Source organism: Leucobacter chromiireducens, from assembly GCF_003917135.1.
Taxonomy (GTDB): Bacteria; Actinomycetota; Actinomycetes; order Actinomycetales; family Microbacteriaceae; genus Leucobacter; species Leucobacter chromiireducens_A.
This window is the reverse complement of record NZ_RPDI01000005.1, coordinates 56924-150992: the sequence shown is the minus strand read 5'-3', so window position 1 is coordinate 150992 and position 94069 is coordinate 56924. Positions and strand designations below refer to the sequence as shown.

The window sequence follows — 94069 nt, the reverse complement described above, 5'->3', positions numbered from 1 at the left end:
GGCGGGGCCTCCTGGCGCGGGACCGGGGCGGAGGAGGGACGCTGGCGTGCTGGTGGGTCTGGAGTCATGCCACGATCCTGCGCGATGCCGGCGCGGCCCGCAGCGGTTGTCCACAGCATGCCGCCCGGCCCCCGCGAGAACGCGGAAACCGGGCGGCTGTGAGCGAGAGTGCCGGCCTCTTCGCCGAGCTGGCTGGCACCCTCGATGAGCCTGCCGGCCTACTCGACGAGCTTGCCGGCCACCGAGTCGTCGGCGTCGGCGTACGCGAGCTCGCGGAAGGAATCGGGCGCCTCGGGCAGCGGCTCGAACTCCACACCGCCCTGCGGGGTCCACACGAAGTTGCCGCGCAGCTCGGGGCTCGTCTCCGGGAAGTCCGAGCGGTTGTGGCAGCCGCGCGTCTCGCGCCGCTCCAGCGCGCACTCGAGCGTGGCACGCGCCGCGAGGATCGAGCCGAACAGGTCGAACGCGTGCGCGAGATCGTCGAAGCCGGCGATGTCCGGGTGCGCGGTGACGTTCGCCACGCGCTCCTCGATCGCGGTAAGTTTCTCGAGGCCGGCCACGAGGCCGGCCTCGCTGCGCACCACCCCGGCGTGCTCCGTCATCAGGTCGCGCAGCGCGCGCTGGAGGCGGCGCGGGCTCTCCGTACCGGTTCCCTCGAGCAGCCCGGTCATCTCGGCGCGCGCCTCGGCGACGGCCGCCGGATCCCGGTGCACCTCCGTGATCCCGCTCACGTACTCAGCCGCGTCGGTGCCCGTGATACGGCCGTAGACGAGCAGCTCGATGAGCGAGTTGCCGCCGAGCCGGTTCGCGCCGTGCAGGCCGCTCGACGCCTCGCCGATCGCGTAGAGCCCGTCGACGCCCGTGCCGTGATCCTCCGGCCGCACCCACACGCCGCCCATCGAGTAGTGCGCGGTCGGCGCGATCTCGATCGGCTGCTCGGTGATATCGAGCATCTGCAGGTCGATCAGGTTGCGGTACACGCGCGGCAGCTTCGACAGGATCTGCTCGCGCGGCAGGTGCGAGACGTCGAGGAAGACCCCGCCGTTCGTCGTGCCGCGCCCCTCGACGATCTCGGTGTAGCTCGCGAGCGCGACGCGGTCGCGGGTGGAGAGCTCCATCCGCTCAGGATCGTACTTCGCCATGTACCGCTCACCGAGCGCGTTGCGGAGGATCCCGCCCTCGCCGCGCGCGGCCTCCGACACGAGGAGACCGGCAGCCTCCGCGGGCTCCAGGATCCCCGACGGGTGGAACTGCACGAGCTCGGCGTCGCGGATCTTGCCCCCGGCGAGCGCCGCGAGGCGGAACGAGTCGCCCGTGTTCTCGTCGCGCCGCGACGAGGTGTTGCGCCAGATGCGCGTGTGGCCGCCGGCGGCGAGGATCACCGCGTCGGCGTTGATCTGCACGGGCGTGCCGTCGACGATGTCGAAGCCGTACGCGCCGAAGATCCGGCCGTTGCTCGTGAGCAGGCGCGTGATGTAGATCGTGTCGACGATGGGCACCCGGAGCTCCGCGGCGCGGCGCATGAGCGTGCGCTGGATCTCGAGGCCCGTGTAGTCGCCGGCGTAGGCGGTGCGGCGGTACTTGTGCGCGCCGAAGAAGCGCTGGCTGATCCGGCCGTCCTCCTCCCTCGCGAAGGGCATGCCCCAGCGCTCGAGATCGGCGATGCCCTCGGCCGCGCCGCGGGTCACCACCTCGACGATCGCCGGATCGGCGAGGAAGTAGGACTCGCGCAGCGTGTCGGCCGCGTGCTGCTCCCAGCTGTCCTCGGGGTCCATCGTGCCGAGCGCGGCGTTGATGCCGCCCGCGGCGAGGGTGGTGTGTGCGTCGTGCGCGCGGCGCTTGCCGACGGCGAGCACCTGCACGCCGCGCTCGGCGAGCTCGATGGCGGCGCGGAGGCCGGCGCCGCCCGTGCCGATCACGAGGACGGAGGTGGCGAGCAGGCGCTCGGTGCGTGTGGAACCGGTGGTGGATGTCATGCGCACCACGCTAGGGAGCCGGCCATGATTACTCCAATGAATAGAGCTGATCGCCACGATGCGTCTAGGCTATGAACATGAACCTTGAGCAGCTCCGCGGCTTCGCGGAAATCGCCGCGACCGGCCATTTCACGCGGGCAGCCGAGCAGCTGCACCTCGCGCAGCCGTCGCTGAGCCGGCAGATCTCCAGCCTCGAGCGCGAGCTCGGCGTCGAGCTCTTTCACAGGGTGCGCGGCAACATCGCGCTCACGGGGGCCGGCGAGCGGCTGCTCCCGCTCGCGCGCCGCATGCTCACCGACGCCGACACCGCGCGCAGCGAGATGGCCGAGCTCGCCGGGCTCAAGCGGGGCAGGATCCGGCTAGGCGCGACGCCGACCCTCTGCACCAGCCTCGTGGTCGACGTGATCGCCGAGTTCCACGCGCGCTACCCCGGCATCGACATCGAGATCCTCGAGCGCGGATCGCGGACCCTCATCGGGGCGCTCGTCGAGGGCGGGCTCGACCTCGCCCTCATCGTGACGAGCGTCGCCGCGGGCGAGGCGCGCGCCGTGCTCGAACGCGAGCCGATCCTCAGCGAGCGCCTCGTCGTCGTGTCGGCCGGGCATCTGCCCGACCCGTTTGCGCGTGCGCGCGGCCACGAGGACCGCGCGGTGCCGCTCGCGGAGCTCGCCGCGGTGCCGCAGATCGCCTTCCCCGTGAACTACGACCTGCGTGTCGCGATGGACGTCGCCTATCGCGCCGCCGGCCTCACCCCGGTCGTCGCGGTCGAGGGCGTTGAAATGGACGCGGCCCTCCGGTTCGCGGAGCGCGGGATCGGCGTCGCCGTCGTGCCCGCGATGGTGGCCGTCGACCGCCCGAAGCTGCGTGCCACCCCGCTCGCGGGCCCCGAGCTGACGCGCACGGTGAGCCTCGCCAGGCGCTCGGACATGGCACCCACCCCGTCCGGGGCCGCGCTCCAGGCGCTGATCAGGGAGATTGCGGACCGCCTCGCCGCCGGCGACGCGACGGGCGAGCTCGTCAGCCGCGTCGCGACTCGCTGAACACGGCCGGCGGGGTGGCGCGGGACGCGTGGGCGAGCCGCAGCGTGACCGCGGCGCCTACGCCTGGCGGGACACCATCTCCGTGATCCAGATCGGGGCAAAGGGGGAGACGCAGCCGGGCGGCGTCGGGTAGTCGGCGAGCACCTGCAGGCGCTCGCCGATGTCGATCGCGCGTGCGCGGAGCGCCACGTCAGTGATCCCGATCTGCGCGAGGCACTCGTTCATCGCCCACTGCAGCGACTCGGGGGCCGCGCCCATCTCCGCCTCGATCTGGTCGAGCAGCGCCACCCGGTCGATCCCGGCTGGCCGCTTCACCACCCGATCCGTGGTGAGCGCCCAGCCGGAGCCGGCGAGCAGCGGATCCGGGTCGTCGAACCAGCGCTCGCGAAGCGCGTCGGCGTGCGCGCTCTTCTTCACGATGTAGTTCACGAGCCAATCGCGCACCTTCGGGATCCGCGAGTCGCGCAGCATCGCGTCGAGCTCGTCGGCGGTGTAGTCCTTCGGCCCGCTGATGAGCAGCGCGACGAGCCGCTCCGGGGAGCCGCCCGTCGCCCACAGCTCGCGCGCGAGCGCCGGATTGCGCTTCAGCTGCTTCGCGATCGCGCGGAGCTTCGTGAGGTTGACGCCGTGGTCGTCGCCGTGACGCTCGTTGATCGCGCGCGCCTTCGGGTCCTCGAGCGCCGCGAGCGCGCGGGACACCTCGGCCGCCGTGCTCGCCGGCGTGATCTCGATTGCGGTCATCCCAGCACCCCGTTCCGTTCGGTCAGCGCGCTACGCGGCGCGCTGCGCTTCCACCTGCTTCAGGTCGGCCTCGAGCGCGACCCAGCCGAGCATCGCGCACTTCACGCGCATCACGAACTTGGCGACGCCCTGCAGCGCGACGGCGTCGCCGAGCAGCTCCTCGTCGGGCTCCTCGGTGCCGCGCGCCTGGATCATCTGGCGGAACGCGTCGATGCGGGTGTGCGCCTCCTCGAGCGAAAGCCGCTCATCGCGCACCAGCTGCGACAGGATCGAGGCCGAGGCCATCGAGATCGAGCAGCCCTGCCCCTGCCACGCCAGCTCGGAAATCGTGCCGGTCTCCGGGTCAACCGAGATCGAGAGGTCGATCTCGTCGCCGCAGCTCGGGTTGAACTCGTGGTGCGAGGCGGTCAGCGCACCGTCGGCCGGGGACAGCTCGCCCTTCCCGATGGGACGCTTCGAGTGATCGAGAATCAGCTCCTGGTACAGTCCGTCGAGCGCGCTCACGCCGACACCTCCGCTCCGAAATACCGCTGGGCGCCGCGGAGCGCGTCGAGGAACCGGTCGATCTCGTCCTCGGTGGTGGTCAGGTGCACGCTCGCGCGCGTGCTCGATGTGATGCCGAGCGCGCGGTGCAGCGGTTGCGCGCAGTGGTGGCCGACGCGCACCAGCACGCCCTGCTCGTCGAGGAACTGGCCAACGTCGTGCGCGTGCACGCCCTCAACGGACACCGCCGCGAGCGCGACGCGCTGCGCCGGGTCCGCCGAGCCGAGGAGCCGCAGCCCCGGCGTCTCGGCGATGCCCGCGACGAGCCGCTCCACGAGCTCGTGCTCGCGCGCGGCGACCCGCGCCATGTCGGCCTGCTGCAGGAACGCGACGGCGGCCCCGAGGCCGACGACCTGCGACACCGGCTGCGTTCCGGCCTCAAAACGCAGTGGCGGCGGCATGAACTCGGCGCGCTCCATCGTCACGCGCGTGATCGCCGATCCGCCGGTGCGCGCCGGCGGCAGCGCGTCGAGCATCTCCTGGCGTCCGTAGAGCACGCCGATCCCGTTCGGGCCGAGCATCTTGTGCCCGGAGAACGCCGCGAAATCGACGCCGAGCGCGCCGAAGTCGACGGGGAGGTGCGGCACCGACTGGCAGGCGTCGAGCACGGTGATCGCGCCGACGGCGCGCGCGAGCTCGACGAGCTCGGCGACGGGCGCCACCCACCCCGTGACGTTCGACACGTGCGAGAACGCGAAGACGCGGGTGCGCGCGGTGAGCGCCGCTCGCGCGTCGTCGAGCGTCCACGTGCCGTCCTCGCGCACGGGAATGTAGCGCAGCGTCGACCCGGTCTTCGCGGCGAGCCGCTGCCAGGGGATGAGGTTCGCGTGGTGCTCCGCCTCGGTGATGAGGATCTCGTCGCCCGCGCCGAGCGCGTACCGCTCGCTGCCGGCGACGCCGAGCCCCGCGTTCGCCTCCCCGATGCCGAGCGCCACGATGTTCAGCGCGTCGGTGGCGTTCTCCGCCCACACGATCTGCTCGGGCGCGCTCGCGCCGACGAACGCCGCGACCGCGGCCCGCGCGCCCTCAAACGCCATCGTTGCCTCGCCGACGGCACCGCTCGTGCCCCGGTGCACCGCGGCGTTCGCGGTCTCGAGGAAGCGGCGCTCCGCGTCGAGGACGACGCTCGGGCGCTGCGACGTCGCACCGGAGTCGAGGTACGCTGGACCGCCCTGCCGATCCTGCGCGGCGAAGTACGGGAACGCGGCGCGCAAATCCGCGACCTCCGCTGGGGTGAACGTACGAGCAGACATGGTCTCCATTCTTCCATCGCTTGCGGGCGATGGGGCTCCGAGTTCTCCAACAGCGTTGGCTTCGCGGCTATTCCGCCGCCGGGATCCTGCGCGCGTGCGATGCGCGTGCGTGCGCCGCCCGCGCGTGGTCCTACCGGGCGCTCGGGCCCGTCAGCCCCCAGTTGATGCCGCCTGCGACGAGCGCGATGAGCGCCGCGATGAGCGGCATCACCAATGCGGCCGGGGTGCCGACGTTGTCGGCGATGCTGCCCGTGATGGCCGCGGCGGCCGACTGGCCCACCATGAGGCCGGAGCCGAGCATCGTCATCACCGTCGCCGAGCGGCCGGCCGGGCTGCGCTGCGCGCCGAAGCTGTAGAGCGTGACGAGCAGCGGGCCGACGCCGATCCCCATGAGCGCGAGGCTGAGCAGCATGCTGGGCAGGTCGTGCGCGCCCTGCAGGAGCAGCCCGCCGGCGACGATGAAGAACGCGAACACCGGCCAGCGGTAACGCAGCGTGAACCGCGGGGACAGGAACGCGACGGCGATCGCGAAGATCGCCGAGCCGATGCCCATGACGCCGTAGATGAGGCCGGCCTGCTCGGCCGCGCCGCGATCCTGCATGAACGCGGTGAGGGAGGTGAGCATCGAACCGAAGAAGAGGCCCACGGCCACGATCCCGATCACCGTGATGAGGAGCTGCGGCCGCAGGAGCTCCGACGCCGGCGCGAGCGTCGCGGCGCGGTCGGCCGCGCTCTGCGGCGGCGCGCTCGTGTGGTGCAGCGCGAACGCGGTGACGAAGATGAGCGTGAGGATCGACGCGCCGACGATCGGGGCCCACGCGCCGAGCGTCGTGGCAAGGAGGCCGACCGCCACCGGGCCGAACACGAAGATCACCTCGTCGGCGGCCGACTCGTACGCGAGCACCGTCGACAGGGTGCGCGGGCGCCGCGCGGCGGGCAGATCTCGCTGGATGATCGTGACGAGGCGGGAGCGCGACATGGGGGAGGGCTGCGGCGCCGATGCCCCAGCGAGGAAGGAACCGAGGAACACCGTCCAGACCGGGAGATCGCTGAACGCGACCCAGGCGAGCAGCCCGAGGAACACCGCGTTGATCGCGCCAGAGATGAGCAGCGTCGGGCGCTGCCCGAAGCGGTCGGCCGCCGCGCCGATGAGCGGGCCGAAGCAGGCCACGCCGAGGCCAACCATCGCGGAATTCAGGCCGCCGAGCTGGACCGAGCCGCGCGCGGACACGACGAGCGTGAGCACGCCGATGACCATCATCGCGTAGGGGAGGCGCGCCACGAGCGCGATCGGGAAGTACAGCGTCCCCACGCGGTCGCGCAGCGTGATGGCGGGAGAGTTCGTCGATTCCTGCATAGCCGACCGAGTCTACTCCATGCGGCGGGCGCCGCCGCCAGTGCAGCCTAGTCGACCGCGATGCCCTGCTGCGCGAGGAACGCGCGGAACGCGGCCGGATCGGCAGGGTCGCCCGGGTAGGGCACGCCGTCGACGACCACGAGCGGGGTGCCAGTGACCCGCAGCTCGGGATCAGCGGCGTGCGGCACGGGGTTCGCGAATACCCAGTCGGAGAGGGCCTGCGCGAACGGCACGAACCGCTCCTCCGTGATGCACGCGCGCGCCTCGGCGTTCAACGCGCCAGCGCCGTCCTCGATGGCGGCGATGATGCCGTCGTTGTCGAGACCTGGGCCACCCTCCGCCGGCTGCACGTCGGGCAGCATCAGCGCGGCGTTCGCCTCCCACGCGGCGTCCGGCTGCGTGTCCGCGAGGCACGCGAGCGCACCGGCAGCGCGTGAGGAGTAGTAGCTGCCCTCCGACACGCGGTCGAGGAAGGTGAGCGGCGTGAGCTCCACCGCGGCGGTGCCGTCAGCGAGCACCTGCGCGAGCGTGTCGGCGTTCGCGGTCTCGAAGAGCGCGCAGTACGGGCATCGGTAGTCGACGTAGACCCGGATCAGCGCCGGAGTGCCGAGCTCCGCCGCGGTGCGCGGCACGGGCAGCGCGTTCGCCTCGGGCGCCGCCGACGTTGCGAGCCCGCCGTCTGCGCCGCCGAACACGAGGCCACCGCTCGCCATGTTGCGCGGCCACTCGACCGCGGTTGCAACCTCCCCGCCCGAGCCGTCCGGTGTCTGCCCGCCCTGCTGGCCCTGCCGCGCCGCGCCGACGAGCGCGCCGCCGAGCGCGAGCGCGCCGACGATGACGGCCGCAATGACCGCGAGCGCGCCAGCGGCCACGCCGGTGATCGCGGGGCCACGGCGCAGCCCGCGCACGAGCGCGATCACGCCGAGCACCAGGGCGACGACGCCGAGCGCCGCGCCCACCCACGCGAACGCGGCGAACGTGACCGGGGCGACGAACACCGTCACCGCGCCGACGAGCCCGAGCGCCATCGCCGCGATGGGCAGCGCCTGCCCGCGGCGTTCCGGGACCTGTGCGGATGCGGCGTAGGGGTGCGGGGGCGGTCCGGGCAGCTGCGAGTCGCTCATGCGTGTCATTCTGGCAGGCGCTCCTCCGGAATAGCATGGGAGGCATGATCCTCCTCGCTGCCACCCCCATCGGCAACCTCGGTGACGCCTCGCTCCGGCTCCGGGAGACCTTCGAGGCGGCGGCGGTGATCGCGGCGGAGGACACCCGCCACACCGCGCAGCTGCTGCGGCTGCTCGAGATCGACAACCGGCCGGAGCTCATCGCGCTCCACGATCACAACGAGCACGAGCGGGCGGCCGCGCTCGTCGCGCGCGCCGCGAGCGAGGACATCGTGCTCGTGAGCGACGCGGGGATGCCGACGGTCTCGGACCCCGGCTTCCGGGTCGTGCAGCTCGCGGCGGAGGCCGGGGTGCAGGTCAGCGCGATTCCCGGGCCGAGCGCCGTGATCACCGCGCTCGCCGTCGCCGGCCTCCCCACCGACCGCTTCGCGTTCGAGGGCTTCCTGCCGCGAAAGGCCGGGGAGCGGGGTCGGGTGCTCGCCGGGCTCGCATCCGAGCGCCGCACCCTCGTGTTCTTCGAGGCGCCCACCCGCCTCGCGGTGACGCTCTCAGACCTCGCCGACGCGTTCGGGCCGGAGCGCCCGGCCGCGGTCTGCCGCGAGCTCACCAAACTGCACGAGGAGGTGCGCCGCGGCGAGCTCGCCGAGCTCGCCGAGTGGGCGGCCGACGGCGTCCGCGGCGAGATCGTGGTCGTCGTCGGCGGTGCCCCCGAGGTGGAGGTCTCGCCGGAGACGGCGCTCGCCGAGGTGCAGCAGCGCGTCGCCGAGGGGGAGCGGCTGAAGGACGCCAGCCGCGCCGTCGCCGAGGCGAGCGGGCTCTCCGCCAGGGAGCTCTACGCCGCCGCGCTCGCCGCACGCGGGACGGAGGGAACGCGATGAGCCGCCGCCCAGCCGCTGCGAGCGCGCAGGCCGGCCCCGACGCGCGCCGCCGCGTCGGTATCGAGCTCTGGCGCCTCGCGCTGCCGGTCCTCTGGTTCGGCCTCATCGCGGCGATCTCGTTCATCGAGGCCCCGCTGAAGTTCCAGGCGCCAGGGATCACCATCCCGCTGGGGCTCGGGATCGGCCGGCTCGTGTTCGCCGCGCTCAACGTCGCAGAGGGGCTCGTGCTCCTCACCCTCACCCTGCTCTCGTTCTGGCCGCTCGCCACACGCATCTCCGGCGCGAGGTTCGGGATCTGGGCGGGGCTCGCCGCGGTCTACGTCGCGAAGATCACGCTCGTGCGCCCACCGTTGAACGCGCGCACCGACCTCGTCCTCGACGGGGCCGATCCCGGGCAGTCGATCTGGCACTACGTCTACATCGGCTGCGATCTCGCCACGATGATCCTGCTCGCGCTCGCCGCAGCCGGCGCCGCCGGTGCGCTGCTGCCGCCGCGCACCGCGCCGGGCGGGGCCCCGGCTCGCCGCAGCCGGCGCTAGGAACGGGCGCGCGCTCGCGAGGGTTTCCCAGCGGGCGGGCAGCGGAATGCGAAATACTGGGGCAATGCCCACGGCCGTACGGCCTCGACGCTTGTGAAGAAGGACGTTCAGCCTCGTGAAACTCTCCCGCGCTCTCCTGCCCACCGCCCTCGCGGGCGCTCTGCTGCTCTCCGGCTGCGCCGGCGGCAGCCCGACCGCAGACGCCGCGGGCGCCGACTGCCTGGCGCCCGGCGCCGCGAGCAAGGAGGTCACGGTGAGCGGGACGACCGGCACCGATCTGAAGCTCGACTCGAAGACGCCGGTGAGCGCGAAGGAGATGCAGCGCTCGGTGCTCACCGAGGGCGAGGGCAGCGTGGTCAAGGACGGCGAGACGATCTCCGTCAGCATGACCATGTTCAACGGGGCAAACGGCGACGTCATGCAGCAGCTGCCGGCGGCGCCGGTGCCGTTCAGCAAGGACCAGCTGACCGGCTGGGCTTACGAGGGCATCCGCTGCGGGGTGCCCGGGCAGCAGATCGCGCTTGTCGCTCCCTACGCCGAGATGTTCGGCGACACGAAGGCGGAGGACACCCAGGTCCCCGATCTCACCGAGAAGGACTCGATCGTGCTCATCATGGAGTTCGGTGAGATCGGCGAGGACACCGGCGCAACCGGCGAGCCGGGCACGCTCGAGCCGGGCGACCTCCTGAAGAAGGCCGAGGGCAAGGCGCAGTCGGCTCCCGAGGGCTTCCCGACGGTGAAGCTCGACAAGGACGGCAAGCCCACCATCACCATGCCGAAGGACGCCAAGGCGCCCGAGAAACTGTCGATCGCCACGCTCATCGAGGGCGACGGCGAGACCGTCGAGCCGGGCGACCGCGTGTACGTCCACTACCGAGGCGTGATTTGGCGCACGGGCGAGGAGTTCGACTCCAGCTGGAAGACTGGCGAGCCCGCGAACTTCACCACCACCGGCGTGATCGGCGGCTTCCAGCAGGCGCTCGAGGGCCAGAAGGTCGGCTCGCAGATCATCTCCGTGGTGCCGGCCGAGGACGGCGGCTACGGTGCGGCCCAGCTTGAACAGATGGGGCACCAGGGCGACGACGTGATGGTCTTCGTGCTCGACATCCTCGGCACCGTGCACGCCGAGTAGCCTCACGCGGCTCGAACGCACCCCGCCCCCGTCTTTCGGGGAGCGGGGTGCGCTCGTCTCCGGCAGAATGGTGTGCATGAAGCGCATCGTCATTCTCGGTTCCACCGGCTCGATCGGCGAGCAGGCGCTCGACGTCGTGCGCAAGAATCCCTCGAAGTTCCAGGTGGTGGGCCTCATCGCCGGCTCGAACGCCGAGCGCATGGCCGAACAGGCCGAGGAGTTCAACGTCGAGCACACCGGGCTCGGCGCGGACGCCGCGGAGCAGCTCATCCGCGAGGTGCCCGCGCAGGTGGTGCTCAACGGCATCACCGGATCGGTGGGGCTCGGGCCGACGCTCGCCGCGCTGAAGGCCGGCCGCACGCTCGCACTCGCGAACAAGGAGTCGCTCATCGTCGGCGGCGATCTCGTCACCGAGCTCGCGGCGCCCGGCCAGATCGTGCCCGTGGACTCCGAGCACTCCGCGATCGCGCAGGCGCTCCGCTCCGGGCGGGCCGAGGAGGTGCGCCGTCTCGTGCTCACCGCCTCGGGCGGCCCTTTCCGCGGCCGCAGCCGCGAGGAGTTGCGCAGCGTGACGCCTGCGGAGGCGCTCACCCACCCCACCTGGAACATGGGGCGCATGGTCACCACGAACTCGGCGACGCTCATGAACAAGGGCCTCGAAGTGATCGAGGCGCACCTGCTCTTCCGCGTGCCGTACAGCAGCATCGAGGTCGTGGTGCACCCGCAGTCGATCGTCCACTCGATGGTCGAGTTCGTCGACGGCTCCACGATCGCGCAGGCGTCGCCGCCCGACATGCGGCTGCCGATCGCGCTCGGGCTCACCTGGCCAGACCGGCTCGCCAACGTCGGGGTGCCCCTCGACTGGCGAAGCGCGACCAGCTGGGACTTCGAACCGCTCGACGCCGAGGCGTTCCCCGCGGTCGAGCTCGCGAAGGAGGTGGGCCGCGCGCGCCGCACCTACCCGGCCGTCTACAACGCGGCGAACGAGGAGGCGGTGACCGCGTTCCACGCCGGCCGCATCGGCTTCCTCGACATCGTGGACACCGTACGCGAGGTGCTCGAGGCGCACCGGGCCCCCGAGGAGCTCACGCTCGACACCCTCGTTGAGGGGGAGCGCTGGGCGCGCGAGCACGCCGAGCGCGTCATCGCCCGCCGCGCGGCGTAGCGGGGCGCCGGCACACGCTCGGCCGATCCCGAGCTGATCCCCGGCAGTTCCCCGGCGGTTCCCCGGGAAGCGCCCAGGGCTTTCCTCGGGCCACGGAGTAGCCTGAGTGCGTGACTGACGTGCTGCTCTACGTGCTCGGGTTCCTGATTGTGCTGATCGGGCTCGCCGTGTCCATCGGCCTGCACGAAATCGGGCACCTCGTGCCCGCGAAGCTGTTCGGCGTCAAGGTGACGCAGTACATGGTGGGCTTCGGGAAAACCCTCTGGTCGCGCAAGAAGGGCGAGACCGAGTACGGCATCAAGGCGATCCCGCTCGGCGGCTACATCGCGATGACGGGGATGTACCCGCCGCAGAAGCCGGGCGCCGCGCCCCGCGCGTCGACCACCGGCTTCCTGAACTCCGTGGTGGAGGAGGGCCCGCTGCCCGTCACGAGGCCGCAGCCCGACACCGCCGTCGCGGATCCCGAGCTGCGGCGCGGGCTCGCCGGCCTCGTCGATGACGCGCGCCTCGCGAGCGCCGAAACCATCGACGCCGGCGAGGATCACCGCACGTTCTACCGGCTGCCAGCGTGGAAGCGCATCATCGTGATGCTGGGCGGCCCCGTCATGAACCTCGTCCTCGCGTTCGTGTTCTTCACCATCGTGCTCGTCGGGTTCGGGATTCCGCAGGCGAGCACCACCCTCGGGGCGGTGAGCGAGTGCCTGCAGCCGGCAGGGAGCACCGCGAAGAGCTGCGCAGCCGGGGATCCCGCCGCACCCGCCGCGGCGGCCGGGCTCGTGCCAGGAGACACGATTGTGGCGGTCGACGGCGCGGAGATCACCGACTGGGAGGCGTTCCGCGACGCGGTGGCCGCGTCGCCCGGCCGGACCATGCAGCTCGAGATCCTCCGCGACGGCAGCCCGCAGACCGTGGCCCTCACCCCGGCGGCCAACGAGCGCGCGCTCGTCGACGAGGACGGGAAGGTGCTGCAGAACGATGACGGCTCGGTGCGCACCGAGACCGTCGGCATGGTGGGGGCCACCCCGGCCTCCGAGTACGTGCCGCAGCCGATCACCGAGGTGCCTGCGTACGTCGGGGAGAACGTGGCGCGCGTCGCCGGGGTGATTGTGCAGCTGCCGCAGCGCATGGTGGACACCTGGAACGCCGCGTTCGGCGCCGGCGAGCGCGACCCGAACGGGCCCATGAGCGTGGTCGGCGTCGGCCGCCTCGCCGGGGAGATCGTGAGCCTCGACGAGGCCCCCGTCGCCGCCCGCGTGCAGAGCGTGCTCGGCCTCCTCGGCTCGCTGAACATCGCGCTCTTCGTCTTCAATCTCCTGCCGCTCATGCCGCTCGACGGCGGGCACGTCGTCGGCGCGATCTACGAGTCGATCAAGCGCGGCTTCGCGAAACTGCGGGGCAAGCCCGATCCCGGTCCGATTGATGCGGCAAAAATGGTGCCGGTCACGTTCGCCGTCGTGGTGGTGATGGGCGCCATGATGGTGCTGCTCGTGTACGCCGACCTGGTGAAGCCGGTCACGTTCTTCGGGTAGCAGCCGCGCCCATCGGCGCCGCGCCGAGCGCGCATGCAGGATGCAGGGCTAGACTCTTCTCCGTGGCAGCAGTCAATTTGGGAATGCCGAAGGTCCCCGTGGTGCTCGCACCCCGACGCAAGTCGCGCGAGATCTCGGTCGGTTCAGTCAAGGTGGGCGGAAACGCTCAGGTTTCGGTGCAGTCGATGACCACGACGCCGACGACCGATATCAACGCAACGCTGCAGCAGATCGCCGAACTCACGGCGGCCGGCTGCGACATCGTGCGCGTCGCGTGTCCCAGCCGCGACGACGCCGAAGCGCTGCCGATCATCGCGAAGAAGAGCCAGATCCCCGTGATCGCGGACATCCACTTCCAGCCGAACTACGTGTACGCCGCGATCGACGCCGGCTGCGCCGCGGTGCGCGTGAACCCGGGCAACATCCGCAAGTTCGACGATCAGGTCGGCGAGATCGCGAAGCGCGCGAAGGCGGCGGGCGTCTCGCTGCGCATCGGCGTCAACGCCGGCTCCCTCGATCCGCGCCTGCTGCAGAAGTACGGCAAGGCCACCCCCGAGGCGCTCGTCGAGAGCGCCGTCTGGGAGGCGTCGCTCTTCGAGGAGCACGACTTCCACGACTTCAAGATCTCCGTGAAGCACAATGACCCGATCGTCATGGTGCAGGCGTACCGCCAGCTCGCCGAGCGCGGCGACTGGCCCCTCCACCTCGGCGTCACCGAGGCCGGGCCGGCGTTCCAGGGCACGATCAAGAGCGCAACGGCGTTCGGCATCCTGCTCGGCGAGGGCATCGGCGACACGATCCGCGTCTCGCTGTCCGCGCCCCCGGTTGAGGAAGTGAAGGTCGGCCTGCAGATCCTGCAGTCGCTGAACCTCCGTGAGCGCAAGCTCGAGATCGTGTCGTGCCCCTCGTGCGGCCGCGCGCAGGTCGACGTGTACACGCTCGCCGAACAGGTCACGAAGGGCCTCGAGGGCATGAGCGTGCCGCTGCGCGTCGCCGTGATGGGCTGCGTCGTGAACGGGCCGGGCGAGGCGCGCGAGGCAGACCTCGGCGTCGCCTCGGGCAACGGCAAGGGCCAGATCTTCGTGAAGGGCGAGGTCATCAAGACGGTGCCCGAGAGCGAGATCGTTGCGACGCTCATCCAGGAGGCCAACCGGCTCGCCGCCGAGATGCCGGCCTCCGAGTCGGGCACGCCGGAGATCATCACAGCGTAGGGTGCGGTGGCGCGCTTGCGCTTGCCGCTGGGCTTGCGCTTGCCGCCGCGCTTGCGCGCAACCCAGCGATTCGGCGTAACCAAGCCGCACGCCCCATGGTTCGTCTTGGATACGCCGAATCGCTGAGGTTGGGAGCGGGCTGGCGCGAGTGAAGGTCGCCTCTGGCTCGCTCACAGGAGGGCCGGCGACGTGTTGCGTGCCGATTTCTCCCCAGGTCACCGGTCCCCGCGCCCCCTCGCGCGACGCGGAGGCAGACTTGACGCCATGGTGGTCTCATTCGTGCACAGCAGTGGTGGCTTCGCACGCACCGCGGAACTGCGTGACGCCGGATTCAGTGCGCACACCATCACGAAAGCGGTGCGCAGCGGTGCGCTGATCCGTCCGCGCAAAGGGTGGGTGGGGCTCCCGCGCGGCGATCCGTTGCTCCTGCGCGCCGCGTCGAACGGCCTGCTGGTCTCGTGTGTGACGCAGGCCAAGCGGCTGGGCCTGTGGGACCCGGGCGGCCCGCGCGCCTCGCGCGAGCACTTTGCGGTGCGACAGGCCGGGGCGGAGCGTCGCCCAGCGCAGGTGGTGCTGCACTGGGGGAGACCGCTCGTCCCTCGTGCGCGCGGAGCGCTCGAGGATGCGCCGGAGAACGTGCTGCACTTTGTCTCCCAGTGCGTGCCCTACGTTGATGCCCTCGCCGTGTGGGAATCCGCGTTCCGCCGCCGCGTCGTGGACCGGGCGGTGATGGCCAGGCTGCCGGTGAGCGGGAACGCTCGGCGGCTCCTTGCGGAGGCGACCCCGTTCGCGGACTCGGGTCTCGAGACCATCGTGCGCGCCCGATTGCGATGGTTGCGCATCCCCATGACGGCGCAGGCGTGGGTGCACGGCCGGCGGGTGGATCTGCTGATCGGTGCCCACCTCGTCGTGCAAATCGATGGCGCGACGCACACCGGGGCGCAGCACAGCACCGACATTGCGCACGATGCGCAACTGCGACTCCGCGGCTACACCGTCGTGCGCGTGGGGTATCAGCAGGTGATGTACGAGTGGCACACGGTTCAGGGGCTGATCATGCGCGCTATCGCGCAGGGGCTGCACCGCGCGGCCCCGCGTCCATAGTCTCGTGGGTTTCGGCCATCCTGGTGGCACCCCCGCGGTACATGTGCGCTGTGGTGTCGCTGCTCACCGGCTGCCGTACCCAATCGATTCGGCGTATCTAAGCCTCACGCGCAGATTCAGGCTTGGATACGCCGAATCGCTGTGCGTGCGTGAAGGGTATGCGTGCGTGGGCGCGTGTGGGTGGGGTGCGCGTGGGTGGGGGTGTACAGCCCGGGGCGCTCGCACGAGGGTGCTGCCGCACGGCGGCAGTTGCGCGACTATACACTCGGCGTATACGCTCGGTGTATGGCACCCATGGACTCCTCGCACGCCGTGCTCGGGCTACTCGGCACCGGCTCCGGCTACGGTTACGACCTGAAGCACGACTACGACCGGCACTTCGGTGCGGAGAAGCCGCTCGCCTTCGGGCAGGTCTACGCGACGCTCGCCCGCCTCGTGAAGCACGGCTTCATCGCGCTGCTGGGCGACGAGGCCGGCGGCGGCCCCGACCGCAAACGCTACGAGATCACCGAGGCCGGCCGCGCCGAGCTCGACGACTGGCTGTTCTCAGCCGACACGCCATCGCCGACGCTCCAGAGCAACCTGTTCGCGAAGACGATCATCGCACTCCTGCTCGGCGACGACGCCGCCAGACTGCTCGACCTGCAGCGCGCCGCGCACCTGGAACGGATGCGCGAACTCACCCGCAGGAAGGTCGGCGCGGATCTTGCCACCGTGCTCATCTGCGATCACGCCCTCTTCCACATCGAGGCGGACCTCCGCTGGATCGAGCTCACCTCGGCCCGCCTGACCGAGCTCGGCGCGACGGTGGCCCGATGAGCGCGGCACATCTCGCTGCGGGCTCCGCGCCGGACCCCGCAGCACACCTCGCACCGAATCCCGCGCCGAACCCCGCGCCGAACGACGCGATCCTCAGCGTCCGCGGGATCGAGCGATCCTTCGGGATGGACGTCGCGCTCCGAGGCATCGACCTCGACGTCGCGCGCGGCGAGATCCTCGCGATCATGGGCCCATCCGGTTCGGGGAAGTCGACGCTGCTGCACATCCTCGCCGGGGTGCTCACCCCCGATGCCGGCACCGCGCACTACCGCGCAGCGGCCACCGAGAGCGCCGCCGAGCTGAGCGCGCTCGGCGAGGCCGAGCGCGCGAAGCTCAGACTCTCCGAGTTCGGCTTCATCTTCCAGTTCGGGCAGCTGCTGCCGGATCTCAGCGCCGTCGACAACGTGTCGCTGCCGCTCCTCCTCGCGGGAACGCCCCGCCGGGTTGCGCTCCGGCAGGCGCGCGGCTGGCTCGAGCGGCTCGGCCTCGCGGAGCACACCGAGAAGCTCCCGTCCGAGCTCTCCGGCGGGCAGGCCCAGCGCGTCGCCATCGCGCGAGCGCTCGCGACCGCGCCGCGGGTGATCTTCGCGGACGAGCCGACGGGTGCGCTCGATTCGCTTTCCGCGGAGCAGGTGATGCTCACGCTCACCGAACTCTCGCGCGCCTCGGGCACCACGGTGGTGCTCGTCACCCACGACGCGCGGACGGCGGCGTACGCCGATCGCGAGATCGTGGTCCGTGACGGCAAACTCTCGGGGCTGTCACGGTGAGGGCGCTCACACTCGGCTGGGTGCTCGCATCCCGAGAGCGCGGCGGCTCGAAACGGCTGATCGGGATCGCGGCCGGGGTCGCGGTCGGCGTCGCACTGCTGCTCCTCGTTGTCGCTGCCTACCAGGCGCTCGGCGACCGCAGCGCGCGGTCGACCTGGCCGCTCGACAACGCGTTCAAGACCGGCTCGACGGCCGAGCCGGAGTACGGTGATGACGCGGTGTGGGTCGCGCCGAGCGGCATGCTGGGTATCCCCGGGGATTTCTTCGACGGCCAGGCGATCACCCGGGTGACGATCGCCGCGACGCCGGACTCGACCGTGGCGGTCCCCGGTATCGAGCGCGCGCCGCAGCCGGGGGAGTACGCCGCCTCACCGGCGCTCGCGCAGCTCATTGACGCCGCTCCGGCTGACGAGCTCGGCGACCGCTTCGGCACGCGGATCGGGATCGTCGGGGACGAGGCGCTTCTCGGTCCCGAGACCCTGCTCGTGATCGTTGGGGCTGCGCCCGATACGGTCGAGCCGATGCTGGGCGCGAGCGTGCAGTCCGAGCTCGTCGGTGTCCGATTCCCGAGCCCCGCGTACGCCATGATCGCGATCATCGGCGGGATCGCCGTGCTCTTTCCCGTGATCGTGCTGATCTCGATCGTCACGAAGCTCGGGCAGGCGGCGCGCGCGGAGCGGTTCTCGACGATCCGGCTCATCGGTGCCTCGCCGCGCCTGGTCGCCGTGCTCGCCGGCCTCGAAGCGGTCGTGCCAGCGCTCGTCGGCGCGCTCCTCGGCGTCGGCCTGTTCTTCGCGGTTGGGCCGCTCGCCGCGCTCGTCGAAATCGAGGGCTCCAGCTTCTTCCTGAGCGACCTCGCGGCGCCGCTCTGGGCGGTGCTGCTCGTGCCGCTCGGCACCGTGCTGATCGCCGGGCTCGTCGCGTTCGTCACCGCGCTCCGCGCCGGCCTCGGCCCGCTCGGCGGGAGCCGCGAGCAGCGGGAGCGGCGGCCCAGGTGGTGGTCGCTGGCCCCGCTCGGGGCTGGCGCTGCGGTCATCACCGTCCCGGCGCTCGTCGCGGCGCTGCGAGTGGACATTCGCGTTCCCGCGCTCGCGATTCTGTTCGGGTTCATCCTCATCACGGTGGGGCTGGTGCTCGCCGGGCCGTGGCTCGCCGCGGTGGTCAGCCGGCTCGGCGCCGCACGCGTCGGCGGCGCGGCCGGCGTACTCGCGCTGCGCAGGATCGCGCGCCACCCCCGCGCCACGTTCCGTGCCGTGAGCGGCCTCGTGCTCGCGCTGTTCGTGGTGACCGTGTTCGCGGTCGGCACCACGGCCGAGACCGCCGAGGAGTTCGCGGACGTGCCGCCGACGGAGCTCGTGCCGCCAGCCGCGCTGGTCACGAACCTCGCCTTCGACGCCGTTGCGTCGGATCAGACCGCCGCGATCGGGCGCGTCGCGGCCACCCCGGGCGTCGCGCGCGTCATCGAGGTGGGCTGGTACGAAGCCGAAGCCGAAGCCGGCGCGCCCGCCGGCACCGACGGGCAGGCGCTCGACGGCGGCTTCGTCGTGGCGGCGGACGACGCGCGCGCGCTCGGCCTCGACCCCGGCGCGGCCGACTGGCTGTGGATCGAGCAGCCGTACTTCAGCCCGTTCGCGCTCGGCCGGGACGTCGACACGGCCCCGATCACGCAGGTGGCGGCGTCGACCGCGGTCCCGAACCTCCTGGTCACGCTCACCGATGGGGCGCCGGGTTCCCGCGAGCGGGCGCGCACCGCGCTCACGACGAGCGGACTCTCGCTCGTGACCCTGCCAGCGACGCGAGCCGAGAGTACCGACGCCGGATCGACGCGCTTCGCGCGCCAGTACGTCGGCCTGGCGTGGGTCGGGATCCTGATCGCCACGGTGATCTCGGTGATCTCGCTGTCGGTGTCGACGATCGCGGGGATGCTCGATCGCCGGCGACAGCTTGGCCTGCTCCGGCTGAGCGGGATGCCGGCCGCGACGCTTCGGCGGATGATCGTGATCGAGACCGCGCTGCCGCTCGCGACGGTGTTCCTCGTCACGATCGGGCTGGGCTTCCTGACCGCGTGGGCCGTCGTTGTCGCGCTGAGCGGCGGCGACCGGCGGGTGACGCTGCCCGACGCGAGCTACCTCGGCCTGATCGGGATCTGCCTCGCGCTCGCGGTCGCCGCGATCCTCGTGGTGTTCCGCTCGGTGCGCAGCGAGCTGCCGCTCACCGCGACGCGGTTCGAGTAGGGAGCGCCGCCGCGTGCGCGACGCACGCGCGAGCGAGCGCGGTGGTGGGGTCGGTGACCGGGGGAACGGCCGTGAGCGTGCTCCACGCAATGGGGAGCTCGGAGCAGCCGGCGATCACGGTGCTCGCCCCTTGCCGGACAAACGCCTCGATCACCGGGGCGAGCACCTGCCCTGCCGCGGCCTCGGCTCCCCGCTTCACTTCTGCGATCGCGGCGCTCACGGCCTGCTGCTCCGTGTCGGAGGGTTCGAGCGGCAGAAAAGCCGCGGAGCGCAACCGTCGGGCGTACAGACCACTGGCTCGGGTCGCGGCAGTGCCGAGGACCGCAATGCGGGATCCCGGTGCCGTCGTCCGGTGCAGCTCGGCGACGGTGGCCCCCACCATGTCGAGGATGGGGATCCCCACTGCGTCGCGCACCTGGTCGAGAAACAGGTGAGCGGTGTTGCAGGGAACCGCGAGGAACCCGGCCCCCGCGTCCTCGAGTCGCCGCGCGCCGGCGATGAGGGCCGCGACCGGGCTTTCGCCCCCGTGGAGAAACGCGGTCGCGCGATCAGGGATTGAGGGGTCCGACCAGATGATGGTGCGCAGATGGTCTTGATCCCGCTCCGCGGGGGTCGCCTGGACGATCTTCCGGTAGAAGTCTGCGGTGGCCGCTGGCCCCATCCCGCCCAGGACGCCGATCACGGCGGCTTCGGGTCCGCGCGCCTGAGATCGCTCAGGCGGGCGGACTCCGGAACGAGTGGCGGGCACGAGCGGCTCCTTCGGTAGGTGGGTGGGATGTCGCGACGGCGCAGGGCGCGGCGACATGGACAACGGCTACGCTACAAATTCTGCGCACGCGCTCGCACCGCGGAATCGAGATGCTGAGCAGCAGGAGGAGTGCGCCTTGGGGACGTGAGCACGCGCGGCCTTCGGTGCTAGCGTGAGCAGCGCAGGCCCGCGCCGGCGGGACGCATCGAGGAGACCACGTGAGCGACTACCCCGCTGGCATTGTCATCACCACGCTTGCACGCTCGGGAGTTGCCGAGGCGCCGACTGAGGAGCCGAGGCTCAGGCTCGCGGTGAAAGACAACATCGATGTCGCGGGTGCGGTCACGAGCGAGGGCTCGCGTTTCACTTTCGAAGAGTCTGAGCCGGTTGTCCAGTCGGCGCCCGTGGTGCAGGCGGTGGTGGATGCCGGAGCGATTCCCGTCGCGAAGGTGAACCTCCACGAGTTCGCCTACGGCGTGACGAGCAATAACCCGTGGTTCGGTGCGGTGCCGAACCCCGCACTCCCTGGGCGGATCCCGGGCGGCTCCTCAGGCGGAAGCGCTGCCGCGCTCGCGGTTGGTCTGGCCGACGTTGCGCTGGGAACCGACACCTCAGGGTCTATTCGCATGCCGGCCGGATGTGTGGGCGTTGTGGGGCTTCGCCCGCGTGCCGGACTCCTGGACCTGCGCGGGGTGCGGCCGCTCTGCCCGTCATTCGATACGGTCGGGCCGATGGCGTTCAGCGTTGAGCGTGTCGCGTGGGCCTGGCGCGCGCTCGAGGGGACCAGTGCGGATGCGGACAGCGAAGCGGGGGCGCCACTGCGGATCGGGGTGCATGATCCTGACGCACGTTTGGGCAGTGACCTCTTCGCTGCACTCGCATGTTCGGGAGCCACGGTGATCCCGGCGAGATGGGGTACAGGAAGCGGAGAACGGTTCGGAGAGGCGTTCATCGAGGCAACGTTGGCTGCGCTGTGGCCCGCGTTTCGGTACGAGGCGGCGCACACGCATGCCGGGCGGTTTCCCGCCCGAGCCCCCGAGTACGGGGCGAGCGTTGCGCGAAAGCTCACCGCAGCACAGCGGAGTACCGAGCGGAGCCATCGAGAGAGCATGCGAACGCTCGCGCGGCTGCGCACCGAACTGCTGGGCGGATGGCACGATGCCGAAATTGATGCCGTGGTGCTCCCCACCCTCGGCTGTCCTGTGCCACGAACTGGAGACCCGGAGCACGAGTACGAGGATGCGCTCGGCCGTTACACGGCCGTCTGGTCCGGCGTGAATCTGCCAGCTCTTGCAATTGGTGATGTGCAGATCGTCGCGCGCACCGAGCGCGCGGTGCTGCGCCTCGGACACCAGGTCGAGCGCGCAGGCCTCAAACCCATGCCCGCGCGGGACTAAGCCGCGCCACTCGGTTGGGGAACCTCGTTCGCGTCTGCGTCTGGAGCGAGTGCGCGTTGGACTGCTGCGAGCACCACCCGCGTTGATGGGCCAGGGGCACTGGGCGACACGAGCGCGTGTACATCGCGGGAGAGCTCGAGTCCCGGTACGTCGAAGGCGTCGACCCCGCGCGGGGCGAGACGCGCCACGACGCTCGGTACGAATGCGCTGGCCGCGCCCGCGGCCACGAGATCGAGGACGACGTCGAAGCTGTCGCTATGGGTCATCGCTCGTGCGCGGATCCCAGCCTGGCGAAATACTCCTTCGATCACCGTCGCATCGCTCGTGCCCGGATGGTGGAGCGCCCAGGGCAGCTCCGAGAGCACCTCCGCGGCAGGAAGGTCACGAAGCTTCTGCCCAAGCTGCCACGATGCAGGGGCAATGAGCCGATACGAGTCGGGGTCAAGGTCGAGCTGGTGTACGGCGGGCGGCCATGCGAGGCCGCTGCCAGCGTACCGGTACACGAATGCGATGTCCGGCGCATCGCCGGCCGCGAGCGAGCGAACCGCGGCCGAGGGATCCTGCACGGTGATGCGCAGTCGCACTCCGCTCCGTTGGAACACAGGATCCGCGTACACGCGGGCCAGCGTTGCCCGCGCCAGACTCGCGTACAGCACCACCGAGACCTCGCCGGACACACTGTCATGTGCCGTGCGTGCGGCTTCGAGAATGGTGTCGAGGTCGGCGAAAACCGGGGCTGCTGCCCGTGACATCGCGCGCGCGGCCTCGGTGGGATGGGCGCTGCGCGCGGTTCGCTCAAATAGCGGGACCCCGACGAACTGCTCGAGCGCAGTCATCTGTTGCGAAACCGCCGAAGCGGTGTAGCCCAGACGATTCGCTGCACCAGCAAATGAACCCAGCTGCACGACCTCAACGAGTGTGCGCAAATGGATCGGATTGAGCATGAGTTCTCCTTGTGCTCAGCATGGCGCATCGACGTGGGTGCCGCATTGAACCGTGCCGTTCTCTGCCCCTATTGTTGCCTCAGGAGATCCCGAGAGCAACCACAAGGATGAGGAGTGCTGATGGTCGAGACGCTGTATACGCATCCGAGCATCCTCAGCGATGCGGTCGTCGCGCGCGGTGCAGACTCAGGAACAATGGCCGACGCGATCCTCGTTTCGGACGGCATTATTGTCGCAGTTGGCGCCCGTCGGGAGCTCCGAGACCGGGCACCCTACGCGGCGGAGGTCGCGCTCCCGGGCCGTGCGGTTGTTGCAGGGTTTCATGACGCCCACATTCACCTCGGGAGCGTTGCACGCTCGTTGGTGGCGCTGGATCTCCGATCCTGCTCCTCGCTTGCCGAGGCGAAGGATCGGCTGCGGAGCTACCTGCGCGCGCACCCTGGATCTGGATGGGTCGTGGGCGGGCGCTATGACAGCAACCGCTGGGCGAGCGGAGTGCCTACCAGACACGATCTGGACGCCGTGTGCGCTGACCGACCGATCGCGCTTGCGAGCCTGGACGGGCACTCAGCGTGGCTCAACACTGCGGGGCTGCGCGCCGCAGGAATCGATCGGAACACCCCGGACCCGGTCGGCGGGGATATCGCACGCGAGCCGGACGGGCGGGAGCCCGCGGGGGTCGTGCGGGAAAGTATTTCCGACGAGGTGCGCGAGCTATCTGAGCGCGGGATGGATCCTGATTTGCCTGGGCTGCTGAAGCATGCCCAAGATGCCGTGCTGGCACAGGGGATCACTCACGTGACGGATCTCGACGAGGCTGCGACCCGTCGCGCACTCCTCGACCTGCGCGATGACGGGGCGCTGAAGATCCGCGTGCACAAGGGGATCCCGATGGCGGACCTCGACACCGCGATCGATGCAGGCTGGCGCACGGGTGGTGGTGACCGTTGGTTTACGGTCGGGCCCGTGAAGCTCTTCTCGGATGGCGCGCTCGGGTCGCACAGCGCCCACATGGGTGAGGACTTCGCCGACGCGCCAGGCAATGCCGGCATCGAAGTGCTGCGACGCGAAGAACTCGCTGCACTGGTGAAACGTGCCAACCGGGCAGGCATCGCGGTCGCCACACATGCGATTGGTGACCGGGCCAATCGTCTGGTTCTCGATGCATACGCCGAACACCACGAGCTTACGAAGCGCATGGGGCTGCGCAACCGCGTTGAACACGCGCAGCACATCGCGCTCGCGGATCTCTCTCGCTTCCACTCCCTGGGTGTGATCGCCTCACTGCAGCCCACCCACTGCACCACTGACTACGCGCTTGCCGCTCAGCGGATCGGGGAGCGTCGCCTGGCCAACTATGCGTGGCGTTCGTTGCTCGACTCGGGTGCCGCGCTCGCATTCGGGTCGGACGCTCCAATCGAACCCACGTCGCCGATGTTCGGAGTACACGCGGCGGTGACTCGACAAGATCGAGCGGGTGAGCCCGTGGAAGGGTTCGAGCCTCATGAGCGGCTGAGCGTTCCCGAAGCGCTGAGCGCGTACTCCGCGGGTGCCGCCTATGCGGCTGGGCTCGAACAACGCGTCGGACGAATTGCGCCGGGGCAGTACGCCGACTTCGTCGCGCTGACCGAGGATCCCACCCAGATCCCGCCGTCCGCGCTTGCCAACGTCACCTCGGCGGCGACCGTCGTCGATGGCGCGGTCGCGTTCGTGCGCGACGACCAATAGTGAAGACCACCGTTCCACCCACGTACCGCCCGAACCGGGCGCCACACCAGTAGGAGTAGCAATGCAGCCACGACTCACCCTTTCCAGCCGGGCGTTCGCCCGGACCGCCACGCTGCTCGCGGCGGGAGGCCTGTTTGTCGGCCTGACCGCGTGCGGCGGACAGAGCCTCGCTGACGTCGACTCGGGCGGTGGGGATACCGAATCGAGCGCAAGCGAGTTCATGCCGATCCCCTCGGAGGAGAAGGCCAAGGATGTGCTCGAGGGGATCACCGCTGACGCGGAGCTCGCCGCGCAGGTCCCGGACGACATTCGGAAGAACGGTCTCCGCGCAACCACCTCGGTGGGCTATCCGCCCATGGAGGAGTGGGGCACCAATGGTACAGACATCGTGGGCGTCGATCCGGCCATCGCGCACGCGATCGCCCGCAAACTCGACCTCACGCTCTCGATCCAAGACCAGGAGTTCAACGCGATGATCCCCGGCCTCATCTCGGGCCGTTACGACCTACTGCTCTCCTCGATGACCGACAATGAGGAGCGTCGAGAGACGACCACGTTCGTCGACTACGTTCAGGCCGGGAACGCGTTCCTTGTCGCGAAGCGCAACCCGGACAAGATCACCGTGCCCGCGGACCTTTGCGGCAAGACCGTCGCCGCGGTCGAGTCAGGATCCTCGGCGCTGCTTGCCGAACAGTTCTCGAGCGACTGCGAGAGCGCAGGTAAGTCCGCCTACGACATCCTGCTGCTGGGCGGCGACAGTGAAGCAAACCTCAGCGTGCAGAGTGGCCGATCCAGTGCCACGATTACCGACTACCCGGTGGCGGTTGCGCGCGCGGCGGATCCCGAATCACACATGGACGCGGTGCGTATCGAGGGCGACGAGAGCATCTGGGGCATCGGTATCGACAACTCCAAGGCCGAGTTTGCGGAGACGGTGCAGCAGGCGCTGCAGTCGCTCATGGACGACGGCAGCTACGCCGAGATCCTCGACGCGTGGGGCCTCGGCGATATGGCGCTCCCGAAGGCCACGATTAACGGCGGCGCGTAGGCGCGTCCGAGGAACGCGAGGACAAACGATGAGTGTGCAGCTTCACGCCCGCACCGAGCCCATCGCGGGCTCGGATGGGGCTCCTATCCCGATTGCGCGGCCACGACACGTGAAGCGCTGGATCACCGGCGCCCTGGCGCTTGCCTGCGTGACATGGGCCGTGTCAATCGTGGTGTTCAATGAACGCATTCGCTGGGATCGCGTGTGGGAGTATCTCTTCTCTCCGCGCATCCTCGAGGGCGTCGTCGTCACCATCTGGGTGAGTATCGCGGCCACGATTCTCGGACTGGTCCTCGGGGTAGTGCTCGCCGTGATGAAACTCTCGCACAACCCGGTGCTGCGCTGGATCGCGGAGGGGTACATCTGGTTCTTCCGCGGCACGCCGGTGCTCGTGCAGCTCATCTTCTGGTTCAACCTCGCGTTCCTCCTGCCGTACATCACGCTGAAGATCCCCTTCACCAGTATTGGGATGCGGTGGGATACGAATAGCGTGATCAGCGGAAGCGTTGCCGCGCTCCTGGGACTCGGCTTGAACCTCGCGGCGTACTTCGCTGAGACGGTGCGCGCGGGGATCCAGGCGGTAGATCGCGGCCAAACCGAGGCAGCACTGGCGGGCGGCATGACGAGGGCACAGACCATGCGATTGATCGTTCTCCCGCAGGCGCTGCGCATCATCATTCCGCCCACAGGAAACGAGTTCATCTCGATGCTGAAGACCACCTCGCTGATCGTGGTGGTCGCCGGCAACGATCTCATGACCAAGGCAAGTCAGATCTACAAGCAAAACAACCTCATCATCGAGCTGCTCATCGTTGCGAGCCTCTGGTACATGGCGATGACCGCGATCGCGACCTACCTGCAGTCGCGGCTGGAGAAGCGCTTCGGTCAGGACCGTGTGCGCCTCGTCCGAGGGGAGACGTTTACGCAGCAGCTCGTCCGTGTCGCCACGGGAGCCATCACCGTGCCCGGACGTGGGCGTGCAGTGCAGAAGGGAGCCTCGTCATGACCGAGCTGCTCGTCAACGCTGTCGGCGTTGAGAAATCGTTTGGCGACAACCGGGTGCTCACCGGAGTCGATTTCACGGTGCGCCGCGGCGAGGTGAGCTGCATCATCGGCCCATCTGGGTCAGGCAAGTCCACCTTCCTCCGCACAATCAACGGCCTCGAGACCGTCGATGGGGGGAGCCTCACCGTGGACGGCGAACAGGTGGGCTTCCGGTTGCAGGGTGGGCGTTACCACCCGTGGAGCGACCGTGAATGGGCGCAGTTCCGCTCGCGCATCGGCATGGTGTTTCAGCGTTTCAACCTCTATGGACACATGGACGCGGTGGAGAACGTTGCCGCAAGCCTCATCCACGTGAAGCGGCTGTCCCGGGCCGACGCGCACGAGCGCGCTCGTGCTGAGCTCGATCGCGTCGGCTTGGGGGAGCACAGCTTCAAGCGGCCACACCAGCTCTCTGGCGGACAGCAGCAGCGCGTTGCGATTGCTCGCGCGCTCGCGATGGATCCTGACCTGATGCTGTTTGACGAGCCGACGAGTGCGCTGGATCCCGAACTTGTCGACGAGGTGCTCGAGACGATGCGGGCGCTCGCCAGGCGAGGAATGACCATGATCGTCGTGACGCACGAGATCGGCTTCGCGCGGGAAGTGGGAGACACGCTGTCGTTCTTCGATCGAGGTGCGGTGCTCGAACAGGGAACACCGGAGGCGGTGCTCTCGGACCCTGACTCGGTGCGCACGCGCGCGTTCCTGGAGCGGGTGCGATGAGCGAGACGCAACGTCCCCGGGCGGCGGAGCTCGGGATCCCCGCGGGGCAGTTTGCGCGGGGGGCCGAGAACGCGATCACGGACGTGCCAGGGATCAGGGTCGGGCACTTCACGGTGCAGACCGACCGGTTGAGTACAGGGGTCACAGCCATCGTGCCCGATGCACTCGGGCCCGACCGGAAATCGATCCCGGCAGGACTGTCCGTTGGCAACGGCTACGGCAAACTCGTTGGGGTGTCACAACTCTGCGAGTTGGGCTCGATCGAGACCCCGGTGCTCTTAACGAGCACACTCTCGGCGTTTCGCGTCGCGGATGCGTTGGTGGCGTACATGCTGGAGCAGCCAGGACACGAGGAAACCACCACGCTCAACCCCGTAGTGGGAGAGACGAACGATGGCTTCCTCTCAGACATTCGCAGCCGGCCGGTCGGGGAAGCCGAGGTACGAGCCGCGCTGGCCGCAGCGACCACCGGGCCGGTTGCTGAGGGCGGCGTGGGTGCCGGAACGGGCACCGTCGCACTCGGCTACAAGGGTGGAATCGGCACCGCGTCACGCATCGTGGGGATTGGAGCACGGGGATACACGATTGGTGCGATCGTGCAGAGCAACTACACGGGCACACTGCAGATTGCCGGCGTGCCGATTCCTGCCGGCGAGGTGTTGAGCGGAGCACCTGCTGAGACTGTGGGAAACTCGTGCATGATTGTGGTGGCGACCGACGCGCCGCTCGATGCGCGTCAGCTTCGCAGACTGGCGAACCGCGCGGTGTTCGCGCTCCGGGGCACCGGTTCGGACTTTGCACAGGGTTCCGGGGACTACGCCATCACCGTGTCCGTGGGAACGGGGGCCTCACCCAGCGACGACGATCTTTCTCCGGCATTCCTCGCAACGATGGAGGCAGTGGAAGAGGCACTCGTCAACTCGGTGCTCCGCGCCGAGACTCGTGTGGGCTTTGAGGGGCGGATCGCACACGCGGTCCCCCTCGAGGAGGTGCGCACGCGGCTCGCCCGCGCCGGGATCGGTGTGCCAGCGGGCGAGGCAGCTGACCGCAGGGCTGAAGCCCGCGTTCCCTGCTGAGGCGCCCAGGCGCGTCTGGTCGTGAGTCCCCGTGCGCGAGTCGCTTGTCGTGTACGGGGACTCACGACTGGGCACTAGGGCCGGATGCAGACCACCTTCGGCTGCGTCATCTCCTCGTAGGCGAAGCGCACCCCCTCGCGGCCCATGCTGCCGTACTTCGCGCCGCCGAAGGGCATCGCGTCGATGCGGAAGTCGGACGAGTCGTTGACGATGACGCCGCCGGCCTCGATGTCCTGCGCTGCGGTGAGCGCCGTCTTCAGATCGGTGGTGAAGACGCCGGCGTGCAGCGCGTACTCCGGCTGGTTGGCGAGCTCGATCGCTTCCTCGTAGGTGTCGAAGGACTCGAGGATCACGACGGGGGCGAAGACCTCGTCGGCGCACAGCGCGTGGTTGAGCGGCACGTTCTCGAGCACGGTGGGGGAGACGAAGCTGCCGTGCGCCGTGCCGCCCGTGAGGACGCGCGCGCCGGCCTCGACCGCCGAGGCGACCGTCGCGACCGTCGCGGAGGCCGCTGACTCGGTGATCATCGGGCCGATGTCGGTGGCCTCGTCGAGCGGGTCGCCGGTGACGAGGCGGTCGGTCGCCGCGACGAAGCGCTCCCGGAACGTGGCGTAGACCGAGCTGTGGACGAGCAGCCGCTGCACCCCGATGCAGTTCTGGCCAGCCGCCCAGAACGCGCCGGACACGCACGCGTCGACCGCGTGTTCGAGGTCGGCGTCGCCGAACACGAGCACGGGGGCGTTGCCGCCGAGCTCCATCGAGAGCCGCTTCAGCCCGGCTTGCGCGGAGATCGCCTCGGCCGTGCGGAACCCGCCGGTGAAGGAGATCATGCGCACCTGGCGCGCGCGCACCAGCTCCTGCACGAACTCGCGGCCACCGTGCACGAGCGTGACGCTGTCCTCCGGCAGTCCGTGCTCGCGCATGATCGACACGAGCGTGCGCGCGAGGAGCGGGGTCTGCTGCGCGGGCTTCAGGATCACGGCGTTACCGCCGGCGATCGCCGGGCCCAGCTTGTGCGCGACGAGGTTGAGCGCGTCGTTGTACGGTGTGATCGCGAGGATGATGCCGAGCGGCTCGCGGCTGAACCAGCCCTGCCGGTCCTGCCCGCCCTCGAACGCGTCGAATGGCACCACCTCGCCGCCGCCGCTGCGCGCGGCCTCGGCGGAGAGCATGCACGTGTTCGCCGCACGAGCGACCTCCTTGCGCGCCTGCCGGATGGTCTTCCCCGCCTCGCTCACGATGAGAGCGGCGAGCTCCTCGGCGCGTGCGCGGAGCGTTTCGGCGGTGCGCTCGAGGATCTGTGCCCGCTGGAAGCGGGAGAGCCGCGCGGTGACGCGTGCGCCCTCAGCCGCGGCGGCGAGGATCCCAGGCACGTCGGCGATCGAGTGCTGCGCGATCCGGTCGATGACCTCGCCGGTCGCGGGGTTCGTGACGACGAGCTCCTGCTCGGCGTGGATGCGGGTGAGCGTCTCGGGTGCCATCGTTATGCTCCGTTCGCCGCGTGAATCGCGATGATGTCGGAGAGCAGGGCGTACGCGGTCTCGATGCGCCCGGCGCCCGGGCCGCTCACGGTGACCTGGCCGAGGAGATCCGTGTCGAAGGTGACCGCGTTCGTCGCGCCGGAGATGCCGGCGAGCGGGTGGTCGAGATCGAGCGCGATGGGGCGCACCTCGGCGCGCACGGTGCCCGCGCTGTCGCGCGTCACCTCGCCGATGAGCTTCCACACCTGCGAGCGCTCGCGCGCCGCCGCGATGTCCTCGGGGGTGAGGTCGGTGATGCCGCGGGTGGGGATCTCCTCTGGGGTGAGCGCGACACCCATGATCTGGTTCGCGAGGATCGACACCTTGAGTCGCACGTCGGAGCCCCCGATGTCTGCGGTGGGGTCCGCCTCCGCGTAGCCGAGCTGCTGCGCCTCAGCGACCGCGGCGTCGAGGGTGGCGCCCTGCGCCATCTGGCCGAGCACGTAGTTGGTGGTGCCGTTCAGGATGCCCTGGATCGCGGCGATCCGCGTGCCCTGCAGCATCTGTGAGGCGAAGCGCAGCACGGGTGTGCCGCTCATCACCGCGCCTTCGAACTCGAAGCGCACCCCGTTCGCGGCGGCCCGCTCGAGCAGGGCGGCGCCGGCGAGGGCGACCGGTCCCTTGTTCGTGGTGGTGACGTGCTTTCCTGCGTCGAGCGCCCACTGCACGTGCGACAGCGCAGGCTCGCCGGTGACGGGGTTGGTGAACGTGGCCTCGACGACGATGTCGGCGTTGCTCGTGCGGATGACCTCCTCGTTGCGCGCGTCTTCGCTGCCGCCGGGCAGGCCGGCGAACGTTGCGCCGCGCGGCATCGCGAGGACCGCGGCGAGGTCGACGCCCTCGGGCTGCACGAGCGTGCCCATGTTGAGGTCGGTGATCGCGACCACCGTCATCCGGAAGCCGAGTGACGCCGCGAGACGGTCGCTGTCGTCGCGAATGATCTCAGCGAGGGATCGGGCGACGCCGCCGAATCCGATGAGTGCAATGGTGTAGTTTCGCATGTTTCGCTGCTCCAGAACGTGTTCGTTGAATTGCTGGATCCAGCTTGACTCGGGGGAGTGTCAGCTTTCCCCTGTCGAAAAGCCCGTCGATCCGAGCGTTCTGCTCATGCGTCGTGCGAAGTGTGCATCCTCCGAAAAGCGTGTGCCGCGCGGCGTTCCGGGGCGCTACCGTAAATTCCCGTGCACAAACGTGCACTATGTGCAATACACTTTGTCCATGACGCACGTTGTGGGCGTTTCTGTCCGGCCTGACTCGAAGGTGAGCCACATGTCTCAACACCGCACGGAAGCAGGGCTTCCCAACGCGCTTCCACATACCACCGTGACGCAGGTCCCGCTGCGCAAGATGCAACGCTCTATGGGCGCGCGGCACCTGGTGATGATCGCCATGGGTGGCGTGATCGGCTCGGGGCTCTTCCTGAGCTCGGGGTACACGATCTCCCAAGCCGGCCCGCTCGGCGCGGTCATCGCCTACGCGATCGGCGCCGTGGTCGTCTATCTCGTGATGGCCTGCCTCGGCGAGCTCGCCGTTGCCTACCCGGTCTCCGGGGCCTTCCACATCTACGCGGCGCGCTCGATCAACCCGGCGACCGGCTTCGCCACCGCGTGGCTCTACTGGCTGTGCTGGGTGGTCGCGCTCGGCTCGGAGTTCACCGCGGCGGGGATCCTGATGCAACGCTGGTTCCCGAGCGTTGACGTCTGGGTCTGGTGCCTCATCTTCGCGGCGCTCCTCTTCGTGCTCAACGCCATCTCGGCGCGCGTCTTCGGCGAGACCGAGTTCTGGTTCTCCCTCATCAAGGTGACGGCGATCCTGCTCCTCATCGTCCTCGGTGGCATGGCCATCTTCGGTTTCACGCCGCTCTCGGCTGAGCCGCACCCGCCCGTCTTCTTCAACAACTTCGTGACCGAGGATGGTCTCTTCCCCGTGGGGATCGGGGGGATCGTCGTGACGTCCCTCGCCGTGTTCTACGCGTTCAGCGGCTCGGAGCTCATCGGCGTCGCCGCAGGCGAGACGAAGGATCCCGGCAAGAACATCCCGAAGGCGCTCCGCAGCACCGTCATCCGCCTCGTCATCTTCTTCATCGGCGCGATCACGATCATCGCGGCGATTGTGCCCTACGAGCAGACCGGCGTGACCGACAGTCCCTTCGTCACGGTGTACGACTACATCGGGATCCCGTTCGCGGCCGACATCATGAACTTCGTGATCATCACCGCGCTGCTCTCCGCGGGCAACTCCGGCCTGTTCTCCTGCGCGCGCATGCTGTTCTCGCTCGCCGAGGAGGGGCACGCGCCCCGCGCCTTCACCCGCCTCACGAAGCGCGGAATCCCGCTCATCGCCCTGAGCGTCAGCATGGTGGGCGGCCTCGCGTCGCTCATCTCCAGCGTGGTCGCGCCTGGCACGGTCTACCTGATGCTCGTCTCCGTCGCCGGCTTCGCCGTCGTCGCCGTCTGGATGTCGATCACCGCGTCGCTCTTCTTCCACCGCCGGAAGTTCGTGCGCGAGGGCGGCGACGTGAGCACGCTCCAGTACAAGACCCCGCTCTACCCGGTGGTGCCGATCCTCGCGTTTGTCCTGCTGGCGATCTCGCTGGTCGCGGTCGCGTTCGATCCGAATCAGGTCGCCGCGCTCTACTTCGGGGTGCCGTTCACCGTTGCCTGCTACGTCTACTTCTGGTGGCGTCACGGCCGGAAGGGCGCCGGCAAGGCGCAGGCGCAGGATCAGGATCCGGCGCTCGCGGAGGAGCCGTCCCAGGCGAACTAGCCGAGCGCGGCGGTGGCCCCGGTGCGCACCGGGGCCACCGTCGCTCACAGCGTCCGAGAATCGAGGAGCACAATCATGACCGAGTACGGTGCGCGTGCGCAGATCCACCTGCAGGCCATCCAGTCGAACCTCGCGCACATCGCGCGTGAGCTCGACGGCACGGAGGTCTGCATCGTCGTGAAGGCCGACGCCTACGGGCACGGCATCGAGTTCGTGCTGCCGCTCGTCATCGAGGCCGGGTTCCGAAGCGTCGGGATCGCGAGCAACGCCGAGGCGCAGCAGGTGCGCGACGCCGGCTTCACCGGCCGACTGCTCCGCGTGCGCGCCGCCGCGCCCGGCGAGGTGGCCGAGGTGCTGCCGCTCGGCGTCGAGGAGTGGGTGGGCGGCTTCTTCCACGCGCGCGCGATCTCCGAGCTCGCGGCCCGCGAGGGCGTGAGCATCCCCGTGCACGTCGCGCTCAACTCCGCCGGGCTCTCGCGCGAGTCGCTCGACCTCGACTCCAGCACCGCGCGCGACGAGCTGCGTGCGCTGTTCTCGCTGACGGGCCTCGACGTCCGCGGCATCTGCACGCACTTCCCGCTCGAGGAGGCCGAGGACACGCGGCGCAGCGCCGAGGTGTTCGCGCGCGAGTCCGCGCTGGCGCTCGAGGAGCTCGGCCCCGAGCGGGCCGCCGGCGTGCAGGTGCACTGCGCGACCTCCTTCGCCGCGTTCTCGGTCCCGGAGGCGCGCTTCGATCTCGTGAGGATCGGCGCTGCCGTGTACGGGGACACCTCGGCCGACGTGCCGTGGCAGCGGAGCGCCATGCGCCTCGTCGCCCCCATCGCGAGCGTGAACCTGTACCCGGCTGGCAACACCGTCGGCTACGGGCGCGAGTACCTGCTCGCCGCCGACGCGGTCATCGCGACGGTGCCGCTCGGCTACGGCGATGGGATCCCGCGCACGGTCGGTGGCCGCGGCATCGCGCTCGTGCGCGGCAAGCGCGTGCCGATCGTCGATCAGCTGGCGATGAACTCGCTCTCGATCGACGTGACCGGCGTGCCCGGGGTGAGCCCCGGCGACGAGGTCGTGCTCTACGGGGCGCAGGGCGCCGAAATGATCACGAGTGAGGTGTTCGCCGAGCACGCGCAGATGATCGCCGCCGCGGCGTACACCTCATGGGGACGCGTGCTGCCGCGTGAGGCGCTGCCGCCCACGCTACCCTAGGGAGCGTGGCTGACAGCGAGCGTGCGGGTATGGAATTGTCGTCATTCGCGCAGGGGATCGCGTTGATCGACGCGGTCGTGCGGCGCGAACGGAGCGGCCGCTCCGGGCTGAGCGCGTCGCAGCTCGCCGACGCGACCGGTATCGAGCGGAGCCGCGTGTCACGGCTGACGCAGGAGCTGCTCGACATGCGGCTGCTCGAGAAAGCCGCGGACGGCAAGCTCCGCGTCGGGCCGGCGTACTTCTCGCTGGGCGCTGCCCGCCACGACGCGTGGCTGCGCGCCGCTCGGGTGGAGCTGCGCCGACTCGCCTCGGCGGAACGCGCGAGCGTGCGCGTGCTGGCCGCGGACGGGCCGCGCGCCGTGCTGCTGCGGTTCGAGTCGGGGCCAGGCGCCCCGGACAGCGCGGTGCGCCCCGGCATGGTGACCCCGATCTGGAGCACGGGCGGCGGGCGCGCGCTGCTGTGGCAGCGGGATCGGGCCGAGGTGCTGGAGCTGCTCGCTGGGAGCCTCTTTGTCGGCGTCGGCGGGCCGCGGGCCGCGCGCAGCGCCGAGGAGGTCGCCGACCGGCTGGACGCCGACCGCCTGGCCGGCGTGGTCGAGGCGGTCGAGGAATTTGAGTACGGCGTTGTGGAGATATCCTCGCCCATCGTGGTCGACGGTGAGGTGATCGCTGCGGTGACCGCGGCCTGCCACACCGCGGACGATCGTGCGCGTGCCAGGCTCCGCCGCGCCGTGCCCGAGCTCGCGCAGCTACTCGCCGGCGTCGCCGCCGGCGGCTAACCGACCGCCGATGAGCGCGGTGAGCTCGCGCGCCGCCTCGGCGCACGCGGCGCCGAGCTCCGCGACCCGCGGCGCGAGCGCGGTGCGCTCCCCAACGATCTGCAGCGCCGCGACGGCCTCGCCGCGGAAGTCGAACACGGGTGCCGCGACCGAGAAGAGGCCGTCCTCCGCCTCCTCGTCAACGATCGAGTAGCCGCGCTCGCGGGCGGTGGCGAGGCGAGCGAGGAAGTCCTCGGGGGAGGCCGCTGCGTTGGGGCCGCCCGAGCGGAAATCGGTCCCGGCGAGCACCGCGCGCACCTCGTCGTCGCTCGCGTCCCAGAGCGTCGCCTGGCCGGCGTCGCTGCTCACCGCGGGGTAGGCGCGGCCGACCCAGGAGGCGAAGAGTTCGGTGTCGCCGGCGAGCGACTCGGCGAACGTGACCGTGCTGTCGCCGAAGAGCTCGCCGAGGAAGCAGGACTCCCCGGTGCGCTCGGACAGTCGTTCGAGCACGGTGAGACCGTCGGTGCGGAGCCGCTGGCTCGTGAGCGCCTGCGCGATGCCATACGTCAGCACCGAGGTGCGGTAGCCGCCGCGCGTGTGCTCGACGAGGCCGCTCGTGAGTGCCTGGGAGAGCGTGCGCGAGAGCTGCGAGCGCTCGCGCTCCATGGCCGTCGCGAGCTGCCCGACGCGCCACGGCGAGGACGTGTCGCCGCTGTGCTCGGCGAGGCTCAGCAGCACCTCGATGCTGCGCCCCATGCTCGTCCGCTTTGCCATGCCCTCAGTCTAGTTCGCCGAAGCGCGCGAGGGACGTGCGTTAAATGCAATTGAAAATGCTGATAATGCACACTATGATTCGAGGTGTGAAGCCAACGAAGATGCACACCGCGCAGCCAGACCACGCCGCGCAGTCCGCCAACACCGCGCAGTCCGCCCACGCCCAGCGGCCCGACCGCGGCAAGCCGCAGACGCTGTCCGAGCTCAGCCTCGCCGTGCACGGAGGGATCCTGCGCGACAGCACGAAGGCGCTGCGCACCCCGCTCGTGATGGCGAACTCCTACGAGCTGCCGGAGGATCCGAGCGAGATCAGCTGGTCGGCCACCGCCCCGGGGCTCTACACCCGCAACAGCGGCCATAACCAGGTCGCGCTCGAGGAGAAGCTCGCGGCGATCGAGCACGGCGAGGCCGCCGTCGCACTCGCCTCGGGGGTCGCGGCGCTGCACGCTGTATTCTTCACCCACGTCTCCGCGGGGGAGCACGTGATCGTGAGCGACGTCACCTACGAGGCGACCTGGCGACTGTGGACCGAGCTGCTGCCCGGCCGCTACGGCATCGAGACCACGTTCGTCGACGTCACCGACCTCGACGCGCTCCGCGCAGCGATCCGGCCCAACACGCGCCTCGTCTGCATCGAGGGGATCGCGAACCCCACCACCAAGGTGGCGGACGTCGCCGCGATCGCCGAGGTGACGCGCGACGCCGGGGCGATCCTGCTCGTCGACTCGACGTTCACCCCGCCCCCGTTCTTCCGCCCGCTCGAGCTCGGCGCCGACCTCGTGGTGCACTCGCTCACGAAGTACATCAACGGCCACGGCGACGCGATGGGCGGCGCGGTGGTCGGCTCGCACGCACTCATCGAACCGATCAAGGCCGACGCGATGGTCGATGTCGGGGGCATCATCTCGCCGTTCAACGCGTGGCAGATCCAGCGCGGCTCGGTCACGCTGCCGCTCCGCCTGCGTCAGCACTACCGCTCGGCGCAGCGCATCGCCGAGTTCCTTGAGGCGGACGAGCGCGTCGCGTTCGTCGCCTACCCCGGCCTGCCAAGCCACCCCCAGCACGAGCTCGCCGTGCGCCAGTTCGGCGCAGACCACCTGGGCGGCACGATCGCGTTCGCCGTCGATGGGGATCCCGATACGCAGAACCGCTTCGTCGCGCACCTCTCGCTCGTGACCTCGGGCTTCTCGCTCGGCCACGACGACTCCCTGATCGTGCACGTCGGGACCGACGGCCCCAGGGTCGCCGCGTACCCCGAGCCGTTCCAGACGTACGGGCACCTGCGTCTCTCCGTCGGGCTCGAAGACACCGACGACCTGCTCGCCGACCTCGCGGCCGCGCTCGACGAGACGTTCGCCGCCTAGCGGACGCCGCCCTCGGAGCACCCACCATGCAGCGCGACGACATCGATCGGCAGATCCTCGCCGAGCTCACCACGAATGCGCGGATCTCGCTCGTCACGCTCGGCGAGCGGGTCCGCCTCTCACGCAACGCCGTTCGCCTGCGGATCGAGCGCATGGAGCGCGAGGGGGTGATCCAGGGGTACACGGTGGTGCGCGGCCGCTCCGGCGAGGGGGAGCGGGTCGCCGCGATGCTGTTCGTGTACCGGGTGGACCGGATGCGCGGCGCCGAGGTGCTGGCCGAGCTCGCGAAGATCCCCGAGGTGAAGACCTGCGACATTCTGACGGGGGACTTTGACCTGCTCGCGCGCGTCGACGCCCGCTCGATCGACCGCGTGCAGGAGATCTGGGAGTTCGTGAGCCGGCTCCCCGGCGTGCAGAACACGGTCACGTCGATCTCGCTCTCCACGACGATCGACCGGGCGTAGCGCTACGCCGGGGCGAGCTCGACCGTGCCGCTCGCGATGTCGGTGCCGAGCACGCGGACGCGCACCCGCGTGCCGGCACGCAGCCCGTCCGCGAGGCACTGCGCGGTCACGGGCGGCTCGGTGAGCTGCACGCGTGCGCGCTCGCCGCGCACCTCGATCACCACGGCGTCGAGCGTGTGGCCCACCCGGTCATGCAGCACCGCGGCCTCAACGCGATCGAGGGCGGCGGAGGTGAGCTGACCGGAGCGTTGATTCGACGCGCGCATCAGCGCCGGAAGCTCCGGCAGGCTTGCGCGCGCCCACTCCGGGATCTCCTCGCCAGCGCAGATCGACGCGCACACGACGAGGCCGAAGCGGTCGACCAGGCGCCGCAGCGGCGCGGTGACGTGCGCGTACGGCGCAGCGATCGCGGCCTGCTGCGGCTCCGCGGGGAGCGCGCCGTCGAACGGGGTGTAGTCGGCGCCGCGGAAGAGAGCGGCTGCGGCCTGCCGCACGGCCGGGGTGCCGACCGCTGAGGCATCGAGCCCCGCGAGGTACGCGCCGTAGCTCACGCCGTCGGCCCAGGGCTGCTCAAGCGCCCGGACGCGCCCGCGGAACTCGGCGAGCGCGCGTTCCTCCGGCGGCGGCATCGTGCGCAGGATCCCCACCCCCGCACCGAGCATGAGCTCGCCAGCGGTGATGCCGGCGAGGAGCGAGAGCTGCGCGTTCCACTCCTCGACGGGCAGCGGGTCGCGCCGCTCGATGCGGTAGCCGCTCGGCGTCTCCCGGATCTCCTCCTCGGGCATGCTGAGGCTCGCGCCGCCGCGCAGCCGCTCCTGCGCGATGCGCGCGAGCCCCACCTCACGCAGCAGGGCGAGCGGCCCATCGGCGCGGTCGGCCGCGATGTCGCGCTGCGCCGCCGGGTAGTCGAGTTGCGCGCGGGAGCGGATCACGGCGCGCTCGACCCGGCCCGAGCGCGCGGCTCCCTCGGCGTCGAGCTCCACGGTCCACACGTACGCCGGGCGCTCCTCTCCTGGCAGCAGCGACGCGCGCCCCTCACTGAGCAGCCGCGGATGCAGCGGGACCGTGCCGTCCGGGAGGTACAGCGTCTGCCCGCGCGAGCGCGCCGCACGGTCGAGTGCGCCGCCCGGCTGCACGAATCCGGGCACGTCGGCGATCGCGTAGCGCACGCGCCACCCCGATCCCGCGCGCTCCAGGTGGAAGGCCTGATCGAGGTCACGCGATCCCAGCGGATCCAGGGTGACGAACGGGATCCCGCGCAGGTCCTTGGGCGCCGAGATCGGGATCGCTGCCGCGGCCTCGCTCAGCGCGTCATCGGGAAACTCCGTCGGCACCTGGAACTCGGCCCTGAGCGCAGCGAGCGCCGCCGCGAGCTCGTCCTGAGCGTGTCGCGGTGCGAAGTGAGTGCGCCGTGCCGGCATGGCCCCAGCCTAGTGCCGCGACCCACCCGCACGGCTAGGGTGGACGTGTGACCGATGCCACGAATTCCCCAGCGACCGCAGCTGCGCTCGAGCTCCGCGGGCGGCTCGACGCCCTCATCGCTGACTGCGGGGTGGGCGCGCAGCGCACGCTCGTGCGACGCATCCTCGAGAGCGGGATCGGGCTGGGGCAGGACGGCACACCGCGCCGCGACCTGAAGATCACGGCCGCCGCCGTCGAGGAGATGCGCGCGGCGTTCCAGCTCTTCGCGCCGTACGCTGGCACGCCGAAGGTGACGATCTTCGGCTCGGCGCGCACGCAGTCGCACGACCCGCTGTGGGAGAACGCGCGCGCCGCGGCCGAGCAGCTCGCGGCCGAGGGCTGGTTCGTGGTCACCGGGGCCGGGCCGGGCATCATGGAGGCCGCGGCGACGGGGGCCGGGCCCGAGCAGTCGCTCGGCGTGTCCATTCGCCTGCCGTTCGAGGAAGCCCCGAACTCGGTGCTGAACGGTGATGGGCGGCAGGTCGCGATGAAGTACTTCTTCACGCGCAAGCTCATGCTCGTGAAGGAATCGAGCGGCTTCATCTGCCTGCCAGGGGGCTTTGGCACGATGGACGAGACGTTCGAGCTGCTCACGCTGCAGCAGACCGGCAAGATGGAGCCCACCCCCATCGTGCTGCTCGACCGCGAGGGTGGGCAGTTCTGGCGCGGCTTCGCGGCGTTCGTCACGGAGCAGCTCGCGGCCAACGGTCTCGTCGCGGTCGACGACCTCGATCGCGTGCTCGTCACCGACTCGGTGTCGGCGGCCGTCGCCGAGGTGACCGGGTTCTGGCGCAACTACGATTCACTCCGGTGGTTTGGATCCGAGCTGGTGCTGCGGCTCCGTGCCGCGCCAAGCGACGCCGAACTCGCCGACCTCAACGCGCGGTTCTCCGGCCTGTGCGAGACGGGGAGCATTGCGCGCACCGACGCGCTCCCCGAGGAGCGCGGGGGAGACGACCGGCCCGAGCTGCCGCGCATCATCTTCACGCCGCGCCGCCGCGCGGTGGGGGATCTGCATCGCCTCATCCGCGCGCTCAACGAGCTGGCGTCCGCGCCGGGAGGCTAGTCCCGCGCGACGTAGTCGGCGAGGTGCTGGCCGGTGAGCGTCGCGCGGGCCGCCACGAGGTCGCGCGGCGTGCCCTCGAACACCACGGTCCCGCCCTGCTGGCCCGCTCCAGGGCCGATGTCGATGATCCAGTCGGCGTGCGCCATGACCGCCTGGTGGTGCTCGATCACGATCACGCTCTTCCCGGCGTCGACCAGGCGGTCGAGGAGGGCGAGCAGCTGCTCGACGTCCGCGAGGTGCAGGCCGGTGGTCGGTTCGTCGAGCACGTAGATGTCGGCGTCCTCGAGCATGTGGATCGCGAGCTTCAGGCGCTGCCGCTCGCCGCCGGAAAGCGTGGAGAGCGGCTGGCCGAGCGAGAGGTAGCCGAGCCCGACGTCGACGAGCCGGTCGAGGATCTTCGCCGCCTTCGGGATGCGCGCCTCGCCGGCCGAGAAGAACTCGTGCGCCTCCGCCATGCTGAGCTCCAGCACCTCGGCGATGTTCTTGCCGCCGAGCGTGTACTCGAGCACCTCCGCCGCAAATCGACGCCCCTCGCACACCTCGCACGGGCTCTCCATCGTGGCCATCATGCCGAGGTCAGTGAAGATGATCCCCGCGCCCTTGCACTCGGGGCACGCGCCCTCCGAGTTCGCGCTGAACAGGGCCGGCTTCACGCCGTTCGCCTTCGCGAACGCGGTGCGCACCGGATCGAGGAGCCCCGTGTACGTCGCAGGGTTCGAGCGGCGGGAGCCCTTGATCGCGCCCTGGTCGACGGCCACGACGCCCTCCCGGTTCGAGACCGAGCCGTGGACCAGGGAGCTCTTGCCCGAGCCAGCCACGCCCGTCACGGCGCACAGCACGCCGAGCGGCACGTCGACGTCGACGGCCTGCAGGTTGTGGGTGCTCGCCCCGCGGACCTCGATTGCGCCCGTCGCGGCGCGCACCTGATCCTTCAGCGTTGCCCGGTCGTCGAGGTGGCGTCCCGTGAGCGTGCCGGACGCGCGGAGGTCGGCGACGCTGCCCTCGAAGCAGATCTCGCCGCCGTGCGCGCCGGCGCGCGGACCGAGGTCGACCACGTGATCGGCGATCTTGATCATCTCGGGCTTGTGCTCCACCACCAGCACGGTGTTCCCCTTGTCGCGCAGCTTGAGCAGCAGCTCGTTCATGCGGACGATGTCGTGCGGGTGCAGCCCGATCGACGGCTCGTCGAACACGTACGTGGCGTCCGTGATGGGGGAGCCGAGGTGCCGGATCATCTTCGTGCGCTGCGATTCGCCGCCCGAGAGGGTGCCGGTGGGGCGATCGAGACTCAGGTAGCCGAGGCCGATCTGCACGAACGAATCGAGGGTGTCCGAGAGCTTCGCGACGAGCGGCGCGAGCCCGGGGTCGGAGATCTCGCGCACCCACTCGGCGAGGTCGCTGATCTGCATCGCGCACACGTCGGCGATCGAGCTGCCCGCGATCTTCGAGGAGCGCGCGGTGTCGTTGAGGCGGGTGCCGTCGCACGCGTGGCACTCGGTGAACACGATCGCCCGGTCGACAAACGCGCGCACGTGCGGCTGCATGGCCTCACGATCCTTCGCGAGCATCGACTTCTGGATGCGCGGGATCAGGCCCTCGTAGGTGAGGTTCGTGCCCTCGATCTTCACCTTCGTCGGCTCCTTGTAGAGCAGGTCGTCGAGCTGGGCCTCGGTGAAGTCGCGGATCGGGATGTCCATCGGCAGCAGGGCCCCGAAAATGCGCCCGTACCAGCCGTCCATGCTGTAGCCGGGGATCGTCAGCGCGCCGTCCGCGAGCGACTTCGTCTCGTCGTAGAGCTGATCGAGCGCGAAGTCCGAGACCGTGCCGCGCCCCTCGCAGGTGGGGCACATCCCGCCGAGCACCTCGAACGAGCGGCGCTCCTTCACCTGCTTGCCGCCCTTCTCCATGGTCACGGCGCCGGCGCCGCTCACCGATGCGACGTTGAAGGAGAACGCGTTCGGGGATCCGATGCGCGGGCTGCCGAGCCGCGAGAACACGATCCGGAGCATCGCGTTCACGTCGGTCGCCGTGCCCACCGTCGAGCGCGGGTTCGCTCCCATGCGCTCCTGGTCGACGATGATCGCGGTGGTGAGCCCCTCCAGCACGTCGACGTCGGGGCGGCCCTGCGAGGGCATGAAGCCCTGCACGAACGCACTGTAGGTCTCGTTGATGAGGCGCTGGGACTCGGCGGCGATCGTGGCGAAGACGAGGGAGCTCTTGCCGGAGCCCGAGACCCCGGTGAACGCGGTGAGACGCCGCTTCGGCAGCGCGACGCTGACGTCCTTCAGATTGTGTTCGCGTGCCCCGCGAACCACGATCATGTCGTGCGAGTCGGCGGGGTGGATGACGGAGTCGGCGGCGCTCATGTGGGTAGCGTAGCGCGCACGCCCCGGTACTGACTTCTTGATTCCTGATCTGCGTGTTCGCCGCCGTACCCGGGGGTTGCGCAGCACCGGCGGCTACGCTGTGCTGCGTGGGAACCCCTGTTGAGCATCGGCTGGGCGCATCGGCGCGGCCAGCGATCCACCCGTGGCATCTCATCGCCGCGTCGCTGACCGTGCTCGCGGCTCCGGCGCTCTTCGTGTTCGAGGACCTGTTTGCCGGGATCGTGCTGCTCGTGCTGGGCCTCGCCGCTGCAGCGTACGCGGATCGGGGCGGCTGCGGCGGGCAGTGCTCGATCCCGATCCCGCGCGGAGCGGCAGATCGCGCGGCGCTGCGTGAACTGCCGCGGGAGGCACGCCCACCGTCGCTCCTGCGCGATCTCTCGCTCATCGCGCTCGGCCTCGGGATTGTCCGCACGATCGACCTCGGTGCGCGCCTCGACACGTGGTCGATGGTGCAGTTCACGCTCGCGCTCGGCGGAGCGGTGCTCGTGCCGTATCTCGTGTCACGGTTCCTCTATCGGGATCGCGCCACCGGCTTTCCGTGGCGCGGCGGGCGGCGGTGGGGCGCGTTTCACTGGAGCTGGCTCGCCGCGGTGCTGGTGCTCGGGTGGCTGATCCTGCCCTGGTATTTCATCAGCTCTGGTGTGTACCAGAACTGGCCGGAAGTGACCACGCCGGACCTGATCGCGCGGCTGTTCGTCGGCGTTGGGGCCGTGGGGATCTGGGACGAGCTGTTCTTCATCTGCACCGTGTTCGCGGTACTGCTGCGACACTTCCCGGCCTGGCTGGCGAACGTGCTGCAGACCGTGGTATTCGTGTCGTTCCTGTGGGAGCTCGGCTACCGCTCGTGGGGGCCGCTGCTGACGATCCCGTTCGCGCTCATGCAGGGCATGATCTTCCTGCGCACCCGCTCGCTCGCCTATGTGGTGACCGTGCACCTGCTCTTCGACGCCGTCGTGTTCGCGGTGCTCGTGCACGCGCACAACCCCGGGCTGCTCGACATCTTCGTCACGGCGCCGTAGCGGGGGTGGGCGCGTGCACGGACGCGCTGGCCGGGCTCAGCGTGCGATGAGGGCCGCGACGCGGCGCACCGCGAACTCGTAGCCCTGCACGCCGCAGCCCACGATCACACCAGCGGCGATGGGGGAGATGTACGAGTGGTGCCGGAACGGCTCGCGCGCGTGCACGTTCGTGAGGTGCACCTCGACGGTGGGCAGATCCACGCCGGTGAGCGCGTCGCGCAGCGCGACGGAGGTGTGCGTGAACGCGCCGGGGTTGATCACGATGCCGAGGCAGTCCGTGCGCGCCTCGTGGATCGCGTCGATGAGCGCGCCCTCGTGGTTGCTCTGCACGGCGCGCACCTCGATCCCGAAGTCGGCGGCGACGCGCGCGGCGAGCGCCTCCACGTCGGCGAGCGTCTCCTCGCCGTAGAGCTCGGGTTCGCGGGTGCCCAGCAGGTTCAGGTTGGGGCCGTTGACCAGCAGGATGCGTCGGGTCATGAGAGTCCTCCTGTGGGTGAAGCGTCCCACCATGGTACCGCGGGCTTTGCCCTTCGGGCGCTGCCGCACTACCGTTGTGGGGTGACCGAGCAGCAGCCCCACCCCACGAAGAGCTTCGACCCGAGTACGTTCCGGGACAAGCCCGTCTCATTCGTGCGCCGCAGCGGTCGGATGACGTCCGGGCAGCAGCGCGGCTGGGATGAGCTTTCGCCGCTCTACCGCGTCGAGGTGCCGCGGGGTCCGGCCGCGACGAGCGTGGCCGAGGGCGCCAACGCTGACCCCGCTGAGCTGTTCGGGCGAACGGCCCCACTCGTTGTCGAGGTGGGCTCGGGGCAGGGGCACGCGATCGTGCACGCCGCGAGCACGCACCCCGAGCGGGATCACATCGCGATCGAGGTGTTCCGCGCCGGGCTCGCGCGCACCATGAACGCCGCCGACGAGCTCGACGTGCGCAACCTCCGACTCATCGAGGCGAACGCGCCCGAGGTGCTCGAGCGCTTCCTCCCTGAGGGGAGCGCCGACGAGCTTTGGGTGTTCTTCCCCGACCCGTGGGCGAAGGCGCGCCATCACAAGCGCCGCCTCGTGACGGCGGAGTTCGCCGCGATCGCCGCGCGTGTGCTGCGCCCGGGTGGCGTGCTGCGCCTCGCGACCGACTGGGAGGAGTACGCCGAGCAGATGCGCGAGGTGCTCGACGCCGCGCCGCACTTCGCGCGCGACTTCACGGGCGACTACGCGGAGCGCTTCGACGGGCGCATCCTCACGGCGTTCGAGCGCAAGGGTGCGGCGAAGGGCCGCGCGATCCGCGACCTGACGTACCGCCGCTCCGCGACCTGACCTACCGCCACTCCGCAGGGTAGCTTTCCTAGCTCGGGGCAGCGTGCCGCGGGCGGTCTTCGCGACACACTCCCGCGGGAGGCGCGCGGACTGCTATGGTGAGACCCAGTTACGAATATCGGCCAAAACGCTGAAGCGGGAGAGTCGGGTGGCACGCGAGTGCGGGCCCGGCGCCGTAGGAGCAAACCCTCCCCGGGAATCTCTCAGGCACCTGTACCGCTGCAGCGTGGCAACTCTGGAAAGTAGTCGGTCCTTCCGGCTCACCGACGGTGCAAGGGCGCCCGACCTCGATCGGACTGCCTGAATCTCTCAGGTTCCGTAACAGAGCGGGGAGGATCCATCCGGTGCGCTCCGCGCACACCCACCTACGGAGATCCTCTTGAGCATTAGTTCGCAACCCACCGTATTCGCCGACCGTCATATCGGCGTGACCACGCCGGCCGACATCGCCGCCATGCTTGACACGCTCGGCTACACGAGCGTCGACGCGCTCGTCGACACCGCGGTGCCCTCCGACATTCGCATGGCCGGCGAGCTCGACCTCCCGGCCGCGCGCAGCGAGGAGGAGATCCTCGCCGACCTCCGTGCGCTCGCCGCAAAGAACGTGCTGAAGACCCAGATGATCGGCCAGGGGTTCTCGGACACGCACACCCCGCCCGTGATCCGCCGAAACGTGCTCGAGAGCCCGGCCTGGTACACGGCGTACACGCCCTACCAGCCGGAGATCTCGCAGGGCCGACTCGAGGCGCTGCTCAACTTCCAGACGATGGTGGCGGACCTCACGGGGCTCGCGGTCGCGAACGCGTCGATGCTCGACGAGTCGTCCTCGGCGGCGGAGGCCGTGCTGCTCATGCGCCGCGCGGGGAAGGCGCCCGCGACCGCCCGAGTGCTCGTCGACGCGAGCGTGTTCCCGCAGACCATCGCCGTGATCGAGGGCCGTGCCGAGGCGCTCGACTTCGACGTCGAGGTGGCCGACCTCACGGCCGGGCTGCCCGAGGGCGACATTTTCGGCGTCGTGCTGCAGCAGCCGGGCAACGACGGATCCGTGCGTGATCAGTCGGCGCTCATCGCGGCGGCGCACGAGCGCGGAGCCATGGTCACCGTGATCGCCGACCTGCTCTCGCTCACCCTCATCACCTCGCCTGGCGAGCAGGGCGCCGACGTCGCCGTCGGCAACACCCAGCGCTTCGGCGTTCCGCTCTTCTTCGGCGGCCCCCACGCCGCCTACCTCGCGATCCGCTCGGGCCTCGAGCGCGCGCTGCCCGGCCGCCTCGTCGGCGTCTCGAAGGACTCGGCAGGCGATCCCGCATACCGCCTCACCCTGCAGACCCGAGAGCAGCACATCCGCCGCGAGAAGGCGACGAGCAACATCTGCACCGCGCAGGCGCTGCTCGCGATCACCGCGTCAATGTACGCCGTCTACCACGGCCCAGCGGGGCTGCGCGCGATCGCCGAGCGCGCACACGCGCACGCGCGCACGATCGCGCACTCGCTCGCCGCCGCGGGCATCGAGCTCGCGTCCGAGTCGTTCTTCGACACCGTCGTGGCCCGCGTGCCCGGCCGCGCCGACGAGATCATCGCGCGCGCCTGCGACGCAGGCATCAACCTCCGCCGCATCGACGCCGACACGGTCGGCATCTCCACCTCGGAGACCACCACGCCGGAGCACGTCGCCGCCGTCGCCGCGGCATTCGGTGCGGAGCTCGCAGCGGCCGCAGCGCCGGGGGAGCTCGGCTTCGTCGCCGATCTCGTCCGCACGAGCGACTACCTCACGCACCCGATCTTCAACTCCATGCGCTCGGAGACGCAGATGCTGCGCTACCTCCGCCGCCTCGCCGACCGCGACCTCGCGCTCGACCGGACCATGATCCCGCTCGGATCCTGCACGATGAAGCTCAACTCGACCGCGGAGATGGAGTCGATCTCCTGGCCGGAGTTCGCGGGCATCCACCCGTACGTGCCGGAGGAGCAGAGCCGCGGCTGGCGCGAGCTGATCGCCGACCTGGAGCGCCGCCTCGTCGAGATCACCGGCTACGCCGGCATCTCGCTGCAGCCGAACTCTGGCGCGCAGGGCGAGTACGCCGGCCTCCTCGCGATCCGCGGCTACCACCGCGCGAACGGCGACGCGCAGCGCACCGTCTGCCTGATCCCGGCGTCCGCGCACGGCACGAACGCCGCGTCGGCGGTGCTGGCGGGCATGCGGGTGATCGTGGTCAAGAACACCGACTCCGGAGCGATCGATCTCGACGACCTGCGCGCCAAGATCGACGCGAACCGTGAGGAGCTCGCCGCGATCATGATCACCTACCCGTCCACCTACGGGCTCTACGACGCCGACGTGCGCGAGGTGTGCGAGCTCGTGCACGAGGCCGGCGGCCAGGTGTACATCGACGGGGCGAACATGAACGCGCTCGTCGGGCTCGCGCAGCCGGGCAAGTTCGGTGGCGACGTGTCGCACCTGAACCTGCACAAGACGTTCGCGATCCCGCACGGCGGTGGCGGCCCCGGCGTCGGCCCGATCGGCGTCGCTGAGCACCTGCTGCCGTACGTGCCGAACGATCCGACCGGCACCTACACGGTGAGCGACGGCGTGCCCGTGGTCGCCACGCTGTTCGGCTCGGCGGGCGTGCTGCCCATTTCCTACGCCTACATCGCGATGATGGGGGCCGATGGGCTGACCCGCGCCACGAAGACCGCGCTGCTCAGCGCGAACTACATCGCCGCGCGCCTCACCGAGTACTTCCCGGTGCTCTTCACCGGCGAGGCCGGCCTCGTCGCCCACGAGTGCATCCTCGACCTGCGCGAGCTCACCGCGAAGTCCGGCGTCACCGCTGAGGACGTGGCGAAGCGCCTCATCGACTTCGGCTTCCACGCGCCGACGCTCGCGTTCCCGGTCGCCGGCACGCTGATGGTGGAGCCCACCGAGTCCGAGGACCTCGACGAGATCGAGCGCTTCATCGAGGCGATGATCACGATCCGCGCCGAGATCGCGGAGATCATCGACGGTGCGGTGGAACTCGACGCCTCCGTGCTGCGGAACGCGCCGCACACGGCGCGCGTCGTCGCCGGCGACGCCTGGGATCGCGCGTACTCGCGCGAGCAGGCCGCGTACGCGGTGCCGGCGCTGCGCCGCGACAAGTACTTCCCGCCGGTGGGTCGGATCGACGGCGCCTTCGGCGACCGCAACCTGGTCTGCTCCTGCCCGGCACCCGAAGCGTTCGAGAACTAACGAGGAGCACCCGATGACGAGCACGCCCCGACACACCGCACTGCACCCTGAGCACGCCGAACTCGGCGCATCGTTCACCGACTTCGGCGGCTGGGACATGCCGCTGAAGTACGGCTCCGAACTCGCCGAGCACCGCGCCGTGCGCGAGGCCGCTGGCCTCTTCGACCTCTCGCACATGGGCGAGATCCGCGTCACCGGCCCCGACGCCGCCGCGTTCCTCAACACCGCGCTCGTCGGCAACCTCGCCGTGATCGCGGTCGGCCGCGCGAAGTACTCGCTGATCTGCGACGCGGACGGCGGGATCATCGACGACCTGATCACGTACCGGCTGGGCGACGAGGAGTTCCTCGTCGTGCCGAACGCGGGCAATGCCCCCGTGGTCGCCGCCGAGTTCGCCGCGCGCGCGGACGGCTTCGACGTGACGATCGCGGACGAGTCCGCCGACACGAGCCTCATCGCCGTGCAGGGGCCGGCCTCCGTTGCGATCCTGCTCGAGCTCGTGCCAGCCGCGCAGCACGACACCGTGCGCGAGCTGAAGTACTACGCCGCGGTGCCCGTGACGGTCGCTGGCCTCGACGTGCTCCTCGCGCGCACCGGCTACACGGGCGAGGACGGCTTCGAACTGTACGTGCCGAACGCGTCGGCCGCCGAGCTGTGGCGCGCGCTGCTCACCGCCGGCGCGCCGCACGGCCTCATCCCAGCCGGGCTCGCCGCGCGCGACTCGCTGCGCCTTGAGGCGGGGATGCCGCTCTACGGCAACGAACTCAGCCGTGAGATCACTCCGTTCGAGGCCGGCCTCGGCCCCGTCGTCTCCTTTAAGAAGGCCGAGCAGTTCGTCGGCCGCGCGGCGCTTGAGGCGCGCCGCGAGAGCGCGCCGAGCCGCGTGCTCGTCGGCCTCCGCGGCACCGGCCGGCGCGCCGGCCGCGCCGGCTACGCCGTGCTCGCGGGGGAGCAGCAGATCGGTGAGGTGACGAGCGGGCAGCCCTCGCCAACGCTCGGCTTCCCGATCGCGCTCGCGTCGATCGACCCGGCGTTCGCGGCCCCAGGCACGGAGCTGAGCGTCGATCTGCGCGGCAAGCCGGAGATGTTCGTCGTCGTCGACACCCCGTTCTACCGTCGCGCCCAGTAGCCGCGGCGCCCCCATTCAACCGTTACACCCAGCATCCCGACAGGAAAAAAGGACACATCATGAGCAAGGTTCAGACCGGACTGCAGTACTCCGCCGAGCACGAGTGGATCACCGACGAGTCGCCCGCGACGATCGGCGTCACCGAAGTTGCCGCTGACGCGCTCGGCGAGGTCGTCTACGTCGACCTCCCCGCCGTCGGCAGCGCCGTCACCGCAGGCGACCCCTGCGGCGAGATCGAGTCGACGAAGTCGGTCTCCGAGATCTACTCGCCCGTGACCGGCGAGGTCGTCGAAGTCAACCAGGCCGTCATCGACGACCCGGCGCTCGTCAACTCGGATCCGTACGGCGCGGCCTGGCTGTTCAAGGTCGCCGTGACCGAGTTCGGCCCGCTGCTCAGCGCTGAGCAGTACGCCGCAGACAACGGGGCAGAGTTGTGACCCGCTTCACGCCCATCCCCGCGGCGTCGCTGAACGCCCCGATCGCCGAGCTCGACCCGGAGGTCGCCGAGCGCATCGACGCCGAGCTCGCCCGCCAGCGCCGCGGGCTCGAAATGATCGCCTCGGAGAACCACACCGCGGTCGCGGTGATGCAGGCGCAGGGCTCGGTGCTGACGAACAAGTACGCCGAGGGCTACCCAGGGCGCCGCTACTACGGGGGCTGCGAGGAAGTCGACGTCATCGAGACGCTCGCGATCGACCGCGTGAAGGCGCTGTTCGGAGCCGAGTTCGCGAACGTGCAGCCGCACTCGGGCGCGCAGGCGAACGCCGCGGTGATGCACGCGCTGATCCGACCGGGCGACACGATCCTCGGACTCAACCTCGCACACGGCGGTCACCTCACGCACGGCATGAAGATCAACTTCTCCGGCCGGCTGTACGAGGTCGCGGCGTACGGCGTCGACGAGGAGACGCTGCGCGTCGACATGGACGAGGTGGCGCGCCTCGCGCGTGAGCACCAGCCGAAGCTCATCATCGCCGGCTGGAGCGCGTACCCGCGCCGCCTCGACTTCGAGCGCTTCCGTGCGATCGCCGACGAGGTGGGCGCGTACCTCATGGTCGACATGGCGCACTTCGCCGGCCTCGTGGCCGCCGGGCTGCACCCGAACCCCGTGCCGCACGCGCACGTGACCACGTCGACGACGCACAAGACGCTCGCCGGCCCGCGCGGCGGCATCATCCTCTCCAACGATCCCGAGATCGCGAAGAAGATCAACTCTGCGGTGTTCCCCGGCCAGCAGGGCGGGCCGCTTGAGCACGTGATCGCGGGGAAGGCGGTCGCGTTCGGCGTCGCGGCGACCCCCGAGTTCGCCGAGCGCCAGCAGCGCACCGTGATGGGCGCGCGCATCCTCGCCGAGCGCCTCGTCCGCGAGGACGTCACCGAGCGCGGTATCAGCGTGCTGACCGGCGGCACCGACGTGCACCTCGTGCTCGTCGACCTGCGCGGCTCCGAGCTCGACGGTCAGGCGGCGGAGGATCTGCTCGCCGCCGTGGAGATCACGGTGAACCGCAACGCGGTGCCGTTCGACCCGCGGCCGCCGATGGTGACGAGCGGGCTGCGCATCGGCACGCCGGCGCTCGCCACGCGCGGCTTCGGTGAGGCGGCGTTCGCCGAGGTGGCGGACATTATCGCCGAGACGCTGATCGCCGGAACCGCCGAGGGCGGGGCCGACCCGGCCGTGCTTGCCGCACTCCGCGCACGCGTCGACGTGCTCGCGGCGGAGCATCCCCTCTACCCGGGGATCGCCCCGCTCAGCTAGGCGGCGCATCACACGCTCCCGCCGGGCGCCGCAGCGCACCCGGCGGGAGACCGCACACCGACACCCGCAGGAGGCAACGTGGCCATCAGCGTCTTCGACCTATTCTCGGTCGGCATCGGGCCCTCGAGCTCGCACACCGTCGGCCCCATGCGGGCCGCGCACCGCTTCGCAACGCACCTGCGGGAGAGTGGGATCCTGCCGGGCGTCGCCGGCCTGCGCGTCGACCTCTACGGCTCGCTCGCCGCGACCGGGCACGGCCACGGCACGCTCACCGCCGTGCTGCTCGGGCTCGAGGGCTGCGACCCCGAGACCGTGCTACCCGCCGAGGTGGACGCCGCGCTCGCGCGGATGGAGCGCGACGGCACGGTGCTGCTCGGGGAACGGCTGGGCCCGGAGCCGGGCACACCGCCCGGCCACGCGGTCGCGCACGCGATCCCGTTTCGCGCATCCGACATCGTGCTCCGTCCACTCACCGTGCTGCCGACGCACACGAACGGGATGACGCTCGGCGTCACCGATGCCGCGGGGGAGCTGCTGCTCGAGGAGACCTACTTCTCCGTCGGCGGTGGCTTCATCGTGCGCGAGGGCGCGGAGGAGCGCGTGCAGGATCAGCTCGAGTCGACGCTCGCCGAGCTGCCGTACCCGTTCACCACGGCGGCCGAGCTGCTCCAGTACTCCGAGGAGACCGGGCTCTCGCTCGCCGGGCTCATGCTGGAGAACGAGAAAGCGCACCGCAGCGAGGCGGAGGTGCGCGATGCGCTGTGCCACATCTGGGACGTGATGGAGGCCTGCAAGGACTCGGCGCTTGAGCGCACCGGCGTGCTGCCCGGCGGGCTGAACGTTCGGCGCCGCGCGCCCGAGTGGCACCGCAGGCTGAGCGAGCAGGATCCCGATCGAGACCCCGTGTACTGGCAGGAGTGGATCAACCTCGTGGCGCTCGCCGTCAACGAGGAGAACGCGTCGGGCGGCCGCGTGGTGACCGCGCCGACAAACGGGGCGGCTGGCATCATCCCTGCGGTGCTGTTCTACGCGACGCACTACGCGCCGGGCGCCGCGGACTGGTCGGCGGCGCAGAAGCGCCGCGCGATCGCCGACTTCCTGCTCGCGGCTGGCGCGGTCGGCGTGCTCTACAAGGAGCAGGCGTCGATCTCGGGCGCCGAGGTGGGGTGCCAGGGTGAGGTGGGATCCGCCTCGTCGATGGCCGCGGCCGGGCTCGCCCAGGTGCTCGGCGGCACGCCGCAGCAGGTGGAGAACGCCGCGGAGATCGCGATGGAGCACAACCTCGGCCTCACCTGCGATCCGATCGGCGGGCTCGTGCAGATCCCCTGCATCGAGCGCAACGCGATCGCGGCATCGAAGGCCGTGAACGCGGCGAAGATGGCGCTCATGGGTGACGGCTCGCACCACGTCACCCTCGATCAGGTCATCGCGACGATGCGCGAGACGGGGCGCGACATGAGCGAGAAGTACAAGGAAACCGCGATGGGCGGCCTCGCCGTGAGCGTGTCGGTGGGAGTGGTCGAGTGCTAACGGCCAGTTGGCCTCTACGATGATCCTATGAGTGATCACCGCACGAGCCCCGAGCGCTCGCTGTCGCAGCGGCTCGACGCGCTGCCCTTCACGAAGAAGCACGGGCGCCTCCTCACCGGATCGGGGCTCGGCTGGGCGCTCGACGCGATGGACGTCGGCCTCATCTCGTTCATCATCGCGGCGCTCACCCAGCACTGGGGGATCACCACCGGCGAGGCCGGGCTCATCGCCTCGATCGGGTTCGTCGGCATGGCGATCGGCGCGAGCCTCGGCGGGCTGCTCGCCGACCGCTTCGGCCGCCGCCAGATCTTCGCGCTCACCCTCCTCATCTACGGCTTGGCGACGGGCGCGAGCGCGCTCGTCGGCGGGGTGGCCGCGCTGCTCGTGCTGCGCTTCCTCGTCGGCCTCGGCCTGGGCGCCGAGCTGCCGGTCGCGTCGACGTACGTGAGCGAGTTCGCGCCCGCGCGCATCCGCGGCAGGCTCATCGTGATCCTCGAGGCCTTCTGGGCGGTCGGGTGGACCGCGGCCGCCGTCATCGGCTACTTCGTCGTGCCGGCCTCCGAGAACGGTTGGCGCTGGGCCTTCGCGATCGGCGCGATCCCAGCGGTCTACGCGTTCGCGGTGCGCTGGGGGCTGCCCGAGTCGCCGCGCTGGCTCGCGGGCCGTGGCCGCACCGCCGAGGCCGAGCGCATCGTCGCCGACTTCGAGCGCTCAGCCGGCATCGAGCCGGGCGGCACCGCGCAGGCGGCTGCTGCGCCCGCTGCCGCGCCCGCTGCCGCAGCCCCGGTGGCGACCTCGGGCGGGAGCCGGCTCGCCGGGCTCTGGTCGCGCGAGTTCCGCGGCCGCACGCTCGCGATCTGGGCGATCTGGTTCTGCGTCAACTTCGCCTACTACGGCGCGTTCATCTGGATCCCGAGCATCCTCGTCGACGCCGGTTTCAGTCTCGTGCGCTCCTTCGGCTTCACGCTGATCATCACCCTCGCGCAGTTGCCCGGCTACGCGGTGGCGGCGTGGCTGATCGAGAAGTGGGGCCGCCGCCCAACGCTCTCCCTGTTCCTCGTCGGTTCCGCGGTCTCGGCGGTGCTCTTCGGCACGGTGCACACGGAGTCGGCGATCATCGCCTCTGGGATGGCGCTCTCGTTCTTCAACCTGGGCGCGTGGGGCGCGCTCTACGCGGTCACCCCGGAGATCTACCCGACCTCCATGCGCGGCACCGGTGCCGGCTGGGCCGCGGGGGTCGGGCGCATCGCGTCCATTATCGCGCCGCTGCTCGTCCCCGTGCTGCTCGCCGGCCCGGGCACGGGCTTCACGTTCGCGCTCTTCGCCGCGTTCTTCATCATCGCGGCGGCCGCGACGTGGGGCCTCGTCGACCGCCGCGGCGAGGCCCTCGACGACCGGTAGCGGCACTGCAGCGGCTGGGATCGGCACTGAGCTCGACTCGGGTGACGGGGATGTCGGCACTTCCCGGCCCGTGCGGCACGACCGGTTGGGCACTAGCCGTAACGCTCAACGTAGCGCGCTTGCGCTGCGGGGTGGAGCGGGATCGGGGTCGTACCGACGAGGGTCGGCGGGGACAGAAAGTGCACGCCGTACGAGGGGCTCGGAATGAGCAGCTCCGCGTCGTCGATGAGCAGGTCGACGAGCGTGCGCGCGTCGCGCTCGGGAAAGTCGGTGCGCACGAGCAGTAGGTTTGAGACGCCGATGGCGGGAAGGGGGTCGGCGCTCTCGTAGACTGCCGCTGGAACTGACGCCGGCTGATACACGGATCCGTGGCGCTTCGCGAGCTCCGGCACCGCCGCCTGGAGATCGAGCAGCGTCACCGGGTGGGTGTCACGGATCCGGTCGAGCTCCGGCACGGGGAGCCCGCCCGACCAGATCACCGCGTCGATCGTGCCAGCGGCGAGTGCGGTGACCGCGTCGGCGAGGTGGAGTTCGAGGAGCTCGACCGGGTGCGCGTTCGTGCCGAGGCCGAGCGCAGCGAGCACGCGTCGCGCTGACAGCGAGGTGCCGGATCCCGGTGCGCCGATCGAGATGCGCGCTCCGGTCAGGGAGGCTGGCACCGGTTGCGAGGGGAGCGGGCCTGTGCGGCTCACGATGCACTGCAGGTAATTCTGGTAGACGCGGCCGATCGCGAGCAGCCCGGCGCCGTGCTCGATTGCCGCGTCTGCGAGTGCGATGCCGAGGTCGGCGTCGCCCTGCGCGATGAGGTGGGTGTTCTCCGTGCTTCCTCCGGTGGTGAGCGCGCGGAGGCGGGTGCCGCGCCGTGCATATACTGCCCCGAGCTGCCTGCCGAATCGAATGTACGTGCCGCCCGGCTCACCGCACGCCATGCGCAGTTCGCGCGGAGTCGAGTGCCCAGCACACCCGGTGAGCACGATCCCCGCCGCGGCGGCGAAGCCCGCGCCGAGGAGCGTGCGTCGGGTGAGGTGGGCGCCTGCGCCGGTCACGGTTCCTCCGTCGCACTGGGGAGGCGGATATGTACTGCGAGTCCGCCCTCGGCTGCCGGCGCGAGGTGTGCCGTGCCGCCGTTCGCTCTCGCGAGGTGAGTGAGGATCGCGAGGCCGAGCCCGGTTCCCGGGGCACGAGCACCGTCCGCGCGCCAGAATCTTGCCTGCGCCTGTACCAGCTCTGCCTCGGTCAGCCCCGGCCCATCGTCGCTGATGGTGAGTTCTGTCCACTCCGCGTCGGCGGCGATCGTCACCGAGACCGTTGCGCCTGCCCCCGCGTAGTTCTGCGCGTTCTCGAGCGCAATGGTGAGCATTTCTTCGACGTCAGAGAGCGCGATTGCGACGATGGCCGGGCCGCCGCTTGCGCGGAGTCGCTGCCCCAAGCGCTCGTGTGCGACGCGGTGCGGGGCGGCGAGTGCCGCGGCGCTCGGGAGGAGCCGCACCCGTGGTTCTGACGTGGGCACCCCATTCTCGGCGGACGCGACGCGGTGCTCGACGCCGGCGAGTCGCAGCATCCGGTTCACGATCCGCTCCAACCGTTCGGTGTCCTCGTTGATCATGCGGAGATCGTCGGGCGTTGCAGTGCCGAGTTCCTGCGCGTCGAGTCTCAGCCGGATCGCTGCGAGTGGGTTTCGGAGTTGATGCGATGCATCAGCGACGAACGCGCGCTGCTGCGCGAGCGCGTGCGTCACCCCCGCAGCCATGGTGTCGAAGTTGGTCGCAAGGGCGCGGAGCTCCGGTGGCCCGCTCGGCGAGAGCCGCGGCGCCGCATGGTCGGGCAGGGCTCGGGTGGCAGCATCAAGCGCACGGACCGGGCGCAGCACCCACCCGGTCCACCAGAGCGCGATGCTGGTGAGTCCGGTCAGGAGCGCAGCGGCGAGGAGCAGCGTAAGCGTCCACGCGCGAGCCACGTCGCGCTTCGCGAGTTGCAGATTCGCTTCGAGCACCAGAGTCCCAATGCTTGTTTCGACCCCGCCGATGACCGGCTCGGTGACGAGCACGCTCGCGTTGCTCCACGGGGTGAGCGAGTGAATGTCCCACGGCGGGAGGGTGCGCGCTGACGCGGTGACGAGCGCCGTGATGTCGGATCGCTTCGGATCGATCCCGCCGGTCGACGCGACCGTGCGCCCGGCGGCGTCGATCACGAGCACCGGCTCGTCGTAGAGGAGCTCATGGCGATCGATGTGCTCCTGCAGTGCGGACACCGCACCGTCGTCGATCGCGCGCTTCGCGACGAGAGCGAGATGCTCGGCGGATTCCTGCCTGGTCAGCATGACACGCTGGGCGCGCGAGTCAGCGATGTGGGTCATCGTGGGCACGAGCAGCGCGATGACGAGCACCACGCTAAACAGCAGCAGCGGGATCAGGACCGCGCGCCGCACTACGCCTCCAAGCGGTAGCCGTACCCGCGGATCGTGGTAATGGTTGCTGCCTCGGCGATCTTGTGCCTGAGCGCCGCGAGGTGGACATCGAACGCACGAGATCTTGTCGCAAACGCCGCACCCCAGACCGCGTCAACAATATGCTCTCGGCTCACCGCTGTGCCGAGATGCTGGGCGAGCAGGGCGAGGAGCTCGAACTCAGTGCGCGTCAACTGGATGTCCCTGCCGTGCGCGGTCACGCGCCGCGCGGCGATGCCGATCTGGAGTTCGCCCGCGATCACCTCGTCGCGCGCCTGCACGGACTGGCGGCGCCGAGCGACCACGTCGATGCGCGCGAACAGCTCGCGCAGTCGCACGGGCTTCACGAGGTAGTCGTCGGCCCCGAGCCGCAGGCCGAGCACGGTCGAACGCTCATCGCCGCGCGCGGTCACCACGATGATCGGAGTCTCGCCCAGCTGGCGCATACGGCGGATCACCTCGAAGCCGTCGCCGTCCTCGAGCCCGAGATCGAGCAGTATGAGATCGGCACCGCCGAAGTTCCGGAGCGCGTCATCGCCCCGGGTCACGTGGGTCACCGTGTGGCCTCCCTGCGACAGCTGGGTGGCGAGCACGGCGGCGAGCGAGCGGTCGTCCTCGACGATGAGAAGGTCCATTCCCTCAGCGTAGGCAACGCGCAGCCAGTCCCGCTTCTCCTTGAGTGGTGAGAAGCGTTAAGGGAGCGTAAGGATTGCGCAGCGCCACATCCCGGCAACGCAATTGCGGGTTAGCGTGCCCGGTATGAACTCCAAGGATGTAGTGCGTACGGGCGACCCCGCCCCAGACGAATCAGGGCCGATTGCCCTGCGCGATGCCCCGCCCACCACGAATGTGCCGGTGCCGGAGGACATCATCACCGAGTACGACGAGGAGTTGCCGTCGCGCAAGCTTCCCCAGACGTTTGAGCGAGTGGTCATGGCGTACTGCTTTCTCGTCGCAGGGTTCGTGCTCTATCAGGTGTTCTTTCCGCTGCGGCAGGGCACTCAGTTCTCGCTGATCGCGTTCCTCTCCGCAACGCTGCCGCTCACGTTCTTGCTCTACCGCGGGCGGACGCGAGCGACCGTCGCGTCGGGCAAGCGCGACGTCCCCGGGTGGTTCGACATCGCCCTCACCGTGATCGCGGCGATCGTGTGCACCTACCCGATCCTGCCCATCGTGATCGGCGACGGCGGGGGCGGCTTCGATGCGTTCCTGGATCGGCAGGGCACCCTCGCCACCATCGACATCATCGCGGGAGCGCTGCTCACACTGCTGGTGCTGGAGGCGACCAGGCGTACGACCGGGCTCGTGCTCCCGATCTTCTGCGTCGTGTTCTTCCTCTTCGCCTATTACGGCGGCTACCTGCCGCTGAACTGGTCGATCAGCCACGGCGGGGTGAGCTTCAGCCAGATCATCAATGGCTTCTACAACGATCAGTCCGGCTTCTTCGGCACACCGCTGAGCGTCGCCGCAACCTACATCGTGCTGTTCATCTTCTACGGCCAGGTGCTCGCAGCCACCGGCGCCGGCAGGTTCTTCGTGAACTTCTCCTTCTCGCTCTTTCACAAGTCACGCTCGGCGGCAGGGCGCACGGTCGTCACGAGCGGTTTCCTGCTCGGCACCGTCTCGGGGTCCGGCACGGCGACCGCCGTGACGCTCGGCTCGCTCGCCTGGCCGATCCTGCGCAAGGCGGGGTACCCGCGTGAGAACGCCGGCGGCATGCTCGCGGCGGCGGGCATCGGCGCGATCCTGTCCCCGCCGACGCTGGGTGCCGCGGCCTTCATCATCGCTGAGTACCTCGGCGTCTCCTACCTTGAGGTGATGATCTGGGCGATCGTGCCGACGATCCTCTACTATGCGGGGATCTTCGTCGCCGTCGAGATCGATGCGCGCCGCTTCTCCACCCGTCCGGTTGAGGCCTCGAAGCACCGCTCCTGGGACCTCTTCACCCGATTCGGCTATCACTTCCTCTCGCTCGCCGTGATCGTGGTGTTCCTCGCGCTCGGCCTCCCGCCGTTTCGCGCGATCGTCTACGCGACGGGCGTTGCCGCGCTGTTTGGCCTGATCGAGCGCGTGGTGTCTCGCCGTGACCCGCTCGACGAGGACGCGACAGCGAAGCCGCTGCCCGCCGCGCTTGCCGACTATGCTGCCGCGCTCTACGGTGCCCTCGCGAATGGTGTGCGCGCCTCGATCCCCGTGGTTGCGGTGTGCGCGGCCGCCGGAATCATCACCAGCGTCATCGTGAAGACTGGTGTCGGGCTCACCTTTGCGCAGATGCTCGTTGCGGCGGGGGAAGCCGTGAGCAGTAACCCGCAGATCATTCTCATCGTTACCGCGCTCCTCGCTGCAGTCGCGATCACGCTCCTCGGGCTCGCGGTGCCGGTCACGGCCTCGTTCATCATCTCGTGGGTGATCATCGGGCCAGCACTCATCTCCCTGGGCGTTGAGCGCCCCGAGGTTGCGATGTTCATCTTCTACTACGCGGTGCTCTCCGAGGTGTCGCCCCCCACCGCGCTCGCGGCGGTCGCCGCCGCGGCCCTCACCGGCGGGGCCACGATGAAAACCATGTGGCAGGCGATGAAGTACGCCCTGCCAGCTTTCCTCGCCCCGCTCGCCTTCGTGCTCACCCCGGCTGGCGGCAGCCTGCTCTTGAACGGCGAGTGGGGGACCACGCTCTGGGTCACCGCGGTCTCGCTCTTCGCGGTCGCCGCGCTCGCTGCGGCAACCGGCGGCTGGGCGTTCGGGCGGGCCTATTGGCCCGAGCGAGTGCTCTTCGTGATCGGTGCGATCTTCTGCCTCTACCTGGAGGCGCCGTCGATCATCACCGGCATCGTCATCGTGGCGATCGCCGCCGCGATCAACTACGCCAGGGTGCGCCGCGACCCGGACAGCGCGATTGGCAGTCCAGCACCGCGCAGGCAGCGCGTCCCCGCATCGCTCGCCTGATCCAGCAGCGCCGGGCCCCGGGACCCGAAGACCGCAGACTGACCCCTGTCCCACGATCAAAGGAGCACCACATGTTCACTCACTCACGATCCACCCGCGTCGCCCTCAGCATCGCGGGGCTCGCGCTGGCCGCAGCGTCACTCACCGCGTGCGGCGGCCAGCAACCCCGCGGCGAAGCAGGGAGCAGCAGTGACAGCGCCGGCGCGGCCGCGGGCAGCTGCGAGGCCCCAGCCGGGCAGCTGAAAGTCGCCACCGGCAACTCCACCGGGGTGTACTACGTGCTCGGCGGCGCGATCACGAACCTGCTGAGCGCGGAGACCCCGCTGCGCGCAACGGCATCGGAGACGGGCGCGTCGGTGCAGAATATCGAGCAGCTGGTCAACGGCGACTACGACGTCGCATTCTCGCTCGCCGACACCGCGGCCGACGCTGCGACCGGTGGTGGGGTCTTCGACGGCCCGCAGCCGATCGAGGCGCTCGGCGTGATCCACTCCAACTACACCCAGGTCGTGGTGCGCAAGGGGGCAGGGATCAGCTCGCTCGAGGACATGCGCGGGAAGACCGTGTCGACCGGTTCGCCCAAGTCGGGCACCGAGGTGATCGCCCTTCGCCTCCTCGAGAGCGCTGGGCTCGACCCCACTGTCGACGTCAACTCCCAGCGCCTCGACCTCTCAACGAGTATTGACGGGCTCGTCAATGGAAGCCTCGACGCGGTGTTCTGGTCGGGTGGCCTGCCCACCCCGAACCTCACCGAGCTGTTCACTGCGAACGCCGACACCGTCGAGTTCATCGACATCACTCCCGCGCTGCCGAAGATGGCGGACCTCAACCCCGCGTACACCGCCGGCACCATCGCCGCGGAGACATACGGGCTTGCCGCCGACGTGCCGACGATTGTCGTGGCCAACATGCTGCTCGTCCGCGACGACTTCGACGACGAGACCGCATGCGCGATCGACCGCACCGTGTGGAGCAACATTGACGCACTCGCGAAGGTGCACTCGTCGGCGACGGAGCTCGACGCCGAGCGCGCGCTCGATACCGATCCGGTGCCGCTGAACGCGGGGGCGAAGCGCGCGCTCGAGGAACTCGCGGGGGAGTAGCGGCCCCCTGCCGGGACTATCTCGGCTGTGCTGACTCCTCGTGCGCCAGCCAGCCGAGATAGCTGCCCGCGAGCTCGACCACGTCGAAGCCCTCGCGGCGCAGTGCGCTCGCGATCACGCTGACCCGCACGCCGCTGCGGCAGTGCGCCACGATGGTGCCTCCGGCAGCCAACCCGTCGAGGTTCCAGAGCGCGCGACCGGCCGACAGCTGCACCGCGCCGGGGATGTGGCCATCGGCGTACTCAGCGCGGCCGCGCACATCGAGGAGCTGGACGTGCGGGAAGTCGGCGAGCTCCGCCGGCGTCACGCTCGGCACCGGCGCGAGCGGCAGTCCATCGAGCGAACGCACGAACCCCGCCACCGTGTCGATGCCAACGCGCACGGCGTGTGCGCGGAACTCCGTCGCCTCGGTGGCGCTCGCCGCGAGCACCACGAGCGGCCGCGTCTCCCGATCGGGATCGAGGGCCCACGCGCCGTAGCTTGCCGCCTTCGCGGGGCCGGGGATGTTCAGGCTACCGGGCACCGTGCCGGCGCGCACGAGCGAGGCGTCCCTCGTATCGATCAGGATCGCGCGGTCCGCGGCGAGTTCCTCGCGCAGCGCAGCGGAGGTGAGCTCGGTGAGCTCGCCGGACTCGTCGAGCGCCGCGTCGTCGAGCAGCGCCGGCCCAAGCCGGTTCTCGCGCTTCATGCGAGCGAAGTAGGCGTGCGCGTCGGGCTGGCCGGACAGGAGTTCCGCGACGAAGCCCTCCTCGTCGTTCGCCGCGAGGAACGGTGCCCACCAGGCGAAGCGTCGCTCGTACCCCACCGAGGTGCTCGGCACGGCGCCGAGCGCCTTGCCGCACGCCGATCCCGAGCCGTGGCCCGGCAGTACCTGCACGTAGTCGGGGAGTGTGAGGAAGCGGTCACGCAGGCTCGCGAAGAGATCGCGCGCGCCCGCGAATCTGGAGTCGGTGGTCGCCTCCACCTCGTCGAGCAGATCGGGGCGCCCCACGTCGCCGACAAACACGAAGTCGCCGCTCAGCAGGAAGCCGGGCTCGGAGGCCTGTGCGCCGTCGGTCACGAGGTACGCGAGGTGCTCGGGGGTGTGGCCCGGCGTGTGCAGCGCGGTGACGGTGAGGTTGCCGATCCGGATCTCATCGCCGCCGTGGAGCCGCACCGCCCCGGCGAACTCGGCGCCGTACTGCCAGTCGGGCCCGCCCTCCGCGGAGACATACATCTGCGCGCCGGTGCGCGCAGCGATCTCGCGGGTGCCGGAGAGGTAGTCGGCGTGGATGTGTGTCTCGGCGACCGCGGTGATGCGCATGCCGTGCGCTGCGGCGAGCGCGAGTGCCTCCGCGGTGTCGCGGCGTGGATCAACGAGCAGTGCCTCGCCCGTGGCCTGGCAGCCGATCAGGTAGCTCGCCTGCGCGAGGTCGTCGTCGTACATGCGTTCCAGCAGCATGGGTGGCCTCTTCCTGGGTTCTCGATGCGGTGGGGTGTGCGGCTTAGCGGCCGAGCAGTCGGCCGAGGAAGCCGGGACGTTCGGCCTTGGCCTGCGCGATCTCTGCGGGGGAGTGCGTGCCGTCGCACCACTCGCCGCGCGGCACGCTCGCTTTGACCGCGGCGACGTGCTGGCCGCAGCCGGCCCAGGTGGTGCGCTGGCAGGTGGAACAGGTGGTGGGACGGCACATGGGCTGACTTCCAATCTCGTCGTGGATACCCCCGGGGGTATTTTCGGGGGTGGTCGCAATGATACCCCCGGGGGTATAGTTGATGTCAACCTGACTGATGAGAGGGGCCGGAACATGGCTGAGCAGCGCGCAGAGACCACGGCGGCGGGGGGCGTCGCCGTCGCACACGATCCCGAGTCCAAGCGCAAGGTCGTGAACCGGCTGCGCCGCGCGCACGGCCAGCTCGCGGCCGTGATCGATGCCGTCGAACAGGACGCGCACTGCCGCGACGTCGTGCAGCAGCTCTCCGCGGTGTCGAAGGCTCTGGATCGCGCGGGCTTCCTGGTCATCTCGAGCGCGCTGCGCGACTGCCTGGAGGATCCCGACGCCCCGGGCGCCGCCGACCCGGAGGAGCTCGAGAAGCTCTTCCTCTCGCTCGCGTGAGCGGGGAACTCCTGCGCGTTCGGCGCATGCGTGCGGCCGACTGGGAGTGGATCCAGGAGTGGTTCACCGATCCCAAGCTGAACGCCGAGCTCGGGCCGCTCGACGAGGACTGGCTCGCGCACGTGCTCGCCGACGAGACGGGGGTGGAACTCGTGGTGAGCGACGCTGGGGATCTCGCGGGGCCGCTCGCGCTCGTCGGCTGCGTCTGGGGGGACGACGCGCACGCGCACACCGTCTCGGATCTCGCGGTTGACCCCGCGCGCCGCGGCCAGGGGATCGGGCGCCGCGCGCTCGCCGCAGCGCTCGCCTGGCCGGAGCACCCAGGCGGCGGCGAGTGGGTGTCCTACGTCGATCTGGACAATCCCGAGGCGCACGCCTTCTTCACCGCGCTCGGCTGGGAGAACCGCGGCCTGAGCGACGGCATGACGGAGTTCGCGGCGCGCGTGCCCGGCCCCCGTGGCTAAGCCTCATTTTGTGTGAGTTTGATCCCCAATCCGCAGTGGATACTGGCGCAGAGTCGCCGCAATTCAGGAGTGGCGTGCCGCGCGGAATAGCGCGCGGCGCCCTCCCGTTGTACGAAGGGTGACCGAGCCAGAGACCACAGCATTCGATCGCCTGCTCGAAGACGTCGACCTCACCGTGCGTCGCACCGAGCGGCGGGAACTCGCCGCCCACCAGCGCGTGCGCGCCATCGCCGGGGTGACCACGCTTATCTACGTGCTCGCTGGGGAGCTGCGCGGCGCGGCCGCGCCGTCGTGCACGGTCGCCCGCGAGCACGGGCGCGTCACCACGGTACCGGGCGCGCCGGCTGCCGGGTTCGAAGCTGGCTCCGCGGTCGTGACGCTCGGCCGGGCGGCGCACTCGTTTGAGGCGGCGTGCGACACCACCGTGCTGATCGTGACGCTCGACCTCAGCGAGACCGCGCAGCGCCTGCACGAGCTGCTCCCCGAACCGCTCACTCTGCTCGGCTTCCCCGCGTTGGATCCGGCGGGTGCGGCGCTCGCCAGCAACATGGGCATCGTCGAGGCCACGCGACGCGGCGGCGACGCATCCCCGCCCGCGGCCGGCAGCAGCGTGGTGTGCCGGCTCATGGCCCGCACGGTGCTGCTCGCCGTGCTGCGCTCCTGGTACGGCGCGGGCTGCGCGCCACGCGGCTGGACCGCGCGAGCGTCCGATCCGCAGCTCGATCGGGTGATCTCCGCGATCCATCACGAGCCGGGCCGCGACTGGTCCCTGGAATCGCTTGCCGCGCTCGGCGCGATGTCACGGTCGGTGTTTGCACGCCGGTTCCGGGATTCGCTCGGGGCGACGCCCGGCCAGTACCTCGCGCGCATTCGCATGGAGGACGCGAAGCGCCGGCTCGCGACCGGCACCCCGGTGTCGCAGGTGTCCCGCGAACTGGGGTACGGCTCCGACGAGGGGTTCAGCCGCGCCTTCCGGCGTCACACCGGCGTGGTGCCCTCGCGCTGGCGGTGGGACACCCCGAAGAGCACCGCGCCGACAATGAGGAGCGCGGCTCCGATCCCGTAACCTGAGGCGATGCCGAGCGCGTCGATGAGTACGCCGCCGAGGCCGGCCGCCAGCGTGATGGCCGCCTGAAACCCCATCACCACGAGGGTGCCGCCAGCCTCCAGCCGGTCGGGCAGCCGGTGGCCCACCCACGTGTTCACGACGATGAGCCACGACGCGAAGCAGAAGCCCCAGACAAAGACTGCGGCCCCGACGAGCCAGAGCACGTGCGGAAGCGTCAGCGTGGTGAGTACGGCGGCAGCGATCGCGAGCGGCACGAGCACGGACAGCGCGGCGAACGAGCGATCAACGATCAGTCCGACGAGCACATTGCCGATCAGCCCGCCAGCGCCGAACAGCGCGAGCAGGACGACGATCGTGCCCGCGTCAACGGGGACGGCATCCGGCCCGACCGTGACGCGCTCGAGCGCCAGCCGCACGTAGGTGTACGCGAGGAAGTGACCGAACACCACGAGCGTGTGCCCCATGAGGCCGAGCGCGATGCCGGGGCGCGTGAAGGTGTGGCCCAGCGCGGCCAGGCTGCTCGTGCGTGCGGCCGGCACCGGCGGGAGCACGACGCGCACCACCACCGCGAGCATGGCCATCGCGACGCTCAGCCCGGCGAAGGCGAGATGCCAGTCTGCGAGCTCGGACACTGCGACACCGAGCGGCACGCCGGCGACGGTGGCGAGTGACATGCCCGCCGAGGTGAACATGATGGCCCGGCCGAGCCGCTCGGGCCCTGCGAGTTGCGCGGCGACGCTGATCGACATGGCCCAGAACGTGCTGATGGCGACGCCGAGCAGGAAGCGCGACGCGAGAATCAGCGGGAACGATGGCGCGAGCGCGACAATCAGGTTGGACACCGCGCCGAGCGCGGCCATGCCGGCGAGCAGGGCGCGGCGGTCCAGGCGGGGAAACACGAGCCCGATCGTGGGGGCGGCGATGAGTCCGGCGAGCGCGGTGATGCTGACGGTCTGCCCGGCTTGACCTGGGGTGACGCCGAGGCTCGCGGCCATTTCGGTGAGCACGCCGTTGGGCAGGAACTCGGCGGTGACGAGCAGGAAACTCATCGCCATCAGCGCGATGAGCCCGCCAATGCGCATGCGGCCTGGCGGGGTGGTGCGGGGGAGCGCGATGGGCGCGGTAGTGGTCATGGTTCCAGCGTGGTGCCGGATCGGGGCGTGCGCCCGACCGTGCGTCTGAGCTTCCCGACATTTCGTCTGCGGGGTGGTTCGGCCCGCCACACGCGCCGGCGACCCCCCCACACACACCCACATTTAGTGAGGGTGTGATCCGCTCACCGGATCGGATACCGGATCACACTCGCAGCGATCCGTTGTGGTGGCCGTCCCTGCCCGGGGTGACCAGCTGGCGAGCTGTGGCTCCCGCCAGCCGGCCCAGCCCCTGCTCAGAAAAGCAGCGAGTCTGATCCGATATGGGAACCCCAATCGGATCAGACTCGCACTAAATTGCCGGGGTCGGGGCCGGGGCCGGGGGAGGGGGCCGGGGCCGGAGCCGGGAACCAAGGGGGCGAAGCCCCGAGCCGCTAGCCCGCCGCCACCGCGATCTCGTTCGGCACGCCGTCGAGCGTCGCGGTCGCGAGCGTCTCGCCGCTCGTCAGATCCACCGCGTGCACGGCCTGCGCCGCCGGCTCGGTGACGTACGCGATGTCGCCATCCACCACGATCGCGGGGTGCGGATCCTGCCACTCCGTCGGGCCCTCCCACGGTGCGACGACCGGGAACGATTCGCCCACCGCGCCGGTCTTCGGATCGACGACGTGGATGCTGCCATCCGTTGAGAGGATGTACGCGTTGCCCTCGGGGCCGCGCGCCACGTCGCGGAATGTGTACCGCACGTTCTCTGGCAGCTCAGCGACGGTGAGCGTGCCAGCTGCCGTATCGATGAGCGTGATCGCGCTGAGGAGGTAGCCCTCGGCGTCCGGATCGGTCTTGTAGTCGCCCACCACGAGCGGGCTGTCCTCGGCGACGAAGGCGTTGCCCATGCGCCCGAACGCGTCGGGCGCGCTCAGCTTCGTGAACTCGCCATCGCGGAAGAGCAGCGCGCCGTCCTCGCAGCCGAACACGACCGCCTCGTCCGCCGCAGTGCCCTCGCCGTGGATGCCAGGGCAGTCGGCTGACGTCGCGTGCTCGTGCCAGTGATCGTCGTGCGGTTCGAGCGCCGTTGCGCCCGTGCGCGCGTCGGCCGTGCCGACCGTGGTGAGGAGCGTGCCGTCACCGAGCTCGATCGACACCCCGTGGTGCGCGTCCTGCGCGGTGTACTCCCGCTGATCCGGCTCCGCCGTGTCGTCCGCCGCGAGCGCATCGGTCTCCAGGATCGTGGTGCGACCGGTGCCGTCGTCGAACAGCACGGTCTTCCCCGCGTGGCGCACCACGTGGCCGGCCGCCGTCGCGGGGAACACGAGCCCCGTGAGCGTCGCCTCGGCGGTGTCGAGCACCTCGAACCCGCGCGAGGTGGTCACGAGCAGGTGCTGGCCATCGCCGAAACTGTTCAGGCGCGTGAACTCCTCGGTGTCGATCTCGCCGGTCGCGCGCAGCGATCCCGAGCTGATTTCGCTCGCGTCGAGCACGGTGATCCCACCGGCCGTGGTGACCGCGAGGCGCTCGGCGCCGCCGGAGTGATCGTGGCTGTGCTCGGCGTCCGCGTGCGATGCGTGCTCCTCGCTCGGCGCGCCGGCGGCCGCGGTGCAGCCGCTCGCGAGGAGGGCGAGGCCCGCGCTCGCCGCAACGGTGAGCAGCAGGCGAGCGTTGCGCGAAGCCCTCGGGCGCGCGCGTTCTGGGTGTGTCATGGGTTCCCTTTCTGGGGTGTTGGGGTGGGTGGCCGGAACTGGCCGGGTCAGTGCTCGGATCGCGTGAGTCCCGACGCGATCCGTTCGGTGTTGGTGGTCAGCATCTCGGTGTAGCTCGCCGCGCCCTCGCCCGGCGCGGACAGCGACTCGGTGAAGAGCTCAACGACGCGCACGTCGAGGCCGGCCTCGTCGGCGAGGACGCGCATGAGGCGATCCGGAGAGGAGGACTCGGCGAAGATCGTTGGCACGCGCGCGGTGGTGATCGCGTCGACGAGCCCGCGGAGGTCGGAGGCGCTTGGCGCCGCCAGCGTCGTGCCGCCGGGGATCGCGGTGCCGAGCACCGTGAAGTCGTAGCGCTCCGCGAGGTACGCGAAGACGTGGTGGTTCGTGACGAGGGTGCGCTCGCCGGCGGGGATCGCGGCGAACCGGGCCGCCATCTCGGCGTCCAGCTCCCGCAGCTGCGCGGCGTAGTCAGCGGCGTGCCCCGCGATCTCGGCGCGCGCGGCCGTGTCGATGCCCGGGATCTCGCCGCCGGCAAGTTCGGCGCCGAGCGCGTCGACGACCTCGATCATGCGCGCGGGATCGGTCCAGAAGTGCGGGTCCGGGGTTGCCGACTCGGCTGCGTCGCCGAGCGGGGTGATGTGCTCGCCCGCGACGAACAGCGCGCCGCCGGCCGCGGCCACGCGGTCGAGATGCTGCTGCAGGCCCTCTTCGAGCCCGAGTCCGTTCGACACGACGAGGTCGGCGCGGTCGAGTGCCACCGCCTCCTGCGCTGAGATCTCAAACGAATGGGGATCAGCGCCGGGCCGCATGAGCGCGGTGACCGTTGCCGCGTCACCGACGAGCTGCTGCACGACGTCGGCGAGGATGTTCGTCGTGACCACGATGCTCGGCGCATCGCCGCGCGCCTCACCCGGCGCGGCTGCCCCGTCCGGGGGCCCGGCCGCGCAAGCGGAGAGCGCGAGCGCCGCGGTCGCGCAGAGCGCAACGACCGTGAGCGTGAATCCCGCAGCGCGACGGGTGGCGCGGCGCCTCACCGGCCCGTCTCCGCGAAGAACGCCGGGGCGACCGCCGGGTGCAGCTCGCGGGCGATCCGCGCGCGGTCCGCGAAGTCGATCTCGAACACCGTGCCGGAGCTCGGGGACGCGAGGTACGCGCGCTGCGCGTCGACCGTGAGCGTGAGTGCATCGCGCGCGTCGGCGGCCAGCTCGGCCGCGGAAAGGAGCGGCTCCGATGCCCCGATCTCGCGGTCTCCCGCGTAGACGCGCACACGGCCAGCGGTGTCGAGCGTGACGACGTGATCGGCTTCGTCGTCCACGGCGACCGCGTGCACGAGCGGCGCGTCGCTCGGGGTCCAGCGCCAGCTGCGATCACGGGTATCGAGCCGCCAGAAACCCTGATCCGCGCCCACCCCTGCGACGGTCGGGCGTCCCTTCCTGCCCGCGAGGGTGGTCGGTGCCGCCTGGCCGGTGCCGGGCGCCGCCGCGGGGAGTGGGATGCGCTCGAGCGTCACGGCGGCTGGGGAGTCTGCGTCGGAACCGGCGTCAAGCGTGCCGAGCACCGCGCCGTCGGCGCAGGTGAAGACCGCGCCGACGCGCGTCGTGACCGCGCCGGAGGCGTCCCGGCACGGGGCCGTGATCTCGCTCGGGCTGCCGTCCGCCGCGAGGACGCGCAGGCGGGTGACCCTGCCGCTCGCATCGGCCTCGGTGACGATCGCGCCGTCGCCGAGCGGTGCGAGGAAACCGGCGTGCGGGGTACCGCGCACGCGGAATCGCTCATCCGGCGAGCCGTCCGCGAGCGCCGCGTTGTCGAGCAGCACCGCCTCGCCGGAGTCCGGGAAGAACACCCCGGTGCCGCCCGCCGTCGCGAGCGGGCCGCCGACCACCTGCGCGATGCCGGATCCGGTGACCTCGCCGAGGATCCTCGGGGTGCCGCGGTAGTAGTGGAAGTGATCGCCGTGATCCCAGGTCCAGGCGGCGCTGTCGATCACCTCGATCCCGCTGCTGTTCGCGGCGAAGACGTACCGTCCATCGCTCGCAACGCGGTCGGGGGAGGCGACCGTGCCGAGCCGCGACTCGGTGCCGGACAGGAGGTCGAGGAGGCCGACCGCGCCGCTCGAATCGAGCGTGACGAGGTGCAGCTGCGGCTCGGCGACCTCCGCGGCGCCGGCGACCGCGCCGTGCCCTGACTCGGTCGACGGGGTCGATGCAGCCGAATCGCCCCCGTCGGTTGCTGCGTGCGCGGCCTGCCCAGCGTGCGCAGCGTGCTCTGCCGGCGCGGCGCAGCCGAGGAGCGTGAGTGCGCCGAGCGCGAGCGAGCCGACGGCGAGCGCGGTGCGTGCGTGGGGTGTGGTGATGCGTGTCATGCGTGACTTTCCAGGTGAGCGGGTGCGTGTGTGCGGGGGAGTGCGGCGCGCGCGAAGGAGGAGCCCGCGGCGCGTGCGAGGTGCGAGAGGGCGGCGAGCGCGACCGCGGCGGCGGCGATCGTTGCCCCGGCAGCGGTGGCGTGCAGCCAGGACACGGCGAGCCCGAGCGCCACGGCCGCGATCCCGAACGCCGCGGCCAGCAGCATGCGGTGCGGGATCCTGGTGCTCCACGGCAGCGCGGCGACGGCCGGGCCGAGGAGGAGCGCGACCACGAGGAGCGTGCCGACCGCCTGCGCTGAGGCGATCACCGCGAGCGTGACGAGCGCGGTGAGCCCGGCGGAGGCGAGCCCGGTGCGGACGCCGAGGGTGCGCGCGATGCGTGGGTCGAACGCGAGCGCGACGAAGGCGCGGTGCCCGGCGGCGGCGATCCCGAGGGTGATGGCCGCGGCGATCCCGAGCGCGATCAGCTCGGCTGCCGTGATCGCGAGCACGTCGCCGAAGAGGAGCGCGGTGGCGTCGGTGGCGAAGCTGCCGGAGTGCGACACGATGATGATCCCGAGCGCGAGCATCGCGACGAACAGGAGCCCGATGCTCGTGTCGTAGGAGAGTCGGCCGCGCCGCTGGAGCGCGCCGACGAGCGTGCTCATGAGCGCGGCGGAGACGGTGCCGCCGAGCATGGGCGGCAGGCCGAGCACCGTGGCGAGCGCGACGCCGGGCAGCATTCCGTGGCCGACGGCCTCCCCGAGGAACGCCATGCCGCGGATCACCACCCACGTGCCGACGACCCCGCAGATGACCGCGACGAGCGCGCCGCCGGCGAGCGCGCGGACGAAAAACTCGGTGCCGAGCGCGGTGAGGATCCAGTGCATGAGACACGACCATACAGATATCGAGAATCATTCTCAACATGGTAGTTTTGGGGGCATGACCTCTCACTCCGCGATCCGGGCGATCGGGATCCACGCTGTGTATGGCCGAACCGCCGTGCTGCACGGCGTTGATGTGTCCGTCGATCCCGGCACCTTTACCCTGATCACCGGCCCGAACGGGGCGGGCAAGTCGACGCTGATCGAGATCCTTGCTGGCGCGCTCCGACCGAGCGCGGGCCGCGTGATCCGCGCCTCCCCGGTCGCCCTCGTCGTGCAGCGACCCGCCGTGCCGGCGACGCTCCCGCTTACCGTCGCGGACACCGTGCGGATCGGCGCCGGCGGGATCGGTGCCGCGCAGCTCGGCGCCGCGCGGCTCAGCGCCGGCGGGCTCGGCGCCGGAGGGCGTCGCGCACGGGCCGCCGCCCGCCGCCTGGCGGTCGCCGAGGCCATCGACGCCGTTGGCCTGACCCCCCTTGCCGGGCGCTCCCTGCACGAGCTCTCCGGCGGCCAGCGCCAGCGCGCGCTCCTCGCGCAGGGCCTCGCGCGCGGTGCGTCGATCCTGCTGCTCGACGAGGCGGCCGCCGGCCTCGACGCCGAGAGCCGGGCGCGCACACGCGAGATCCTCACTGGCCTCGTCGCGGGCGGGGCGACCGTGTGCGCGGTCAGCCACGACCCCGACGACCTCGCCGTCGCGCACCGGGTGATCCGCCTCGACGCCGGCCGCGTGGTCTCGGACGAGCCCCAGCTGGTCACCCGGTGAGCGGGATCACCGCGGCCCCGCCCCAGCGGCGGGCCGCGTGGCTCGCAGCCGTGGCCGCGGCGCTCGCCCTCGCGGCGGCCGTCGGACTGCGCGCGCTGCCGCAGGCGGGCGGCGCGGGCACCGGGGATTCCGGCGGGTTCGCCGCGCTCTCCGCGCGCCTCCCGGCCGCCGCGCAGGACCTCGTCACGCTCACGCTCGCCGTGTTCCTCGAATCCCTGCCGTTCGTGGTGCTCGGCACGCTGATCTCGATCGGCGTGCAGATCTGGCTGCCGAGCGGCGCGCTCGAGCGCGCGCTGCCGAGCCGACCGGCGCTGCGCCGCCTCGTGCTCTCCCTGTGCGGGATCGTGCTGCCCGTCTGCGAGTGCGGCAACGTCCCGCTCGCGCGCGGCCTGCTGCAGCGCGGCTCGAGCCCGGCGGAGGCGGTCACGTTCCTGCTCGCCGCCCCGATCGTGAACCCCGTGACCATCCTCACCACCGCGCACGCGTTCGGCTGGGACTCCGAGATCCTCTGGGCGCGCGTGCTCGGCGGCTTCGCGATCGCGAACCTGCTCGGCTGGTGGCTGAGCACGCACCCGCGCCCCGACTCCCTCCTCACGCCCGAGTTCCGCGCGAGCTGCGCGCACCCCGCCGGGGATGCGGGCGGCCGGTTCGCGCGGAGCGCGGCAGCGTTCCTCGCCGAGACGTCGGCACTGATGCCAGCGCTCGCCCTCGGCTCGGTGCTCGCCGGCGCGATCCAGGTCGGCGTTCCGCGCGGGGTGCTGCTCGCGCTCGGCGCGGATCCGCTCTGGTCGGTGATCGCGCTGCTCGCGCTCGCCGCGATCATCTCGCTGTGCGCGACGGTCGACGCGTTCTTCATCCTCTCGGTGAGCGCGGCGTTCCTGCCGGGAAGCGTGGTCGCGTTTCTCCTGTTCGGCGCGCTGATGGACGTGAAGATGATCGTGCTCATGCGCACGACCTTCACCCGGCGGGCGGTGGCGCAGCTCGCGCTCCTCACCGCGCTCTGCGTCGCCGCGATCGCCTGGGGGATGAACCTTGTTGCGTGAGCGCAGGCGGCCGGGCATCGTGCTGCTCGCGTGCGGGATCGCGGCGACGCTGTCGCTCGCGGCGGACGATCGACTCGCGTGGTACATCCATCCGCGCTCGGCCTGGTTCACGATTCTGATGGGCGGGATCGCGGCGGTGCTCCTCGTCGCGGGCTGCGCGGTGACGGCCGCGCGGGGGCGCGCAGCGCGGCACGGCCAGGATCCCTATCACGATCACGATCACGATCACGGGCGCCCGCGGGCCGGCTCGACCGTCGCGCGCGTCACCGGTGTGGCGGGTGCGGCGCTCGCGGTCGCGGTGCTGCTCCTTCCCGCAGCTCCGCTGAGCGCGGAGCGCGCCGCCCAGCACGCGCTGCCAGCCCGCGCAGCTGAGCCGGGCAGCGACCGCGCGGCCGACCGCGAGGTGGCGGCGCTCGCCGGCCGCGCCGACGCCGAGCTCACCGTGCGCGAGTGGTCCGTGCTGACGCGGCACCCACACGCCGCAGCCGTGGACGGCCGACGCGCCGAGCTGCTTGGCTTCGCAGCGCCGGACCGCGACGACCCGGCGAACGTGCTCGTCGTCACGCGCCTCGCGATCACCTGCTGCGCCGTCGACGCGCAAGCCGTCGGGGTGCCCGTCTACGCGCCGGGCTGGCAGGATCGCTTCCGCGCCGGCGACTGGCTCGAAGCCCGGGGCACCTTCGCGCCGAACCCGAGCACGGCGAGCGGGTGGGTGTCCGTGCTGCTTCCCGAGACGCTCACCCCAGCGGACGAGCCGGAGGATCCCTATGTCGGCTAGTTCAGGCACCCCGCGGCTGCGCCGGTTCCGCGCGCGCACCGCCGCACTCATCACCGTGCTCGCCGTGCTCGTCGGAGCGCTTGCCGCGGTGAACGTGCTCCAGCCGCCCAGGCTCGTCGCCGTCGACACGCGACCGGTCGCGCTCACCGAGCAGGACGGCGCGCGCGTGGTGCTCCGCCTCAGCCAGGCCGTCGCGGCGGTGGGCGCGGAGTCGGTGCGCAGCGATCCCGCGCTGCCGGTCGCGGTGACGAGCGCAGGATCGGAGCTCACCCTCACCCTCGGCGCGCGGCTCGACTACGGCAGCACGCTCCGGATCGCCGTGGACGTGCGGAGCGCGGCGACCGGGGCGGCGAGCACCGTCGAGGCGGTGGTCCGCGCGCCCGACACGCGCGTCGTCACGCTCGTGCGGGATGCGCGCGGCGATCGACTGCTCAGCACGGGGGTCGTCGCCGACGGCGCGGTCGCGGAGCTCACGCCCGCTCCGCGGATCCAGGAGTTCGCGGTGCTCCCCGACCGGGTGCTCGTGATCGCCGAGACCGGGTCTGGCCGCGCGGCACTCCGGGTCGGCCAGCTCGCGGGCGGGGAGGCGAGTGACGTGATCACCGACGGGCCGATCGTGCTGGAGCAGCTCCGGGCCGAGCCGGCGGTGCTCGCCGCCGGGGTGGTGGCGAGCGGGACTCCGCTCGGCGCGGCGCACGCCGACCGGACCCTGCTGCTGTTCGACGCGAGCGGGGATTTCGCCGCACCGGTCGTGGTCACCGGCGCGGACGGCGCTTCGCTGCGCGTGGACGAGTGGCGCTTCATCCCCGGCACGAGCGCCGTGGTGGTCCGGGCGATGGGTGGCGGGCTCTGGCTGGCTGACCCGCTGCTCGGTGGGGCGGCCGAGGCGTTGGCGCCCGGCGCCGCGGAGGCCGCGCTGCTCCGTGATCCGGCGGCCGGCGTGGTGATCGGGGACGCCGAGGTCGCCCCGTCGGCGGACGGTGGCACGCTGGTGCGCACGCGTGATGGTGCCGCCGAGCCGATCTTCACCCCGGCCGCGCCGGGGAGCCGGATCGGGGCGGTGTGCGCTGCGCCGAACGGTCGGGTGCTCGCGGTCGAGGTGATCGCCGCTGGCGCGGAGTCCGATGGGCGCGCTGTGCGGCCGGGCTGGACGCGCACCACCACGGTGCTGCTCCGCGCGGACACCGGTGAGCAGATCCGCTCGGTGATCGGTGCGTCGCCGAGCTGGTGCTGAGGGTCGGCCCGGTCGTCCGCCGCCCACCCCACCACCAGCCACCCCTCATTTAGTGAGGGTTTGCTCCGGTTTGCGGTCGGAGAACCGGAGCAAACCCTTACTATCTGCGAGAAAGAGTCCAGGGGAGCCGGGCGCCGGGCGCAGCCCGGTCCGTTGCAGGGCCGGATGGGCCAGCCGGGCCGGCCAGCCGGGCCGGGCTTCCGCCGTCCCCAGGAGTTGCTGGGGGTTTGGTCCGGTTCCCGGGCGGAAAACCGGAGCAAACCCTCACTATCTGCGAGAAAGGTCCGGGGGCACCAGGCGCCGGGGCCCGCCGGGCCGGGCCTCCGCCGTCCCCAGGAATCGCAGCGAGTCTGATCCGGTTCCCGGGCCGAGAACCGGATCAAACCCCAACTAAATGAGCGAGGACGGTGGGAGCAGAGCGAGGACGGTGGGAGCAGAGCGAGGACGGTGTGAGCAGGCGGTCAGCGCTCGTCAGGTGCCGGGCGACGCAGCAGCTCCAGCAGCGCGAGGGCGGCCAGCACACCGAGCGCGGTCCACGCAATCGTCGGGCCGCTCACCGGGCGGGCGAGGAAGATGATCAGCGCGCCGCCCACCGCGATCGCGAGGGCGAGCGCCGAGCGGAACCGCTCGATCATCGTGCCAAGCGCGCCCGTACTGAACCCGCGCGCGGTGTACGCCGCCCGCAGCCGCGCGAAGCCAGCCGTCAGTGCGCCCCGCAGCGCGACCGCGCCACGCGACGGGCCGAGCAGCAGCGCGGCCAGCCACACCAGCGCGGACGCGAAGGCGAGCGCGGCGGTTCCGGCGCGCAGCGCCTCGGTGAGCTGCGTCGTGAGCGCCGCGGCCGCCGCCCCCGGCATCACCGCGGGGCTGACGGCCCGCTCGAAGATCGCGGCGCCCAGGCTGATCACCCCGATCAGCGCGAGGAACGCCAGCGTGAGGCCGAAGCCGGCGCGCGCGAGCGCCCGAGTGCGGCGGCGGGCAAGCGCGACCCCGGCGATGAGGAGGCCGAGCACCAGCCACGGCAGCCACAGGCCAACCGCCACCGCGAGCTCGTAGCCCAGCCTCGCGGTGACGAGACCCTCCGTGGTGGTGATCGGGATCGAGGCCGTCACGTCCGGGATCATGGCGGCGAGATCGAAGCCGCGGTCCGCGAGCCGATCCTTCACCTCGGCGACGATGACGCCGGCGTCGATCGCGAGCGTGCCCGTGTCGCCGTCGAGGGTCAGCGCGCCGTTCGGGGTGCCCTGGAAGAGGGAGACGGCCGCGCGGTGCGTGTTCGTGAGCGCCAGCTGCCAGACGCCGGCGAACGCGTCGGAGGCGATCGTCTCCTCAACGGTCGACGCAACGACGGATCGCATCCCGGCCGCGGCAGGGGCGCGGAGCATCGTGACGGCGGCGCTCGCCTCGGGCGGGAGATCCAGGCTCGCCAGCCCGGTCGCGAGCGAGCCGACGATCGCGTCGAAGTCGACCTGCTGATCGACCGCCACCATCACCCGGTCGCTGAGGAACTGCTGCACCGCCGGATCCTCCGCGAGGGGAGCGACGGTCGCGACGAAACGATCGGTGTCGACGAGTTCGACGCGCACCCACGAGGCGAGCACCGCGAGCGGGGCGAGCAGCACCGCGAGCGTCAGCGCAACGCCGGCGAGCACGCTGCGCAGGATCCCGCGCCGCGCACGCCCGCCCGCGCCGCCGCGCCCAGCGCGGAGTGCGGCGTTCTCCGCCTCGAGCTCGCGCACCCTCCGGTCGAGCGCGCTCGCGCTCGCCCCCGCGCCCAGCACGGAGTCGCCCAGCGCCTCGGGCGCCCTCGGCGCTCGGCGTCCCATGGCCTACGCGCCGGCGGCGACGCGCTCGATCGCCGGGATCTCGTAGCTGCCGTCGAGGACGGCCTCGGCGGGCTCGTACATCCGCAGCACCGGCCGGAATCGGCCGGCCGGCGCGGGCAGCCAGTTCGCCCGGCGCTTCGGATCGCTCGGTTCGCTCGCGGAGATCGTGATCACGAGGGCTCCGTCGTCCTCGAACACGAGCCCTGGCGTCCGGTCGCCGATCGAGTAGCGCTCCGCGGAGTTCGCGACGAGGAAGGAATTCGGGACGTCGTACATGGTCAGCGACCAGAACGCGCCGACGGGCGGCGTTGGGGCGAGTCGAAGCGCGTACTCGTGCTCACCGCTCAGCGGCTCGCCGTCGGCGTCGACGTAGGTGGCGACGTATGCCGCCTCGAACGCCTGGTTGCCCCACAGGCCGCCGAGCGCCGCGCCCGCGCGCTGGACGATGCGGCGCGCGGGATCGGTGATCATGAAGCGCGGTTCGGCGCGCACGCCCACCTCGAAGTAGTCGAGGTTGTAGTCGAAGGAGTGGTAGGTGATGTTCCAGCCGTTGATGAGCGCGTTGCCGCCGCCGCTGCGGAGCACCTCGGCGAGCACCTCGGCTGCGGCTTCGGTCTCGGCGGTGAGCGCCGCACGGTGCTCCTCGCTGCCGACGCGCGAGCTCAGCGCGAGCGCCTGCTGCTGCAGTTCGGCGTCGCGCGGCGCGGGCGGGAACTCGGTGCTCCAGGCCTGGAACTTAGCCCAGAACGTTTCCGCCTCGCTGGGGAAAGCTGCGACCTCGGGGAGCCCGCGCGGGCTGCCGCCCGGCTCGAGCGGCGTGAGCGTGGTCGCGTCCTGGAGGGCGTGCACGGCCGGCAGATCGGCCTCGTCCGACACGGCCCAGCGCCCAACGATCGATGCGACGCGGGTGGGCACGCGCACGACGGTCGCGCCCTCGGGCGCAGTGCCCTCCCAATCGGCTGGGACGAGCAGGAAACGGCCCGGGCCCGAGCCGGTGGCGCGGTGCCCGATGTACGCGAAGTTGTCGGTCCACGCGCTCACGAACTGGAGCACGTAGTAGCGTCCGCCGGTCTCGGGCACCTCGAGCAGGATCGGGCCGACGCTCAGGTCGAGCTGCGCCATCGAGTAGACCGTGTCGTTGTTGATGGTCACGAACGTGTCAGCCGGCCCGGCCAGCGTGCGCGCGTGGCTGAACGTGTTCCACGGCGCTGCAGGGTTCGCCCCGATCCCGGTCGAGACGTAGCGCGCAACCTGGTCGAGGTTGAACACGAGGGGGAACGCGTACAGGTACGACTGCGCCGATGATTCCTGCTCTGCTGACATGCGCGTGGCTCCTTTACGGATCGCGGGGTGGGGAGTGGGGCCCCCACCCCGAGGCCCCACTCCTCGAGTCTCCGCGGTTCGCCGCTCTTGCGCATCATCAGCCACTGGTGAATTCTGAGAGCACTGCCCGCGGCGGGGTGCGCGGGCTGACACGCTGGTGGCGGCCGGGAGCGGCCGCACGGAAGGGGAACGCCATGGATGGGTTGTCGATTGGGACCGCGGTTGCCGACGGAAAGGCGGTGGGGCTCGACCCGCGCCGCTTCAACCGGCACACGTTCTGGTGCGGGCAGAGCGGCAGCGGGAAGACCTACGCGCTCGGCGTGGTGCTGGAGCAGCTGCTGCTCTCGACCAGGCTCCCGATGCTGATCCTCGACCCGAACGCCGACTTCGTGCGCTTCAACCGCGCACGCGCCGAGACGCCGGCGCCCGAGCGCGCGGCGATCGAGGGCGCGGATATCCGGGTGTTCCGCACGGGGGCCGCCGGCGCGGAGGCCCTCCACGTGCGCTACGTCGATCTGTCGGCCGCGACGAAGGCCGCGGTGCTGCGGCTCGACCCGATCCGGGACGCCGAGGAGTACAACATCCTGTTGCACCTTGAGGGTGAGCCGGCGAAGTTCGACACCGCGGAGCTCATCACCCGGCTGCGCGCCTCGGGCGACCCCATGGCAGCGCGGCTCGCGTACCGCATGGAGAACCTGCAGGTGCTCGACTGGCCGCTCTGGTCGCGCGGCAGCGGCTCGGTGCTCGACGACCTCGCCGAGCGGCCGCGCGCCACCGTGCTCGACATCGGCGGGGGCACGCACCCGGACGAGGGGAAGGTCGCGGCGCTCGCGGTGCTCGAGTCGCTGTGGGCGCAGCGCGAATCCCGGCAGCCCATGCTGATCGTGATCGACGAGGCGCACAACCTGTGTCAGCCGAACCCCGGCACCGCGGTGGAGCGCGCGCTCACGGAGCAGCTGATCCAGATCGCGGCGGAGGGCCGAAAGTTCGGGCTGTGGCTGTTCCTGTCGACGCAGCGGCCGACGAAGATCCACCCAAACGTGCTCTCGCAGTGCGACAACCTCGGCCTCATGCGCGTCAACGCGCCGCGGGATCTCGCCGAGCTGAGCGAGGTGTTCGGCTACGCGCCGGATGAGCTCGTTGCACGCGCGCAGAGCTTCACGCAGGGTCAGGCGCTCTTCGCCGGCGGCTTCGTCGAGCGTGCGACGGTGGTGCAGGTGGGCGCACGCCTCACGGAGGAGCACGGCAGCGACGTCCGGGTGCCGCTCATCGAGGACCCGGACGCCGCCGCGGTGGCTAGAACGTAGCGAGGCCCTTGCCGAGCACCGCGACGCCGATGACGAGCAGCAGCACCGCCATGATCGTCGCGTTGTGCGACACCAGCCACTCCTTCAGCGCGGCAAGCCAGTCGGCGAGCCGCGCCGGGGCGGCGAGGTAGGCGATCACGGGAGCCGCGACCGACGCTGCGGCGAGCACCACGAAGATCACGGCGGTGCCGATCGTCGTTGCGAGCGACGCGCTCGCGCCGATGCTGATCCCGGCGGACGCTGCGAGCAGCAGGTTCTTCGGGTTCGCCGCGGCGAGCGCGGCCCCGAGGCCGGCCGCGCGCAGCGGGGTCATCGTGTCGATCGCCGACATCCACTTGGGGAGTTCGGCGGTCTCGCCGGCCGCGGGGCGCGAGCGCCACTGCCGGAGGGCGAGCAGGATCAGCAGCGCGCCGATCCCGAGCTTCGCGATCGCGGCGATGGGGCGTGGTCCGTCGGCGTTCCCGCCCTCGATGAGGCTGCTCAGCACGATGAACACGGTCAGCGCGACCGCGATCCCGAGCACCCAGCCGGCGAGGAACCCGAGGCTCGTGCCGCCGGCGCGCGGCGAGAGCAGCATGAGGATCGTCGCGATGATCGGGACGGGACTCACCGCGACGCCGACGGCGAGCGGGAGAGTGTCGCCGAGGATCTGCAGCACGGCGACTAGCCCTGCAGCGCGCGCTGCTTCAGCTGCGCGAACTCGTCCGCGGTGATCGTGCCGGCGTCGAGCAGCTGCTTCGCCTGCGCGATGTCGGCCGCAGGGGTCGGTGCGGCGACCGAGCGAATGTAGTCCTCAGCGGCCTGCTGCGCCTCAGCGCCCTCCTTCGCGGCACGGCGCGCCATCCCGTCGCCGCGCGCGATCAGGTAGACGAGCACCGTGATGAGGGGCAGGAAGACGAGGCAGACGAGCCAGATCGCCTTCCCCCAGCCGGGCAGCTCCTTGTCGCGGAAGAGATCGGTCGCGATGGCCACGAGCGCGTAGATCGACGCGATGAACACAAACGCCCAGAAGAACACGCTGATGACGTTCCAGATTGACGACCAAAACTCCATGATGCTGACTCCTTGCAGAATCGCTGCGCGGCGCAGCGGACCTCGCGGCCGCAAAAAACGTGCGACCGTCTCGTCGATCCTCCTCGCATGACGCGCGAACCGCGGCGGAATCGGGGCGCGGGCGCGCGGAATTCATCAGTGGTTGGTGAGCCCGGGACGCTGGTCCGGATCCGGGCGGGCCGCACGCCACCGCGCCGCGGCGCGAAGCGCCTGCTCAAGCGAGTCGCCGATCTGCTCCGTTGCGGTGAAGACGTGGTCCGCCCCGAGGAGCTCTTGGAGCCCAGTGCTGCGCAGCTGAGCTTCGGCGCGCGGGCCGATCCCGCACAGGATGAGCGTCCCGCCGGCGGCGTGCAGCTCGCTGGCGTATCGCTCGATGACCCGGATGAACGTGCTGCCGAACTCGTCGGTGCCGCGCAGTCGGAGGACGACGGCGCTACCGCGGCTCGTCTCGGCCACCGCTGGGAGCTGCTCCGCGAGCACGGGCGCGGCGGCGAAGAACACGCTGCCGTAGATCACGAGCACCACGGTCTCGTCCGGCGGGAGCACGCGCGGCGGCGCACCCTCGCGGGGGAGCATGGCGTGCGCGGCGAAGCGCCAGGCGCGCACCCTGACGCGGCTCGACTGCCTGGACACGTGGAGCACCACCGCGAGCCCCACCCCGGCGAGCACCGCGTACTGCAGGGGGATGAGCAGTGTCAGCACGAAGGTGACGCTCAGCACGGCGGCCTGCACCGGCCCGGTGCGCCAGACGAAGCGCAGCTCGGCCGGCTTCATGGTGCGCGCGCCGACGAGGATCAGCAGGCCGGCGAGGGCCGGCATCGCGATCGTGCCGATCGCCGGCGCGAACGCGACGATCGTGACGAGCATCACGAGGGCGGCGACAAGGTTCGCGAGCGCGCTGCGTGCCCCGGCCGCGCGCACCATCGCGGTGCCCGACATCGAGCCGCCGACCGGCATGCCGTGGAAGAGGCCCGCCGCGAGGTTCGCGATGCCCTGCCCGCGAAAATCTGCGGACGGATCGGGGAGTTTGCCGCCGGGGTTCGGGATCGACCCGCTGATCGCGGCGCCCTGCACGAGGCCGACGAGCGCGAGCGACACCGCCGGCACGATGAGTGCGCCGACCACCCCGAGATCCGGTGGGGTGAGCCCGGGCAGCGCCGCGGGGATCTGGGCGACGTCGGAGACCAGCTCGACGCGCGGCCCTGGCAGGATCGCGGCGAGCGCCGAGCCGACGATGATCGCGGCCACCATGCCGAGCGGGCCGATGCGCGTGCGCTCCAACAGGATGATGAGCACGACGGTCACCACGCCGATGAGCACCGCACGCCAGTTGAAGTTCGCGACGTTGAGCAGCGTGTCGACCGCCTGCACCACGCGGTTCGCCCCCTCGGCCGCGTAGCCGGTGACGGTTTCGAGCTGGCCGAGGATGATGTTCACCGCGACCGCGTTGATGAAGCCGACGAGCACGGCGGTGGGGATGAAGCGCACGAGTTTGCCGGCTCCGGCGAGCCCGAGCGCCAGCATGATCACGCCGGTGAGGAGCGCGAGCGTGGTGAGCGCGGCGCCAGCGCCGGGACCCGACTGCGTCTCGGGCACGTCCGAGATGATCACGGCCATGGCGCCCGTGGCCTGCACGCTCATGAACACCGAGCCGGTGGCGAGCGCGCCGCCCAGCGTGCCGAAGAGATAGCCGTAGAGGCCGTGGAGCGGATTCACGCCGGCGAGCAGCCCTGCGGCCAGGCCGTCCGGCACGCTCTCCACGCCGGCGATGAGGCCTGCGGTGAGGTCGCTCCGCACGGTCCGGCGCGAGCCGAAGCGCCCGCGATAGCTGCGGAGCGCGCGGCGGAACCGGGAACGTGCGTCTGCGTCCGGAGTATTCACGCTGCCGACTCTTCCGGACGGGCGGCCAGGCGGCGAGCCCCCGCGGCCGAATTCATCCCCGGTTGGTGAGGGTGAGGAGGCGGCGCGCGCGAACCTCATCCGTCACGGGTGAATTTCCCGGTGCGTTGCGGTGCGCGGCTCGCCAGGCGACGTCCCGGTGGCCGAGGATCGGCGTGAGACGCTCCAGCTTCGAGAGAAAGACCACCAGCATGCGCACACCCCGCTCCCTCATTTCCTCCGCCCTCGTCCTCGGCGCCGGCGTGGCGCTGCTGACCGGCTGCAGCGCCGACCCCGCAGCGAACGAGGCGTCGGCGTGCACCGCCTTCGACGCGTTCTCGGCAACGGTCGCCGAGGCGAAGAGCAGCCTCAGCACCGACTCGACGATCGGTGAGATCACCGACGCACGCGACCAGGTGCAGGAGAGCGCGAAGCAGCTCGCCGAGTCGCTCGACACGGTCGCGGCGGACCGCGTCGCCGCGGTGCAGGACGCGGTCGACGAGTTCACCGCGGCGGTCGAGAACGTCGACCCCGAGCTCACGATCCCGGAAGCGGTGCGCTCGCTGCAGCCGCAGCTTGGCGAGCTCGAGGCCACCCAGGCGCAGCTCGACGAGGCGCTCAGCTGCAACTAGTTCCGCGCGGAGCAGCCCCCATGCGCTGAGCCCTGGCACCGACGTTGCTAGGATGCAGCGCATGGGGGCAATTCCTGCATCTGCAGAGCTGGTCGCACCGTGGTTTCTCACGGCGCCGCCGCGGCCGCGACGCGGCGTGCTCGAACGACCCCGAATCTCCGCGGCGCTCGACGCGTGCGTCGCCGCGCAGGAGCTCACGATCGTCGAGGCGCCAGCCGGCTACGGCAAGACCACCGCGCTCAGCGCCTGGGCGCAGACCGCCGGATCGGGGCCGAAGGCGTGGCTCGCGCTCACCGGGGACGAGGGAGCCCCGGGCGCCCTGCTGACCGGCGTGCTCGCTGCAGTGATGCAGAGCACCACTGGCGCGACCCCCACCACGACGCCGCGCGCCCCCGGCCCGGCAGGGAACGCCGACCTCGCGCTCGTCCAGCGCGCGATCCTCGCGGCGGTCGCTGACGCCGCGGCCCCCACCACGCTGATCGTCGACGACGCGCAGCACCTGCGCGCCGGGGCATGCACCGAGGTGCTCCGCACCCTGCTGCTCGGCGCAGGCGGCAGGCTCCGCATGATCCTCGCCGGCGCGCACAGCGTGCGCGAACTCTTCGCGGAGGAGCTCGCGACCGGCCGCGCCGCCGCCATCACTCGGGACACCCTCGCGTTCTCCGCGGCGGAGGCAAACCAGCTCGCCGACGCGGCTCGTGCTGACGGGGCCTCGCCAGACGCCGATGCGTTCGCGCAGCGCTGGGAGGACACCGGGGGCTGGCCGGTCGCGCTCGGCTTCGCGCTGCAGCAGCAGAGCCTCCAGCCGGGCGAGCACGCACCGCAGCCCGAGGCCTCGGACGGCCTGCTCGCCAGCTATGTTGAGCGTCGCGTGCTCGCGGCGCTGCGCCAGGAACTCCGCGACTTCGTGCTGCGCGCCGCGACCTGCGAGCGCTTCACGGTCACGCTGGCGAACGCGCTCAGCGGGCGCACCGACGCGCACGTGCTCCTCGAGGAGTGCCGCGCGCTCGGCCTCTTCCTCGACGCGTATCAGCGCGACGACGACCCGGTGATCTACCGCTGGCACGCACTCTTCGCCCGGCTCTGCCGCGGCGTGCTCCGCCGCACCGACCCGGCCGAGGCCGCGCGCTGCCAGCTCGTCGCCGCGAGCCTCCTCGCCGACGTCTACCCCGCGGAGGCCGCGCGCCACGCGCTCGCCGCGGAGCGCCCCGACCGGGCCGCCGAGATCATCGAGTCGCGCTGGCTGCAGCTCATCATCGGCGGCTCCGCGTCCGTGCTGGCGGAGCGCTGCGGGCGGCTCCCTGAACCGTGGAGCGAGCACGTCTCGATGCTGTGGATCCGCGCCGCGTGCCTCGACGTCGAGGGTGACCGCGCCGGCGCCGTGCGGCTCGCGGGGTACGCGGACACCCGATGGGAGCGACTGAGCGCCGCCGAGCGCGCGACGGCCGCGCCGACGCGCGCCTTCGCGCGGCTCTTCCTCGCGGAGGGCCCCGAGACCGTGCGCGCCGCAGCCGACGAGGTGAGCGCGGTGCTCGAGCACGCGGAGCTGAGCCAAACGACGTACGCGCACGGCGCGTTCCTGCTCGGCTGGACGGAGCTGCGGCTGCGCCGCGATCCGGTGCGCGCGGTCGAGCTGCTGCGCACCTCGAGCGCGCTCGCCCGGCGCTCGGGCGCTGAGGTGCTCGCGGGGCGCGCGAACGCGAACCTCGCCTTCGCGCTCGCGTTCGGGGGTCGGCTCGGGGCCGCCGAGCAGGTGCTTGGCGCCGGGGGGAACGCGCGGATCGGCGCGGCGCTCACCGAGTGGGGCGTCTACGACGGCGGCATCGACACGATGGCGGCGATCCTCGTCGCATACTGGCGCGATGAGCTCACCGACGTGCTCCGCCTCGCGAGAGAGCTTCACGCGCAGGGCGGCCACGACGCCTCGTACGCGGCGCTCGGACGCGTCTACTTCGCGCTCGCGGTCGCCGGGCTGGGGGAGCGCGCGCTCGTGCCGGAGGCCGAGGCGATGCTCATGAGCGTGAGCCGCGTCGACCGCCACGGCGTGCCGTGGCCGGCCTACCTCGCCGTCGCGCAGGCGAGTCTGCGGGTCCTGCTCGGCGATCGCCCAGGCGCGCTCCGCGAGCTCGCGCGGCTCGGGGAGTTCGACAGCGTGCCGATCGCGCGCGTGATCGGGGCCGACCTCGCCGTGCAGCTCGGCCGCCCAGACGACGCGCTGGAACTGCTGCGCGGGATCGCGCGTGCCGAACTGATCCCGCCGGTGCACGCCTGGTCGCAGGTGCTCGTCGCGACGGTCGCGTGGCAGCGCGGGCGCACCGAGGTGGCCCACCGCATGCTGGAGCGCGCGCTCACCGGCGCGGCACCCGAGCGGATTCGCCGCCCGTTCCGCGTCCCCGTCGAGGCGACGCGCGAGCTGCTGGGGCAGCACGCGGCGTGGGGGAGCGCGCACGAGGTGTTCATCGCGGAGCTGCTCGCCGCGCCGCAGGCCGGCGATCTGGCAGGCGGCCCCGCGGTCACGCTGTCGCGGCGCGAGCGCGAGGTGTTCGGCTACCTCGCGACGCGGCTCACCGCCGAGGAGATCGCCGCGGCGCTGCACCTCTCGGTGAACACGGTGCGCTCGCACCAGCGCGCCATCTACCGAAAGCTCGGCGTCAGCTCGCGCCGCGAGGCGATCCGGCACCGCGTCGACGGGTGACACGAGCCCAATAGACTGGCGCCATGTCAACACCGCAGAACGGCACGATCGAGTTCGCCAGGCACCTCGCCACCGAGCAGGGCGTGTATGGCCTGATCCTCGTGTCCGGCCTCATCGCGACCGCGAGCAGTGCGGGTGCGACCTCGTTCCGTGTGCTGCTCTTCGTCGCGGTGACGGTCGCGGTGTTCTGGCTCGCGCACGTGTACTCGAGCATCGTCGCCGGGCACGGCCGGGCCGACGAGCTCGGCGCTCCGCGGCAGCTGCGGCACACGGTCGGGCACGCGGCGCGTGAGGCGCGCGGCATGCTCGCGGCGACGGTGTTTCCCGCGGCGGCGCTGCTCCTCGGGGTGTTCGGCGTGCTCCCCGATCGCGCAGCGAACTGGCTCGCGATGTGGGTCTGCGTTGCGGCGCTCGGCGTGCTGGGCTACCTCGCGTACGTGCGGCTCGGCGCCCGGCCGCTTGCCCGCATCGGCGGCGCGCTCGTGACCGCGTCGTTTGGCATCATCATCATTCTCGCGAAGGCGATCGTGACCCACTAGCCCACCGCGGGGAGGTGCATCGAGTCCGCGCCGGTATCGGGGCGCGGAAGCGGATCAGACTCGCTGCAGTTTGGTGGGCGAGGCGCGCCCGGGCTCGCGGCTAGTGCCGGTGGCGGCCGCCGCGCTCCGCGCGCCGCGCGTTCGCCTCGCCGAGCGCCTCGAGGCGGACGAGCAGCTCGGCGGTCGTCTCGGAGTTGGCGTACAGCTTCCTGATGCTCTCGAGGGCGTGGGCGTGGCGCTGCGGGCTCATCGCCCCCATGGCGTCCTCGACGAGGCTCACCTGGTAGCCGAGGTCGGCGAGATCCCGCACCGATGAGCTGACGCACTGGTCGGTGTAGAAACCGGCGACGAGCACGTTCCGTACCCCCATGTTGCGCAGCAGCTGGTCGATGTGGGTGCCAACGTGCACGCCGGAGCAGGTCTTCGTGAGCACCGCCTCGCCGGGCAGCGGCGCCGCGGCCGCGAGGAACTCCGAGTCGGGGGACCCCGGCGGGTAGAGCATGCCGGCTGCGCGGTGCAGCGCGCCGGTGTCGGCGGCGTCGGCGAGGAGCGCCTGGATGCCGGCGTGCACGGGGCGGATCCCCACCTCGCGGCACTTCGCGAGCACCGCGCTCACGTTCTCGAGCGCGCGCTCCAGCGTCGCCTCCATCGCGTCGAGCACCGGCTCAAGCTCGGGCCGGTAGAGCCCCGTGGCCGTCAGCGAGGCGACGATCGCGGGCTTGCGCAGGTGCTCCTGCACATCGACGAGCAGCAGCACGGTGTCACGAGTGTCGAGCGACAGCGGCTCGGCGTACCCCCACGCGCCCAGCGTGCCGTAGTAGTGCTCCGCGAGTGCGTTGACCTCTGCGTCGGTGGCCAGGGGCGCGGAATCGCTCATGGTCGTCGTCCTCTCTGTGTGATGGGCATCACTAGCTATGTTGTCAGGAACTCCCGCGGCTCGGGCTACCCTGCGCATGGTCGCCCCTCAGGCGAGTGTGCGAGTACGTCGAGCGCGAGGTTCAGCTGCACCACGTTGACGCGCGGCTCGCCGAGATACCCGGCGTCGCGCTGGCTCGTCGCCGCGGCGACGCACGCGGCGACCGTCTCGGCGCCGAGCCCGCTTGCCGCGGCGACGCGCGTGGCCTGCACAGCCGCGTACGCCGCGCTGATGTGCGGGTCGAGGCCCGACCCCGACGCGGTGACGGCGTCGCTCGGAACCGCGGTGGCCGGCACGCCGTTGAACGCGGCGACCTCGCGCCGGCGCTCCGTGATCTGCGCGGCGAGCTCCGCGCTCTCCGGGCCGAGGTTCGAGCCGGCGGACGCCAGCGCGTCGTAGCTGTCGCCCGCCGCGGAGGGTCGGGGCTGGAAGTACTCGGGGAGCGGCGCTCCCGCGTCGTCGGTGAAGCGCTGTCCGATGAGCGCGGAGCCGGCCACCCGGCCGTCGGCCGCGTGCAGGAGCGAGCCGTTCGCCTGCTGCGGGAAGAGGCCCTGCCCCACACCGAGCATGAGCAGCGGGTAGCCGATGCCGAGCAGCAGCGTGAGGATGAGCATGATGCGCAGCGCCGTCCACAGCGGGGCCGCCCTGCGCCAGATCGTGTGCGTCACGGCGCCCCCTAGTAGCCGGGCAGCAGGCTCACGACCAGGTCGATGAGCTTGATGCCGATGATCGGGACGAGCACGCCGCTCAGTCCGTTGACGATGAGGTTGCGGGCGAGGTCCCCGCGCGGTCCGGTGCTGCGATACGGCACCCCGATGAGCGCGAGCGGGATGAGGATGACCATCACCAGGCTGCTGAAGATCACCGTGGAGAGGATCGCTGACGCCGGGGAGTGCAGCTGCAGCACGTTCAGCGCGGCGAGGCCGGGGAACGCCCCGACGAAGAGCGCGGGGAACAGCGTGAAGTAGCGCACCAGGTCGTTCGCGAGATTGAACGTCATGAGCGCCCCGCGCGTGGCCATCTGGCGGCGCCCCACCTCGACGATGTCGACGAGGTGCGCTGGATCGTCGTCGAGGATGATCATGTTCGCCGACGCCTTCGCCGCGGCGGTCGCGGTGTTCATCGCGATCCCGATGTCGGCCTGCGCGAGCGCCGGGGCGTCGTTCACGCCGTCGCCGCTCATGGCGACGAGGTGGCCGGCCTCCTGCTCGCGGACGATCACCGCGAGCTTGTCCTCCGGCGTCGAGTTGCCGACATACTCGTCGATGCCGGCCTCCGCGCTGATCGCCTGCGCGGTCAGCTCGTGGTCGCCCGTGACCATCACCGTGCGGATGCCGAGCTCACGGAGCTTCCGCACGCGGGTGGGCACCGACGCCTTGATCGTGTCGCGGAGCTCGATCACGCCGAGCGCTCGGCCGGGCCCGTTCGCCGGCTTCGCGCCGATGATCAGCGGCGTGCCGCCGGAGCTCGCGATCGCGTGCGTGCTCGCCTGCAGCTCGGCGAGGACGTGGCGCGGCGGCTGGGTGCCCTGCTGCTTCAGCCACGCGGCCACCGCGCTCGTCGCGCCCTTGCGGAGCTTCGTGCCGTCCGGCAGGTCGATCCCGGAGATCCGCGATGCGGCGGTGAAGACGACCGGGGTTCCGATGGGCTCCGCGTCGTCGGGCTCCGGGCCGACGGGCTCCGCGCCGCCGGCCAGCGCCAGGCGCACGATCGAGGCCCCCTCGGGCGTCGGATCCCCGCTCGAGGCGAGCGCGGCGAGGCGCATGAACTCGCCGGGATCGACCCCCGTGATGGGCAGGAACGCGACCGCGCTGCGGTTGCCCTGCGTCACCGTTCCGGTCTTGTCGAGCAGCACGGTGGTGATGTCGCCGGCGGTTTCGAGCGACTTCGCCGAGGTGACGAGCACCCCGCGGCGGAGCAGCTGCGACATCCCGGCGATGCCGGTCACCGACATGAGCGCGGCGATCTCGGTGGGGATCAGGCAGATCACCAGCGCGACGAGCACCGGGATCGAGACGGGAGGCGCGACGGGCGAGACCGCTGAGTTGAGGGTGAGCGCCACGATCACGAACGACAGCGAGAACGAGGCGAGCAGCGCGCTGAACGCCACCTCGATTGGGGCTTTCTGCCTGCGCGACTTGCTGGCGAGCTGCACGGTGCGCTCGAACGCGCTCGCCTCGACCGACGCCGTGATGCGCACCACCACGCGGCCGCCGAGGTCGCGGGTGCCGCCGATCACCGCCGTGCGGTCGCCGCCGGCCTCGCGCACCACGGGGCCGGCGTGCCCCGTGTACTCCGATTCGTCGATCTCCGCGGCACCCCAGAGCACCTCACCGTCGGCGGGGACGGTGCCGCCGGCCTCGACGACGACCACGTCGCCGGGGCGGAGGGCGTGCGAGTCGACGTCTTCGAGCTCGGCGCCGCGCGCCGCTCGATCCCGCGCGGGATCGTAGCCGACCACGCGCCGCGCGACGGTGCTGCGTGCCGCCTGCCGGAGCGAGGCGGTCTCCGCGCGGCCGCGGCCCTCGGCGATCGACTCGGCGAGCGTCGCGGTGAAGAGGCACACCCAGAAGCCGATGGCGAGCGCCCAGGTGAAGCCGGGCGGGAGGACCGTGCCGCCGGACGGCCGCGCACCGCCAACGAAGGGCTCCGCGATCGCGATCAGCGTGGTGAGCGCCGCGCCGGCCTCGGTGATGAGCAGCACCGGGTTGTGCCAGAGGTAGCGCGGATCGAATTTCCGCAGCGCGTCGACGAGCACGGTGCGCAGCGCCGACGGGGAGATCACGCTGCCGAGGCGCAGCCGGTCGAGCAGTGAGTCGATCACCTCATGAACCCTTCCGCGAACGGGCCGGCCAGCAGGTACGGCACGAACATGGGCACCGCGATGAACACGATGAGCCCAACGAGCAGGCCGACAAACTGCGGGCGGTGGAGCGGGAGCTCGAGCGTGCTCTCCGCCTTGCCCTGGAGCGAGAACGAGCCGGCGAGCGCGAGCACCAGCACGATGGGGATGAACCGGCCGAGCAGGATCACGACGCCGAGCGTGACGTTGAGGAGCGGCGTGTTCGCGCTCAGCCCGGCGAACGCCGAGCCGTTGTTGATCGCGGCCGAGACGAACGCGTAGAGCACCTCCGAGAGGCCGTGCGACCCCTCGTTGCCCATGCTCGCGACGATCTCCGCCTGCACGGATGGGATCGCGAAGCCCACCGCGATCCCGCCGATCGCGAGCGTCGGCATCACGAGGATCGCGATGCTGACGATCCGCATCTCCCTGGTGCCGAGCCGCTTGCCGAGGTAGACGGGGGAGCGACCGAGCAGGAGCGCCGTGAGGAACACGGCGATCACCATGAGCACGAGCATCGTGTAGATGCCGGATCCCGCGCCGCCTGGCGCCACCTCGCCGAGCATCATGTCGAACATCAGCATCAGGCCACCGAACGCGGTGTACGAGCCGTGCATCGAGTTCACGGCGCCACCCGTTGTGCCCGTCGTCGCGGTCGCGAACAGCGTCGACCCCACGATCCCGAACCGCTGTTCCTTGCCCTCGAGCGCGCCGCCAGCGAGCTCGGGCGCGGTGCCGGCGCCCGCGAACTCGAAGCCGGTGAGCGGCACGTACACGAGCACGAACAGCACGGCAATGGTGGCGAGCAGCGCGTAGCCCGCGCGCTGGTCGCCCACCATGGTGCCCACCGTGCGCGGCATCGTGAACGGGATGAGCAGGAGCAGCAGCGTCTGCAGCATGTTCGTGAGCGGCGTCGGGTTCTCGAACGGGTGCGCCGAGTTCGCGTTGAAGAAGCCGCCGCCGTTGGTGCCGAGCATCTTGATGGCCTCCTGCGAGGCGACCGGACCACCCGGCAGGGTCTGCGTGAGACCGGCGACCGTCTCGACCTCGGTGAACCCCGACAGGTTCTGGATCACCCCGCCAGCGAGCAGCAGCACCGCGGCGATCACGGAGAGCGGTAGCAGGATCCGCAGGTTCGCACGCACCAGATCGACCCAGAAGTTGCCGAGCCCGCTGCGGCCCCCGCGTGAGGCGATGCCGCGGATCAACGCGATGGCGACCGCCATGCTGACCGCGGTCGACACGAAGTTCTGCACGGTGAGGCCCACCGCCTGCGCGGTGTAGCCGACGGTCTGCTCCGGCGAGTACGACTGCCAGTTCGTGTTGGCGACGAACGAGGCGACCGTGTTGAACGCGAGGTCGGGGCTCATCGGCCCCATCCCGAGCGCGTACGGGAACAGCTGCTGCGTCCGCAGCAGGAGGTACAGGAGCACGAAGCCGACGAGCGAGAACGCGAGGATCGCGCCGAGATAGCCGCGCCACGACTGCTGGCGATCCGGATCCACGCCGGACAGGCGGTAGATGGCCCGCTCGACGCGCCAGTGCCGCTCGGAGGTGAACACCCACGCCATGTAGTCGCCGAGCGGCCGGTAGAGGACCGCGAGGACGAGCGCGAGCGTGAGGAACGCCGCGGCGGCGAACCACCAGTTCATCAGCTACGGTCCGGGCGCAGGAGCACATACCCCAGGTAGAGCAGTGCCCCGAGGCCGGTGAGCACGGCGACGCCGTCGATGACTTCCAACACACACTCCATCTGCAGGAACGTCATCGAGTGTAGCCCCTTCCCAGCCCCGGGGCGCTCCGCCTACGACATCTCGCCGGGGGCGGCTGGACCGCCCTGGGCCGGTTGGCCGCCGCCAGCGCCGCCGCCCGGCCCCGCCGCACCGCCCTCGCCGGCGATCGCGGTGCCGACGGTTTCGCCGTCTACGACCACGGAGTAGCTCGCGCCCGCCGTCACTTCCGCCGCGGAGACCAGGATCGATGCGGCCTGTTTCCGCGCATCGAACGAGCCGATTTCTGTGCCGTCGTCTGCAACGATGGTCCCCGTCTGCCCCGCGGCGATCGCCGCGGAGACGATCACCCAGCCCTGCCCGTCCGTCGTTGGGGTCTGCTCCATATCGCCGGGTCCGAACGCGGTGATCGTGCCGCCAGTGACGGTGAGCTCGCCGTTCGTGTCGAGCGAGCCGTTGCCGCCGCGGGTTGGCCCGTACACCACCACCGTGCCGCCGGTCACGGTGAGGATGCCGTTGGAATCGAGCCCATCGCCCTCGGCATCGACGGTGAGCTCGCCGCCGCTGATCGCGAGCGTTTCACCCGTGTCCTGGAACTCGCTCTGCGGTCCTCCGGTTGCGCCGGTGTCGGCGGCCGCTGTGCCGGCGATGAGCGCCTGGAGCTCGGTGTTCCCCGAGGCGTTCACGCCGTCGTCGCTCGCGGTCACCGAGGTGGTGCCCCCGCTGATGCCGATGCTGGCCGCCTCGATGCCCTCGGTGGCGCTCACGACCGTCACGGTCGGCGCCGCGCGCTCCGGCAGCTCGCCGATGGCGACGATCGCCTCGCCCTTCACACCGTCATCAGCCGCCATGACCGTCACCGTGCCACCGCCAATCACCGCGTCGGTGAACGCCTGGATGCCGTCGTCCCCAGCCGTGATGTCGATCGTGCCGCCCGCAATCGAGACGACCCCGCGCGACCAGTCGATTTCCGCCTCGTCAGCATCGCCCTTGCTATACATCCCGTCGCCCGTTTCCGCGGTGAGGGAGAGTTCCCCGCCCTCGATGACGAGCGCGTCCTTGCCTCGTAGGGCGTCGGCCCGTGCCGTCACAGCGAGGGTGCCGTCAAGGATCACGAGGTCGTCCTTCGACGTGATTCCGTCGTTGCCGTTGCCGGTCACGGTGAGCGAACCGCTCCCGCTGATCGTCAGGTCAGCGGTCGAGAAGATCGCCGCGTTCGCGTCGGCGTCCGCCGCGTACGTCTCGGCGTCCGAGACCCGGTTCGTGCTGCCGTCTGCGAGATGGATCGCCACGTCGTCGGCCTGTTGCACGTGAATGGCGGATCCCGCACTGTTCGTGATCGTCACCCCGTCCAGAATGAGTACGACCCGCGCATCATCCGGTGCCGCGACCACGAGCTGCCCGGTGAGGGCGCCGGAGAACCGGTACACGCCGGCGGCCGTGACGGTCACGGTCCCGGCGCTCGACTCGATCCCGGTGCCAGACGGCGACCCAAGATCCACGGCAATGGCGTCGGCCACGTCCCACTCGTCGGCTCCGAACTCAGTCACCTCGGCATTGTCGGCGAGCACCGCTGCCGGCGTGAGCCCGGTGGCTGAGGTCGCGGCTGCGTCATCGTGCGCGGTGGCTTCCGTCTGCGCGCTGGCCTCCGCTTGCGCCGAGGCGCCGGGGTCCTGGGTCGCAGTGGTGCAGCCGGCGAGGAGCGCCAGGCTGCTCACGAGCGCGCAGCCCGCGAGCGCGCGGCGTGCGAGTGCGCGCTGGCGCGGGGCGCCTGCGCGGAGTGTACGCGGGGAAATGTGGGGCGTGGTCATGTGTTCCTCCCAGTGGTGTGCAGCGTGGAATCTGCTGCGGTGGTGACGGTGGTAGTGAGCTCGCGCGTCCACGCGTTGCGTGGGAGCGCGGGGTAGAGCGCCGCGGTTCCGATCCCGAACTTGCTGACGCCATTCGGGCGATGTCCAGCGCGCCAGAGCGCGTCGTCGAGGTGGCTCCTGCGCTGGGCAGACTTGGTTTCGATGATCACGTGGCCAGGCACGCTGGCGGCGCCGCCGCCCGGCGTGCTCCAGCGCAGATCGGTGTCGATGGTGGCGCGGCTGCCGCACGGCAGCAGCAGCGTGGTCCGCTGGTACGTACTCGACAGCGATGGGCGGAGCCGCTGCGCGAGTGCGGCGTCGGCGCCGGAGTCGCCGAGCACCGACGCGGCGAACTCGCGGCCGTCCCGGCCGAGCCGGTCGCGATCCGCGGGGTCCCACGGCACCCGAGTCTTGACCGTCGTGCCGCGACCTCCCTTGGTTTTCACCTCGAGGAAGCAGCCGCCGGTGTCGAGGTAGCTCCTCGTGCGAAGTTTGAAGCGCCGTCGCCTGCGCTGCGCGGTGAGCCGGTACACGGCGAAGTCGTCGGTGTCGAAGTAGACCGAGTCGTACCCGAACGTGCGCTGGCCGGACATTTCGAGCACTCGGGTGCCGGGCTCGAGCGCGCGCAGGACGCGCGCGGCATCCTCCGGCGCGAGGAGGTACTTGCGGTCCACACGTTCGAGCAGCGCCGCCACGCGCACGAGCTCCGGGAGCCCGACGCCTGAGAGCCACGCGGTCGGCGCGGTGAGGACCGCGCTGTGCGAGGTCATGTCGCGTCCACGCGGTAGCGCACGTCAACGAGCGTGCTGTCGTTGACCAGGTCGAGCTGTTGCACTGTGACCGCGGTGATGCGGGCGTTGAGCCGCTCAGCGAGCGCGAGGCGCAGCTCATCCTCCGCGGTGATCGCCCGGTCGAGCCTGACGAGCTGCTGCCTGCTGCCCGGGAGGATCTTCGGATGATCGGCGAACCACATCGTGGCGACGATCACGGCGATGAGCGCGGCAGGCAGGAGAAGCGAAGACCCGCCAGCGAGGCCCCCGATGAGCCCCATCGCGAGCGCGGCGAAGTAGTACGCGACCTCGCGCTGAGAGATCTCGGACGAGCGGAGCCGGATGATGCTCAGCACCCCAAAGAGCCCGAGTCCGAGGCCCGCAGCCACCTGCGAGCTGCCGAGCACCACTGTGACGGCGAGCACGCCAGCATTGACCCCGAGGAACGCAACAACCAGGTCACGCCGTCGGTGACGTCGATAGTAGATCCCCAACACGAGGATGAGGATTGCGGCGAGATCGATCATCGCGAGGATCACTGTGGTGTTGAACATGGACACTCCTTGAGGGTGATACGAGGACTTCCAGCCTCTCGGGGGAGCACGTCGTGCGCGTCGCCCCAGTGTCGACACTTTGCGTACTGCGACCGCGGTACGCGTGATGCTGCGCGTGGGGGATGCCGCTGCCGCAGGTCCTCAGCGAGAATGGGGGCATGAGTACCGCGCACGCACCCGCCAGCCCCGCGCCACACGGCGCTGCGTGGTTTGCGCGATTCCCCGCGTGGGGGATCGACGTGCTCGCGATCGGCGTCGTGCTCGTCACCTCCGTGTTCGGCGTGCCCATGGTGCGACTCGCTGGCCTGCCAGCGAACGGCGGCGGGGGGCCTGCCGGGCCGGGCGGGCCGGCAGGGCCGGTGGGCGGCGCGTTCCCGGTGCTCGGGATCGCGATCCCGCTCGCGATCGTGCTGCTCGCGTGCGCGCTCGTGCCGCTGCGTCGCCGCTGGCCCGTCGCGGTCGTGTGCGCCGGGCTGCTGCTCTACGTCCTCACGGTGGCGCTGCACGCGCCGGCGATGGGGGTCGGGATCGTGGTGATCCTCGCGATGTACCAGCTCGGTGCGACCGGTCCCCGCCGCACCACCCTCCTCTTCGGGGGCGTCGCGACGCTCAGCGTTGCCGCGCTCAGTCTGCTCAGCTCCGAGTTCGGGGTGTTCGATGTGCGCGTCTTCCAGATCGCGGCCGGCATCGCGGTCGCTGCCGCACTGGGGGACAGCGCGCGATCGCAGCGCGAGGCCGCCGCCGCCGCGACCGAGCGCGCCGAGCGTGCCGAGCGCACCCGCGAGGCCGAAGCGCAGCAGCGCGTCGCCGAGGAGCGGCTGCGCATCGCGCAGGATCTGCACGACACCGTCGCGCACCAGATCTCCGTGATCAGCCTCAACGCTGGCGTGGCCTCAAGCGCCCTCGACGCGCAGCCAGAGAAGGCGCGCACCGCGCTC

The 94069-nt window shown here is 71.0% G+C and carries 83 protein-coding genes, 1 pseudogene and 2 riboswitches (1 of these 86 only partly in view); of the genes and pseudogenes, 45 read left to right on the top strand and 39 right to left on the bottom strand.

Annotated features, from left to right (window positions below; translation table 11 throughout):
• Positions 1-218: 218 nt before the first annotated feature.
• Positions 219-1976 carry an FAD-binding protein gene (locus EGM46_RS04125; protein WP_125098897.1) on the bottom strand — a complete coding sequence of 586 codons (1758 nt, stop codon included), beginning with the start codon at positions 1974-1976 and terminating at the stop codon, positions 219-221.
• 77 nt (positions 1977-2053) lie between these two features.
• On the opposite strand from EGM46_RS04125, the gene EGM46_RS04120 reads away from it, so the two are divergent.
• Positions 2054-3016 carry a LysR family transcriptional regulator gene (locus EGM46_RS04120; RefSeq protein WP_125098896.1) on the top strand — a complete coding sequence of 321 codons (963 nt, stop codon included), beginning with the start codon at positions 2054-2056 and terminating at the stop codon, positions 3014-3016.
• A gap of 57 nt (positions 3017-3073) precedes the next feature.
• On the opposite strand, the gene EGM46_RS04115 is transcribed toward EGM46_RS04120, so the two are convergent.
• From EGM46_RS04115 to EGM46_RS04095, 5 genes are all read right to left on the bottom strand, one after another.
• Positions 3074-3757: a DNA alkylation repair protein gene (locus tag EGM46_RS04115; protein WP_206427491.1), complete on the bottom strand. Its 684-nt coding sequence runs from the start codon at positions 3755-3757 to the stop codon at positions 3074-3076.
• A gap of 30 nt (positions 3758-3787) precedes the next feature.
• Positions 3788-4261, bottom strand: a complete 474-nt coding sequence (gene sufU / locus EGM46_RS04110; RefSeq protein ID WP_125098895.1) for a Fe-S cluster assembly sulfur transfer protein SufU — start codon at positions 4259-4261, stop codon at positions 3788-3790.
• A complete protein-coding gene (locus EGM46_RS04105) occupies positions 4258-5553 on the bottom strand; it encodes an aminotransferase class V-fold PLP-dependent enzyme (protein WP_241156167.1) in 1296 nt (431 codons plus the stop codon). Before EGM46_RS04105 ends, sufU begins: the two co-directional genes overlap by 4 nt.
• A gap of 130 nt (positions 5554-5683) precedes the next feature.
• On the bottom strand, positions 5684-6910 hold the full coding sequence (locus EGM46_RS04100) for an MFS transporter (RefSeq protein WP_125098893.1): 1227 nt from the start codon (positions 6908-6910) through the stop codon (positions 5684-5686).
• 47 nt (positions 6911-6957) lie between these two features.
• Entirely contained in the window at positions 6958-8034 is a 1077-nt protein-coding gene (locus tag EGM46_RS04095) for a DsbA family protein (protein WP_164512806.1), read from the bottom strand.
• 44 nt (positions 8035-8078) lie between these two features.
• Here EGM46_RS04095 and rsmI point away from each other — a divergent pair, with 44 nt between their 5' ends.
• From rsmI to EGM46_RS04045, 10 genes are all read left to right on the top strand, one after another.
• Positions 8079-8912 carry a 16S rRNA (cytidine(1402)-2'-O)-methyltransferase gene (gene rsmI, locus EGM46_RS04090; protein ID WP_125098891.1) on the top strand — a complete coding sequence of 278 codons (834 nt, stop codon included), beginning with the start codon at positions 8079-8081 and terminating at the stop codon, positions 8910-8912.
• Complete coding sequence (locus EGM46_RS04085; RefSeq protein WP_125098890.1) at positions 8909-9451, top strand: hypothetical protein; 543 nt, start codon at positions 8909-8911, stop codon at positions 9449-9451. The genes rsmI and EGM46_RS04085 overlap by 4 nt, the downstream gene beginning before the upstream one ends.
• A 115-nt stretch (positions 9452-9566) precedes the next feature.
• Positions 9567-10583 (top strand): FKBP-type peptidyl-prolyl cis-trans isomerase, encoded by a 1017-nt coding sequence (locus EGM46_RS04080; RefSeq protein ID WP_125098889.1) that lies wholly within the window; start codon positions 9567-9569, stop codon positions 10581-10583.
• Positions 10584-10659: 76 nt separating this feature from the next.
• A complete protein-coding gene (dxr, locus tag EGM46_RS04075) occupies positions 10660-11748 on the top strand; it encodes a 1-deoxy-D-xylulose-5-phosphate reductoisomerase (RefSeq protein ID WP_125098888.1) in 1089 nt (362 codons plus the stop codon).
• A 110-nt stretch (positions 11749-11858) separates the two neighbouring features.
• Positions 11859-13277, top strand: a complete 1419-nt coding sequence (locus EGM46_RS04070; protein ID WP_206427490.1) for a M50 family metallopeptidase — start codon at positions 11859-11861, stop codon at positions 13275-13277.
• Positions 13278-13339: 62 nt separating this feature from the next.
• The gene (gene ispG / locus EGM46_RS04065) at positions 13340-14488 is read left to right on the top strand and encodes a flavodoxin-dependent (E)-4-hydroxy-3-methylbut-2-enyl-diphosphate synthase (protein ID WP_206427489.1); all 1149 of its coding nucleotides are present in this window, start codon (positions 13340-13342) and stop codon (positions 14486-14488) included.
• A gap of 264 nt (positions 14489-14752) precedes the next feature.
• Positions 14753-15592: a type IV toxin-antitoxin system AbiEi family antitoxin domain-containing protein gene (locus EGM46_RS04060; protein WP_125098887.1), complete on the top strand. Its 840-nt coding sequence runs from the start codon at positions 14753-14755 to the stop codon at positions 15590-15592.
• Between the two features lie 285 nt (positions 15593-15877).
• Positions 15878-16411, top strand: coding sequence for a PadR family transcriptional regulator (locus EGM46_RS04055; RefSeq protein WP_241156166.1), 534 nt, complete (start codon positions 15878-15880; stop codon positions 16409-16411).
• Entirely contained in the window at positions 16408-17181 is a 774-nt protein-coding gene (locus tag EGM46_RS04050) for an ABC transporter ATP-binding protein (RefSeq protein ID WP_125098886.1), read from the top strand. The genes EGM46_RS04055 and EGM46_RS04050 overlap by 4 nt, the downstream gene beginning before the upstream one ends.
• Entirely contained in the window at positions 17178-19415 is a 2238-nt protein-coding gene (locus EGM46_RS04045) for an FtsX-like permease family protein (RefSeq protein ID WP_125098885.1), read from the top strand. Before EGM46_RS04050 ends, EGM46_RS04045 begins: the two co-directional genes overlap by 4 nt.
• Here the strand turns inward: EGM46_RS04045 and EGM46_RS04040 are convergent.
• Positions 19393-20163 (bottom strand): aspartate/glutamate racemase family protein, encoded by a 771-nt coding sequence (locus EGM46_RS04040; RefSeq protein ID WP_206427488.1) that lies wholly within the window; start codon positions 20161-20163, stop codon positions 19393-19395. The two genes, EGM46_RS04045 and EGM46_RS04040, sit on opposite strands and share 23 nt — an antisense overlap.
• 218 nt (positions 20164-20381) lie before the next feature.
• Between EGM46_RS04040 and EGM46_RS04035 the strand changes: the two genes are divergently transcribed.
• Positions 20382-21560, top strand: coding sequence for an amidase (locus EGM46_RS04035; RefSeq protein ID WP_125098883.1), 1179 nt, complete (start codon positions 20382-20384; stop codon positions 21558-21560).
• Here EGM46_RS04035 and EGM46_RS04030 read toward each other — a convergent pair.
• Together EGM46_RS04030 and EGM46_RS15180 are read right to left on the bottom strand one after the other, a co-directional pair.
• The gene (locus EGM46_RS04030; protein WP_241156165.1) at positions 21557-22312 is read right to left on the bottom strand and encodes a LysR substrate-binding domain-containing protein; all 756 of its coding nucleotides are present in this window, start codon (positions 22310-22312) and stop codon (positions 21557-21559) included. The two genes, EGM46_RS04035 and EGM46_RS04030, sit on opposite strands and share 4 nt — an antisense overlap.
• A gap of 15 nt (positions 22313-22327) precedes the next feature.
• Positions 22328-22504: pseudogene (locus EGM46_RS15180) on the bottom strand (helix-turn-helix domain-containing protein); the annotation flags it as partial.
• Positions 22505-22624: 120 nt separating this feature from the next.
• On the opposite strand from EGM46_RS15180, the gene EGM46_RS04025 reads away from it, so the two are divergent.
• From EGM46_RS04025 to EGM46_RS04005, 5 genes are all read left to right on the top strand, one after another.
• Positions 22625-24232, top strand: a complete 1608-nt coding sequence (locus EGM46_RS04025; protein WP_125098909.1) for an amidohydrolase — start codon at positions 22625-22627, stop codon at positions 24230-24232.
• Positions 24233-24293: 61 nt separating this feature from the next.
• Entirely contained in the window at positions 24294-25280 is a 987-nt protein-coding gene (locus EGM46_RS04020) for a transporter substrate-binding domain-containing protein (RefSeq protein ID WP_125098881.1), read from the top strand.
• A 28-nt stretch (positions 25281-25308) separates the two neighbouring features.
• Positions 25309-26286 (top strand): amino acid ABC transporter permease, encoded by a 978-nt coding sequence (locus tag EGM46_RS04015; protein WP_125098880.1) that lies wholly within the window; start codon positions 25309-25311, stop codon positions 26284-26286.
• Complete coding sequence (locus EGM46_RS04010; protein WP_125098879.1) at positions 26283-27047, top strand: amino acid ABC transporter ATP-binding protein; 765 nt, start codon at positions 26283-26285, stop codon at positions 27045-27047. The genes EGM46_RS04015 and EGM46_RS04010 overlap by 4 nt, the downstream gene beginning before the upstream one ends.
• Positions 27044-28123, top strand: coding sequence for a P1 family peptidase (locus EGM46_RS04005; protein WP_125098878.1), 1080 nt, complete (start codon positions 27044-27046; stop codon positions 28121-28123). Before EGM46_RS04010 ends, EGM46_RS04005 begins: the two co-directional genes overlap by 4 nt.
• A 74-nt stretch (positions 28124-28197) precedes the next feature.
• Here EGM46_RS04005 and EGM46_RS04000 read toward each other — a convergent pair whose 3' ends face one another.
• Positions 28198-29604 (bottom strand): aldehyde dehydrogenase family protein, encoded by a 1407-nt coding sequence (locus EGM46_RS04000; RefSeq protein ID WP_125098877.1) that lies wholly within the window; start codon positions 29602-29604, stop codon positions 28198-28200.
• A gap of 2 nt (positions 29605-29606) precedes the next feature.
• Positions 29607-30644, bottom strand: a complete 1038-nt coding sequence (locus tag EGM46_RS03995; protein WP_125098876.1) for a homoserine dehydrogenase — start codon at positions 30642-30644, stop codon at positions 29607-29609.
• A gap of 346 nt (positions 30645-30990) precedes the next feature.
• Here EGM46_RS03995 and EGM46_RS03990 point away from each other — a divergent pair, with 346 nt between their 5' ends.
• From EGM46_RS03990 to EGM46_RS03980, 3 genes are all read left to right on the top strand, one after another.
• Positions 30991-32409: an amino acid permease gene (locus EGM46_RS03990; RefSeq protein WP_241156169.1), complete on the top strand. Its 1419-nt coding sequence runs from the start codon at positions 30991-30993 to the stop codon at positions 32407-32409.
• Between the two features lie 75 nt (positions 32410-32484).
• Positions 32485-33612: an alanine racemase gene (gene alr, locus EGM46_RS03985; protein ID WP_125098874.1), complete on the top strand. Its 1128-nt coding sequence runs from the start codon at positions 32485-32487 to the stop codon at positions 33610-33612.
• A 29-nt stretch (positions 33613-33641) separates the two neighbouring features.
• Complete coding sequence (locus tag EGM46_RS03980; protein ID WP_125098873.1) at positions 33642-34391, top strand: IclR family transcriptional regulator; 750 nt, start codon at positions 33642-33644, stop codon at positions 34389-34391.
• Here the strand turns inward: EGM46_RS03980 and EGM46_RS03975 are convergent.
• Positions 34362-35144, bottom strand: coding sequence for an IclR family transcriptional regulator (locus EGM46_RS03975; protein ID WP_125098872.1), 783 nt, complete (start codon positions 35142-35144; stop codon positions 34362-34364). The two genes, EGM46_RS03980 and EGM46_RS03975, sit on opposite strands and share 30 nt — an antisense overlap.
• 65 nt (positions 35145-35209) lie before the next feature.
• Here EGM46_RS03975 and EGM46_RS03970 point away from each other — a divergent pair, with 65 nt between their 5' ends.
• Both EGM46_RS03970 and EGM46_RS03965 read left to right on the top strand, forming a co-directional pair.
• Positions 35210-36508 (top strand): trans-sulfuration enzyme family protein, encoded by a 1299-nt coding sequence (locus EGM46_RS03970; protein WP_241156164.1) that lies wholly within the window; start codon positions 35210-35212, stop codon positions 36506-36508.
• Positions 36509-36534: 26 nt separating this feature from the next.
• Positions 36535-36972, top strand: a complete 438-nt coding sequence (locus EGM46_RS03965; RefSeq protein WP_125098871.1) for an Lrp/AsnC family transcriptional regulator — start codon at positions 36535-36537, stop codon at positions 36970-36972.
• Positions 36973-36974: 2 nt separating this feature from the next.
• Here the strand turns inward: EGM46_RS03965 and EGM46_RS03960 are convergent, their stop codons facing one another.
• Positions 36975-38393: an RNB domain-containing ribonuclease gene (locus tag EGM46_RS03960; protein WP_125098870.1), complete on the bottom strand. Its 1419-nt coding sequence runs from the start codon at positions 38391-38393 to the stop codon at positions 36975-36977.
• A 47-nt stretch (positions 38394-38440) separates the two neighbouring features.
• Here EGM46_RS03960 and EGM46_RS03955 point away from each other — a divergent pair, with 47 nt between their 5' ends.
• Positions 38441-39499, top strand: coding sequence for a TIGR00730 family Rossman fold protein (locus EGM46_RS03955; protein ID WP_125098869.1), 1059 nt, complete (start codon positions 38441-38443; stop codon positions 39497-39499).
• Here EGM46_RS03955 and EGM46_RS03950 read toward each other — a convergent pair.
• A complete protein-coding gene (locus EGM46_RS03950) occupies positions 39496-41865 on the bottom strand; it encodes an ATP-binding cassette domain-containing protein (protein ID WP_125098868.1) in 2370 nt (789 codons plus the stop codon). The two genes, EGM46_RS03955 and EGM46_RS03950, sit on opposite strands and share 4 nt — an antisense overlap.
• A gap of 131 nt (positions 41866-41996) precedes the next feature.
• Between EGM46_RS03950 and EGM46_RS03945 the strand changes: the two genes are divergently transcribed.
• Positions 41997-42905 carry a CPBP family intramembrane glutamic endopeptidase gene (locus tag EGM46_RS03945; protein ID WP_125098907.1) on the top strand — a complete coding sequence of 303 codons (909 nt, stop codon included), beginning with the start codon at positions 41997-41999 and terminating at the stop codon, positions 42903-42905.
• A 36-nt stretch (positions 42906-42941) separates the two neighbouring features.
• On the opposite strand, the gene aroQ is transcribed toward EGM46_RS03945, so the two are convergent.
• Positions 42942-43382 (bottom strand): type II 3-dehydroquinate dehydratase, encoded by a 441-nt coding sequence (aroQ, locus tag EGM46_RS03940; RefSeq protein ID WP_125098867.1) that lies wholly within the window; start codon positions 43380-43382, stop codon positions 42942-42944.
• 81 nt (positions 43383-43463) lie between these two features.
• Here aroQ and trmB point away from each other — a divergent pair, with 81 nt between their 5' ends.
• The 7 genes from trmB to EGM46_RS03905 all read left to right on the top strand — a co-directional run bounded on the left by trmB (position 43464) and on the right by EGM46_RS03905 (position 53261).
• The gene (gene trmB, locus EGM46_RS03935) at positions 43464-44216 is read left to right on the top strand and encodes a tRNA (guanosine(46)-N7)-methyltransferase TrmB (protein ID WP_125098866.1); all 753 of its coding nucleotides are present in this window, start codon (positions 43464-43466) and stop codon (positions 44214-44216) included.
• Between the two features lie 126 nt (positions 44217-44342).
• A riboswitch (glycine riboswitch) is annotated at positions 44343-44445 on the top strand.
• Between the two features lies 1 nt (position 44446).
• Positions 44447-44551: riboswitch (glycine riboswitch) on the top strand.
• Positions 44552-44595: 44 nt separating this feature from the next.
• A complete protein-coding gene (gene gcvP / locus EGM46_RS03930) occupies positions 44596-47445 on the top strand; it encodes an aminomethyl-transferring glycine dehydrogenase (protein WP_125098865.1) in 2850 nt (949 codons plus the stop codon).
• 13 nt (positions 47446-47458) lie between these two features.
• Entirely contained in the window at positions 47459-48574 is a 1116-nt protein-coding gene (gene gcvT, locus EGM46_RS03925) for a glycine cleavage system aminomethyltransferase GcvT (protein WP_125098864.1), read from the top strand.
• A 59-nt stretch (positions 48575-48633) separates the two neighbouring features.
• The gene (gcvH, locus tag EGM46_RS03920) at positions 48634-49011 is read left to right on the top strand and encodes a glycine cleavage system protein GcvH (protein ID WP_125098863.1); all 378 of its coding nucleotides are present in this window, start codon (positions 48634-48636) and stop codon (positions 49009-49011) included.
• On the top strand, positions 49008-50330 hold the full coding sequence (gene glyA, locus EGM46_RS03915; RefSeq protein WP_125098862.1) for a serine hydroxymethyltransferase: 1323 nt from the start codon (positions 49008-49010) through the stop codon (positions 50328-50330). The genes gcvH and glyA overlap by 4 nt, the downstream gene beginning before the upstream one ends.
• A gap of 78 nt (positions 50331-50408) precedes the next feature.
• The gene (locus EGM46_RS03910; protein ID WP_125098861.1) at positions 50409-51860 is read left to right on the top strand and encodes an L-serine ammonia-lyase; all 1452 of its coding nucleotides are present in this window, start codon (positions 50409-50411) and stop codon (positions 51858-51860) included.
• A 27-nt stretch (positions 51861-51887) separates the two neighbouring features.
• The gene (locus tag EGM46_RS03905) at positions 51888-53261 is read left to right on the top strand and encodes an MFS transporter (protein WP_125098860.1); all 1374 of its coding nucleotides are present in this window, start codon (positions 51888-51890) and stop codon (positions 53259-53261) included.
• A 92-nt stretch (positions 53262-53353) separates the two neighbouring features.
• Here EGM46_RS03905 and EGM46_RS03900 read toward each other — a convergent pair whose 3' ends face one another.
• From EGM46_RS03900 to EGM46_RS03890, 3 genes are read right to left on the bottom strand one after another with little or no spacing between them, the layout of a single operon-like run.
• Positions 53354-54307, bottom strand: a complete 954-nt coding sequence (locus EGM46_RS03900) for a TAXI family TRAP transporter solute-binding subunit (RefSeq protein WP_125098859.1) — start codon at positions 54305-54307, stop codon at positions 53354-53356.
• The gene (locus EGM46_RS03895) at positions 54304-55689 is read right to left on the bottom strand and encodes a sensor histidine kinase (protein WP_125098858.1); all 1386 of its coding nucleotides are present in this window, start codon (positions 55687-55689) and stop codon (positions 54304-54306) included. Before EGM46_RS03895 ends, EGM46_RS03900 begins: the two co-directional genes overlap by 4 nt.
• Positions 55689-56342, bottom strand: a complete 654-nt coding sequence (locus EGM46_RS03890; RefSeq protein ID WP_125098857.1) for a response regulator transcription factor — start codon at positions 56340-56342, stop codon at positions 55689-55691. The genes EGM46_RS03895 and EGM46_RS03890 overlap by 1 nt, the downstream gene beginning before the upstream one ends.
• A 124-nt stretch (positions 56343-56466) precedes the next feature.
• Between EGM46_RS03890 and EGM46_RS03885 the strand changes: the two genes are divergently transcribed.
• The gene (locus EGM46_RS03885) at positions 56467-58650 is read left to right on the top strand and encodes a TRAP transporter permease (protein ID WP_125098856.1); all 2184 of its coding nucleotides are present in this window, start codon (positions 56467-56469) and stop codon (positions 58648-58650) included.
• Positions 58651-58721: 71 nt separating this feature from the next.
• Positions 58722-59753 (top strand): TAXI family TRAP transporter solute-binding subunit, encoded by a 1032-nt coding sequence (locus EGM46_RS03880; RefSeq protein ID WP_125098855.1) that lies wholly within the window; start codon positions 58722-58724, stop codon positions 59751-59753.
• Positions 59754-59769: 16 nt separating this feature from the next.
• On the opposite strand, the gene EGM46_RS03875 is transcribed toward EGM46_RS03880, so the two are convergent.
• Positions 59770-61194: an MBL fold metallo-hydrolase gene (locus tag EGM46_RS03875; RefSeq protein WP_125098854.1), complete on the bottom strand. Its 1425-nt coding sequence runs from the start codon at positions 61192-61194 to the stop codon at positions 59770-59772.
• Between the two features lie 43 nt (positions 61195-61237).
• Positions 61238-61423, bottom strand: a complete 186-nt coding sequence (locus EGM46_RS03870) for a hypothetical protein (protein WP_125098853.1) — start codon at positions 61421-61423, stop codon at positions 61238-61240.
• 114 nt (positions 61424-61537) lie between these two features.
• Here EGM46_RS03870 and EGM46_RS03865 point away from each other — a divergent pair, with 114 nt between their 5' ends.
• From EGM46_RS03865 to EGM46_RS03855, 3 genes are all read left to right on the top strand, one after another.
• Positions 61538-61846: a metal-sensitive transcriptional regulator gene (locus EGM46_RS03865; RefSeq protein ID WP_125098852.1), complete on the top strand. Its 309-nt coding sequence runs from the start codon at positions 61538-61540 to the stop codon at positions 61844-61846.
• A complete protein-coding gene (locus EGM46_RS03860; RefSeq protein ID WP_206427487.1) occupies positions 61843-62310 on the top strand; it encodes a GNAT family N-acetyltransferase in 468 nt (155 codons plus the stop codon). Before EGM46_RS03865 ends, EGM46_RS03860 begins: the two co-directional genes overlap by 4 nt.
• A gap of 118 nt (positions 62311-62428) precedes the next feature.
• The gene (locus EGM46_RS03855) at positions 62429-63376 is read left to right on the top strand and encodes a helix-turn-helix transcriptional regulator (RefSeq protein ID WP_125098851.1); all 948 of its coding nucleotides are present in this window, start codon (positions 62429-62431) and stop codon (positions 63374-63376) included.
• Here EGM46_RS03855 and EGM46_RS03850 read toward each other — a convergent pair.
• The 5 genes from EGM46_RS03850 to aztB all read right to left on the bottom strand — a co-directional run bounded on the left by EGM46_RS03850 (position 63289) and on the right by aztB (position 69401).
• Complete coding sequence (locus tag EGM46_RS03850; RefSeq protein ID WP_125098850.1) at positions 63289-64512, bottom strand: MFS transporter; 1224 nt, start codon at positions 64510-64512, stop codon at positions 63289-63291. The genes EGM46_RS03855 and EGM46_RS03850 overlap by 88 nt on opposite strands.
• Positions 64513-64904: 392 nt before the next feature.
• Positions 64905-66167 carry a zinc metallochaperone AztD gene (gene aztD, locus EGM46_RS03845; protein WP_125098849.1) on the bottom strand — a complete coding sequence of 421 codons (1263 nt, stop codon included), beginning with the start codon at positions 66165-66167 and terminating at the stop codon, positions 64905-64907.
• A gap of 47 nt (positions 66168-66214) precedes the next feature.
• Complete coding sequence (locus tag EGM46_RS03840) at positions 66215-67204, bottom strand: metal ABC transporter substrate-binding protein (RefSeq protein ID WP_125098848.1); 990 nt, start codon at positions 67202-67204, stop codon at positions 66215-66217.
• Positions 67201-68532 carry an ABC transporter gene (locus tag EGM46_RS03835; protein WP_125098847.1) on the bottom strand — a complete coding sequence of 444 codons (1332 nt, stop codon included), beginning with the start codon at positions 68530-68532 and terminating at the stop codon, positions 67201-67203. Before EGM46_RS03835 ends, EGM46_RS03840 begins: the two co-directional genes overlap by 4 nt.
• Positions 68529-69401, bottom strand: coding sequence for a zinc ABC transporter permease AztB (aztB, locus tag EGM46_RS03830; protein WP_125098846.1), 873 nt, complete (start codon positions 69399-69401; stop codon positions 68529-68531). Before aztB ends, EGM46_RS03835 begins: the two co-directional genes overlap by 4 nt.
• A 55-nt stretch (positions 69402-69456) precedes the next feature.
• On the opposite strand from aztB, the gene EGM46_RS03825 reads away from it, so the two are divergent.
• From EGM46_RS03825 to EGM46_RS03810, 4 genes are read left to right on the top strand one after another with little or no spacing between them, the layout of a single operon-like run.
• Entirely contained in the window at positions 69457-70161 is a 705-nt protein-coding gene (locus tag EGM46_RS03825; protein ID WP_206427486.1) for a metal ABC transporter ATP-binding protein, read from the top strand.
• Positions 70158-71204, top strand: coding sequence for a permease (locus tag EGM46_RS03820; protein WP_241156163.1), 1047 nt, complete (start codon positions 70158-70160; stop codon positions 71202-71204). Before EGM46_RS03825 ends, EGM46_RS03820 begins: the two co-directional genes overlap by 4 nt.
• On the top strand, positions 71194-71982 hold the full coding sequence (locus tag EGM46_RS03815; RefSeq protein ID WP_125098844.1) for a TIGR03943 family putative permease subunit: 789 nt from the start codon (positions 71194-71196) through the stop codon (positions 71980-71982). The genes EGM46_RS03820 and EGM46_RS03815 overlap by 11 nt, the downstream gene beginning before the upstream one ends.
• Positions 71972-73216, top strand: coding sequence for a hypothetical protein (locus EGM46_RS03810; protein WP_125098843.1), 1245 nt, complete (start codon positions 71972-71974; stop codon positions 73214-73216). Before EGM46_RS03815 ends, EGM46_RS03810 begins: the two co-directional genes overlap by 11 nt.
• A 461-nt stretch (positions 73217-73677) precedes the next feature.
• Here EGM46_RS03810 and EGM46_RS03805 read toward each other — a convergent pair whose 3' ends face one another.
• Positions 73678-75042 carry a hypothetical protein gene (locus tag EGM46_RS03805; protein WP_125098842.1) on the bottom strand — a complete coding sequence of 455 codons (1365 nt, stop codon included), beginning with the start codon at positions 75040-75042 and terminating at the stop codon, positions 73678-73680.
• A 3-nt stretch (positions 75043-75045) separates the two neighbouring features.
• Entirely contained in the window at positions 75046-76365 is a 1320-nt protein-coding gene (locus tag EGM46_RS03800; protein WP_125098841.1) for a DUF1254 domain-containing protein, read from the bottom strand.
• Positions 76366-76559: 194 nt separating this feature from the next.
• On the opposite strand from EGM46_RS03800, the gene EGM46_RS03795 reads away from it, so the two are divergent.
• Positions 76560-77672 carry an ATP-binding protein gene (locus EGM46_RS03795; RefSeq protein WP_125098840.1) on the top strand — a complete coding sequence of 371 codons (1113 nt, stop codon included), beginning with the start codon at positions 76560-76562 and terminating at the stop codon, positions 77670-77672.
• On the opposite strand, the gene EGM46_RS03790 is transcribed toward EGM46_RS03795, so the two are convergent.
• The 4 genes from EGM46_RS03790 to EGM46_RS14675 all read right to left on the bottom strand — a co-directional run bounded on the left by EGM46_RS03790 (position 77662) and on the right by EGM46_RS14675 (position 80817).
• The gene (locus tag EGM46_RS03790) at positions 77662-78330 is read right to left on the bottom strand and encodes a GAP family protein (protein ID WP_125098839.1); all 669 of its coding nucleotides are present in this window, start codon (positions 78328-78330) and stop codon (positions 77662-77664) included. The genes EGM46_RS03795 and EGM46_RS03790 overlap by 11 nt on opposite strands.
• A 5-nt stretch (positions 78331-78335) precedes the next feature.
• Entirely contained in the window at positions 78336-78725 is a 390-nt protein-coding gene (locus tag EGM46_RS03785) for an SHOCT domain-containing protein (RefSeq protein ID WP_125098838.1), read from the bottom strand.
• Between the two features lie 135 nt (positions 78726-78860).
• Positions 78861-80606 (bottom strand): SulP family inorganic anion transporter, encoded by a 1746-nt coding sequence (locus tag EGM46_RS03780; RefSeq protein ID WP_241156162.1) that lies wholly within the window; start codon positions 80604-80606, stop codon positions 78861-78863.
• A gap of 52 nt (positions 80607-80658) precedes the next feature.
• Positions 80659-80817: a hypothetical protein gene (locus tag EGM46_RS14675; protein ID WP_164512801.1), complete on the bottom strand. Its 159-nt coding sequence runs from the start codon at positions 80815-80817 to the stop codon at positions 80659-80661.
• Here EGM46_RS14675 and EGM46_RS03775 point away from each other — a divergent pair.
• The 3 genes from EGM46_RS03775 (at position 80816) to EGM46_RS03765 (ending at position 84469) form a co-directional block, all read left to right on the top strand.
• Positions 80816-81235: a hypothetical protein gene (locus EGM46_RS03775; protein WP_125098836.1), complete on the top strand. Its 420-nt coding sequence runs from the start codon at positions 80816-80818 to the stop codon at positions 81233-81235. The genes EGM46_RS14675 and EGM46_RS03775 overlap by 2 nt on opposite strands.
• Positions 81236-81296: 61 nt before the next feature.
• Complete coding sequence (locus EGM46_RS03770; protein WP_164512803.1) at positions 81297-83930, top strand: LuxR C-terminal-related transcriptional regulator; 2634 nt, start codon at positions 81297-81299, stop codon at positions 83928-83930.
• A gap of 23 nt (positions 83931-83953) precedes the next feature.
• Positions 83954-84469: a hypothetical protein gene (locus tag EGM46_RS03765; RefSeq protein WP_125098834.1), complete on the top strand. Its 516-nt coding sequence runs from the start codon at positions 83954-83956 to the stop codon at positions 84467-84469.
• 100 nt (positions 84470-84569) lie between these two features.
• On the opposite strand, the gene EGM46_RS03760 is transcribed toward EGM46_RS03765, so the two are convergent.
• The 8 genes from EGM46_RS03760 to EGM46_RS03725 all read right to left on the bottom strand — a co-directional run bounded on the left by EGM46_RS03760 (position 84570) and on the right by EGM46_RS03725 (position 93131).
• A complete protein-coding gene (locus tag EGM46_RS03760; protein WP_125098833.1) occupies positions 84570-85346 on the bottom strand; it encodes a cysteine hydrolase family protein in 777 nt (258 codons plus the stop codon).
• A gap of 65 nt (positions 85347-85411) precedes the next feature.
• Positions 85412-86053 (bottom strand): potassium-transporting ATPase subunit KdpC, encoded by a 642-nt coding sequence (gene kdpC / locus EGM46_RS03755; protein ID WP_277425208.1) that lies wholly within the window; start codon positions 86051-86053, stop codon positions 85412-85414.
• A gap of 8 nt (positions 86054-86061) precedes the next feature.
• Positions 86062-88209, bottom strand: coding sequence for a potassium-transporting ATPase subunit KdpB (kdpB, locus tag EGM46_RS03750; RefSeq protein WP_125098832.1), 2148 nt, complete (start codon positions 88207-88209; stop codon positions 86062-86064).
• A complete protein-coding gene (kdpA, locus tag EGM46_RS03745) occupies positions 88206-89879 on the bottom strand; it encodes a potassium-transporting ATPase subunit KdpA (protein ID WP_125098831.1) in 1674 nt (557 codons plus the stop codon). The genes kdpB and kdpA overlap by 4 nt, the downstream gene beginning before the upstream one ends.
• Positions 89879-89995: a potassium-transporting ATPase subunit F gene (locus EGM46_RS03740; RefSeq protein ID WP_206427485.1), complete on the bottom strand. Its 117-nt coding sequence runs from the start codon at positions 89993-89995 to the stop codon at positions 89879-89881. Before EGM46_RS03740 ends, kdpA begins: the two co-directional genes overlap by 1 nt.
• A gap of 36 nt (positions 89996-90031) precedes the next feature.
• On the bottom strand, positions 90032-91768 hold the full coding sequence (locus tag EGM46_RS03735) for a carbohydrate-binding domain-containing protein (RefSeq protein WP_125098830.1): 1737 nt from the start codon (positions 91766-91768) through the stop codon (positions 90032-90034).
• A complete protein-coding gene (locus tag EGM46_RS03730) occupies positions 91765-92577 on the bottom strand; it encodes a polyphosphate polymerase domain-containing protein (RefSeq protein ID WP_125098829.1) in 813 nt (270 codons plus the stop codon). Before EGM46_RS03730 ends, EGM46_RS03735 begins: the two co-directional genes overlap by 4 nt.
• Positions 92574-93131, bottom strand: a complete 558-nt coding sequence (locus EGM46_RS03725) for a DUF4956 domain-containing protein (RefSeq protein ID WP_125098828.1) — start codon at positions 93129-93131, stop codon at positions 92574-92576. Before EGM46_RS03725 ends, EGM46_RS03730 begins: the two co-directional genes overlap by 4 nt.
• Before the next feature lie 158 nt (positions 93132-93289).
• Here EGM46_RS03725 and EGM46_RS03720 point away from each other — a divergent pair, with 158 nt between their 5' ends.
• Positions 93290-94069, top strand: the 5' portion of a protein-coding gene (locus EGM46_RS03720) for a sensor histidine kinase (RefSeq protein WP_125098827.1). It continues 498 nt past the right edge of the window; only the first 780 of its 1278 coding nucleotides appear in the window; it begins with the start codon at positions 93290-93292; the stop codon falls past the right edge of the window.

Excerpts from the sequence above, each read along its gene's own strand:
- EGM46_RS04125 (WP_125098897.1), bottom strand. The coding sequence starts at position 1,976 with ATGACATCCACCACCGGTTCCACACGCACCGAGCGCCTGCTCGCCACC.
- EGM46_RS04120 (WP_125098896.1), top strand. The coding sequence starts at position 2,054 with ATGAACCTTGAGCAGCTCCGCGGCTTCGCGGAAATCGCCGCGACCGGC.
- EGM46_RS04115 (WP_206427491.1), bottom strand. The coding sequence starts at position 3,757 with ATGACCGCAATCGAGATCACGCCGGCGAGCACGGCGGCCGAGGTGTCC.
- EGM46_RS04105 (WP_241156167.1), bottom strand. The coding sequence starts at position 5,553 with ATGTCTGCTCGTACGTTCACCCCAGCGGAGGTCGCGGATTTGCGCGCC.
- EGM46_RS04100 (WP_125098893.1), bottom strand. The coding sequence starts at position 6,910 with ATGCAGGAATCGACGAACTCTCCCGCCATCACGCTGCGCGACCGCGTG.
- EGM46_RS04095 (WP_164512806.1), bottom strand. The coding sequence starts at position 8,034 with ATGAGCGACTCGCAGCTGCCCGGACCGCCCCCGCACCCCTACGCCGCA.
- rsmI (WP_125098891.1), top strand. The coding sequence starts at position 8,079 with ATGATCCTCCTCGCTGCCACCCCCATCGGCAACCTCGGTGACGCCTCG.
- EGM46_RS04085 (WP_125098890.1), top strand. The coding sequence starts at position 8,909 with ATGAGCCGCCGCCCAGCCGCTGCGAGCGCGCAGGCCGGCCCCGACGCG.
- dxr (WP_125098888.1), top strand. The coding sequence starts at position 10,660 with ATGAAGCGCATCGTCATTCTCGGTTCCACCGGCTCGATCGGCGAGCAG.
- EGM46_RS04060 (WP_125098887.1), top strand. The coding sequence starts at position 14,753 with ATGGTGGTCTCATTCGTGCACAGCAGTGGTGGCTTCGCACGCACCGCG.
- EGM46_RS04055 (WP_241156166.1), top strand. The coding sequence starts at position 15,878 with ATGGCACCCATGGACTCCTCGCACGCCGTGCTCGGGCTACTCGGCACC.
- EGM46_RS04050 (WP_125098886.1), top strand. The coding sequence starts at position 16,408 with ATGAGCGCGGCACATCTCGCTGCGGGCTCCGCGCCGGACCCCGCAGCA.
- EGM46_RS04030 (WP_241156165.1), bottom strand. The coding sequence starts at position 22,312 with ATGTCACGGGCAGCAGCCCCGGTTTTCGCCGACCTCGACACCATTCTC.
- EGM46_RS04025 (WP_125098909.1), top strand. The coding sequence starts at position 22,625 with ATGGTCGAGACGCTGTATACGCATCCGAGCATCCTCAGCGATGCGGTC.
- EGM46_RS04020 (WP_125098881.1), top strand. The coding sequence starts at position 24,294 with ATGCAGCCACGACTCACCCTTTCCAGCCGGGCGTTCGCCCGGACCGCC.
- EGM46_RS04015 (WP_125098880.1), top strand. The coding sequence starts at position 25,309 with ATGAGTGTGCAGCTTCACGCCCGCACCGAGCCCATCGCGGGCTCGGAT.
- EGM46_RS04010 (WP_125098879.1), top strand. The coding sequence starts at position 26,283 with ATGACCGAGCTGCTCGTCAACGCTGTCGGCGTTGAGAAATCGTTTGGC.
- EGM46_RS04005 (WP_125098878.1), top strand. The coding sequence starts at position 27,044 with ATGAGCGAGACGCAACGTCCCCGGGCGGCGGAGCTCGGGATCCCCGCG.
- EGM46_RS04000 (WP_125098877.1), bottom strand. The coding sequence starts at position 29,604 with ATGGCACCCGAGACGCTCACCCGCATCCACGCCGAGCAGGAGCTCGTC.
- EGM46_RS03995 (WP_125098876.1), bottom strand. The coding sequence starts at position 30,644 with ATGCGAAACTACACCATTGCACTCATCGGATTCGGCGGCGTCGCCCGA.
- EGM46_RS03990 (WP_241156169.1), top strand. The coding sequence starts at position 30,991 with ATGCAACGCTCTATGGGCGCGCGGCACCTGGTGATGATCGCCATGGGT.
- alr (WP_125098874.1), top strand. The coding sequence starts at position 32,485 with ATGACCGAGTACGGTGCGCGTGCGCAGATCCACCTGCAGGCCATCCAG.
- EGM46_RS03980 (WP_125098873.1), top strand. The coding sequence starts at position 33,642 with ATGGAATTGTCGTCATTCGCGCAGGGGATCGCGTTGATCGACGCGGTC.
- EGM46_RS03975 (WP_125098872.1), bottom strand. The coding sequence starts at position 35,144 with ATGGCAAAGCGGACGAGCATGGGGCGCAGCATCGAGGTGCTGCTGAGC.
- EGM46_RS03970 (WP_241156164.1), top strand. The coding sequence starts at position 35,210 with ATGCACACTATGATTCGAGGTGTGAAGCCAACGAAGATGCACACCGCG.
- EGM46_RS03965 (WP_125098871.1), top strand. The coding sequence starts at position 36,535 with ATGCAGCGCGACGACATCGATCGGCAGATCCTCGCCGAGCTCACCACG.
- EGM46_RS03960 (WP_125098870.1), bottom strand. The coding sequence starts at position 38,393 with ATGCCGGCACGGCGCACTCACTTCGCACCGCGACACGCTCAGGACGAG.
- EGM46_RS03950 (WP_125098868.1), bottom strand. The coding sequence starts at position 41,865 with ATGAGCGCCGCCGACTCCGTCATCCACCCCGCCGACTCGCACGACATG.
- aroQ (WP_125098867.1), bottom strand. The coding sequence starts at position 43,382 with ATGACCCGACGCATCCTGCTGGTCAACGGCCCCAACCTGAACCTGCTG.
- gcvT (WP_125098864.1), top strand. The coding sequence starts at position 47,459 with ATGACGAGCACGCCCCGACACACCGCACTGCACCCTGAGCACGCCGAA.
- gcvH (WP_125098863.1), top strand. The coding sequence starts at position 48,634 with ATGAGCAAGGTTCAGACCGGACTGCAGTACTCCGCCGAGCACGAGTGG.
- EGM46_RS03905 (WP_125098860.1), top strand. The coding sequence starts at position 51,888 with ATGAGTGATCACCGCACGAGCCCCGAGCGCTCGCTGTCGCAGCGGCTC.
- EGM46_RS03890 (WP_125098857.1), bottom strand. The coding sequence starts at position 56,342 with ATGGACCTTCTCATCGTCGAGGACGACCGCTCGCTCGCCGCCGTGCTC.
- EGM46_RS03885 (WP_125098856.1), top strand. The coding sequence starts at position 56,467 with ATGAACTCCAAGGATGTAGTGCGTACGGGCGACCCCGCCCCAGACGAA.
- EGM46_RS03880 (WP_125098855.1), top strand. The coding sequence starts at position 58,722 with ATGTTCACTCACTCACGATCCACCCGCGTCGCCCTCAGCATCGCGGGG.
- EGM46_RS03875 (WP_125098854.1), bottom strand. The coding sequence starts at position 61,194 with ATGCTGCTGGAACGCATGTACGACGACGACCTCGCGCAGGCGAGCTAC.
- EGM46_RS03870 (WP_125098853.1), bottom strand. The coding sequence starts at position 61,423 with ATGTGCCGTCCCACCACCTGTTCCACCTGCCAGCGCACCACCTGGGCC.
- EGM46_RS03865 (WP_125098852.1), top strand. The coding sequence starts at position 61,538 with ATGGCTGAGCAGCGCGCAGAGACCACGGCGGCGGGGGGCGTCGCCGTC.
- EGM46_RS03850 (WP_125098850.1), bottom strand. The coding sequence starts at position 64,512 with ATGACCACTACCGCGCCCATCGCGCTCCCCCGCACCACCCCGCCAGGC.
- aztD (WP_125098849.1), bottom strand. The coding sequence starts at position 66,167 with ATGACACACCCAGAACGCGCGCGCCCGAGGGCTTCGCGCAACGCTCGC.
- EGM46_RS03835 (WP_125098847.1), bottom strand. The coding sequence starts at position 68,532 with ATGACACGCATCACCACACCCCACGCACGCACCGCGCTCGCCGTCGGC.
- aztB (WP_125098846.1), bottom strand. The coding sequence starts at position 69,401 with ATGCACTGGATCCTCACCGCGCTCGGCACCGAGTTTTTCGTCCGCGCG.
- EGM46_RS03825 (WP_206427486.1), top strand. The coding sequence starts at position 69,457 with ATGACCTCTCACTCCGCGATCCGGGCGATCGGGATCCACGCTGTGTAT.
- EGM46_RS03810 (WP_125098843.1), top strand. The coding sequence starts at position 71,972 with ATGTCGGCTAGTTCAGGCACCCCGCGGCTGCGCCGGTTCCGCGCGCGC.
- EGM46_RS03805 (WP_125098842.1), bottom strand. The coding sequence starts at position 75,042 with ATGGGACGCCGAGCGCCGAGGGCGCCCGAGGCGCTGGGCGACTCCGTG.
- EGM46_RS03800 (WP_125098841.1), bottom strand. The coding sequence starts at position 76,365 with ATGTCAGCAGAGCAGGAATCATCGGCGCAGTCGTACCTGTACGCGTTC.
- EGM46_RS03795 (WP_125098840.1), top strand. The coding sequence starts at position 76,560 with ATGGATGGGTTGTCGATTGGGACCGCGGTTGCCGACGGAAAGGCGGTG.
- EGM46_RS03785 (WP_125098838.1), bottom strand. The coding sequence starts at position 78,725 with ATGGAGTTTTGGTCGTCAATCTGGAACGTCATCAGCGTGTTCTTCTGG.
- EGM46_RS03775 (WP_125098836.1), top strand. The coding sequence starts at position 80,816 with ATGCGCACACCCCGCTCCCTCATTTCCTCCGCCCTCGTCCTCGGCGCC.
- EGM46_RS14675 (WP_164512801.1), bottom strand. The coding sequence starts at position 80,817 with ATGCTGGTGGTCTTTCTCTCGAAGCTGGAGCGTCTCACGCCGATCCTC.
- EGM46_RS03770 (WP_164512803.1), top strand. The coding sequence starts at position 81,297 with ATGGGGGCAATTCCTGCATCTGCAGAGCTGGTCGCACCGTGGTTTCTC.
- EGM46_RS03765 (WP_125098834.1), top strand. The coding sequence starts at position 83,954 with ATGTCAACACCGCAGAACGGCACGATCGAGTTCGCCAGGCACCTCGCC.
- EGM46_RS03760 (WP_125098833.1), bottom strand. The coding sequence starts at position 85,346 with ATGAGCGATTCCGCGCCCCTGGCCACCGACGCAGAGGTCAACGCACTC.
- kdpA (WP_125098831.1), bottom strand. The coding sequence starts at position 89,879 with ATGAACTGGTGGTTCGCCGCCGCGGCGTTCCTCACGCTCGCGCTCGTC.
- EGM46_RS03740 (WP_206427485.1), bottom strand. The coding sequence starts at position 89,995 with ATGACGTTCCTGCAGATGGAGTGTGTGTTGGAAGTCATCGACGGCGTC.
- EGM46_RS03735 (WP_125098830.1), bottom strand. The coding sequence starts at position 91,768 with ATGACCACGCCCCACATTTCCCCGCGTACACTCCGCGCAGGCGCCCCG.
- EGM46_RS03730 (WP_125098829.1), bottom strand. The coding sequence starts at position 92,577 with ATGACCTCGCACAGCGCGGTCCTCACCGCGCCGACCGCGTGGCTCTCA.
- EGM46_RS03725 (WP_125098828.1), bottom strand. The coding sequence starts at position 93,131 with ATGTTCAACACCACAGTGATCCTCGCGATGATCGATCTCGCCGCAATC.